This window comes from Caulobacter sp. GW821-FHT09B11, assembly GCF_059418205.1.
The window spans coordinates 1-112,396 of sequence record NZ_JBWKPK010000013.1 but is presented as its reverse complement, the minus strand read 5'-3'; the positions used below and the strand labels follow the sequence as shown (position 1 = coordinate 112,396).

95 protein-coding genes and 1 tRNA gene (1 of these 96 cut by a window edge) are annotated in these 112,396 nt (G+C 69.6%); 49 read left to right on the top strand and 47 right to left on the bottom strand.

Annotated elements, in window-relative coordinates; translation table 11 throughout:
* Nucleotides 1–604: the final stretch of a carboxylesterase/lipase family protein gene (locus tag AC07N1_RS11865; RefSeq protein ID WP_494672004.1), read on the top strand. 965 nt of this gene lie to the left of the window's left edge; only the last 604 of its 1,569 coding nucleotides appear in the window; its start codon lies off the left edge, out of view; it ends in the stop codon at nucleotides 602–604.
* A gap of 9 nt (nucleotides 605–613) precedes the next feature.
* Here the strand turns inward: AC07N1_RS11865 and AC07N1_RS11860 are convergent, their stop codons facing one another.
* Nucleotides 614–2,464, bottom strand: a complete 1,851-nt coding sequence (locus AC07N1_RS11860) for a DUF8034 domain-containing protein (RefSeq protein WP_494672003.1) — start codon at nucleotides 2,462–2,464, stop codon at nucleotides 614–616.
* A 3-nt stretch (nucleotides 2,465–2,467) separates the two neighbouring features.
* Entirely contained in the window at nucleotides 2,468–3,784 is a 1,317-nt protein-coding gene (locus AC07N1_RS11855; RefSeq protein ID WP_494672002.1) for an MFS transporter, read from the bottom strand.
* Between the two features lie 335 nt (nucleotides 3,785–4,119).
* Between AC07N1_RS11855 and AC07N1_RS11850 the strand changes: the two genes are divergently transcribed.
* Nucleotides 4,120–6,909, top strand: coding sequence for a TonB-dependent receptor (locus AC07N1_RS11850; RefSeq protein ID WP_494672001.1), 2,790 nt, complete (start codon nucleotides 4,120–4,122; stop codon nucleotides 6,907–6,909).
* Nucleotides 6,910–6,996: 87 nt separating this feature from the next.
* Here AC07N1_RS11850 and AC07N1_RS11845 read toward each other — a convergent pair whose 3' ends face one another.
* Nucleotides 6,997–7,725: an FkbM family methyltransferase gene (locus AC07N1_RS11845; protein WP_494672000.1), complete on the bottom strand. Its 729-nt coding sequence runs from the start codon at nucleotides 7,723–7,725 to the stop codon at nucleotides 6,997–6,999.
* A gap of 96 nt (nucleotides 7,726–7,821) precedes the next feature.
* Nucleotides 7,822–7,898 (bottom strand) — tRNA-Arg (locus AC07N1_RS11840).
* A 289-nt stretch (nucleotides 7,899–8,187) separates the two neighbouring features.
* Between AC07N1_RS11840 and AC07N1_RS11835 the strand changes: the two genes are divergently transcribed.
* The 3 genes from AC07N1_RS11835 (at nucleotide 8,188) to AC07N1_RS11825 (ending at nucleotide 10,675) form a co-directional block, all read left to right on the top strand.
* Entirely contained in the window at nucleotides 8,188–9,339 is a 1,152-nt protein-coding gene (locus AC07N1_RS11835) for a sensor histidine kinase (protein WP_494671999.1), read from the top strand.
* On the top strand, nucleotides 9,336–9,695 hold the full coding sequence (locus AC07N1_RS11830) for a response regulator (RefSeq protein WP_058349276.1): 360 nt from the start codon (nucleotides 9,336–9,338) through the stop codon (nucleotides 9,693–9,695). Before AC07N1_RS11835 ends, AC07N1_RS11830 begins: the two co-directional genes overlap by 4 nt.
* A gap of 65 nt (nucleotides 9,696–9,760) precedes the next feature.
* Complete coding sequence (locus AC07N1_RS11825) at nucleotides 9,761–10,675, top strand: alpha/beta hydrolase (RefSeq protein WP_494671998.1); 915 nt, start codon at nucleotides 9,761–9,763, stop codon at nucleotides 10,673–10,675.
* Nucleotides 10,676–10,817: 142 nt separating this feature from the next.
* Here the strand turns inward: AC07N1_RS11825 and AC07N1_RS11820 are convergent, their stop codons facing one another.
* Nucleotides 10,818–13,028 (bottom strand): WD40/YVTN/BNR-like repeat-containing protein, encoded by a 2,211-nt coding sequence (locus tag AC07N1_RS11820; RefSeq protein WP_494671997.1) that lies wholly within the window; start codon nucleotides 13,026–13,028, stop codon nucleotides 10,818–10,820.
* Between the two features lie 286 nt (nucleotides 13,029–13,314).
* On the opposite strand from AC07N1_RS11820, the gene AC07N1_RS11815 reads away from it, so the two are divergent.
* The gene (locus tag AC07N1_RS11815) at nucleotides 13,315–15,411 is read left to right on the top strand and encodes a TonB-dependent siderophore receptor (protein ID WP_494671996.1); all 2,097 of its coding nucleotides are present in this window, start codon (nucleotides 13,315–13,317) and stop codon (nucleotides 15,409–15,411) included.
* Nucleotides 15,412–15,553: 142 nt separating this feature from the next.
* The gene (locus AC07N1_RS11810; protein WP_494671995.1) at nucleotides 15,554–16,879 is read left to right on the top strand and encodes a PepSY-associated TM helix domain-containing protein; all 1,326 of its coding nucleotides are present in this window, start codon (nucleotides 15,554–15,556) and stop codon (nucleotides 16,877–16,879) included.
* 75 nt (nucleotides 16,880–16,954) lie between these two features.
* Here the strand turns inward: AC07N1_RS11810 and AC07N1_RS11805 are convergent, their stop codons facing one another.
* Nucleotides 16,955–17,371, bottom strand: coding sequence for a DUF1801 domain-containing protein (locus tag AC07N1_RS11805; protein WP_494671994.1), 417 nt, complete (start codon nucleotides 17,369–17,371; stop codon nucleotides 16,955–16,957).
* Nucleotides 17,372–17,459: 88 nt separating this feature from the next.
* Here AC07N1_RS11805 and AC07N1_RS11800 point away from each other — a divergent pair, with 88 nt between their 5' ends.
* Complete coding sequence (locus AC07N1_RS11800) at nucleotides 17,460–17,663, top strand: hypothetical protein (RefSeq protein WP_494671993.1); 204 nt, start codon at nucleotides 17,460–17,462, stop codon at nucleotides 17,661–17,663.
* A 42-nt stretch (nucleotides 17,664–17,705) separates the two neighbouring features.
* Here the strand turns inward: AC07N1_RS11800 and AC07N1_RS11795 are convergent, their stop codons facing one another.
* The gene (locus AC07N1_RS11795; RefSeq protein ID WP_110117731.1) at nucleotides 17,706–18,212 is read right to left on the bottom strand and encodes a CarD family transcriptional regulator; all 507 of its coding nucleotides are present in this window, start codon (nucleotides 18,210–18,212) and stop codon (nucleotides 17,706–17,708) included.
* A gap of 316 nt (nucleotides 18,213–18,528) precedes the next feature.
* Nucleotides 18,529–18,870 carry a ferredoxin FdxA gene (gene fdxA, locus AC07N1_RS11790; protein WP_101714978.1) on the bottom strand — a complete coding sequence of 114 codons (342 nt, stop codon included), beginning with the start codon at nucleotides 18,868–18,870 and terminating at the stop codon, nucleotides 18,529–18,531.
* 273 nt (nucleotides 18,871–19,143) lie between these two features.
* Between fdxA and AC07N1_RS11785 the strand changes: the two genes are divergently transcribed.
* Entirely contained in the window at nucleotides 19,144–21,222 is a 2,079-nt protein-coding gene (locus AC07N1_RS11785) for a putative bifunctional diguanylate cyclase/phosphodiesterase (protein WP_494671992.1), read from the top strand.
* Nucleotides 21,223–21,398: 176 nt separating this feature from the next.
* Here the strand turns inward: AC07N1_RS11785 and AC07N1_RS11780 are convergent, their stop codons facing one another.
* The 3 genes from AC07N1_RS11780 to AC07N1_RS11770 form a co-directional block, all read right to left on the bottom strand.
* On the bottom strand, nucleotides 21,399–22,217 hold the full coding sequence (locus AC07N1_RS11780) for a hypothetical protein (RefSeq protein ID WP_494671991.1): 819 nt from the start codon (nucleotides 22,215–22,217) through the stop codon (nucleotides 21,399–21,401).
* Between the two features lie 136 nt (nucleotides 22,218–22,353).
* Nucleotides 22,354–22,671: an RNA-binding S4 domain-containing protein gene (locus AC07N1_RS11775; protein ID WP_494671990.1), complete on the bottom strand. Its 318-nt coding sequence runs from the start codon at nucleotides 22,669–22,671 to the stop codon at nucleotides 22,354–22,356.
* A complete protein-coding gene (locus AC07N1_RS11770) occupies nucleotides 22,668–25,256 on the bottom strand; it encodes a helicase-related protein (RefSeq protein ID WP_494671989.1) in 2,589 nt (862 codons plus the stop codon). Before AC07N1_RS11770 ends, AC07N1_RS11775 begins: the two co-directional genes overlap by 4 nt.
* A 162-nt stretch (nucleotides 25,257–25,418) precedes the next feature.
* Here AC07N1_RS11770 and AC07N1_RS11765 point away from each other — a divergent pair, with 162 nt between their 5' ends.
* On the top strand, nucleotides 25,419–27,659 hold the full coding sequence (locus AC07N1_RS11765) for an ATP-binding protein (protein WP_494671988.1): 2,241 nt from the start codon (nucleotides 25,419–25,421) through the stop codon (nucleotides 27,657–27,659).
* 7 nt (nucleotides 27,660–27,666) lie between these two features.
* On the opposite strand, the gene AC07N1_RS11760 is transcribed toward AC07N1_RS11765, so the two are convergent.
* The gene (locus AC07N1_RS11760) at nucleotides 27,667–29,301 is read right to left on the bottom strand and encodes an amidohydrolase (protein WP_494671987.1); all 1,635 of its coding nucleotides are present in this window, start codon (nucleotides 29,299–29,301) and stop codon (nucleotides 27,667–27,669) included.
* Between the two features lie 96 nt (nucleotides 29,302–29,397).
* Between AC07N1_RS11760 and AC07N1_RS11755 the strand changes: the two genes are divergently transcribed.
* Together AC07N1_RS11755 and AC07N1_RS11750 are read left to right on the top strand one after the other, a co-directional pair.
* The gene (locus AC07N1_RS11755) at nucleotides 29,398–29,970 is read left to right on the top strand and encodes a methylated-DNA--[protein]-cysteine S-methyltransferase (protein WP_494671986.1); all 573 of its coding nucleotides are present in this window, start codon (nucleotides 29,398–29,400) and stop codon (nucleotides 29,968–29,970) included.
* Between the two features lie 175 nt (nucleotides 29,971–30,145).
* Nucleotides 30,146–32,158, top strand: a complete 2,013-nt coding sequence (locus AC07N1_RS11750) for an alpha/beta hydrolase family protein (RefSeq protein ID WP_494671985.1) — start codon at nucleotides 30,146–30,148, stop codon at nucleotides 32,156–32,158.
* Between the two features lie 112 nt (nucleotides 32,159–32,270).
* Here the strand turns inward: AC07N1_RS11750 and AC07N1_RS11745 are convergent, their stop codons facing one another.
* From AC07N1_RS11745 to AC07N1_RS11710, 8 genes are all read right to left on the bottom strand, one after another.
* Nucleotides 32,271–33,428, bottom strand: a complete 1,158-nt coding sequence (locus AC07N1_RS11745; RefSeq protein WP_494671984.1) for a hypothetical protein — start codon at nucleotides 33,426–33,428, stop codon at nucleotides 32,271–32,273.
* A gap of 286 nt (nucleotides 33,429–33,714) precedes the next feature.
* On the bottom strand, nucleotides 33,715–36,762 hold the full coding sequence (locus AC07N1_RS11740) for a TonB-dependent receptor plug domain-containing protein (protein WP_494671983.1): 3,048 nt from the start codon (nucleotides 36,760–36,762) through the stop codon (nucleotides 33,715–33,717).
* 535 nt (nucleotides 36,763–37,297) lie between these two features.
* A complete protein-coding gene (locus AC07N1_RS11735) occupies nucleotides 37,298–37,666 on the bottom strand; it encodes a response regulator (RefSeq protein ID WP_494671982.1) in 369 nt (122 codons plus the stop codon).
* A 5-nt stretch (nucleotides 37,667–37,671) separates the two neighbouring features.
* The gene (locus AC07N1_RS11730) at nucleotides 37,672–39,309 is read right to left on the bottom strand and encodes an HWE histidine kinase domain-containing protein (protein ID WP_494671981.1); all 1,638 of its coding nucleotides are present in this window, start codon (nucleotides 39,307–39,309) and stop codon (nucleotides 37,672–37,674) included.
* Nucleotides 39,310–39,471: 162 nt separating this feature from the next.
* Complete coding sequence (aroB, locus tag AC07N1_RS11725; protein ID WP_494671980.1) at nucleotides 39,472–40,587, bottom strand: 3-dehydroquinate synthase; 1,116 nt, start codon at nucleotides 40,585–40,587, stop codon at nucleotides 39,472–39,474.
* Nucleotides 40,584–41,180, bottom strand: coding sequence for a shikimate kinase (locus AC07N1_RS11720; RefSeq protein WP_494671979.1), 597 nt, complete (start codon nucleotides 41,178–41,180; stop codon nucleotides 40,584–40,586). Before AC07N1_RS11720 ends, aroB begins: the two co-directional genes overlap by 4 nt.
* 335 nt (nucleotides 41,181–41,515) lie before the next feature.
* The gene (locus AC07N1_RS11715; RefSeq protein WP_494671978.1) at nucleotides 41,516–42,799 is read right to left on the bottom strand and encodes a carbohydrate porin; all 1,284 of its coding nucleotides are present in this window, start codon (nucleotides 42,797–42,799) and stop codon (nucleotides 41,516–41,518) included.
* Nucleotides 42,796–45,240 (bottom strand): membrane-bound PQQ-dependent dehydrogenase, glucose/quinate/shikimate family, encoded by a 2,445-nt coding sequence (locus AC07N1_RS11710; protein WP_494671977.1) that lies wholly within the window; start codon nucleotides 45,238–45,240, stop codon nucleotides 42,796–42,798. The genes AC07N1_RS11715 and AC07N1_RS11710 overlap by 4 nt, the downstream gene beginning before the upstream one ends.
* Before the next feature lie 227 nt (nucleotides 45,241–45,467).
* Here AC07N1_RS11710 and AC07N1_RS11705 point away from each other — a divergent pair, with 227 nt between their 5' ends.
* The 3 genes from AC07N1_RS11705 to AC07N1_RS11695 all read left to right on the top strand — a co-directional run bounded on the left by AC07N1_RS11705 (nucleotide 45,468) and on the right by AC07N1_RS11695 (nucleotide 51,150).
* Nucleotides 45,468–46,958, top strand: coding sequence for a hypothetical protein (locus AC07N1_RS11705; protein WP_494671976.1), 1,491 nt, complete (start codon nucleotides 45,468–45,470; stop codon nucleotides 46,956–46,958).
* Nucleotides 46,955–47,872 carry a site-specific tyrosine recombinase XerD gene (locus tag AC07N1_RS11700; protein WP_494671975.1) on the top strand — a complete coding sequence of 306 codons (918 nt, stop codon included), beginning with the start codon at nucleotides 46,955–46,957 and terminating at the stop codon, nucleotides 47,870–47,872. The genes AC07N1_RS11705 and AC07N1_RS11700 overlap by 4 nt, the downstream gene beginning before the upstream one ends.
* 206 nt (nucleotides 47,873–48,078) lie before the next feature.
* Nucleotides 48,079–51,150 carry a M10 family metallopeptidase C-terminal domain-containing protein gene (locus tag AC07N1_RS11695; protein WP_494671974.1) on the top strand — a complete coding sequence of 1,024 codons (3,072 nt, stop codon included), beginning with the start codon at nucleotides 48,079–48,081 and terminating at the stop codon, nucleotides 51,148–51,150.
* Between the two features lie 96 nt (nucleotides 51,151–51,246).
* Here AC07N1_RS11695 and AC07N1_RS11690 read toward each other — a convergent pair whose 3' ends face one another.
* Nucleotides 51,247–52,518, bottom strand: coding sequence for a cytochrome P450 (locus AC07N1_RS11690; RefSeq protein WP_494671973.1), 1,272 nt, complete (start codon nucleotides 52,516–52,518; stop codon nucleotides 51,247–51,249).
* Nucleotides 52,519–52,677: 159 nt separating this feature from the next.
* On the opposite strand from AC07N1_RS11690, the gene AC07N1_RS11685 reads away from it, so the two are divergent.
* Together AC07N1_RS11685 and AC07N1_RS11680 are read left to right on the top strand one after the other, a co-directional pair.
* On the top strand, nucleotides 52,678–54,699 hold the full coding sequence (locus AC07N1_RS11685; RefSeq protein WP_494671972.1) for a di-heme-cytochrome C peroxidase: 2,022 nt from the start codon (nucleotides 52,678–52,680) through the stop codon (nucleotides 54,697–54,699).
* Between the two features lie 124 nt (nucleotides 54,700–54,823).
* Nucleotides 54,824–55,045 (top strand): alkylphosphonate utilization protein, encoded by a 222-nt coding sequence (locus AC07N1_RS11680; RefSeq protein ID WP_492853755.1) that lies wholly within the window; start codon nucleotides 54,824–54,826, stop codon nucleotides 55,043–55,045.
* 8 nt (nucleotides 55,046–55,053) lie between these two features.
* Here AC07N1_RS11680 and AC07N1_RS11675 read toward each other — a convergent pair whose 3' ends face one another.
* From AC07N1_RS11675 to AC07N1_RS11660, 4 genes are all read right to left on the bottom strand, one after another.
* Entirely contained in the window at nucleotides 55,054–56,040 is a 987-nt protein-coding gene (locus tag AC07N1_RS11675) for a phosphotransferase (RefSeq protein ID WP_494671971.1), read from the bottom strand.
* Nucleotides 56,041–56,115: 75 nt separating this feature from the next.
* The gene (locus tag AC07N1_RS11670) at nucleotides 56,116–56,604 is read right to left on the bottom strand and encodes a VOC family protein (protein ID WP_494671970.1); all 489 of its coding nucleotides are present in this window, start codon (nucleotides 56,602–56,604) and stop codon (nucleotides 56,116–56,118) included.
* A 101-nt stretch (nucleotides 56,605–56,705) separates the two neighbouring features.
* Nucleotides 56,706–57,743, bottom strand: coding sequence for a hypothetical protein (locus AC07N1_RS11665; RefSeq protein WP_494671969.1), 1,038 nt, complete (start codon nucleotides 57,741–57,743; stop codon nucleotides 56,706–56,708).
* Between the two features lie 101 nt (nucleotides 57,744–57,844).
* Entirely contained in the window at nucleotides 57,845–58,732 is an 888-nt protein-coding gene (locus AC07N1_RS11660) for a LysR family transcriptional regulator (RefSeq protein WP_494671968.1), read from the bottom strand.
* 121 nt (nucleotides 58,733–58,853) lie between these two features.
* Between AC07N1_RS11660 and AC07N1_RS11655 the strand changes: the two genes are divergently transcribed.
* From AC07N1_RS11655 to AC07N1_RS11645, 3 genes are all read left to right on the top strand, one after another.
* The gene (locus tag AC07N1_RS11655) at nucleotides 58,854–59,852 is read left to right on the top strand and encodes an aldo/keto reductase (protein ID WP_494671967.1); all 999 of its coding nucleotides are present in this window, start codon (nucleotides 58,854–58,856) and stop codon (nucleotides 59,850–59,852) included.
* Between the two features lie 109 nt (nucleotides 59,853–59,961).
* The gene (locus AC07N1_RS11650; RefSeq protein WP_494671966.1) at nucleotides 59,962–60,981 is read left to right on the top strand and encodes a mechanosensitive ion channel family protein; all 1,020 of its coding nucleotides are present in this window, start codon (nucleotides 59,962–59,964) and stop codon (nucleotides 60,979–60,981) included.
* A 244-nt stretch (nucleotides 60,982–61,225) separates the two neighbouring features.
* Nucleotides 61,226–62,275, top strand: a complete 1,050-nt coding sequence (locus AC07N1_RS11645) for an HpcH/HpaI aldolase/citrate lyase family protein (protein ID WP_494671965.1) — start codon at nucleotides 61,226–61,228, stop codon at nucleotides 62,273–62,275.
* Here AC07N1_RS11645 and AC07N1_RS11640 read toward each other — a convergent pair.
* Complete coding sequence (locus tag AC07N1_RS11640; protein WP_494671964.1) at nucleotides 62,263–62,754, bottom strand: hypothetical protein; 492 nt, start codon at nucleotides 62,752–62,754, stop codon at nucleotides 62,263–62,265. The genes AC07N1_RS11645 and AC07N1_RS11640 overlap by 13 nt on opposite strands.
* Before the next feature lie 205 nt (nucleotides 62,755–62,959).
* Here AC07N1_RS11640 and AC07N1_RS11635 point away from each other — a divergent pair, with 205 nt between their 5' ends.
* Nucleotides 62,960–64,000 (top strand): bifunctional nicotinamide-nucleotide adenylyltransferase/Nudix hydroxylase, encoded by a 1,041-nt coding sequence (locus AC07N1_RS11635; protein WP_494671963.1) that lies wholly within the window; start codon nucleotides 62,960–62,962, stop codon nucleotides 63,998–64,000.
* 67 nt (nucleotides 64,001–64,067) lie between these two features.
* Nucleotides 64,068–65,459 carry a nicotinate phosphoribosyltransferase gene (locus AC07N1_RS11630; RefSeq protein WP_494671962.1) on the top strand — a complete coding sequence of 464 codons (1,392 nt, stop codon included), beginning with the start codon at nucleotides 64,068–64,070 and terminating at the stop codon, nucleotides 65,457–65,459.
* Nucleotides 65,460–65,582: 123 nt separating this feature from the next.
* Here the strand turns inward: AC07N1_RS11630 and AC07N1_RS11625 are convergent, their stop codons facing one another.
* The 3 genes from AC07N1_RS11625 to AC07N1_RS11615 all read right to left on the bottom strand — a co-directional run bounded on the left by AC07N1_RS11625 (nucleotide 65,583) and on the right by AC07N1_RS11615 (nucleotide 69,038).
* On the bottom strand, nucleotides 65,583–66,269 hold the full coding sequence (locus AC07N1_RS11625) for a type 1 glutamine amidotransferase domain-containing protein (RefSeq protein ID WP_494671961.1): 687 nt from the start codon (nucleotides 66,267–66,269) through the stop codon (nucleotides 65,583–65,585).
* Nucleotides 66,270–66,594: 325 nt separating this feature from the next.
* On the bottom strand, nucleotides 66,595–68,094 hold the full coding sequence (gene argJ, locus AC07N1_RS11620) for a bifunctional glutamate N-acetyltransferase/amino-acid acetyltransferase ArgJ (RefSeq protein ID WP_494671960.1): 1,500 nt from the start codon (nucleotides 68,092–68,094) through the stop codon (nucleotides 66,595–66,597).
* The gene (locus AC07N1_RS11615; protein WP_494671959.1) at nucleotides 68,091–69,038 is read right to left on the bottom strand and encodes a peptidylprolyl isomerase; all 948 of its coding nucleotides are present in this window, start codon (nucleotides 69,036–69,038) and stop codon (nucleotides 68,091–68,093) included. Before AC07N1_RS11615 ends, argJ begins: the two co-directional genes overlap by 4 nt.
* Before the next feature lie 435 nt (nucleotides 69,039–69,473).
* Here AC07N1_RS11615 and secA point away from each other — a divergent pair, with 435 nt between their 5' ends.
* Nucleotides 69,474–72,239: a preprotein translocase subunit SecA gene (secA, locus tag AC07N1_RS11610; RefSeq protein WP_494671958.1), complete on the top strand. Its 2,766-nt coding sequence runs from the start codon at nucleotides 69,474–69,476 to the stop codon at nucleotides 72,237–72,239.
* 85 nt (nucleotides 72,240–72,324) lie between these two features.
* Here secA and AC07N1_RS11605 read toward each other — a convergent pair whose 3' ends face one another.
* The 3 genes from AC07N1_RS11605 to AC07N1_RS11595 all read right to left on the bottom strand — a co-directional run bounded on the left by AC07N1_RS11605 (nucleotide 72,325) and on the right by AC07N1_RS11595 (nucleotide 73,895).
* Nucleotides 72,325–72,627, bottom strand: coding sequence for a hypothetical protein (locus AC07N1_RS11605; protein WP_494671957.1), 303 nt, complete (start codon nucleotides 72,625–72,627; stop codon nucleotides 72,325–72,327).
* An 81-nt stretch (nucleotides 72,628–72,708) separates the two neighbouring features.
* A complete protein-coding gene (locus AC07N1_RS11600) occupies nucleotides 72,709–72,930 on the bottom strand; it encodes a hypothetical protein (RefSeq protein ID WP_494671956.1) in 222 nt (73 codons plus the stop codon).
* Nucleotides 72,931–72,932: 2 nt separating this feature from the next.
* Nucleotides 72,933–73,895, bottom strand: a complete 963-nt coding sequence (locus tag AC07N1_RS11595; protein ID WP_487288064.1) for an acetyl-CoA carboxylase carboxyltransferase subunit alpha — start codon at nucleotides 73,893–73,895, stop codon at nucleotides 72,933–72,935.
* 283 nt (nucleotides 73,896–74,178) lie between these two features.
* Here AC07N1_RS11595 and AC07N1_RS11590 point away from each other — a divergent pair, with 283 nt between their 5' ends.
* The 5 genes from AC07N1_RS11590 (at nucleotide 74,179) to AC07N1_RS11570 (ending at nucleotide 77,756) form a co-directional block, all read left to right on the top strand.
* Complete coding sequence (locus AC07N1_RS11590) at nucleotides 74,179–74,373, top strand: hypothetical protein (RefSeq protein WP_110121916.1); 195 nt, start codon at nucleotides 74,179–74,181, stop codon at nucleotides 74,371–74,373.
* A 93-nt stretch (nucleotides 74,374–74,466) separates the two neighbouring features.
* Nucleotides 74,467–74,880, top strand: a complete 414-nt coding sequence (locus tag AC07N1_RS11585) for an OsmC family protein (RefSeq protein WP_494671955.1) — start codon at nucleotides 74,467–74,469, stop codon at nucleotides 74,878–74,880.
* 219 nt (nucleotides 74,881–75,099) lie between these two features.
* On the top strand, nucleotides 75,100–75,888 hold the full coding sequence (locus AC07N1_RS11580; protein WP_494672019.1) for an ABC transporter ATP-binding protein: 789 nt from the start codon (nucleotides 75,100–75,102) through the stop codon (nucleotides 75,886–75,888).
* A complete protein-coding gene (locus tag AC07N1_RS11575; RefSeq protein ID WP_494671954.1) occupies nucleotides 75,885–77,435 on the top strand; it encodes a putative ABC transporter permease subunit in 1,551 nt (516 codons plus the stop codon). Before AC07N1_RS11580 ends, AC07N1_RS11575 begins: the two co-directional genes overlap by 4 nt.
* Before the next feature lie 114 nt (nucleotides 77,436–77,549).
* Nucleotides 77,550–77,756, top strand: a complete 207-nt coding sequence (locus AC07N1_RS11570; RefSeq protein ID WP_494671953.1) for a hypothetical protein — start codon at nucleotides 77,550–77,552, stop codon at nucleotides 77,754–77,756.
* On the opposite strand, the gene AC07N1_RS11565 is transcribed toward AC07N1_RS11570, so the two are convergent.
* The 3 genes from AC07N1_RS11565 to AC07N1_RS11555 all read right to left on the bottom strand — a co-directional run bounded on the left by AC07N1_RS11565 (nucleotide 77,734) and on the right by AC07N1_RS11555 (nucleotide 84,370).
* Entirely contained in the window at nucleotides 77,734–79,941 is a 2,208-nt protein-coding gene (locus tag AC07N1_RS11565; RefSeq protein ID WP_494671952.1) for a PAS domain-containing protein, read from the bottom strand. The two genes, AC07N1_RS11570 and AC07N1_RS11565, sit on opposite strands and share 23 nt — an antisense overlap.
* 312 nt (nucleotides 79,942–80,253) lie before the next feature.
* On the bottom strand, nucleotides 80,254–81,759 hold the full coding sequence (locus tag AC07N1_RS11560; RefSeq protein ID WP_494671951.1) for a DEAD/DEAH box helicase: 1,506 nt from the start codon (nucleotides 81,757–81,759) through the stop codon (nucleotides 80,254–80,256).
* Nucleotides 81,760–82,177: 418 nt separating this feature from the next.
* Nucleotides 82,178–84,370, bottom strand: coding sequence for a putative bifunctional diguanylate cyclase/phosphodiesterase (locus tag AC07N1_RS11555; RefSeq protein ID WP_494671950.1), 2,193 nt, complete (start codon nucleotides 84,368–84,370; stop codon nucleotides 82,178–82,180).
* Between the two features lie 416 nt (nucleotides 84,371–84,786).
* On the opposite strand from AC07N1_RS11555, the gene AC07N1_RS11550 reads away from it, so the two are divergent.
* The 6 genes from AC07N1_RS11550 to AC07N1_RS11525 all read left to right on the top strand — a co-directional run bounded on the left by AC07N1_RS11550 (nucleotide 84,787) and on the right by AC07N1_RS11525 (nucleotide 89,865).
* Nucleotides 84,787–85,686, top strand: coding sequence for an EamA family transporter (locus AC07N1_RS11550; RefSeq protein ID WP_494671949.1), 900 nt, complete (start codon nucleotides 84,787–84,789; stop codon nucleotides 85,684–85,686).
* Nucleotides 85,687–85,745: 59 nt separating this feature from the next.
* A complete protein-coding gene (locus AC07N1_RS11545) occupies nucleotides 85,746–86,162 on the top strand; it encodes a hypothetical protein (RefSeq protein ID WP_494671948.1) in 417 nt (138 codons plus the stop codon).
* 73 nt (nucleotides 86,163–86,235) lie between these two features.
* Entirely contained in the window at nucleotides 86,236–87,270 is a 1,035-nt protein-coding gene (locus tag AC07N1_RS11540) for a threonine aldolase family protein (RefSeq protein WP_494671947.1), read from the top strand.
* Between the two features lie 65 nt (nucleotides 87,271–87,335).
* A complete protein-coding gene (locus tag AC07N1_RS11535) occupies nucleotides 87,336–88,025 on the top strand; it encodes a hypothetical protein (protein ID WP_494671946.1) in 690 nt (229 codons plus the stop codon).
* Nucleotides 88,025–89,278, top strand: a complete 1,254-nt coding sequence (locus AC07N1_RS11530) for a M48 family metalloprotease (protein ID WP_494671945.1) — start codon at nucleotides 88,025–88,027, stop codon at nucleotides 89,276–89,278. The genes AC07N1_RS11535 and AC07N1_RS11530 overlap by 1 nt, the downstream gene beginning before the upstream one ends.
* The gene (locus AC07N1_RS11525; RefSeq protein ID WP_494671944.1) at nucleotides 89,275–89,865 is read left to right on the top strand and encodes a hypothetical protein; all 591 of its coding nucleotides are present in this window, start codon (nucleotides 89,275–89,277) and stop codon (nucleotides 89,863–89,865) included. Before AC07N1_RS11530 ends, AC07N1_RS11525 begins: the two co-directional genes overlap by 4 nt.
* A gap of 203 nt (nucleotides 89,866–90,068) precedes the next feature.
* On the opposite strand, the gene AC07N1_RS11520 is transcribed toward AC07N1_RS11525, so the two are convergent.
* Nucleotides 90,069–90,404 (bottom strand): PRC-barrel domain-containing protein, encoded by a 336-nt coding sequence (locus tag AC07N1_RS11520; protein WP_494671943.1) that lies wholly within the window; start codon nucleotides 90,402–90,404, stop codon nucleotides 90,069–90,071.
* A gap of 100 nt (nucleotides 90,405–90,504) precedes the next feature.
* On the opposite strand from AC07N1_RS11520, the gene mutT reads away from it, so the two are divergent.
* A complete protein-coding gene (mutT, locus tag AC07N1_RS11515; RefSeq protein WP_494671942.1) occupies nucleotides 90,505–90,933 on the top strand; it encodes an 8-oxo-dGTP diphosphatase MutT in 429 nt (142 codons plus the stop codon).
* A gap of 46 nt (nucleotides 90,934–90,979) precedes the next feature.
* Nucleotides 90,980–92,392: a family 43 glycosylhydrolase gene (locus AC07N1_RS11510; RefSeq protein ID WP_494671941.1), complete on the top strand. Its 1,413-nt coding sequence runs from the start codon at nucleotides 90,980–90,982 to the stop codon at nucleotides 92,390–92,392.
* A gap of 236 nt (nucleotides 92,393–92,628) precedes the next feature.
* On the opposite strand, the gene AC07N1_RS11505 is transcribed toward AC07N1_RS11510, so the two are convergent.
* On the bottom strand, nucleotides 92,629–93,540 hold the full coding sequence (locus AC07N1_RS11505) for a methyltransferase domain-containing protein (protein ID WP_494671940.1): 912 nt from the start codon (nucleotides 93,538–93,540) through the stop codon (nucleotides 92,629–92,631).
* Here AC07N1_RS11505 and AC07N1_RS11500 point away from each other — a divergent pair.
* Genes AC07N1_RS11500 through AC07N1_RS11485 form a run of 4 tightly spaced genes read left to right on the top strand, consistent with a single transcriptional unit; the run spans nucleotide 93,539 to nucleotide 95,888 of the window.
* Complete coding sequence (locus AC07N1_RS11500; RefSeq protein ID WP_494671939.1) at nucleotides 93,539–94,318, top strand: ComF family protein; 780 nt, start codon at nucleotides 93,539–93,541, stop codon at nucleotides 94,316–94,318. The two genes, AC07N1_RS11505 and AC07N1_RS11500, sit on opposite strands and share 2 nt — an antisense overlap.
* A 29-nt stretch (nucleotides 94,319–94,347) precedes the next feature.
* Nucleotides 94,348–94,602 (top strand): glutaredoxin 3, encoded by a 255-nt coding sequence (gene grxC / locus AC07N1_RS11495; protein WP_110120192.1) that lies wholly within the window; start codon nucleotides 94,348–94,350, stop codon nucleotides 94,600–94,602.
* Nucleotides 94,599–95,438 (top strand): carbon-nitrogen hydrolase family protein, encoded by an 840-nt coding sequence (locus AC07N1_RS11490; RefSeq protein WP_494671938.1) that lies wholly within the window; start codon nucleotides 94,599–94,601, stop codon nucleotides 95,436–95,438. Before grxC ends, AC07N1_RS11490 begins: the two co-directional genes overlap by 4 nt.
* A gap of 15 nt (nucleotides 95,439–95,453) precedes the next feature.
* Complete coding sequence (locus AC07N1_RS11485; protein WP_494671937.1) at nucleotides 95,454–95,888, top strand: DUF1178 family protein; 435 nt, start codon at nucleotides 95,454–95,456, stop codon at nucleotides 95,886–95,888.
* A gap of 9 nt (nucleotides 95,889–95,897) precedes the next feature.
* On the opposite strand, the gene AC07N1_RS11480 is transcribed toward AC07N1_RS11485, so the two are convergent.
* From AC07N1_RS11480 to AC07N1_RS11435, 10 genes are all read right to left on the bottom strand, one after another.
* Complete coding sequence (locus AC07N1_RS11480) at nucleotides 95,898–96,767, bottom strand: hypothetical protein (protein ID WP_494671936.1); 870 nt, start codon at nucleotides 96,765–96,767, stop codon at nucleotides 95,898–95,900.
* 16 nt (nucleotides 96,768–96,783) lie between these two features.
* Nucleotides 96,784–97,482: a dienelactone hydrolase family protein gene (locus AC07N1_RS11475; RefSeq protein ID WP_494671935.1), complete on the bottom strand. Its 699-nt coding sequence runs from the start codon at nucleotides 97,480–97,482 to the stop codon at nucleotides 96,784–96,786.
* A gap of 175 nt (nucleotides 97,483–97,657) precedes the next feature.
* Nucleotides 97,658–97,969 carry a glycine zipper 2TM domain-containing protein gene (locus tag AC07N1_RS11470; protein WP_487288085.1) on the bottom strand — a complete coding sequence of 104 codons (312 nt, stop codon included), beginning with the start codon at nucleotides 97,967–97,969 and terminating at the stop codon, nucleotides 97,658–97,660.
* Nucleotides 97,970–98,073: 104 nt separating this feature from the next.
* Nucleotides 98,074–99,165, bottom strand: coding sequence for a glycine zipper 2TM domain-containing protein (locus AC07N1_RS11465; RefSeq protein WP_494671934.1), 1,092 nt, complete (start codon nucleotides 99,163–99,165; stop codon nucleotides 98,074–98,076).
* A 137-nt stretch (nucleotides 99,166–99,302) separates the two neighbouring features.
* The gene (locus tag AC07N1_RS11460) at nucleotides 99,303–99,680 is read right to left on the bottom strand and encodes a hypothetical protein (RefSeq protein WP_494671933.1); all 378 of its coding nucleotides are present in this window, start codon (nucleotides 99,678–99,680) and stop codon (nucleotides 99,303–99,305) included.
* Nucleotides 99,681–99,731: 51 nt separating this feature from the next.
* Nucleotides 99,732–100,136 carry a type II toxin-antitoxin system VapC family toxin gene (locus AC07N1_RS11455; protein ID WP_494671932.1) on the bottom strand — a complete coding sequence of 135 codons (405 nt, stop codon included), beginning with the start codon at nucleotides 100,134–100,136 and terminating at the stop codon, nucleotides 99,732–99,734.
* Nucleotides 100,133–100,405 (bottom strand): type II toxin-antitoxin system VapB family antitoxin, encoded by a 273-nt coding sequence (locus tag AC07N1_RS11450; protein WP_494671931.1) that lies wholly within the window; start codon nucleotides 100,403–100,405, stop codon nucleotides 100,133–100,135. The genes AC07N1_RS11455 and AC07N1_RS11450 overlap by 4 nt, the downstream gene beginning before the upstream one ends.
* A 20-nt stretch (nucleotides 100,406–100,425) precedes the next feature.
* Nucleotides 100,426–101,190: a bifunctional 2-polyprenyl-6-hydroxyphenol methylase/3-demethylubiquinol 3-O-methyltransferase UbiG gene (gene ubiG / locus AC07N1_RS11445; protein WP_494671930.1), complete on the bottom strand. Its 765-nt coding sequence runs from the start codon at nucleotides 101,188–101,190 to the stop codon at nucleotides 100,426–100,428.
* 2 nt (nucleotides 101,191–101,192) lie between these two features.
* Nucleotides 101,193–101,579 (bottom strand): type II toxin-antitoxin system VapC family toxin, encoded by a 387-nt coding sequence (locus AC07N1_RS11440; RefSeq protein ID WP_494671929.1) that lies wholly within the window; start codon nucleotides 101,577–101,579, stop codon nucleotides 101,193–101,195.
* Entirely contained in the window at nucleotides 101,569–102,081 is a 513-nt protein-coding gene (locus tag AC07N1_RS11435) for an AbrB/MazE/SpoVT family DNA-binding domain-containing protein (protein WP_494671928.1), read from the bottom strand. Before AC07N1_RS11435 ends, AC07N1_RS11440 begins: the two co-directional genes overlap by 11 nt.
* Nucleotides 102,082–102,287: 206 nt before the next feature.
* On the opposite strand from AC07N1_RS11435, the gene AC07N1_RS11430 reads away from it, so the two are divergent.
* From AC07N1_RS11430 to AC07N1_RS11390, 9 genes are all read left to right on the top strand, one after another.
* The gene (locus AC07N1_RS11430) at nucleotides 102,288–103,535 is read left to right on the top strand and encodes an aspartate kinase (protein ID WP_494671927.1); all 1,248 of its coding nucleotides are present in this window, start codon (nucleotides 102,288–102,290) and stop codon (nucleotides 103,533–103,535) included.
* Between the two features lie 172 nt (nucleotides 103,536–103,707).
* Nucleotides 103,708–104,172 (top strand): hypothetical protein, encoded by a 465-nt coding sequence (locus AC07N1_RS11425; protein ID WP_494671926.1) that lies wholly within the window; start codon nucleotides 103,708–103,710, stop codon nucleotides 104,170–104,172.
* 163 nt (nucleotides 104,173–104,335) lie between these two features.
* Nucleotides 104,336–105,115 (top strand): helix-turn-helix domain-containing protein, encoded by a 780-nt coding sequence (locus AC07N1_RS11420; protein WP_494671925.1) that lies wholly within the window; start codon nucleotides 104,336–104,338, stop codon nucleotides 105,113–105,115.
* Nucleotides 105,116–105,184: 69 nt separating this feature from the next.
* Nucleotides 105,185–106,129 (top strand): DMT family transporter, encoded by a 945-nt coding sequence (locus AC07N1_RS11415; RefSeq protein WP_494671924.1) that lies wholly within the window; start codon nucleotides 105,185–105,187, stop codon nucleotides 106,127–106,129.
* A 191-nt stretch (nucleotides 106,130–106,320) separates the two neighbouring features.
* Nucleotides 106,321–106,707 (top strand): hypothetical protein, encoded by a 387-nt coding sequence (locus AC07N1_RS11410; protein WP_494671923.1) that lies wholly within the window; start codon nucleotides 106,321–106,323, stop codon nucleotides 106,705–106,707.
* A 181-nt stretch (nucleotides 106,708–106,888) separates the two neighbouring features.
* On the top strand, nucleotides 106,889–109,153 hold the full coding sequence (ptsP, locus tag AC07N1_RS11405; protein ID WP_494671922.1) for a phosphoenolpyruvate--protein phosphotransferase: 2,265 nt from the start codon (nucleotides 106,889–106,891) through the stop codon (nucleotides 109,151–109,153).
* A gap of 157 nt (nucleotides 109,154–109,310) precedes the next feature.
* Nucleotides 109,311–110,399 (top strand): helix-turn-helix domain-containing protein, encoded by a 1,089-nt coding sequence (locus AC07N1_RS11400; RefSeq protein WP_494671921.1) that lies wholly within the window; start codon nucleotides 109,311–109,313, stop codon nucleotides 110,397–110,399.
* A 180-nt stretch (nucleotides 110,400–110,579) separates the two neighbouring features.
* The gene (gene ispG / locus AC07N1_RS11395; protein WP_494671920.1) at nucleotides 110,580–111,719 is read left to right on the top strand and encodes a flavodoxin-dependent (E)-4-hydroxy-3-methylbut-2-enyl-diphosphate synthase; all 1,140 of its coding nucleotides are present in this window, start codon (nucleotides 110,580–110,582) and stop codon (nucleotides 111,717–111,719) included.
* Nucleotides 111,720–111,905: 186 nt separating this feature from the next.
* Nucleotides 111,906–112,352 (top strand): translation initiation factor 2, encoded by a 447-nt coding sequence (locus AC07N1_RS11390; protein WP_494671919.1) that lies wholly within the window; start codon nucleotides 111,906–111,908, stop codon nucleotides 112,350–112,352.
* Nucleotides 112,353–112,396: the final 44 nt, after the last annotated feature.

Here is a 112,396-nt window from a genome sequence, read left to right as displayed (position 1 = left end):
GATCATCGGCAACACCCACGACGAGACCAAGGCCTTCCTCGGCGGCGATCCCAAGAACTTCGCCCTGACCTGGGACGAGCTGCCGGGCAGGCTGGAGAACGAGCTGGTGCTCGACATGTCGCCCGAATACCTGGTCGGCCGCTATCGGGCGCTCTATCCGGCCGCCAGCCCCTCGGACCTGTTCTTCGCCATCACCACGGCCGGGCGCTCGTGGCCGGGGCATCTGGTACAGGCCGAGCAGCGGGCCAGGATCGGCGCGCCGGCCTGGATGTACCAGCTGGACTTCGGCGCCCAGACCGACCCGAAGATGGGCGCCTATCACAGCTACGACATCGCGCTGGTCTTCGGCACGCTGGACGCCCGGGGCTCGATGACGGGCGCGGGGCCGGCGGCGATCAAGGTTCGCGACCAGATGAGCGCCGCTTTCGCCACCTTCGCGCGGACGGGAGATCCCAACTGCGCGGCGATCCCTTCTTGGGAGTCCTACACCCTGCCCAAGCGGGCGACCCTGGTTGTGAACGAGACCTCGGCGATGGTCGACGACCCCCGCCGCGAGGAGCGGGAGATCTTCGCCGTCGCCCCGTTCATGAAGGAAGGGACGTAATACCCTTCCTCAGGCCTTGCGGTCCCACGGGAAGCTCAGCGTCGGAGCGTTCACGTGCCGGCGCATCTTCAGCGTCAGGCGCGCCCCGGCGCCCGGCGCCAGGCGCAGCGTGAAGGCCGAGGCCTCGACCGGCGCGGCGGCGGCGTCGCCGAGCGAGGCGCTGACGATCTGGTGCTCGCCATAGGCGCCGCCCTGCACGGTGACGCGGCGGCTTGCGACCTGGTTCAGGTTCACCAGGGTGACCACCGTCTCGTCGTCGGTCAGTTTTTCCACCAGGGCGGCGATGTCTTGCGGCGCGCCGGCCCGGCGGCGGTCGGGGTCGAAGTAGCGCAGGCGGACGTAGTGCAGCGCCCCGCCCTGGGCCGGCGAGGTCTTCGACCAGGGCGGCCGGGCGATGTGGATCCCGCCTTCCATCAGGTGGATCAGGGCCGTGACGCTGGCCGGATTGATGTCGAGCGTCGCGTCGGCCAGGCGGGTGTCGGGGGTGGAGGTATCGTCCCGCCGGGCCCGGGCGCGGGCGCGCACCCGTTCGAGGTCGGCGCGCAGGGTCCTGGCCGGAAACGAAGGGTCCTTGCCGTCCAGCCAGTCGAGCCAGGGATGGGCCGCCGCGCGGGCGCGGTCCGAGCCCTTCATCGACAGGTACCAGATCTCCAGCCCGTTCAGCTGGTGCTCGCCCGGCGCGTAGGAATACCAGCCCTTGGGGCCGTGCATGCGCGGGGTCGAGACCTTGCCGTCCACCACCTTCTTCTGGGCGTTGATGGCGTCGGTCTGCCGCCGCCAGACGTCGAGATACTTGTCGTCGCCGGTCAGCAGATAGGCGTTCATGAAGCCGACGACGGCCCGGGGCACGCGGTTGCGGTCCTCGCGCTTGCCGGTCTGGGGCACGACGGGGCTGAAGCCCCAGCCATAGACCCCGCTCCACCACTGGCCCTTGGGGCCGCCGATCCTGCCGTCGAGGCCGACCTTGCTGGGTATGATGTCACCATTGGCCCGCGCCCGCGCGATCCAGCCGTCGACATAGGCCAGGATCCAGTCGCGATACCGGGGCTCGTGGTCGAGCATGTAGGCGTTCATCACCAGGCTGGTGGCCTGCAGGTTCAGCGGGCTGTCGCCGACCACGTCGCCATATTCGTCGTAGTGGCGCAGGGTCTCCTCGTAGGAGCGCTCGCCGTGCTCCATGTAGAAGTGCGTCACGTCGAAGGGATCGCCGGCCCAGTCGAGCGGCGTGGCCTGGCGCAGCATCGGACCCCGGCTGCCGGTGATCATGCTGCGGATGATGTTGCGCTTGGGGTCGTAGTTCGGGGTGGTCGGATCCTCGCCGGTGTAGAAGCCCGAGAACCGCCTGGCCCGCTCGCGAAAGCGAGGATCGTTCGGCGCCGACAGCCCCAGCAGGTTGAACACCGACAGCCCTTCGGAAAGGTGCTGCCAGTCGCTCATGACCGGGAATTCCTTGTAGTACATGCCCTCGCGGGCGAACGGCACGTCCTTGGTCCTGGCGGCCGTGTACTGGCGGACATTGCCCTCGAAGGCCTTCTGGGCCAGCTCCAGCACCCGGTCGCCGGCGCCCAGGGCGTGCAGGGTCGGCCAGTCGTTGACGTTCTCGATGGCGTCGTCGGGGCCGTCGTTGGCGCCCCAGCGCTCATAGGCCAGCAGATAGCCGCGATCGTCGAAATAGCGGGCGAAGAAGGCTTCGCAGGCCGCTTCGTTGGCCTTCAGCAGCTCGCGTTGCAGCAGGGCCCATTCGGGCGCGGCCATCGGTGTCGCGACCTCCAGCGCGGCCGGAGCGGCTGTGGCGGCGCGCGTCAGGCCGGAGAAGGCGAGGGCGGAGGCGCCGGCCAGGACATGGCGTCGTGACAGCATCGATCAGGCGGCCTTCAGCTGCAGGCGCTGGATCTTGCCGACGATCAGGAAGTAGGCCAGCACGGCGATCAGGCAGTGGGCACCGACGAAGATCAAGGCCCCGTCGAACGAGCCGGTGGCCTGCACGATGTAGCCGATGACGATCGGGGTCACGATGCCCGCCGCATTGCCGAAGGTGTTGAACACCCCGCCGGTGACGCCGGCCATCTCCTTGGGCGAGGTGTCCGACACGACCGCCCAGCCCAGCGACGCGACGCCCTTGCCGAAGAAGGCCGCGGCCATGATCACGATGACCAGCCACTCCTGCTCGACGTAGTTACAGATGACGATGCAGGTGGCGAGGATCATCCCCAGCAGCAGCGGCGTCTTGCGGGCGATGTCGAGATTGCCGGTGCGCTTGAGCAGGTGGTCCGAGATCATCCCGCCCAGCAGGCCGCCGGCGAAGCCGCACAGGGCCGGCAGGGCGGCGGTGAACCCGGCCTGCAGGATCGACAGCCCCCGCGCCTTGACCAGGTAGATCGGAAACCAGGTGACGAAGAAGTAGGTCAGCACGTTGATGCAGTACTGGCCCACATAGACGCCCAGCAGCATGCGGCTGGTCAGCACCTGCTTGACGTTGGCCCAGGTGAAGGCCGCGCCGGCGCCGGCGGTCCTGTCCTCCATCCGCACCAGGCCGCCGCCGGCCTCGATGTAGTCGAACTCGGCCTTGTTGATCGCCGGATGCTCGACCGGGCTGTGGATCAGCTTGACGAAGAAGACGGCCGCGACGATGCCGACCGCACCCATGACCACGAACACCGAGCGCCAGCCGAAGCTGTGGGCCAGCCAGCCCATCAGCGGGGCGAAGGCGACCAGCGAGAAGTACTGGGCCGAGTTGAAGATCGCCGAGGCCGTGCCGCGCTCGGAGCCCGGAAACCAGGCGGCGACGATGCGGGCGTTGGCCGGGAAGGACGGCGACTCCGCCAGCCCGACCAGGAAGCGCATGGCGAACAGGGCCGCGGCGGCCGCGAAGCCGGTGAAGATCCCGGCGAAGCCCTGCAGCAGGGTGAAGAACGACCAGAGCAGCAGGGCGGCGGTGTAGATCTTCTTCGAGCCGAACCGGTCCAGCAGCGCCCCGCCGGGGATCTGGCCCAGGACGTAGGCCCAGGCGAAGGCCGACATGATGTAGCCCATGGCCACGGCGTCGAGGCCCAGCTCCTTCGACGCCGACTGGCCGGCGATCGAGAAGGTGGCGCGGTCGGCGTAGTTGATCGTCGTGATGATGAAGAGCGTCGCGATGATCAGCCAGCGCACGCGCGTGCGCCTGGTGGATTCGGTCATGGACGCTCTCCCTGGTCGCCGATCTGTCGTCGGCATCGTTCAGGGAAGGCTAGAGGGCGTCGCGGCGCAGGTCTAAGTCAATTCGCCTATGGACCGATCCACGGGCGACATGGATCGAACCGCGGTACGCATCAAAACCCAAGAGAATCAACAGGCCGGCCAAGTGGGTCTCGCCGAGCGCCCTCGGGGAACCCCGCCGATCTGTGCCGAACGCGCATAGGTTCATACCCGATTGGGATTGGCCCTCGGCTCGAACCCGTCCGATGGTTCAGCCAACGAAGGAGCGGTCCGCCGCTCCCCAAAGCGACCCGCGAAGACGGGCATCGGGAGGGACCATGACGTCCAACAGGAATCCGCGCCTTCGCGCCGTGCTCGGCGCCAGCGCCTCGGCCTTCACGCTGCTGGCCGCCGCTCACGCCGCCGCCCAGGAAGCGCCTGCCCCGGCTCCGGCCCAACCGGCTGCCGACGAGGTCGAGGCCATCGTCGTCACCGGCTTCCGCGCCAGCCTGCAGAGCGCCATCGCCCTCAAGCGCAACGAAAGCGGCGTGGTCGACGCCATCAAGGCCGAGGACATCGCCCAGTTCCCCGACCTGAACCTGGCGGAGTCGCTGCAGCGCATCCCGGGCGTGTCGATCTCGCGGATCAACGGCGAGGGCCGCCAGATCACCGTGCGGGGCCTGGGCTCTGAATACACCCGCGTGCGCATCAACGGCATGGAGGCCATCTCCACCACCGGCGGCACGGCCAACAGCGGCGGCACCAACCGCGGTCGCGGCTTCGACTTCAACGTCTTCGCCTCGGATCTCTTCAACAGCATCGCCGTGCGCAAGACCGCCTCGGCCGACGTCGAGGAAGGCTCGCTGGGCGCCACGGTCGACCTGACCACGGCCCGCGCCTTCGACAGCCGCAAGCCCCAGCTCGTGCTATCGGCCGGCGCCAGCTACAACGACCTGTCGGAAAAGACGACGCCGCGCGTCTCGGTGCTGGCCAGCAACACCTTCTTCGACGGCAAGGTCGGAGCCCTGATCTCGGTCGCCTACGAGGAGCGCCACCTGAAGGAGGAGGGCGCCAACATCACCCGCTGGGCCACCGGCGCCAGCAACGGCGGCTTCAACAGCGCCTCGACCGTGCCCGGCTACACGATCGCCCAGATCAACAGCGCCGGCCTCTTCGCCCCGCGCATCCCGGCCTATGTCAGCTACGACATTGAGTCCAAGCGCCTCGGCGTGGCCGGCTCGCTGCAATACAAGCCGACCTCCGACACCCAGATCACGCTCGACGCCCTCTACGCCTATCTCGCCGGTACGCGGAAGGAGGCCCAGCTGCAGGCGATCGGCCTGTCGCGGGCCAACACGGGCAAGCCGCAGACCATCATCCGCGACGGCGCGGTCGAGAACGGCAACCTGGTCTACGCCCGGATGGACAACGTCGATCTGCGCACCCAGTCGGCTTATGACGAGCTGAACACCGAGTTCAAGCAGTTCACCCTGTCGGCCACCCACGACTTCAACGAGCGCCTGCGGATCGGCGGCCTGGCCGGCTATTCGGACTCGACCTTCACCCAGCCGGTCTCGACCATCGTCACTTTCGACCGGGCCAACAGCCAGAACTATGTCTACGACTTCCGCAAGGGCCGCGCCCCGCAGATCCTGCTGGGCTTCGACCCGACCGATCCGACCAGCTGGGCCTCGACCAACGGCACGTCGGAAGTGCGCATCCGCCCGCAGTTCGTGGAGAACCAGTTCTCGACCGCCAAGGTCTATGGCGAGTGGGACCTCAACGACAATCTGCGCCTCAAGGCCGGCGTCGACTGGCGCAAGTTCGAGTACGACAGCTACGGCCAGTACCGGACCAGCGAGACCGTGGTCCAGACCCTGACCCCGGCCCAGCTGGCCTCGGTGTCGAAGGTGTTCAGCGGTTTTGGCCGCAACATGGACCTGCCGGCCGGCAACTTCACCAGCTGGCTGGTGCCCGACATCGACAAGTACGCCGCCCTGCTGAACATCTACAGCAACAGCGGCATCTACGCCCTGACCGACACAAACAACAGCTCGGCCCGGGGCCAGTACGGCGCGGTCGAGGAGCAGGACACCGGCGCCTACGTCCAGGCGGAGTTCAAGTTCAACGCCTTCGGCCTGCCGTTCCGCGGCGACGCCGGCGTGCGGCGGGTGCACACCCAGCAGGAGTCGGCCGGCTATGCGGCGGTCAGCGGCGCGATCCAGCGCGTCGAGGTCAAGCGCGACTACGACCTGACCCTGCCGTCGTTCAACCTGGCCGCCGACGTCACCGACACGTTCGTGGCCCGGGTCAGCGCCGCCCAGACCATCGCCCGCCCGGGCATCGGCTCGCTGTCGCCCGGCGGCGACGTCTCCGTGCAGGGCGCCAACCGCACCTACAGCTCGGGCAATCCGTATCTGACCCCGACCAAGTCGGACAATCTGGACGTCTCGCTGGAATGGTACCCCTCGCAGGGGGCGATGCTGGCGGTGGGCCTGTTCTACAAGCGCATCGACACCTTCGTGGCCACCCTGCGCCGCGAGGCCGTCTACAGCACCCTGGGCCTGCCGGACTCGCTGCTGACCGGCACCGGCGCGAGCTCGTCGGAGGTGTTCCAGGTCACCCAGCCGGTGAACAGCGACGGCGGCGACCTGAAGGGCTTCGAGATCAATCTCCAGCAACCCTTCACCTTCCTGCCCGGCTTCTGGCGCCACTTCGGCGTGGTGGCCAACTACACCTATGTCGACTCCCAGATCGAGTACCTGACCTCGACCACGCCCGGCGCCCCGACCGTCAACGCCACCCTGGTGGGGCTGTCGAAGAACGCCGCCAACCTGACCCTCTACTACGAGACCGACAAGTGGAGCGTGCGCGGCTCGCTGGCCTATCGCGACGGCTACCTGACCCAGGTGCCCGGCAGCGACGGCAACACCGTCCAGGGCACCAACGAGACCCTCAACGTCGACCTTCAGGCCAGCTGGAACATCCGCGACAACCTCAAGCTCTCGCTGGAAGGCGTGAACCTGACCGACGAATTCAACGACCAGTACGTCGGCGATAGCAACCGCCTCAACGTCTACACCCACAGCGGCCGGCAGTTCATCCTCGGCCTGCGCTACAACTTCTAGGCGCAACCTACCTCCCCCCAGCGCCTGGACCGCCCGCGTCGCCATCCTTCCCAGGCGGCGCGGGCGTTTCTTTTTGGGGAAGGGGGCCTAGGCGCGGGGCGGGATCTCGCCGACGTGCTCCGCCGGAACGAGGAAATAGTCCCAGCAGTAGCGGGCCTTGCAGCGATCCCAGCTTTGGCGATCCCCGATGTCCCGGAAGAACGGGTCGTGGATGCGGTAGCCGATCGAGGCGGCGTAGTCGTAGAGGCTGTCCTCGTGGTGGCTGTAGGCCTTGTAGGCGCGATGACCCCACTCCACCGAGATCATCGGCCGGAAGCGCCCGACCGTCCCGGCCCCGCCCGCCAGGGCGTCCAGTTCCCCGCCTTCGATGTCCATCTTGATGTAGGCCAGGGCGTGGACGCCTTCCGCCGCGGCGACGGCGTCGATGGTCGAGACATCCACCGTGATGCCGGTCGGTCGGACGCCGGCCGGGTCGTTGTAGACCCGCTCGCGCAGGCCGCTTTCGGCCAGGCTGCCGTCGGCGCGCACGAAGGTCGCGGCGCTTGCCGGCGCGGAGCCGAGCGCAACCTGGTGCAGCGACGCGTTCAGTGTTCCTGCGAGGCGGGCCTTCAGGGCGGCCATCACGTCCGGCAGGGGCTCGAAGCATATGACGCGGCCGCCGGGGCCGACGGCGTCGAGAAACTGCACGGCGTGCGGACCATCGTGGGCGCCCACGTCGAACACGGTGTCGCCCGGCCGCAGGAAGCGCCGATAGGACTCCGCGAGAACCGCCTCGTAGTCGATCGACCGAAAGTCGATGATCAGCGCCTCGGCCATCTTTCTCGCGCTCCAGGGGCGACGCGAGAAGTCTACCACCCAGAGTGGCCATGGCTAGAACGCTTCGAGCGCCGACGAGCGACGGCGTCCGCCGCCTGGCGGTCCAGGAGGGACTCGAACCCCCGACCTTCGCTTTAGGAAAGCGCTGCTCTATCCTGCTGAGCTACTGGACCGTGCGGCATGGCGCGGACCGGGGTGCATAGCGCATGTTGCGCCGGGTGCGAAGCCCGGGCGGGGCGGCGGCGCGGCTGATTGTCGCAAGTAGAGCGCGCATCGGCGTCCGCAAAGCGCAAACGGTAGCGCTACAAAGCCTTGATCTCCTTCGGCTGTCGGTCGGCGCAAGGACTCTGTTAACCTTCCCGGCAACCGGGAGTAATCCTGTGCGGCGCCACGCCTCTTGTTGTTGTCCCCCCGACGCGTGCTAGGTTTGGGCGCAAGTAGCCCCGCGAGCGTCAAATCCCTATGCTGGACATGGCCGAATACGACTTGTCGGGCGGTGAAGGCGATTCTGCGCTGCTGACGCTGGTCGAGACGATCGAGGAGCTGTCAGCGACCCGCACGATCGACGAGGTGGCCGCCGTGGTCCGCTCGTCGGCGCGCCGGATTTCCGGCGCCGACGGCGTGGCCTTCGTGCTGCGCGACAACGACTGCTGCTGGTACCTGGACGAAGACGCCATCGGCCCGCTGTGGAAGGGCAAGCGCTTCCCGCTGACCGCCTGCATCTCGGGCTGGGCCATGCTGAACCGCCAGACGGTGGTGATCCCCGACATCTACCAGGACGACCGGATCCCGCACGACGCATACCGGCCGACCTTCGTCAAAAGCCTGGTGATGACGCCGGTGCGCACCCGCGATCCGATCGCGGCCCTGGGCGCCTACTGGGCCAAGGAGCATACGCCGCCGCCGGAGATCGTCGCCAAGCTGCAGGTCATGGCCCGCGCCACGGCCGCGGCCCTGGAGAGCGGCCGCCTGCACGCCTCGCTCAACAAGGAGCTGGAGCGGCGCACCTTCCTGATGCGCGAGCTGGACCACCGGGTGAAGAACACCCTGGCCTCGGTGCAGTCGATCGCCAGCCAGACCCTGCGCACGGCGACCTCGCCGGCGGCGTTCAACGAGTCGTTCGAGTCGCGCCTGCTGGCCCTGTCGCAGGCCCACGAGCTGCTGACCAAGCAGGCCTGGGGCAAGGCCCACCTGCGCGAGATCCTGGCCGCCGCCATGCGCCCGTTCGGCGGGCTGGAGGACGGCCGTTTCGTGGTCGAGGGACCGCCGATCGAGATCACGCCCGAGGCGGCGGTGGCCGTGCACATGACGCTGCACGAACTGATCGTCAACGCGGCCAAGTACGGGGCGCTGTCGGCCCCCGAGGGCCGGGTGTTCGTCTCCTGGCGGGTCGAGAACGCGGGCGGCGTGCATCCGACCTTCGCCCTGGAATGGCGCGAGCGCGGCGGTCCCACCGTCGTGGCGCCGGCGCCCGGCGGCGAGGGCTTCGGCTCGCGGCTGATCCGGCGCGGCCTGTCGCGCGATCTGGGCGGTTCGGCGCAGCTGGACTTCGCCCCCGAAGGCCTGGTCTTCACCTTCCGCGCCCCCCTGTCGCAAAGGCTGGCGGCGGCATGAACGGGCGGCGGATCATGATCGTCGAGGACGAGGCCCTGGTGGCCATGATGGTCGAGGACCTGCTGACCGACCTCGGCTGCGAGGTCTCCGGCTCGTTCGGGGCGGTGGGCGAGGCCCTGGCCTATCTCGACGACGACAAGCCCAGTCTCGACGGCGCCGTGCTCGACATCAACATCGGCGGAGAGATGGTGTTTCCCGTGGCCGAGGCGCTGCGGGCCAAGGGCGTGCCCTTCGTCTTCGCCACCGGCTACGGCGCCCTGCCGCGCAAGGGCTTCGAGGACGTCACCGTGCTGGCCAAGCCGATCAATTTCGGCCACCTGCGCGACGCCGTGCACGGGTTCGGCCACGCGGCCTGAGGCCTCTTTCGCCAAGCCGGGGTTCGGTGGCAGGCTAGCCCTCCAGTCTTAGGGGCGCCGTCGCCATGAACCGCAAGATCCTGACCATCGCCGTGATCGCCGGCCTCGCTTTCGGGATGGCCGTCGAGGCCCAGCCCCTGCGCGGCCGCCTGCGCGAACGCATGGCCGAGCGCATGGAGCAGAAGCGCGTCGAGGAGGCGCGGCCGGTCGACCTGCAGGCCATCGCGCCGGGCGCCCGCAAGCTCACCGAGGCCTATGGCGCGGCCAAGGGCCAGGCGATCGACGTCTATATTCCGCCGGGCGCGCAGGACGCGCCGGTGATCGTCATGGTCCACGGCGGGGCGTGGAAGATCGGCGACAAGGCCAATGTCGGCTCGATCGAGAACAAGCTGAAAGACTGGCTGCCCAAGGGCTACGTGTTCGTCAGCGTCAACTACCGCCTGCTGCCCGAGGCGATGGCCGACGAGCAGGCGCGGGACGTGGCGCTGGCCCTGCGGCGGGTGCAGGCCCATGCCGCCGACTGGGGCGCCAGCGACCGGCGGATCGTGCTGATGGGCCACTCGGCCGGGGCGCACCTGGTCGCCCTGCTGTCTTCAAAGCCCGAGATGGTCGGCAAGCCGTGGGCCGGCACGGTGGTGCTGGACTCGGCGGCGATGAAGGTCTCGTCGGTGATGGAGGGCCGTCATCCGCGCTTCTACGACGAGGCGTTCGGAAGCGATCCGGCCGGCTGGGCCAGGGTCTCGCCGATGGACCAGTGGACGCCGGCGGCCGTGCCGATGCTGGTGGTCTGCTCCAGCCAGCGTCCCGACAAGCCCTGCGACGACGCCAGGGCGTTCCAGGCGCAGGTCGAGAAGGCCGGCCAGGCGATGCCGGTGCTGCCGCAGGACCTCAGCCACGCCGACATCAACCGCACGCTGGGTTCGCCGGGGGCCTATACGCAGGCGGTTGAGACTTGGATCACGCAGCGGGTAGGGCCGTAGGTTTTTACCTTCTCCCGTGGGGAGAAGGAGGGGCCCGCGCCGCAGGCGTGGGAGGATGAGGGGGTAAGGCGTTGGACGGTGAAACCCCTCACCCTCCCAGGCTTCGCCTGGGCCCCTCCCTCTCCCTCTGGGAGAGGGGAACCTAGGATGGCTCGCCGTAGACGATGCCGCGTCCATCCGTGCCGACATAGACCCGGCCGTAGGTCCGCATGTCGGCCGCGAGGCACCGGAAGCGGCGGCCGTATTCGTGGCGGGGGTCGTTGACGCGGACCCAGCTCTTGCCCTCGTCGTCTGAGCGCCAGATGGCCTTGATCCCGTCCTTGCGGCCGATGGCGAAGAGGGCGGGGTGCGTCTTTCCGGGCGGCGGGGCGCCGAGGTCGAGCTGGTCGATCTGCACGCCGCCGTCGATCCGCGCGAAGCGCGCGCCGCCGTCGGTGGAGCGGAAAAGGCCCTGGGTCGAGACCAACCACAGATGGCCGGCTTGGCCGGGGACGGCCTTCAGCGGCCAGGGGATCTCGCGCCAGGTCACCTGGTCGGCCGTGAGGTCGGCGGGCAGGCCACGCACCGGGGCTTCGACGAAGCCGGCGCCGGCGTCGGTGCTGATGAAGCGCTTGCCGGTCGCAAGGTCGATGGCGGTGAAGCGCCGGGGATCGACGCGGTCGGGCACGGGGCGCACCCAGGCGGGCAGGCCCTTGCTCACGGTCCAGGTCGCGCCGCGGTCGCGGGTGATCTGGGCCTGGGCGGTCATGACCATGAACACCGAGCCGTCGGCGTTGACGACGATGGCGGCGTCGTCGTGCGGGTCGGGTCCGCGACGGCCCTGACCGGGCGGCGGCGGAGCGTTCGGGATGCGCGGGGCGGTCATCGGCGCCCAGGTGCGGCCGTGGTCGCCCGACCAGGCCAGGGTCGGGCCGCCGTGGCGCTGGTGCGGCGTGCCGCTGCGGACGACTATGGCGGGCTGCACACCTGCGTAGTCGATGAAGTTGGTGTTGCCGAACACCGGGGTGGTGAACTGGTCGCTCGGCGAGACGGCCAGGTCGTCGTGCACGAAGCCGGAGATGTCGCCGAAGCCGCTGAGCAGTTGCGGGCCCTCGGGCAGGCTGGCCAGGGTGATGATCGCCGTCTGCTCGATGCCCTCGACCCACGGGAACCAGGTGGTCGGGCGGCCGGCGGCGGCCTTGGTGAACTCGCGGGTGGCGTAGATGGTCGCGCCGGTGGTGTAGCAGGCGAAGTCGGGGTCGAACGGGTCGATGGCCAGCCCCGCCATCCACCAGCCGAAGTCGGCCTCCGGCTCGCCCCAGTGCAGGAAGGGCGTGGTCGCCACGTCGCGGCGGGCGTCGGGATAGAGGTCTGTCCAGGTCGCGCCATGGTCGGTGGAGCGCCACAGGGTGTCGTTCGGGTTCCAGCGGTTGAGGCTGGTGACGGCGACCGCGCCGTTTGCGTCGACCGCCACGCCCATGAAGCCGCCGCCGCGCTGGGCCTGCGGCTTGGCCGGCGTGACCTGCGTCCAGGCGTTGGTCGCCGTGTCGAGCCGCCAGACGGCGCCATCGGCGACGTTCGACGGACCGATGCCGCTGGAATAGGTGACGTAGAGCCGGCCCTGGCCGTCCAGCGCCGCCTTGCAGGCCAGATAGGCGTGCGGGGCGGGGATCGGCTTCCAGCTCGCGCCCCCGTCGTCGCTGCGCCACAGGTGATGCTCGGACGGATCGGCGACGCCTACGAAGAGCGTTTGCGAACCCTGGCCCGGCCGGCCGCTGCGGGGATCGAAGATCACGAACGACAGGCCGCCGTGCGTGGTGGCGGGGCGGGCGTTCAGGCCCAGGCCCGGCAGTGGGAAGCTGGCGGACTTCGCCCAGGTGGCGCCCCGGTCGCGGCTGACCTGCAGGCCGTCGTGGCGTGAGGCGAAGAGGAGGGTGCGGGTGTCGTTGGGATCGATGGCCAGGCGCTCGCCCAGGCCCCGGCCGTCCTCGTTGCCGCCCATGCGGAAGGGAACGGGGATCACGGTCCAGTCGGCGCCGCGGTTTTCCGAGCGCAGGATGGCGGCCGGGTCGGGCCGGCCCATGCCGCAGGCCAGGTAGACGACATTAGCGTCAATGGGATCAGGCGCGACGCTCTCGACGCCCTGCCAGCTGCCCTGGGCCTGGTCGTCGAGCAGCGGGATCCAGCGGCTTTCCGAGGCCTGCCAGCGATAGGCCCCGCCCATGTCGGAGCGCAGATAGGCCAGACCCTTCTCGACCGGGCTGAACACCACGCCCGGCACGAAGCCGCCGCCGCCGACCCGCACGTTGCGCCAGCGATAGGGCAGGGCGCGCGTCGCGGCGTGGGCCGTCGCCCCAAAAGGCAGCGCTGTCATCGCCGTTCCGAAAAGCAGGCCCTGGAGGGTTTCGCGGCGGCTCGGGGCGGAGGTGAACGACATGGCGGCCCTAATGCGAAGCGTGGTTTTCCGGTGATCTCGCATGAGCCGCGGCCGTTTCGCCAGCCACAATTGTTAGCGCTAACCCAGCTCTACCGACGCGCGCCGTGGCCGAAAGGACGCAGCCTGAACGCAAATGCGAATCCATTGCATCCTGAGGTTTGACAGCCCTCGACCCGGCGCCTATCCGCTTTTGCGACTTATTATTGATTGCACGAGCGCCCCGATGTCCCGATCCCTTCGCGCCTTCCTCCTCGCCGCGGCCATGAGCCCGGCCCTGCTGGCCGCCGCCCACGCGGCCGAGGCCCCGGCCGCCGACGGCGCGGCCGACAACCTGGACGGCGTGGTGGTGACCGGCGCCAAGACCCGCACCTCGGCGGTGACGGGACTGGACATGAGCCTGCGCGAGACGCCGCAGTCGGTGACCATCGTCGACGGCGCGACCATCCACGATTTCGCCCTGACCAACATCAACGACGTGCTGGCCCAGACCACCGGCGTGAACGTCGAGAAGGTCGAGACCGACCGCACCTATTACAACTCGCGCGGCTTCGACATCACCAACTTCCAGGTCGACGGCGTGGGGCTGCCGCTGATCTGGGGCATCCAGTTCGGCGAGCTGGACACCGTGCTGTTCGACCGGGTCGAGGTGGTGCGCGGCGCCAACAGCATGATGACCGGCACCGGCAATCCGTCGGCCACCGTCAACTACGTGCGCAAGCGCCCGACCGCCGAGTTCCAGGCCACCGGCGCCCTGCAGTACGGCTCGTGGGATTCCAAGCGGCTGGAGGCCGACGTCTCGGGCCCGCTGAACGAGAGCGGCACGGTGCGCGGCCGGCTGATCTACGCCAACGAGGACCGCGACTCCTATCTCGACCACTACAAGGTCAACCGGAACGTCTACGCCGCCCTGCTGGCCTGGGACGCCACCCCCAACACCACGGCCACCTTCGGCTGGTCGATGCAGGACAACCGGGCGTCCGGCGTGCTGTGGGGCGCCCTGCCGCTGACCTATAACGACGGCAGCCTGATCAACTACGACGTCTCGTCCTCGACCTCGGCCGACTGGACCTATTGGGACGTCCGCGACCAGACCGCCTTCGCCGAGGTCGAGCATCGCCTCGACAACGGCTGGCGGATCAAGGCCATCGCCACGGCCAAGCGCTTCGAGGAGCACGCCAAGCTGCTCTACGCCTACGCCAACTACGACACCGGCATCGATCCCGACACGGGTCTCGGCGTCGAGGGCATGGCCGGCGTCTATCCGTCGATCTACGAGAGCTACACGCTGGACGCCTACGCCTCGGGTCCATTCCAGGCCTTCGGCCGCGAGCACCAGCTGGTGGTCGGCGGCCAGGTCTCGCGTTCGGAAGGCCACGAGTACGAAGACTTCTCGGGCGATACGATCGTCTACGCCCCGGTCTCGAGCTGGGGCTCGACCCAGCCGTCCGAGCCGACCTATCCGGGCGCCTATCTGGCGGCCAACGAGACCACCAAGCTGGCCCGTTTCTACGCCGGCGCGCACCTCAGCGTGACCGACAGGCTGAAGCTGGTGACCGGCTTCAACGCCCTGAAGCTGAAGGCCTACGGCGTCTCGTACGGCGCCGACATGGCCCGCGACGAGAGCAAGGTCAGCCCGTATCTCGGCGCGGTCTACGACGTGAGCAAGAACGTCTCGCTCTACGCCAGCTACACCGACATCTTCAATCCGCAGTCGGAGGTCGACTCCACCCGCGCCAAGCTCGCCGCCGTGCACGGCAAGAGCTACGAGGCCGGGGTCAAGAGCGAGTGGCTCGACGGCCGCCTCTACGTGACCGGCGCGGTGTTCAAGGCCGTGCAGAACGGCCTGGCCGCCTGGGCCGGCTATTTCGACGACGGCAAGAGCTACTATTCGGCCCAGGACACCGAGTCCAAGGGCTACGAGATCGAGGCCAGCGGCCGGATCACCGACAACTGGCGCATCGGCGCCGGCTGGACGTCGCTGGAGATCGAGGACAAGGCGACCGGCGCCGACGCTCGCGTCTTCCTGCCCCGCAAGACCCTGAAGGCCTCGACCACCTACACCGTGCCGTCGCTGCGCAACCTCAAGCTCGGCGCCGCCGTGCGCTGGCAGGACGACATCACCACCGAAGCCGCCGACGTCACCCAGGAGGCCTATGCGGTGGTCGACCTGATGGCCGGCGTCGACATCAGCGACCGCATCCGCGGCACGCTCAACCTCAAGAACGTGGGCGACGAGAAGTACCTGAACAGCCTGATGTGGAACCAGGCCTACTACGCCGCCCCGCGCAGCGTGTCGGTTCGCCTGGACTATCGCTTCTAAGAATCGTTATTAAGAGGGGCGTGGGGCAGGGACGGCGCGGGGGTGGCGACCGGTTGCCGCGGTCGCCACGCCCTTGATGTTTGTTTTTGAGCCTTTCGGCGTCTCGCATGGTCATGCGGGACCGACGGCTCCGGGAGGCCGGATGGACGCGCGCAATCTGGAAACACCGTACGCGCCGGACGTCACGCCGGTCCCGCCGCCGCCCGCGGCCTCGGTGGCCAAGGCCGTGCGCGCCGCCGTGCGGCCGACCCTGACCTTCGTCCACCGCTGGGTGGGGCTGGTCATCGCCGGCTTCCTGTTCATCTCCGGGGTCACCGGCGCGGTGATCTCGTGGGACCACGAGCTGGACGACGTTCTCAATCCGCACCTGATGCACGCCAGGACCGATGGTCCGGCCCTGCCGACCCTCGACATCGTCAAGCAGGTCGAGGCGCGCGATCCCCGGGTGATCGTCTCGTACTTCCCGCTGACCGCCGAGCCGGGCGAGACTCTGGCCATCGGCGTCGACGCCCGCCAGGATCCCAAGACCGGCAAGCACTACGAGCTCGGCTACAACCAGGTGTTCATCGACCCGGCGACGGGCGTGGAGCAGGGACGGCGCGAGTGGGGGGCGGTCTGGCCGATCACCACCGAGACCTTCGTCTCGTTCCTCTACATGCTGCACTACACCCTGCACATTCCCGAGTTCTGGGGGATCGACCGCTGGGGGATCTGGCTGCTGGGCGGGGTGGCGGTGCTGTGGACGCTGGACTGCTTCGTCGGCTTCTACCTGACCCTGCCGGCCAGCCCCACCAACGGCCGCAAGCCGGCCAAGAGCTTCCTGAGCCGCTGGAAGCCGGCCTGGCAGATCAAGACCAAGGCCAGCGCCTACCGGATCAATTTCGACATCCACCGGGCCTTCGGCCTGTGGCTGTGGGGCGTGCTGTTCGTGGTGGCCTTCACGGCCTTCTCGCTGAACCTCTACAGCGAGGTGTTCTATCCGGTGATGTCGAAGATCTCGAAGGTCTCGCCGACGCCGTTCGACACCCGCGTGCCGACCAGCCACGACAACCCGATCCTGCCCCAGAAGACCTACGAGGCGATCATCGCCAAGGCCAGGACCGACGCCGCCGCGCGCGGCTTCACCGCCCCGGTGGGCGGGGCGTTCTACTCGCCGCACTACGGCGTCTACGGCGTGGCCTTCCACAAGGTGGGCGACGACCACGGGGCCGGCGGCGTGGGCCCGCCCTACCTCTATTACGACGGCGCCGACGGCCGCTATCTGGGCGAGCGCCTGCCTTGGAAGGGCACGGCCGCCGACATCTTCGTCCAGGCCCAGTTCCCGCTGCACTCGGGCCGGATCCTGGGCCTGCCCGGCCGCATCCTGATCTCGTTCACCGGCCTCGTCGTCGCCGCGCTCAGCGTCACGGGCGTGGTCATCTGGCTGAAGAAGCGCCGGGCGCGCGTGTTGCGCAGGAAGACGGCGTAGGACCGTTCGTCGAAGCCCCCATCGCCGTCATCCCGGAAAGCGCGCAGCGCTTATCCGGGATGACGAGCAAAAGGTTCAGCAGGTCACATGGCCGCTGCGCGTCCAGGCGGCCGAGGCTTCGGCGATTTCCCGCAGGACGGCCAGGTCCACGTCGGCCAGGCGCTTGACGTAGACGCAGCTGACAGCGGAGCGGTGCTTGCCCAGTTTCGCCAGCAGGGCCTCGCGCTCGGGAAAGTCCGAGGCGAAATAGAGCACCAGCTCGGTCTTGCGCGGCGAGAAGCCCAGCAGCGGCCAGTCCATCGGCTTGGCGCCGCCGGTCGAATAGGATCCGAAGCCGACGATCGAGGGTCCCCACATCACCGCCGGCGCGCCGGCGACCTCGGTCAGCAAGGCGCGGACGGTCTCGGCGTCGGCCCGGCGGGCCTCGGGGGAGGCAGCCAGGAAGTCGTCGACGCTGGCGTCCGTCGGGCGGGTCTTGGGTTCGGCGGCCATGGCGAAGACTCCGGTGCTGCCGATCGAGATTGAGCGCGATCGAATCTGCTGCCAAGCTGGCATGAGGCGGAGCGGCAGGGGGAGCTTCATGCTGATGCGATGGGCGACTGTGGCGCTGGCCGGCCTGGTGCTTTCGGCGTGCGCCTCCGACGGCTGTCCGCCCGGACAGCGCAAGGCGAGCCGCATCGTCGGCTACGAGACGTTCGCGGACGACGGCGGCGCCACCATCGTCGCCAATATCTGCGTGCCCAAGCGCCCTGGTCCGCCCCCCAACGAAAAACGCCCCCGGTGAACCGGGGGCGTCTTCGAAGACGTCGTCGTTGAGGCGCAGGCCTCAGGCGGCGGTCTTGACCAGCGACTTGGTCAGGATGCCGATCGCGGCTTCGCGGTCGATGCGCTCGATGGCGGCGACTTCGCGGGCCATGCGGTCCAGGGCCGATTCATAGAGCTGGCGCTCCGAATAGGACTGTTCCGGCTGGTTTTCGGCGCGGTGCAGGTCGCGGACCACCTCGGCGATCGACACCAGGTCGCCCGAGTTGATCTTGGCTTCGTATTCCTGGGCGCGACGCGACCACATGGTGCGCTTCACGCGGGCGCGGCCCTTCAGGGTGGTCAGGGCCTGATTGACGACGTCGCCTTCGGCCAGCGGGCGCAGGCCGGCGGCCTTGGCCTTCTTGGTCGGAACGCGAAGGGTCATCTTTTCGTGGTCGAAGGTGATGACGTAGACCTCGAGCGACATCCCGGCCACTTCCTGGGTCTCGATGCCCTGGATCGTCCCCACGCCGTGGGCGGGGTAGACGACGTGATCGCCGACCGAGAATTCCAGACCGCTCTTGCTCATTCGTTCGTCCTCATAAAATTGGGCTCGCGCCCAAAACGCCGTTTCCAAGCATCCCAAAAAGCGATAGCAACCCGTCCGTCGGAGAGGCGGGGCCAAGTCGGATCAGGATTTGGAGTGTCTCTTAAGTCACCCTTCGCCTTCGATCGGGCGAGCCGTTGAACGGCTGTCGTCTTCCACCAGACATGCAGGTGCGAGGGCGCATCCGTCACGTCGGAAGCGACAATAGCATAAAATTCAGCCTCATGAAAGGCTTGCGACCCGGCATGGGGTCGCGACGGCTGTAAACCAGCCGTGGAAACGGGGATTCAGGCCCGGATCAGGAGCCCTTGCCGGGCTTTTCGCTGAAGTACTTCTCGAACTTTCCGGTCTCGCGCTCGAAGTCGGCGCGGTCGGCCGGCGGCTCGCCCTTGACGGTGATGTTCGGCCAGACCTTGGCGTAGTCGGAGTTGATCCGCAGCCACTTGCCGTCGGCGTCGTCCTCGGTGTCCGGCTTGATGGCGTCGACCGGGCATTCCGGCTCGCAGACGCCGCAGTCGATGCATTCGTCGGGATTGATCACGAGGGTGTTCTCGCCCTCGTAGAAGCAGTCCACCGGGCACACCTCGACGCAGTCCATGAACTTGCAGCGGATGCAGGCGTCGGTGACGATGTAGGTCATCGGAACTTGGCGGCTTTCTGGAACGGACGGACGTAACGCGGCCGCGTTTTCGGAGCGACGGACGCGAATGTCAATGCGGCGCCGTGCGCGGCGGGGCCAGGATTTCTGACGACGCCCACAGACGGGCGCCCCCGGATGGGGCTTTGACCGCTCTTTGTCGGGCTTCCGACAATGAAGAACGGGGTTCGTCGAAAGATACCAATTCTTATGGAAGGCGTTTCACTGTGTAGTTGAGGATACGCCGCACGACAACGTCGGGAAGCCGACACCAGAATGACCAGCATGGCTCTTAAGACCGCTCCGCCGGCGATGGCGGAGGACATCAACGCGCAACTGCGGCTTCGAATGGCCTCGTTCGAGGCCTTCGTCGCGCATGCGCCGTTCGCGGCCGCGCTGATCGACCGGTCCGGCCGTCTGGCCGCCGTCAGCGCCGAGTGGCGCGACGAGGACCTGACCCCCAACCTGGCGCCGGGCGAGCCCTTCGCCCGCTGCCTGATGAATCTCGAGGACATCGAGAGCCTGGAGCGCTGTCTGGCGTCGGGCGAGCCGTTCTCGCGCTACCGGGCCCAGGTGGTGGAGGGCGCCCAGCGGATCTGGCGCAGCGAGTTCGCCGCCTGCCGCAGCGACGAGGGGATCATCTTCGCCGTCATCGTCACCGCCCGCGACGTCACCGGCTACGCCCAGACCGCGCTTAGGGCCGAGCGCAATGAGCAGCGGCTGAAGCTGGCGCTCGAGCTCGACGACCTGATGGTGCGCGAGGTCGATCTGAAGACCGGCGAGGTCTATGTCTCGGGCACCTGTCCCGAACTGGAGAGGTGGTGCCTGTTCGACGCCGATCCGCTGGAGATCGTGCACGAGGAGGACCGCGAGCGCATGGCCCAGATCATGCGCGCCCGCCGCGACGGCGAGGCGGCGGTGTTCGAGTTCCGCCTCAACCGCGACGACGGGATCGAGACCTGGGTGCGCTCGGTCGGCAAGCGCTTCCTCGGGGGCGACGGCAAGCCCGAGCGGCTGGTCAACCTGTTCAAGGACATCACCGACCGCCGCCGGCAGACCGAGGCTGTCGAGAACCTGGCCTTCCGCGATCCGCTGACCAGCCTGCCCAACCGGGCCTATTTCCAGCGCAAGTTCCAGGAGGCGGTCGACGCCTCGGAGATGGCCGGCGAGATCTTCGGCCTGATCATGATCGACGTCGATCACTTCAAGGACATCAACGACACCCTGGGCCACGACGCCGGCGACGCCCTGCTGCGGCGGCTGGCCGACGTGCTGCGCCACGCCTTCCGGGCCGGCGATACGGTGGCACGCCTGGGCGGCGACGAGTTCGCGGTGATCCTGCGCGGCCTGCACGGCGAGGGCGACATGCTGCGGCCGATCAAGGCCCTGCAGGAGCTGCTGCGCCAGCCGATCCAGCACGCCGGCCGCAGCTTCTCGGTCAGCGCCAGCATCGGCGCGGCCCTGCACGGCGATCCCGACGCCGACCCCAGCCACATCTTCAAGAACGCCGACATCGCCCTCTATCGGGCCAAGGACGAGGGCCGCAACCGCTCGATCCTGTTCGACCCGTCGATGCGCTCGGCCCTGGAGCAGCGGCTGGAGCTGCTGCGCGACGTGCGCGCGGCGATCGAGGCCGACGAGTTCATCCTCTACTACCAGCCGGTGATCGACCTGGAGAGCGGCAGCGTGGCCGGCTTCGAGGCGCTGATGCGCTGGGCCCACCCCGAGCAGGGCATCCTCACGCCCGATCGCTTCATGCCGGCCTTCGAGGACCAGGATCTGTCGCTCAAGCTCGGCGACGTGGCCTTCGAGACGGCGCTGAAGCAGATGCGGGCCTGGCTGGACGCCGGGATCGAATTCGGCCGGGTCGCGGTCAACATCTCGGCCGCCCAGTTCCGCTCCGGCCGCCTCGCCGAAGAGGTGCAGGAGCGCCTGGCCCGCTGGGGCGTGCCGTGCGACCGCCTGACCATCGAGGTCACCGAGCACGTCTACATGGGCTGGGCGTCCGACGTAGTCAGCGACACGGTGCGCAAGCTGCACGCGGCCGGGGTGATGATCGCGCTCGACGACTTCGGCACCGGCTACGCCAGCCTGGCCAACCTGCGGCAGTTCCCGATCGACCGGCTGAAGATCGACAAGGGCTTCGTCCAGAACGCCGAGGACGCGGCGATCGTGAAGGCGGTGATCACGCTCGGCTCTTCGATGGGCATGAAGGTGGTGGCCGAGGGCGTCGAGGACCTGGCCCAGCTGGAAGCCCTGGCCACCTACGGCTGCGACCAGGTGCAGGGCTACCACTTCAGCCGCCCGATGCCGCCCGAGAAGGTGCCGGGCTTCGTGGACGGGTTCTCGATCTAGGCTGCTGGCGGGAATGACGGGAGGAGAGGGGCGCGGCCATGAGATCCTCCCCCTCTGGGGGAGGTGGCCCGGAGGGCCGGAGGGGGGCCGTTTTCAGCTTCCGTAACGCCGGCCGGCGTCGCAGGGCGCGCTTCGCGGACACCTCTCCCTTCAGGGAGAGGGGCTCGGGGCGGCCCTTACTGCTTGCCCAGATCCAGCTTGCTGATCCGGCCCTGGTCGACGGCCCAGACCTCGTTCGGTCCCGTGCCGACGGCGATGGGCAGCTTGTAGAGCAGGCTGAGGAAGGCGTGGGTCTCGACCGGCGTCGGCGAGACGATGTGGGTGGCGAAGGCCATGACCGGCTGCTGGCCGGCCTTGGCCTTGGGGCGCTCCATCAGCAGGCACGACATCGACAGGGCGTCGACCCGGGTGACGGTCTTGCCGTCGGCGGCGACGCTGATGCGGTAATGGCCGCCGACCGGTATCGCGCCCTCGGCGGGTGAAGGCGCCAGCAGCCAGACGATGAAGCCGCCGCCCTGCGGGTCGCGGACGATGGCGGTGTTGTAGCCGGCGCGGCAGGTGGGCGGCTGGGCGGCGATGGCGGCCTGACGGGCCGAGAAGCTCAGGCGCTCCTCGTCGGTCAGCTTGCGGTCGGCCGGTTCGGTGACGGGGCCGGCGCCCTTGCCGTCGACCACCACGTCGTAGCCGATCTCCAGGCCGTTCCCCTTGTCGCGCAGGAAGCGGACCGTGGCCGTCTTGCCGTCGTCCTCGACCAGCCAGCCCCTGAGGCCCGCGCCCTGCAGGTCGGGGACCTTGTCGCCCAGGGCGTCGCTGGCCAGCCAGGCGGCGATGTCCTGGCGGTAGATGGCGCGGCCGAAGGCCTCGATCTGCGGCAGGTCGAAGGCGCGGATCGGCGTCGGCGGCTTGTTGGAGGGCGGGACGGGGGACTGGGCGTGGGCGACGCCGGTGAGCAACAGGGCCAGGCTGACGGCCACGGCCGAACGGAACGACGCCACGCGATGTACTCCCCCGATGAAACTCCACCGAAGGTAGCGGATGGCGCGGCGGCGTCTATGGCGAAGGTGGGGGCGCCCTTCCCATCTTCCCGTCATTCCCGCCACAAGGGCGGGAATGACGGGAGTTTATGAGGGGCTACCCCGCCACCGCCTCGTAAAGCCCCCGCGCCTCGGTCGCCGGCCCCCGGCGTTCGCCGCAGTCGAGGACGCGGACGTTCACCAGCCGTCCGCCGATGGCGAAGACCAGGACGTCGCCGGCCTTCAGCGAGCGGGAGGGCTTGTCGATGCGGCTTTCGGGCGAGCCGGCGCGGGTCAGGCGGATGCGGCCTTCGTCGACGAAGCGGGCGGCCATCGAGCGGGTCTTGAAGAAGCGGGCGCGCCACAGCCAGACGTCGGCGCGGCAGTGCTCCGCATGGTGTTCCCCGTGGTGGCCGTCGTGGTGCGCCTCGCTCATGAAGCGACCTGGTCGCGCGGGACGGCGATCGCCGGCTTGCGGCGGCGGGGCTTCTTGCGCCTCCCCGATGGGATCTGGGCCGAGGGAGCCGGAGGCGGCGGCTCGGTCAGCTTGGCCAGGGCGGCGAACGGCGAGTCCGGACGGGCCTTGACCGGCTTTGGCTCCAGCCGCTGGGCGCCGCGGCGCTTCCAGACGATCGGGGCGTCGGGCTTAGCGCGTACGGCCGGGGTGTAGTCGAGCGCGCGCAGCACCGAAGAGGCCTCGGCCGCGCTCCAGTCCAGGGTTTCCAGAGCCGCCGGGGTCAGCACCACGCCGCCGGGGCGCTGTTCGGCGCGCAGCAGGGCGTCGAGCTTTTCCAGGGTCTCGACCGGGACCAGGTGCTTGCCGGCGATACGCAGGCCGCTGGCGGCGAGCGTCCGGGGCGAGGGCGGTGGCGAGGGCAGGGCGCTCAGGCCGACGAGCGGGCCGCGCCAGCCGCCGGGGTCCAGCGCCCGGGCGCAGGCGATGGCTTCCGAGCGCAGCACGCCCGGCGAATAGAGCGAGAAGGCGCCGATGCGCACGCCCAGGCTTTTCAGCGTACGGCGCTCGGCCTGGCTGAGGGCCTTCAGTTCCGGATCGAGCGGCCGCTTGTCGAGCACGCCGCCGGCTTCCAGCAGGCGGTGGGCGACGCCGCGCGGCAGGCCGCGCAGATCGCCGCCGGCCAGGGCCTGCTGCAGCTTGCGCAGGGGCGCCAAATGGCGGTCGACTTCGGAGGCCAGGAAGGCGTCGAGCCGCCGTTCGGCCCGCTCGCGCGCCGGGAGGGGACCAAGCTCGCCCAGCAGGCGGGCGCGGGGCGACAGCAGGTCGCCGCCGGCGCGCACGGCCCCGGCCGCCTCGCCGCGCCACAGGATCATGCCGTCGGGCGTCAGGGCGAAGGCCTCGTCCGGCTCGGCGGCCAGCAGGCCCAGGCGCCTTGCGATCTCAGGTCCCACCGCCCGCTGGGCGGCGTTGCGCAGGGCCTTCTCTTCGAGCGGGCTGGCGCCCTTCTCAGCGATGAAGGTGACGCCGGTCAGCCGGCCGACCACATGGCCCTCGACGCTGATCTCGCCGTCGGCGGCGACGCCGGCCAGGATCGTCTCGCGCTCGCCCAACTGCTTCATCAGCACGCTGGTGCGGCGGTCGATGAACCGCGCCATCAGCTTTTCGTGCAGGGTGTCGCTGATCTTGTCTTCCAGCTCGCGGGTGCGGCCCTGCCAGTGGACGGGGTTGGCCAGCCAGTCGGGACGGTTGGCGATGTAGGAGAGGGTGCGCACGCCCGACAGCCGCGCGGCCAGGCTGTCGATCTCGCCGTCGGTGCGGTCCAGGGCCTTGAACTGGCCGTTGATCCAGTCTTCCGGCAGGCGCTTGCGGCCGGTGGTCAGGTCGTCGAACAGCGTCTTGACCATCCGCTGGTGGTCGTCGTCGGTGGTCTTGCGGAAGTCGGGGGTCTGGCAGACGTCCCACAGCTTCAGCAGGGCCGAGCGGTCGGACTTGCAGCGGGCGACGACGTCTTCATGCGTGGCCAGCTTGCGCAGGGTGCGCTCGTCCAGCGCCTCCTGGGAAAGGGTCAGGCCGTTGCGGTTCGGCGGCTCGGACAGCGAGCGCAGCAGGCCGGGCAGGTTGCCGAAGTCGAGGCGGGCGCTGCGCCACTCGGCGGCCATGACCGGCTGGAAGGCGTGCTCCTCGACGGCCTGGACCAGGTCCTCGTCCATCTCCTCGCAGTCGCCCGTCACGCCGAAGGTGCCGTCGCGGGTGTAGCGGCCGGCGCGGCCGGCGATCTGGCCCACCTCCTGCGGGTGCAGCCAGCGGGTGCGGCGGCCGTCGAACTTGCGAAGCCCGGCGAAGGCCACGTGGTCGACGTCCATGTTCAGGCCCATGCCGATGGCGTCGGTGGCCACCAGGAAGTCGACCTCGCCGCTCTGGTAGAGGGCGACCTGGGCGTTGCGGGTGCGGGGGCTGAGCGACCCCATGACCACGGCCGCCCCGCCCCGCTGGCGGCGGATCAGCTCGGCGATGGCGTAGACGGCGTCGGTGGAGAAGGCGACGACCGCCGTGCGCCGGGGCAGGCGGGTCAGCTTCTTGGAGCCGGCGTAGGACAGGTTGGAGAACCGCTCGCGGCCGACGATCTCGGCGTCGGGCAGCAGGCGGCGGACCAGCGGGGCCATGGTCGAGGCGCCCAGCAGCATGGTCTCGAACCGGCCGCGGGCGTGCAGCAGGCGGTGGGTGAAGATGTGGCCGCGCTCGGGATCGGCGCACAGCTGGATCTCGTCGATGGCCACGAAGTCGACCTCGCGGCCCAGCGGCATGGCCTCGACCGTGCAGACGAAATAGGCTGCGCGCGGCGGGACGATCTTCTCCTCGCCGGTGATCAGGGCGACGCTGGCCTTGCCGCGCAGCTTGACGATGCGGTCGTAGATCTCGCGCGCCAGCAGGCGCAGCGGCAGGCCGATCATCCCCGAGCCGTGACCGAGCATGCGCTCGACCGCCAGGTGGGTCTTGCCGGTGTTGGTGGGCCCCAGGACCGCGGTGAGCCGCGACGGGGCGAGGCCGGTGGAACGGTCGCTCATAGCCCCCCGAAAGTGGGACGGGATTCGGGGCGAGGCAAGCGTGGGCTTGGAAAGCCGTGATGCGACGATCCGTCGCCGGGGCCGTAAACCAAGCTTGTCCACGGCGGCGGCTATGACGGGCGTGGGATTCGCCCGTGTTCGCTTACCCTCGCCAAGGACGCCATGTTCGCCACGCTTCGGTGTTTGGATCAGCACGACCCGACGCTGGTGGTGTGGGCGCTCGTCGTCTGCCTGGCCTCGATGGCGGTTGGCGTGCACGCCTATCACCGGGGCGCGACGGCGGCGGGCGGCGCCCGCGGCGCCTGGATCCTGCTGACCGGGCTGGTGCTGGGCAGCGGGGTCTGGGCCACCCACTTCATCGCCATGCTGGGCTTCCAGCCCGGGCTGCGCCTGAGCTTCGACGAGCCGCTGACGGGGCTGTCGTTCGCCACGGCCCTGGCCGGTCTGGCCGGCGGCGCCGGCGTCGCCATGTGCGCCCGGGGACGCGCCCTGCGCGTGGTCGGCGGGGCGATCTGCGGCGGCGCCATCGCGGCCATGCACTTCGTCGGGGTTTCGGCGATGCGGCTGCCCGCCCTGCTGATCTGGCGGCCCGACCTGGTGGCGATGGCCATCCTGATCGCCGCGGGCCTGTCGGCGCTGGCCTTCCGCGACCTGAAACGCGAGACCGGCCTGAAGGGGCGCGTGGCCGCCATCCTGCTGCTGGCGGCGGCGGTCTGCGGCCTGCACTTCGTCGGCATGGGCGCGGTGACGCTGCTGCCGGTCGACGGCGTCGGCGAGGCCGGCCGCTTCACGCGCGACGAACTGGCCCGGTCGGTGATCGCCATGGTGACGATGATCGTGCTGGCGGGCCTGGGCATGCTGGTCACCCACCACATGGCCTCGCGCGCGGCGTTCGGAACCCTGCGCTCGGCCCTCAATCGCGCGCCGATCGGTCTGGGCTATTTCGGCCGCGACAGCCTGCTGCAGGTGTGGAACGCTACCCTGGCCGATTTCGCGCGGCCCTATGGCCTGGTGCTGGTGCGTGGCATGAGCCTGACCGAGATCGCCGAGCGGACCTCGTCGGACGCCGCTTCGCGACGGGCGGCCCAGGCCGTGCTCGACGCGGTAGGCGGCGGCGAATGGGTCTCGCCCGACATCTTTTCCTCGCCTGACGGCCGCTTCCAGTCGGTGAAGATCACCCCCTCCGACGACGGCGGCTACCTGCTGATCATTACCGACGTCACCGAGCATGTGACGGTGACCGACCGCGAGGTCGAGGCGCGGCGCCTGGCCGAGAGCGCCAGCCGCGCCAAGAGCGAGTTCCTGGCCAATATGAGCCACGAGATCCGCACGCCGCTGAACGGCATACTGGGCATGGTGCAGGTCATGGAGCGCGAGGCCCTGCATCCCGCCCAGGCCGACCGGCTGAAGGTGATCGGCGCGTCGGGCGGGGCGCTGCTGGAAATCCTCAACCACGTGCTGGACCTTTCGAAGATCGAGGCCGGCCGGATGGAGCTGGACGAGGCGCCGTTCGAGCTGGAGGCGACGCTGCGCCTGGCCCTGTCGCCCTACGCCCCGCTGGCCGCCGAGAAGGGGCTGAGCCTGTCGGCCAGCGTGGATCCGGCGGCGGTCGGCGCCTGGCGCGGCGACGCCGCGCGCATCCGCCAGATCCTCGGCAACCTGATCGCCAACGCCGTCAAGTTCACCGACGCGGGCGGGGTGGCGGTGTCGGTGGAGCGGCGGGAGACGGGCCTGCGGTTCAAGGTGGTCGACTCCGGCGAGGGGGTGTCGGCGCAGGACAGCGAGCGGATCTTCGTCGCCTTCACCCAGGCCGACGCCTCGGCCACCCGCCGCCATGGCGGCACAGGGCTGGGCCTGACCATCTCGCGCACCCTGGCCGAACGGATGGGCGGGAAGATCTGGCTGGAAAGCCGGCCGGGCGAGGGCGCGACCTTCGGCGTCGACCTGCCCCTGGAGGCGGCGCCCCGGCCCGAGGCCGCGCCGCGCGACGAGGCGCCGTCGGCGCCGCGGGGCGCGCTGCGCATCCTGGCGGCCGAGGACAACCCGGTGAACCAGACGGTGCTGACGGCCCTGCTGGAGCCGTTCGACATCGACCTGCGGCTGGTCGGCGACGGCCGGCAGGCGCTGGACGCCTATCTGGCCGATCCGTCGGTGGACCTGATCCTGATGGACGTGCAGATGCCCGTGCTCAACGGCCTGGCCGCCACCGAGGCGATCCGGCGGTTCGAGGCCTCCGCCGGCCTGGCGGCCGTGCCGATCATCGCCCTGACCGCCAACGCCATGGCCCACCAGGTCGAGACCTATTTCGCCGCCGGCATGACCGCCTTCGTCGCCAAGCCGGTGAAGCTGGGCGACCTGCTGTCGGCGATCGAGATGGCGACGCCGAGAGCCGACGCGGCTTAGGCAAAGCCTAGCGCTCGAACACCACCTTGCCGTCCACGATGGTCAGCACGGGCTGGGCTTTCAGGATCTCGGCCGGCTCGACCGTCATCAGGTCGCGATCGAAGACGGTGAGGTCCGCGGCCTTGCCGGCTTCGAGCACGCCGCGCTGCTGGTCGGCGAAGGCCGCATAGGCGGGCGCCCAGGTCAGCATGCGCAGGGCCTGGTCGCGGCTGACCGCTTCCTCGGGATGCCAGTCGGCGTTGGAGAAACCCGTCAGGCTCTTGCGGGCGACGGCGGCGTAGAACTCGATGCGCGGGTCGCCGACCTCGACGGGGGCGTCGGAGCCGGCGGCGGCGACCGCGCCGCTCTTCAGCATGTCGGCCCAGGCATAGGCGCCCTTCAGTCGTTCCTTGCCCAGGCGAGACGGCGCGAAATAGAGGTCGCCGATGGCGTGGCTGGGCTGCATCGAGGCGACGATCCCCAGCCTGGAGAAGCGAGGCAGGTCGGCGGCGTCGACCACCTGGGCGTGCTCGATGCGCCAGCGGCGGCCCGTATCTGGTCCCAGAACTTCGCCGAACCAGTCCAGCACCATGCGGTTGCCGCGATCGCCGATGGCGTGCATGGCGACCTGGGCGTCGACCGCTCTGGCCTGGCGCATCAGGGCCAGGCCCTGGTCGTGCTCGGTGAGGATCAGGCCCTGGCCCTCGGCGTCGCTGTAGGGCGTCAGAAGGGCCGCGCCGCGCGAGCCCAGGGCGCCGTCCATGTAGAGCTTGATGCCGCGCAGGCGGATCAGGCCGGTGGCGTCGGCGCTGGGGCCGGTCTTCAGCACCTCGGCCGCGCCGGACGGATCCATGTAGTTGTCGACGCGCAGGGAAAAGCGGCCCTCGGCGGCCAGCCGGCGCAGGATCTCCAGGTCCTCGGCCTCGACGCTCATGTTGCCCAGGCCCGTCCAGCCGCGGCTGGCGTAGAGCCGGCCGGCCGTCTCCAGCGCCTGGCGCTTGAGGGCCGGGGAGGGCGGCGGGATGACCCCTTCGACCAGGGCCTGGGCGTGGTCGATCAGCATGCCGGTGGGCTCGCCGGTCTCGTCCTTGAGAATCTGGCCGCCGGCGGGAGCTGCGGTGTCGCGGGTCACGCCGGCCTTGGCCAGGGCGGCGCTGGAGGCGACCACGGCGTGGCCGTCGGCGCGGCCCAGCACGACGATGCGGCCGGGGGCGGCGCGGTCGAGGTCGGCGCGGGCGGGGAAGCGCTTCTCCGGCCAGTGGGTCTCGATCCAGCCGCGGCCGTAGATCGGCGCATCGCCCGGATGGGCCTGGGCGTAGGCGCGGACGGCGGCGACCAGGGCCTCGACGGAGTCGGTCGTGTCGAGGTTGAGGGTCAGCTCGCGCAGGCCGATGCCGGTCAGGTGGGCGTGGGCGTCGACGAAGCCGGGATAGGCCGCCGCCCCCTTCAGGTCGATGTCGCGGGCGCCGGGGGCGGCCCTGGCGCGGGCGGTCGCCAGCGGGCCGACGAAGGCAATCGTCCGATCACGGATCAGCACCGCCTCGGCGCTCGGCGCGGCGGCGACGCCGGTGTGGATCGGCCCGCCGTGCACCAGGATGTCGCCGGCGAGCGCCGGAGCAGCGGAGAAGAGCAGGGCGGCGGCGAGCGGGACGAGGCGGCGCAAGGGCGATCTCCGGAACCTGGGCGGGGAGAAGAGCATGACCGTGGAAAGGTAGAAGGCCCGGCTCGCAACCTGCAACAGCGGTGTTAATCTGCGCCCATGGGACAGGGCTTCATGCTTTTCGAGACGGCGATCGGCCGTTGCGGCCTGGCTTGGGCTGCCGGCGGGCTGGTCGGCGTGCAGCTGCCCGAGGCCGGCCCCGGCGCGACCTGGGCCCGGCTGCGCAGGCGCTATCCCGACGCCGCCGAGACCGCGCCGCCGCCCGAGATCGACCTCGTCGCCGACCGCATCATCGACCTGCTGGCGGGCGGTCGCGACGACCTGGCCGACGTGTCGCTGGACCTCGCCGTGGTGCAGCCCTTCAACCGCCGGGTCTACGAGATCGCCCGCGCCATCCGGCCCGGCGAGACCTCGACCTACGGCCAGGTGGCCAGGGCCATGGGCGAGCCGGGGGCGATGCGGGCGGTGGGCAAGGCCCTGGGCGAGAACCCCTGGCCGATCGTCGTGCCCTGCCACCGGGTGCTGGGCGCGGACGGCCGGATTGGCGGTTTCAGCGCCGACGGCGGGGCCGAGACCAAGGCCCGGCTGCTGACGATCGAGCGAGCGCGGGTCAACGACGTGCCCACCCTGTTCGACCTGGAATTCTCGGTGGCGCCGCCGAAGGGGCGCTGAACGCGCGGCTTTCGGCGCGGTGGACGCGTCGCGGGGGAAATTTCCCCTACGAACAGCGTGTAACGCGAGTGAATCTATTGAAAGTGCACGTCGAATGCGGTTGCATCATTGCAACAACCCGGCGGGGGCCGGGTCAGCGTTACGGAGACGTGTTTTGAAGAGAGTACTGGGGGCAGTGGCCGCGAGCGCCCTGCTGTGGGTCGCCGGCGGGGCGGCCATGGCGCAGCCGAAGGTTCCGACCATCGAGCAACTGGCGGCTTTCCCGCGGATGGCCAGCTTCACGGTCTCGCCGGACGGCAAGCACATGGCTGCGCTCGAGGCGCGCGGCGAGGACCGGGTCATCCTGGTGTGGGACACCGCCAACCTCGGCAAGAAGCCGACGGTGATCGGCGCCAAGTCGATGAAGATCCAGGCGGTCGAGTTCGTGAAGAACGACATCCTGGCCGTCTCGATGTGGCAGCCCTACGACCTCAAGCAGCTGACCACGACCAAGTCGTTCGTCGGCATGCTCATGCTGACCGATCTCGAGGGCAAGACCTGGCGGGAACCGCTGGCCCGGCCCCGCGCCAAGAGCGAGGACGAGGAGCTGGAGCAGGCGCTGTCGCAGCCCGACGTTCTGGACATCCTGCCCAACGACCCTGACCACATCATCGTGGTCAACAATTCGGGCGTGAATTCCGGCGACGTCTATCGGGTGAACGTGCGCAACGGCCGCTCCGAGCGGATCCAGCGCGCCGACGCCAAGACGGCCGGCTACATCACCGACCTGGAAGGCAACCTGCGGGCCCGCAGCCGCGGCGGCACCGACGCCACCGGCGCCTTCATCTCGACCGAGATCCGCAACGCCAAGGGCGACTGGGAAGAGATCGCCAAGAGCTACGCCAAGGATCGCGAAATCTTCTCCTTCGTCGGCTTCTCGAAGGATCCCAACATCGCCTACATCCTGTCCAACCGCGGGCGGGACAAGGCGGCGATCTACGAATACGACATCGCCGCGCGGAAGCTGGGCGCCCTGGCCTTCGAGCACAAGTTCTTCGACGCCGCGGGCGTGTCGACCTGGCCGATCAAGGACGATCACTTCGGCGAGATGATCGGCTTCCGCTACGAAGGGCCGCGTTCCGACCAGGTGCTGCAGTCCGACCGCATCGCCGGCCTGAAGTCGGCGCTGGACCAGGCGCTGGAGGTGAAGGCCACCCCGATCACCTTCGTCGACCCGGCGACCGGCGCCAAGGCCAACACGACCTATCCGGTGGCCCGCTACAGCCAGCTGATCTCCTACTCGAACGACCTCAACACCGTGGTCGCCTGGGTGGGCGGTCCCAACGATCCCGGCGCCTACTACCTGCTGAAGAACAAGAAGGAGCTGTCGCTTCTGTCCAAGCCGCATCCGGACCTCGACCCGGCCGCGCTCGGCTCCAGCACCCTGGTCTATTACAAGGCCCGCGACGGGCTCGACATTCCGGCCTTCCTGACCACGCCGTCCAAGGCGCTCTACGGTGAAGGCCCGTGGCCGACGGTGATCCTGCCGCACGGCGGCCCGTGGGCCCGCGACCACCTGGAATGGGACTGGTCGATGTGGCCGCAGATGCTGGCCTCGCGCGGCTACGCCGTGCTGCAGCCGCAGTACCGCGCCACGTCGGACGGCTGGGGCAAGAAGCTCTGGACCGCCGGCGACCGCGAGTGGGGCGGCAAGATGCAGGACGACAAGGACGACGGCGCCAAGTGGCTGATCGACACCAAGGTCGCCAAGCCGGGCCACATCGCCATGTTCGGCTTCTCCTACGGCGGCTACGCGGCCATGGACGCCGCGGTGCGCCCGAACGGCATCTACAAGTGCGCCATCGCCGGGGCCGGGGTGTCCGACATCGGCCGGATCTGGTCGCGCTTCTATACCAACCCCTACTACCGCGACGCCCAGGCGCCGACGGTGAAGGGCGTCAGCCCGCTGGACTACGCCGACAAGATCTCGATCCCGATCATGGTCTATCACGGGGTACGCGACCGGACCGTGCCGATCGAGCAGTCGGAATGGTTCGTCAAGAAGGCCAAGGCCGCCGGCAAGGACGTCGAGTACCACGAGTTCGTCGACTACGCCCACGGCCCGGCCTGGACGCGCGAGCTCTTCGGCCAGCAGCTGAAGATCATCGACGACTACTTCAAAACCGGCTGCGGCGGCTCGGGGCTGTAACGCTCCGACCCTGACGACGTCGAAAGGCGCCGCTCCTTCGGGGCGGCGCCTTTTTCTTTGCGCGCTGAGGCTGATGCGGCCGCCCCCGAAGGGGCGGCCGTCCCGGGAGCCGTCAGACCCGGTTGCCGGTCGAGGCCGGATTGGTCGCCCCGGTCTGGGCGCCCAGCAGGTTGTTTCGGAGGTCGTTGCCGACCAGCAGGACCTCGGCGTTCGTGACCACGCCCCAGTCCTGTTGCCCGCCCCATTCGCGGACCCGCACGCCGGTGACCACGCCCGTGCCGTTCTGGAAGAAGTAGAGGCCGTTGGCGCGGCCGGTCACCTTGCGCCGGCCGTTGGCGATGAACTGGCCGCCGGTGACCGTCACGTCCGGACAGTTGGCCAGCATGCCGTCGAGACCATTGTTGGTGACGATGGTCGGGCCGACCTGGACCTGGCGATTGTGGTCGGAGAGGTAGATGCCGCATTCCTGGGCCAGCTCGATGAAGCCGGGCCGCACCAGGTGCAGGCTGCCCCAGGTGTCGAGATAGATCCCGTGGCCCAGGTCCTCGCCATAGAAGCCGCCGTCGATGCGGATGCTGGCGATGGGGTTGGTCTGCAGGCCGTAGGCCGCCACGCCGTGGCCGCCGTTCTTGTAGGTGACGCAGGTCTCCAGCGCCCCGACCGGAGTGGCGGGCGCCGTGCCCTGGGTGGCGTAGCGATAGCCGTCGCCGCCGTTGAGCGCGGCGTTGCACTTGGTCAGGTAGTACTGCAGCGGGTTGGTGGAATAGGCGCTGTCGGCCTTGAAGCTGAAGCCGTGCGAGACGTTGCTGACCGCGCCGCAGTTCACGAACAGCGTGTAGGCCGTCATGCCCAGGTTCCAGCCGATGTGGTTGAAGTTGCAGCGCACGTTGGTGACCACGCCGTTGTCCCAGCTGTAGTTGGCCGCGACCTCCAGCTTGATCCCGTCGCCGCCCGGCTGGGGCGTGGTGCCGACGTGATCGGCGGTGAAGTCCATCAGCGTCACGTAGTCGGTGGCGGCGGGGATCAGGATCACCGGAGCCGAGGCGTTGGTGGAGCGGATGGTGGTGACGCCGATCCCGCAGCCCTTCAGCGACAGGCCGCGCTTGGGGTTCTGGGTCGGCAGCGGCGCGATGACCACGGGCGCGCTGACGGTATAGACCCGCGCCAGCATGCGAACGTCGTTGGAGGCGTCGAAGGCGCGTTTGAAGCTCTGGGTGTCGTCCAGATCGCCGGGCAGCTTGTGGTCATCGACGAAGGTGTAGTTAGCCATTGAAAATCTCCAAATCTTTTAAGGGTTTCCAAGGCGGCGGCATGGACCCCGAAATTGGGCCCGGCCGTGATCGCCGCCTCGGCTGACGTGATCAATCTAGGGAACGGGGGCGTCAGACTCGGTCGCAATCGTTCTTTATTTGTTCTTGTCGGAGCGGCCTCGTCCCGGGAGACCGGATAGGCGGGAGGAGGGCGAGAGCTTCTGGCGGCCCCAGGCGATGAAGCGGCCAAAGAAAAAGGGGCGGCCCTTGCGGACCGCCCCTTCTCCAGTCGTCTTCAGCCGAAGCTTAGAACGACTTCACGAGGTTCACGAACATCGAACGGCCGCGGTTGTCGTAGCCGCTGTAGAGCTGGCTGCTGCCGACGCGCGGAACGCTCAGGCCGTACGAGATGATCGGCGGCTCTTCGCCGAAGATGTTGTTGACGCCGACGGTGGCTTCCCAGTCGTTCTTGCCCTTGAACTGCACCGAAGCGCTGTGTTCGAAGTAAGCTTCGACCTTGGTGTGGTACGGATCGACGCTGGGGTCGATGCCGTTCAGGCGAGCCGCGTCGGTGGCCGACACGTAGTCGACGCCCCAACGGAAGATCCAGTCCTTCCACTCGTAGCGCATGTCGAAGTCGCCGACCCACTTCGGATAGCCGGGGAAGCCGGCGTATTCGTCGGCCGCATCGGTTTCGTTCAGGCGGTAGGTCTGGCTCTTCATGTTCGTCGCGCGCAGGGTCGAGACGAAACGGCCTTCAAGGATGTCGCGCGTGTAGCGGATGGTGAAGTCGAAGCCTTCGACACCCTGGCTGGCGATGTTGACGTAGTTGTCGACGAAGTAGGTCAGGTTGCCGGTGGTGCTGTTACGAGCGGCCACGAAGTCGCAGAGACCGCCGCCCGGACGGAAGTCCGGATCGTTGTAGCAGCCGCTGAGGATCGCGGTGCCGAAGTTGGCGACCTGATCGCGGATCTTGATCTCGAAGTAGTCGACCGCGAACGACAGGTTCAGGCCGTCCGGCTGGATGACGAAGCCGAGGGTCTTGGCCTTCGACTTTTCGGCGTCCAGGTCGGGGTTGCCCGAGCTGTAGACCTGCGGGCCGCCGGTCGGCAGCCAGGTGGCCGCGGCGCTGGCGCCCAGCAGGGCGGTCAGTTCGGCGGCGCAGTTCTGGCGACGGATCGAGGCCGCGGCCAGGTTCTGATACTGGTAGCAGGGGTCGCTGGTCGTGCCGTAGAAGCCCGACTGGCCGCCCAGGGTGCGTTCGAAGATGCCAGGGGCGCGGAACGAGGTGCCCGTGGTGCCGCGCAGTTTCAGCCAGTCAACCGGCGTCCAGGTCAGACCCACCTTGTAGGTGTCGTTCGAACCGTAGGAGTCGTAGTTGGTGTGACGGGCCGACAGCGAGGCGTCCAGCGACTTGGCGAACGGTTGGTTGGCCAGCAGCGGAACGTTGATTTCGCCGAACACTTCCCAGATGTCGTCCTTGCCCCGGGTCGGGGTGGCCGAGGTCAGGTTGTAGAGCGAGCGGGTCTGGCTCTCGATCGGCGGGCTGTCGTTCAGCTCGTCGTGACGCAGCTCGACGCCGAAGGCCGCGCCCACCTTGCCGGCCGGCAGGGTGAACAGGTCGCCGTCGATCGCGAACTGGAAGGTCGTCTGCTCGTAGCTGGTGCTGCCGGTGACGTCCTTGAACAGCCACGAGCGCAGGGCTTGCGGGATGTCCGTGCCGTTCAGGGCGTTCTCGGTCAGCAGGTTGGCCGGGACGCACTGCGGGTTCGAGTTGCCGACGTTGCTGGCGCAGGTGTAGGTGCCGCCGGCGCCGACCGTGCCCGCCGGAGCGGTGATGGTGTAAGCGGCGGGGGTGCCGGCCGGGGCGTTGACCAGGTTCAGCGACTGGCGGATGCGGTCGGTGATGAAGCTCTGGAAGGTGTAGCTGGCGTCCGACTTGGCGAACATCAGGTTGGCGTCGTAGCGCCAGTTGCCGAAGCCCAGGTCGCCGCGGATACCGGCCGAGGCGCGGTAGTAGTCGACTTCCTGCGAGGACTTGTCGTTACCCCAGAAGATGAAGGGGTTGATGAACTGGAAGCCGGCGGCCGCCAGGGTGGTCGGGAACAGCGGGTTGTTCGCGCCGTAGGTCGGGGCGTTGTAGTAGTAGCCCAGACGCTCGCTGCCGAACGGATCCAGCGACAGCTGGCGGCTGCCGACCTGGCTCGATTCGCGGCGGGTGTAGAGGAGTTCGCCGTAGGCTTCGGCGTTGCCCAGGATGCCCAGGTCATAGTTGCCGTTGCCGTAGAAGGTGTAGTTCCGCACCGGCGAGAACATGTCTTCTTCGTTCTGCAGCGGATTGGCCAGCGGACGCGAGTCGGTCGAGGCGACGTTGCGCCAGCCGTTGTAGCTGAGGGCCGTCGAGGTGCCGGTGCCGGTGTAGCTGCCGACGAAGCCGGGCTCCGAGGTCAGGGTCGTGCGCGAACCGGTGCTCGTGCGCCAGGCGCCGATGTAGTCGTGCGCGACGCCGCCGCCGTAGTTGATGCCGTTACAACGGATGTTGCCCGAGCCGTCCGGCAGCTTGTCGTCATAGACGAAGCCGTCGGCGGGATCGATCAGGTAGCCGCGGCCGCAGGCGGCCCATTCGCGATCCTTGATCTTGATGCGCTCGCCGCGCAGGTGCTCGAACGAGACCGAGATGTTGCCGCGGTCGAAGGTCTTGCCGGCCACGACCGAGGCGCGGTACTGGGCGCCGCCGCCGTCGAACGTCTGGTCGGTGAAGCCCTCGAAGGTCACGCCGTCGATGTCGTTGCGGGTGATGATGTTCACGACGCCGGCGACGGCGTCCGAACCGTAGACCGACGAGGCGCCGTCCTTCAGGATTTCGATGCGCTCGACCATGGCCGAGGGCAGGGTGTTCAGGTCGGCCTGGCCGACCTGGCCGCGCGTACCGGCCGGAGCCAGGCGGCGACCGTTCAGCAGCACCAGGGTGCGGACGGCGCCGAGGCCGCGCAGGCTGAGGGTGTTGGCGCCCGGGCCGCCTTCGGTGACGAAGCCGAGGAAGGCGTTGTCGACCTGGGCCGCGCCCGAGGTGACCGTGCCGCCCTGCAGGATTTCGGCGGTCGAGGCCGTACCGGCCAGAACCGATTCCGAACGGGTGATGATCTGCACCGGCGAGGCCGAGCTGAACTCGTCGCGACGGATGCGCGAACCGGTGACGACGATGCTGTCGACTTCCGTCGGCTCAGCCTTCTTCGTCTCTTCCTTCTTCGCTTCGGTCGTTTGGGCCGACGCGATCGCCGGCGTCATCGCCATGGTCGCGGCCACGAGGCCGGCGATCATCGACGAGCCGAGCAAAACCTTCTTGTCTATCATATGGAGCAAATCCCCAGCTGCTCTTGAACAGGGCACCGGCCGCGCTGTCCCAAGCGATGGCCGTGCAAGCGGAGGTTACCAATCCGCAATGATCGACCCTAACAAGCGCGTCGCAACCGGCAACCGGCTTTGCAACTTTTTGCCCGGTTTCGATGTCAGCCGTTACAATATCGCCACACTTCGGTCACGGGCGCCACAACAGTGGTCGACCTTGGCCACAATTGGCGACAGCCGCAATTTTGGCTTGCGGCGCATATCCGTCGCCGTTCCGTACGCTGCATAACGTCGTTTTTTCGGAAACCGCCCAGCAGCCTTGGGGATTTTGGCCGCGTGCAAGGCTCGAAATGCGAGGTCGCACGGTCTCGCCCGCTTTCCGTGGCGGGAAGGCGGCGGGGCATAGTCATCTTTTGACCACGCTTCAGCCGGGGCGGCTTGGGTGCGCGTCGCCAATTATGGGATAAATTTTGGAATTATTTTTCGCGTGCGTTCCGGGCGAGCCGCGACTCGCCCGGACGCGCTGGCGTTGAGCGGAGGCTCAGACCGCCTGGGCGGCCAGGCCTTCCAGCACGCGGCGCAGGTCGGCTTCGCGGAACGGCTTCTGCAGCACGGCCGCGCCCTTGTGCGGCTCGGTCAGGCCCGCCTCGCCGTAGCCGCTGGCGAAGGCGAACGGCACGCCGCGCGCCTTCAGGGCGTCGGCGACCGGGAAAATCGGGCGTCCGCCCAGATTGACGTCGAGCAGGGCCGCGTCGATCTCTGCCGAACCGGCCAGGCGCAGGGCTTCCTCGATCTCGGCGGCCGGACCGACCACCTCGCAGCCGAGATCGCCGAGCATGTCCTCGACCAGCATCGAGACCAGGGCCTCGTCTTCGACCACCAGAACCTTCAGGGCGGCGAGGGTCTTCATCTGTTTCACGGCTCCAGGGCGGCCAAGGGCAGCGTCATCGCGCAGACCAGGCCAGATTGATCATAGGCGAGACGGACCACGCCGGACAACTCGCCGGCGAGGCCCTTCTCGAGAAGGCGGGCGCCGAACCCGCGACGGGTCGGCGGAGGGACGGGCGGGCCGCCGCTCTCGGTCCAGCGCAGGCGCAGGCGGGCGGGGGCGTCGGGCGAGGCGGGCTCGGTCGACCAGCTTACGGCCACGCGGCCGTCGGGCGTCGACAGGGCGCCGTACTTGGCGGCGTTGGTGGCCAGCTCGTGCACGGCCATGCCGACCGCCACGGTGGCCTTGGGATTGAGCCGCAGGTCGCGGGCGTAGTCGAAGTCCAGCCGTTCAAGGCCGCCGAAGGCTTCCAGCTCGGCGTCGACGATCTCGCGCAGGCTGGCGCTCTCCCAGTTCTGCTCGGTCAGCAGGTTGTGGGTCTGTGAGAGGGCGATCAGCCGGGCCTCGAAGGCTTCGCGGAAGGCGTCCAGGTCGCTGGCCGCGCGCAGGGTCTGGGCGGCCATCGACTGGACGGTGACCAGGGTGTTCTTGACGCGATGGTTCAGCTCGTTGAGCAGCAGGCGCTGGCGCTCCTCGGCCCGCTTGCGCTCGGTGACGTCCAGCGACACGCCGGCCATGCGCCGAACGCCGCCGGCCGCCGTCCCGCCCTCGGGCGCTTCATCGCGAACCGCGGCGCGGCCCCGGGCGTGCACCCAGCGGGTTTCGCCGCAGGGGATCACCACCCGGTATTCGATGTCGTAGTCGCCGCCGGTGCGGATGGCCTCTTCCATGGCCGCCAGCATGCGGTCGCGATCGCTGGCGTGGATGGTCGCCACCAGGTCGTCGAAGCCGAAGTCCTCGTCGGAGGTGCGGCCGTAGTTCGACTTGCAGATGTCGGAGGCCTCGTAGGCGCGGGTCTCGACGTCGAGCTCCCAAGAGCCCAGCCGGCCCGAATCGAGGGCGAACTTCAGCCGCTCCTCGGCGCGGCGGCGTTCGGTGAGTTCGCGGTCGCCGGCCTCGCCGGCCCGGTTCCACTCGATGGCGACGGCGGCCTGGGCGGCCAGGCCCATGATCACGGTCTCGGCTCGGGTATCGAAACGGCCCGGTTCGCGGTGGCCGAAGAGCAGCCCGCCCAGCACCAGGCCGTCGACCGTCTTGACCGGCGCGGCCAGGTAGCTGCGCACAGGCAGGTGGCCCTCGGGCATGCCCTGGTAAGGCGCGTTCAGGCCGTAGCGCGGATCGATGGTGATGTCGTCGGCGCGAACCACCCCGACGCCGTCGAAGGTGGGGGCGAAGACCGCCGTCTTGCGCACCATCGGGAAGTGGGCGAAGGCCTGGGGCGGGGCGCCGGCCAGGGCGTAGAGCATGTAGTTTTCGCCGGTCTCGTCGGCGACGGTGTAGAAGAAGGCTCCGAACTGGGCGCCGATCAGCTCGACCCCGCCGTCGATCACCGCCTGGACGGTCTCGCCCAGGCTCTGGTGCGCGCCGATGGCCGCCGCGATCCGGCTGAAAGCCTGGTTGCGGCGCACTTCCTCGGCATGAGCTTGCTGGGCCTCGGCCAGGCGCCGGCGGAGATCGGCGATCTCCTCGGTCGCGGCGCGTGCGTCAGCCTCCAAAACGGTCACCCCTGGGCTCCCCCTAGACCCCACGCCGACGAAGCGGCGCGTCGTCGTCAACGCACCGGATGCGGACCGGTTCCGGTTCGCCGGCAGAAAGCTTGACCATTGTGCGGATGCGGCGCCAAGGGGCGCCGGGGCGGCGGCTGTGGACGAAACCTGACCTGCTGGTCAGCCGGTCGCGCCTTCGGCCAGCAGGAAGGCGCGCAGCGGGGCCGGATCGACGCCCTTGGCGACGAACGCATCACCGATGGCGCGGACCAGCACGAAGGTCAGGGCGCCGCCCTCGGCCTTCTTGTCCTGGCCCATGTGGGCGATCAGGGCGTCGGCGCCGAAGGGCTCGGCGCGTACGTCCGACATCTTGGTCGGCAGGCCGGCGGCCTTGATGGCGGCCTCGGCGCGGACGGCGTCCTGGGCCGAGCACAGGCCTTGCGAGGCCGAGAAGCGGAAGGCCTGGGCCATGCCGACCCCGACGGCCTCGCCGTGCTTGAGCGCGTCGCCGAAGCCCATCTCGGCCTCGATCGCGTGGCCGAAGGTGTGGCCGAGGTTCAGCAGGGCGCGGCGGCCGGCCTCCTTCTCGTCCTCGGCGACGATCTCGGCCTTCATCTCGACGCTGCGGCCGACGGCGCGGACCAGGGCCTCGGTGTCGCGCTCCAGAACGGCGTGGACGTGCTTTTCCAGCCACTCGAAGAAGTCGAAGTCGCCCAGCAGGCCGTACTTGACCACCTCGGCATAGCCGCAGGCCAGCTCGCGGGCCGGCAGGGTGGCCAGCACGTCGAGGTCGGCGAGCACCAGGCGCGGCTGGTGGAAGGCGCCGATCAGGTTCTTGCCGAGGGGAGTGTCGATGGCGGTCTTGCCGCCGACCGAGCTGTCGACCTGGGCCAGCAGGGTGGTCGGGATCTGGATGAAGTCGACGCCGCGCTTGTAGATCGCCGCGGCGAAGCCGGCGAGGTCGCCGATCACGCCGCCGCCGAAGGCCACGATCATGTCGCCGCGGTCCAGCGCCAGGGCCAGCAGTTGGTCCGACAGGTGGGCCAGGCCCTCGAAGCTCTTGGTCTCCTCGCCCGGGGGCAGGACGATGACGTCGACCGAGGCGCCGGCCTTCTCCAGCGACACCGCCAGCCGCTCGACATGGTGCTCGCCGACATTGGCGTCGGTGACCACGGCGCAGCGCTTGCGCTTGGACAGGAACGGCAGGACGTGCTCGCCGGCCTTGTCGATCAGGCCCGTGCCGATGACGACGTCGTAGGCGCGATCGCCCAGGCCCACGGAAACGGTGCGGATCACGGCTGTGCTCTTTCAGAGGTATTGGCGGAACCGGACGCGGCGGCGAGGCGGCCCTGCAGGGCGGCGATCACGGCTTCGACGGCCACCATGTGGGGCGTGTCGCCGGTCTCGACGGTCAGGTGGGCCTCGCCATAGGCGGGATAGCGGGCGGCGGCCTGTTCTCGCAGGACGTCCATCGGGTCGCGGTTCTTCAGCAGCGGCCGGCCGTCCTTGCGGCCGACGCGGCGGGCCAGCAGTTCCAGGTCGGCCTTGAGCCAGACGGCGATGGCCTTGTCCTTGATCAGGGCGCGGGTCTCGGCGTTGACGAAGGCGCCGCCGCCGGTGGCCAGCACGTGGGGCGGATCCTCCAGCAGGCGGGCGATCACCCGCCGCTCGCCGTCGCGGAAGGCGGCCTCGCCCATCTCGGCGAAGATCTCGGGAATGCCGCGGCCGGCGGCGCGCTCGACCTCGTTGTCGGCGTCGCGGAACGGCAGGTCGAGGGTCTGGGCCAGCCGCCGGCCGACGCTGGACTTGCCCACGCCCATCAGTCCGACCAGCACGATGGTCTGGTCACGGAGCTCTGGATGGCGCGGGGCGGCGAGGTCGGCGGTCATGATCGATCCCCCCGATACACGACCCGGGCCGCCGCCGCCACGCCCAGGGTTCCGCTTATTCCTGGGGCGGGCGTTAGTTTTGCGGCAGGGGAGGCTGGATCGGCGCGTGGTTTTCGCCGTCGCGGCGGAAACCATCCACGGCTCCCTCTTCCTCCCGTCATTCCCGCCCTTGTGGCGGGAACCCCTCTATCAGCCGCAAGGGCGGATGGGGTGGACTGCAAGGCAGTCCGCTTGCACCTCACCTGCGAGCGGAACCAGGGGTTCCCGCCACAAGGGCGGGAATGACGGGAGGAGGAGAGGGCGGGGATCAGGCGGTCTCGGCTTGGGGACCCGCCTCAGAACTGCGCCTTCAGCTGCACGCCCACCGCCAGGGCGTTGGGCGTGTCGCGATAGCCGAACGCGCCCGGGTCGATGATGTACTGCACGTCGGGCCGCACGGTCAGCCAGCGGGTCGCCTGCCAGCCGTAGCTGAGCTCGATCGCCGTCTCGCCGGCCGGCAGCGAGTCGTAGTCGACCAGGGTCGGCGAGGCGTCCGCATGGGCCTGCCGCAGGCGCGGATTGACCTGGGCGTGGATGATGCCCAGCGCGATGGTGTCGGCGTCGCGGCCGGGGAAGGTTCCGGTCTGCACGAGGCCCGCCTCGTACCAGCGGGTGATCGGGGCCGAGGCCTTGGGATTGAGCGTGACCTGGCCGAACAGCGACAGACCCCAGCCTCCGCTTCCCTGGCGCCAGACCATCTGGTCCGCCAGCAGGTAGACGCCATAGCGGCCCTTCACCTTGCCCGTCTCGCCCTGCCGCGTGACGCGGGAGCTGTCGTAATAGGCGCCGAGCTTGTAGTGGCCCGGCATCCCGCCCCCAGAATTGTGAGAGGCCGCGCCGCGGTCGTACTCGACCTCCAGCGGCAGCATCACTCCGGTCGAGCCCGAGGCGAACGGCCTGTAGGCGTTGGCCTTGTCGTTCAGCGACGGGTTCACCTGGTAGGCGCCGGTGCGCACCAGCAGGTTCGGCCGCACGGCGTAGCGCACGGCCAGCCCCCAGCGGGCGTTGGGGTAGTTGTACCAGCCGCTGTCGCCCGACATCGACAGCGGGTGGGCGCAGAAGGCGGCGTTGACCAGGTTGCAGCCGATGGCCATGCCGCCCAGGTCGTTGCCCATGGCGAAATAGCCGGCCCGCAGGTTCAGCCGGCCGCCGTCCAGCTTCTGCTCGATGGAAAGCTCGGTCAGCCGGGAATACTGGCCGCCATAGGCTTCCTGGATCGGCAGGCGGTTGCCGACCACGTCGGACGAGACGCCCTTGCCGCGCCGGTCGTTGAAGGTGAGGTGCGCGATGGCGCCCGACCAGCCCGACAGCGTCTCCAGGTCGAAGTCGGCCCCGACGCGGATCTGCTGGGTGTAGCCGCCGCCCCGCCGCAGGCCGCCGTCGATGGCGCTGAAGGTCTCCGAGACGTAGTCGCCCCGGAAGGCGATCCCGTCCTGCGCCAGGTCGGTGCGGACGCCGCCCCAGTCGCCGGTCAGGGTGGCGCGCTCTTCGGCCATAGCGGACGAGACGAGGGCCGACGAGGCGAGGAGCGCCGCCGCCAGACCGGCGGCGGCGCTCAGCCGTTCGAGGCGCCCGCTCATTTCAGGGCGTAGGCGATGACGTAGTCGCCGCGGTCGGGCGACTGGCGGGCGCCGCCGGCGGTGATGACGACGTACTGCTTGCCGGTCTTGGGCGAGCGGTAGCTCATCGGGCCGCCCTGGCTGCCGACCGGCAGGCGGGCCTTCCACACTTCCTTGCCCGTCGCCGAGTTGAAGGCCCGCAGGTAGTAGTCCTGCGTTCCGGCGAAGAAGACGAGGCCGCCCTGCGTGGCCAGGCTGCCGCCCAGGGTGGGCAGGCCGATCGGCATGGGCAGGCCCATCTTGATCCCCAGCGGACCGGTGTCGCGCACAGTGCCTACCGGCACCTGCCACTTGATCTTCTGGGTCTTCATGTCGATGGCGGTCATGGTGCCGTAGGGCGGGGCCTGGCAGGGGATGCCCAGCACCGACAGGAAGCGGTTCTTGTTCACCGAATAGGGCGTGCCCTTCAGGGGAACGGCGCCCATGCCGGTGTTGACCGCCTCGCCGCCGGCGGCGGCCGTGGCCTTGGCGGCCGTGGCCTTGGCGGCCTGGGGCGTCATCTCCACCCAGAGGCCCAGGCGCATGTCGTTGACGAAGATGGTGTTGGTGGTCGGGTCGGTCGACAGCCCGCCCCAGTTCATGCCGCCCAGCGAGCCGGGGAAGCTCAGCGACTTGTCCGTGCCCGGGGCGGTGTAGAGCCCTTCATAGCGCATGCCCTTGAAGGCGATGCGGCACAGCAGCTGGTCGAAGGGCGTGGCGCCCCACATGTCGGCTTCCTTCAGGGTCTGGGAGCCGATCTGGGGCATGCCGACCGACTTGGGTTGGGTCAGGGCGTAGGGCTCGCCGGGGATGTTGGCGGCCTTGACCGGCACGTTCTCGACCTTGGTCAGCGGCTTGCCGGTGGTGCGATCCAGCACATAGAGCTGGCCGGCCTTGGTGCCGAAGACGAGGGCCGGGACGCTGCCGCCGCCGGCCTTGGGGAAGTCGATGAAGCTGGGCTGCATCGGCACGTCGAAGTCCCAGAGGTCGTTGTGGACGGTCTGGAACACCCACTTCTCCCGGCCGGTGGTGGCGTCGAGCGCCAGCATCGAGGCGCCGTAGCGGTGGTCGAGCGCGCTGCGGGTGACGCCGTAGAGGTCGACCGAGGCGCTGCCCACCGGCATGAACACGGTGTTGGAGGCGGCGTCGTACGACATCGACGACCAGACGTTGGGCGTCGAGCGGGCGTAGGTCTTGCCGGCCGGCGGGTCCTTGGTGACCGACGGATCGCCCGGGTCGAAGGCCCAGCGCAGGGCGCCGGTGACGACGTCGAAGCCGCGCACCACGCCGCCGGGCATGTCGACCTGGACGTTGTCGGCGATGCGGCCGCCGACCACGATGGTGGTCCCGGCCAGGGTCGGGGCGGCGGTCAACTGGTACTGCGGGTCGGGCGCGTCGCCCAGGCCCGCCTTCAGGTCGACGCGGCCGCCGGCTCCGAAGCCCTCGCAGGCCTTGCCGGTGTCGGCGTCGAAGGCCATCAGCACGGCGGTGATGGTGTTCATCAGGATACGGCGGCGGCAGGGCGCACCCTCGGGCACGGTCGCCGTCAGCACCGGCGTCGCGCCGGTGACGGTGGGCTGGGCCAGCGGCGCGCCGGCGTCGAAATAGGCCAGGCCCCGGCAGCGCATCCACACCGAAGCCTTGGCGTCGATGATCGTCTTCCACTTCTCGCGGCCGGTGTCGGCGTCCAGCGCGATGACGTTGTTGTGCGGCGTGCAGATGTAGACGGTGTCGCCGACCTGCAGCGGAGTGTCCTGGTCCTCGGCGCCGTTGCCGTCGCTGACCGCCACGTCGCCGGTGCGGTAGGTCCAGGCGACCTTCAGGTCTTTCACGTTGTCGCGGGTGATCTCGCCCAGGGCCACGAAGCGGCTGGCGCCGGGGGTGTTGCCGTAGGCCTCCCAGTTCTTCTGGGCCTTGGCCGGATCGACCGGGACGAGGCCGCCCGCCGCGCCGGCGAAGGTCACGGTGGGATGGGCGACGAACATGCTGGCGAAGCCGGCGGCCGAGCCCACGGCCAGCACCGCGCCCAGCGCCAGGGCCGGAACGAGGGCCGGCGACTTGCCGCTGGCCCGCGCCATCAGCGGATAGGAGAAGGCCACCACGGCCGCGCCGACGCTGAGCGCCAGCAGGCGCGAGATCAGCGGCCAGAACGCAAAGCCCGACTCCCAGACCGCCCACAGCACCGTCAGCACGAACACCACGCCGAACAGCAGCGCGCCGCTCGCCTTGGCCCGGCAGATCAGCGCCCCGGAAACGGCCAGCGCGACGCCGGCGGCCAGGAAGTAGGGGCTGCCGCCCAGGGCCAGCAGCTTGCCGCCGCCGATCAGGAAGAACAGCCCGGCGGCCAGGATGACCGCGCCCAGCAGCAGCAGCCACAGCCTGGCGAGGGGCGCGAGGCGATTATCGGGGGGAGAGAGGGGCATTCGGCGGGATCTCCTGCGGATGATCGGCGCTGCTCGACCACTCCCGTCCGACCGGACGTTGGAGCCCCCCAAGGCTCAAGCTCACGCTGCGTAAGCTGTACATTTCCGCAATTGGACCCAAATTCGGCGGCTCGCAAGCCTTTCTGGACGACCAAGGTTACGTCCGCGCCCCCTTCCGGCCGCCGGACCGTCTTCTGCCCGCCGTGCTTCCTTGCCATAGTGGGGGCATGGCTTTCTCCCCGCGTTCCTCGCTTTTGCTCGCCGCCGCCCTGTCGGTGATCGCCGTTGTTTCCGCCCAAGCCCAAGAGGCCACGGTGGCCGTGACCACCCTGGCGCCGCCGGACCTGTTCTCGACGCCGGCCGCCGAGACGGGCCTGCCGGGCGACCTGTGGAAGGACGCCTCGCCCGAGCTGATGCGCCAGATCCTGCCGAGCCTGGCGACTAGGCCGCTGTCGCCGGCCTTCGCCGAGCTGGCCCGCCGGGTGCTGGCCACCGGGGCCCATGCGCCCAAGGGCGTGGGCGACGATCCGGCGATGGGCGGGGCGCGGGCGCTCGCCCTGGTCGCCCTGGGCGAGGCGGCCGGCGCCAAGCAGGTGCTGGACCGCACGCCGGGCCTCGACCAGAACGCCGCCCTGGCCATGGCCGCGGCCGAGGCCAACCTCATTCGCGGCGACGACGAGCGGGCCTGCGCCATCGCCGACGCTCTCAGTGTCGATCGCGGGGCCGGTTACTGGCTGCGCCTGCGGGCCTTCTGCCAGCAGCGCGCGGGCCAGCTCGACCAGGCCCAGCTGACCTTCAACCTCGCCCAGCAGCAGGGCAAGGATCCCGCCTATGCCCGGCTGATGACCGCCCTGCTGGCCAAGACGCCGGCGACCGGCGCGGGCGACCTGAGCAGCGGGATCAACTACGCCCTGTCGACCACCCTGGCGCTGGACATCCGCACGTCGGCGGCCGCCGCCACGGCCTCGCCCGCCCTGCGCCAGGTGATCGCCCCGGCCCCGACCGACGTGGCGGCGGCGCAGGCCTCGGACTGGGCCTTCCTGCGCACGGCCAGGCCGGGGGCTGACTACGCCGCCGCCGCCCGCGCCGCCGCGCCGCTGATCGCCACCGCCGCCACGGCCGGAGGCCCGATCGACCAGGCGCTGTTCCTGCGCGCGGCCCTGACGGCGGGCGACCTCAAGACCGCCCAGGCGATCCGCGGCGGCATGACCGCCGACGCCATCCCCGGCGTCGGCCCGCAGGACCTGGCCCTGTTCGACGCCGCCCTGGCGGCGGCGTCGGGCGGCTCGACCGACCAGGCGCTGGACCGGCTCGTGGAGCTGGGCGCGGCGGGCGGGCCTAAGTCGCCGGCCCAGCCGGCCGCCTTGGTGCTGCAAGGCCTGGGCGGGGTGCTGAGCCCCGAGGACCGCGCGACCTTCGCCGGCTTCGAGGCCGGCAAGTCGACCGCCTTGTCCGCGCGCCTGGCCCTGCTCGACAGCGCCGCCGCCGCCGGCCGAAAGGGCGAGGCCGTGCTGCTGGCCCTGTCGGTGGCGACCGAGGCGGGCGTCGCCGGACCGTCGGCGGGCGATCGCGCCCGCATCGTCTCGGCCCTCAACCGCGCCGGCCTGGCCACCGACGCCCGGGCGATCGCCGTCGAGGGCCTGCTGCCCGCGGCGCCGGCCCCGCCGAAGGCCGCCGCCGCGAAACCCGCCGCCAAGCCCGCCGTGAAGAAGAAATGAGCGGGAAAGCAGAAGGCTGGGTCGAGGCCTTCCTGGAGATGATGGCCGTCGAGCGCGCGGCCGCCGCCAACACCCTGCGCGCCTACGAGAAGGACCTGGCCGACGCCCGGGGCTTCCTGGGGCGGACGGGCAACGATCTCGACGCCGCCGACGCCGAAGCGATCGAGGCCTATTTCCAGGACCTCGGCGCGCGCGGCCTGTCGCCCGCCACGGCCGCCCGGCGGCGCTCGGCCGTGCGGCAGTTCTATCGCTTCGCCCTGGGCGAGGGCTGGCGGGCCGACGACCCCTCCCGCCGGGTGGTCGCGCCCAAGGCCGGCCGGCCGCTGCCCAAGGTGTTGTCGCGGGCCGAGATCGACGCCCTGCTGGCCGCCGCCTCGGCCAAGGACGGCGCCCAGGGCCTGCGCCTGACCTGCATCATCGAGCTGCTCTACGCCTCTGGCCTGCGGATCAGCGAGCTGCTGGCCCTGCCGCTGTCGGCCCTGGCGCGGGACCCGGCCTTCCTGATGGTCAAGGGCAAGGGCGGCAAGGAACGGCTGGCCCCGCTGAACGACGCGGCCCGCACGGCGGTGAAGGCCTATTTGGAGGGAAGGCTGCAATTTCTGCTAAAAGGCCAGAAGGCCAGTCCGTGGCTCTTTCCCTCGCGCGGCAAGGGCGGGCGGCTGACGGGGCGCCGGGTCTCACAGCTGCTGGAGGACGCGGCGATCGCCGCCGGCATCGACCGCGAGAAGGTCAGCCCCCACGTGCTGCGCCACGCCTTCGCCACCCACCTCTTGGAAGGCGGCGCCGACCTGCGGGTCATCCAGACCCTGCTGGGCCACGCCGACATCGGCACCACCCAGATCTACACCCACGTCGCCGGCGAACACCTGGCCGAGGTGGTGCGCACCAAGCACCCGCTGGGGCGCAAGGAGTAGGCCGGGTTTCCTCGCGCGGAGCCGGATTTCCGATGCGCTGAATCCGATAGTGCTCCGCATTGTCATTGCCCCAAGGTTGTGGTCTGGTCGCGACCTCGCGGAAGCGAGTTCGACGTCCGATCCGGCGCATCGGCCGCTCTCGACATCAGGGCGCGACGCTCTGGACGAGGCCTGTCGCGTGTCCCGGGCAGTCTTGTGGGGAACTGATGGCGATCATCACGGGCGGCGCGGGCAACGACCTGCTGACGGGCACAGAGGAGACCGCGCCTGTCGCGCTGGTTTCCTCGATCGGATACCAGGACATCGCGGCGATCTGGTCGCCCGACGGCGCGACCGTCTATTTCCAGAGCGCCGGCATCGGCCTAGTCCCCAACGATCCCAACTACGGGGTCGACGTCTATATCCTGGACGTCGCCACCCAGACCCTCAGCTTGGCGACCGACGGCGCGGGCTTCGCCGCCGAGCGGACCAGCTATGGCCCGGCCCTGTCGCCGGACGGCTCGCAACTGCTGTTCATCAGCCCCGACTACAGCGAGCCGGACGCGCCGGGGCCGCTCTATATCCGTGACCTGGACACCGGCGTGGTCACCAGCGTCGACCTGGGCCAGTACTTCGAGGTGGCGGACGCCAAGTTCTCGCCCGACGGCACGCGGATCCTGTTCACGGCCGTGCCGCAGGGGCGCGACAACGACGTCTACATCAAGGACCTGCAGAGCGGCGACGTGATCCTGGTCGCCAGCGACGCCTACAGCCCGTCGTTCTCGCCGGACGGGACCAAGGTGGTGTTCGCCAGCTGGGCCGACCTGGGCGCCGGCGCCGACGGCTACGCCCAACTCTACATCCAGGACCTGGACACCAGCGTCGTCACCCAGATCTCGACCAACGGGACGGGGACCGCGGGCTCCAACTCGTCGCGCAATCCGGTGTTCTCGCCCGACGGGACCAAGGTGCTGTTCGAGAGCGACGCCGACAACCTGGTCGCCGGCGACACCAACGGCTACGCCGACCTGTTCGTAAAGGACCTGGCCACCGGCGTGGTCACCCGCGTCTCGACCAGCGCCACGGGCGGCCAATCCAACGGCTATTACCTGGGCAAGGCCACGTTTTCGTCGGACGGGACCAAGGTGCTGTTCCAGAGCAACGCCGACAACCTGACGCCCGGCGACACCAACGGCTCCGTCGCCGACTTCTTCCTCAAGGACCTGGCCACCGGCGAGATCACCCGGGTCACGGGCAAGGCCGTCAACGGGATCGGCGGCAATGGCGCGGTCTCGGCGGTGCTGTCGCCGGACGGGGCGCATCTGCTGGTCCAGACCCTGTCGCCGTCGTTCGTCGACACCCTGTACCTGGCCGAGGTGAACAGCGGCGGCGACCTCGTGCACGGCGGCGACGGCCATGACCGGATCGAAGGGCTGAGCGGCGACGACGAACTGTACGGCGACGACGGCAACGACCTGCTGCTGGGCGACGACGCCGACCTGGCGACGGCGGACGGCGCCGACCGCCTGCATGGCGGCCTGGGCAACGACGTGCTGATCGGCGGCCGGGGCAACGACCTGCTCGACGGCGGCGACGGCAACGACGTGCTGATGAACGGCGTCGCGCCGGGGGCGATGCTCACGCCGGGCGCGCCGTCCACGGGCGTCCACCAGAACGTCGACGGCGGTGACGACACGATCGACGGCGGGGCCGGCAGCGACCAGGCCATCCTGTTCTACAACAACCGCACCGGCGCGATCGAGTTCGACAACAGCAACAGCGCCGCGGTCAACGTCATCCGGGTCGGAGGCGTGGCCAGCGGCTCGGTGACCAATGTCGAGCGCATCACCTTCCACGCCGGCCAGGGCGCCGACATCATCACCACGGGGGCCGGGAACGACTTCCTGTGGGGCCTGGGCGGGGCCGACGTGCTGGACGGCGGCGCGGGCGTCGACGCGGCCGTCTATGACGACAAGACCCAGGCCGTGGTCGTCACCCTGAACGGCGCGAGCAACGCCACCGTCTATGTGGGCGGGGTGGCCGAGGACACGCTGCGCAATATCGAGAACGTGTTCGGCGGGCTGGGCGCGGACGTCCTGACCGGCGACGCCGGCGCCAACACCCTGAGCGGGGCCGAGGGCGACGACTGGCTGTCGGGCGGCGGCGGGGCCGACCTGCTGAACGGCGAGGAAGGCGTCGACACCGTCTCCTACGCCGACAAGACCCTGGGCGTGGAGGTGACGCTGAACGGCTCCTCCAACACCACCGTCCATGTCGGCGGCGCGGCCGAGGACACCATCCGCAACGTCGAGAACGTGATCGGCGGAACCGGCGACGACGTGCTGATCGGCGACGCCGGCGCCAACGCCCTGTCGGGCGGCGACGGCGCCGACCTGCTGGAGGGCGCGGCCGGTGACGACGTGCTGAACGGGGGCGGCGGGATCGACGTGGCCTCCTACGCCTCCTCGGACACGGCCGTGAGGGTGGACCTGGGTCTTTCGGGACCCCAGGACACCGGCCAGGGCCTGGACACCCTGACCGCGATCGAGGGCCTGGAGGGTTCCGACTTCGACGACGTGCTGACCGGCGACGGCGGCTCCAACGCCCTGCTCGGCGGCTCCGGCCATGACCTGCTGCAGGGCCTGGACGGGGCCGACCTGCTGGTCGGCGACAGCGGCAACGACAGCCTCTGGGCCGGCGGCGGCAACGACTTCCTCGAAGGCGGCGACGGCGACGACACCCTCGACGGCGCTGCCGGCAGCGACACGGCGGTCTATCTGAGCGCCGCCTCGGGCGTCAGCGTCGACCTGCGTATCCTCGAGGACCAGAACACCTACGGCGCGGGGACCGACACCCTGGTCTCGATCGAGAACCTGATCGGCTCGACCTTCGACGACGTGCTGACCGGGAACGACGGGGGCAACTACCTGATCGGCGCCGGCGGGGCCGACGTGCTGACCGGCGGCGAGGGAAGCGACATCTTCGCCTATTCGATCGCGCAGGATAGCGTGCTGGGCGCCAACGACCGGATCGTCGACTTCACCCATTCGAGTGGTCCGGGGACGGCGCACGACTGGCTGGACCTGTCGGCCATCGACGCCGACGTCACCCTGGGCGGCGACCAGGCCTTCCACCTGGGGGCCACGGCCCAGCATGTCGGCGACATTGTCCTGATCTACGACGAGACCACCAACCAGACGACCATGAACCTCTATGTCGACGGCGACACGCTCGCCGACATGGTCATCCTGTTCGACGGCGACCACCGCGGCTTCCCGCCGGGCGACATCATCCTCTAGCGGGCGTTTCGAGGCCCTGGGCGGCGGGGCGCACGCCAGCGGGCCCCCAACGCCGCGGGAGGGGGATGCGGGAGCCGCGAGGCCCCCGCAACTCGCCTACTTGGTCAGCACCAGGCTTTCCGGGAACGGGCCGCCCTTGAAGTCGAGATGGCCCGCAGCGCCGGCCGCGCGCTTGCAGAAGCCGGCCTTGATGATCTGCTTGGCCAGTTCCGGGGCCTGCATCAGGCTGACCTGGTCGCCCAGGCACCGGTGCTCGCCGAAGCCCAGGTGCAGATAGTGATAGGCCGGGCGGCCGGGCTTGAAGGTCTCCGGATCGGGAACCACCGTGCCGTCGTGCATGGCCGAGGCGACGCTGGCGAACACCACCGTGCCGGCGGCCAGGGTGGTCTGGCGCGGGGTGCCGGCGGCGATCGTGTAGGGCTCGACCAGCAGGCGGACCACGAACGGGGCCATCGGGTTGAAGCGCAGGGCTTCCCAGAAGATGGCGTCGAAGGTCGCGTCGTCATTGGCCTGGGCCGCGCGCTTGGCGGCGACCATCTGGTCGGGCCGGTCGAGCAACTGGTCGATCGCCTGGACGATGGCGGCCGAGGTGGTCTCGATGCCGCCGACCAGCAGGCCCATGGTGTTGGACAGGATCCGGCCCTGGTCGAAGCCGATCTGCGGCGGGGTCTGCAGGCGCAGCATGCGCGAGACGACGTCGTCGAGCTTGGGATCGGCCTTCACCTGCTTGGCGCGGCGGGGCAGGAAGTCTTCGAGGTAGGATCGCATCTCGGCCCCGGCGGCGATGTTGGCCGCATGGACCTTGGGATCGTCGGTCAGGTTGTGGAACATGTCGTTCTGGGTGGCGTAGGACCAGCGCAGCATCGCCGTCAGGTCCGGCCCCGGAAAGCCGAAGTACTGGCCGGTCAGGGCGATCGGGCCGGGGCGGGTGACCTGCGAGACCAGCTCCAGCCGGCCGTCGGGCGAGGCGCCCTGAGCGATCAGCTTGGCGCCGATCTTGGCCACGGTCTGGCGCACGCTGGGCAGGTCGGCCTGCTGAATCAGCGCGCGCATGATGCTCTTGTCGCGCTGGTTGAAGACCGTGCCGTCGCGGGCCAGCATGAACGGGCCGACGGCCGGGTCCATCTTGGGCGCGTAGGGCTTGACCGTGAACTGCAGGTTCCGGGTCAGGGCCTCTTCGACGTCGGCGAACATCGCCAGGATCGTCGGCCCGCCGGGCGTGACCAGGATCGGTCGCCGGGTTCGCAATTCCTTGAACAAAGCCAAGGGCTTGGTGGCGATCCACTGATAGAGCAGGCCTAGTTTCTGCTGCGGCTGCTGCGCGGCGTCATAGGCGTCCAGGAACGATGATGCTGCGACATCGACCATCTTTGACCTCGGCTTGGCGGGTTTGGTTGTTCTGAAAAAAGCGGCCCCGAGACGCGCCCGCCGCGAGAGGGCGAAGCGCGTCACTTCCAGAAATTGTATCCCATGTTGATGAGTCCTCAAAATTGCATTCTTATGGGTGCGTCGCGGAGGGGAACGTCGATGTCGGGATTCAAGAAAGCCGCCTTGTGGATCTTGGCGCTGGTCGTCTTCGTGGCGGTGGGGATCGGGATCCAGAAGGTCCTGTCCTTCGTCGAGCCGCCGCTGCCGCCGGCCCAGCCGGTGCGCGAGGCCCGCTGGCTCGACCAGGGCTGGAGCGAGAGCGACCGCTACTGGTTCCACCACGCCACCCAGGGCACCTCGACCCTGCCGATCCCCTACGCCTGGTTCGTGGCCGTGGCCGAGCCGAAGATCCTGCCCGGCAAGGAGAAGCTGTTCATCAACGACAGCTACATGCAGAAGCTGGGCTTCATCCCCAGCCCGCCGTCGGGCGGCGGCCAGGCGGGGCCCGCCGGCTGGCGCGAGAAGGCCTACGGCTACAAGCACAAGATCGGCGGCGTGCCCGCCGACGCCTCGGTGGAAAGCAACAAGGGCCTCAATCCGGCCGGCATGCCGGTGGGCTTCGCCATCACCAAGGCCTATGCCGACCCGACCACCGGCAAGATGCTGCCCGACCAGGTGGGCCTGACCTGCGCGGCCTGCCACACCGGCCACCTGGAATATAACGGCGTCTCCCTGCGCATCGACGGCGGCAACGCCGCCTCGAGCCTGGGCCAGCTGACCAGCACCCTGGGCGCGGCCCTGCTGCTGACCGACGTGCTGCCCTGGCGCTTCAATTCCTTCGCCGACAGGGTGCTCAGCCCCAAAGCCACCAAGGCCCAGCGCAAGCAACTGCACGCCGACCTGAAGGCGACGATCAAGACCCTGGCCGCGGCGGCCAAGGCGACGTCGGAGATCGACAAGCGCGACGGCGTGCCCGAGGGCTTCAACCGCCTGGACGCCCTTAACCGCATCGGCAACGAGGTGTTCTACGTCAATCTGCTGCCGGTGAAGTCGGCGACCTTCGATCCGCTGGTCAACTACGCGGCCCTGAGCGCGCCGGTGAAGTATCCGCACCTGTGGACCACGCCATGGTTCACCTGGGCGCAGTACGACGGCTCGATCGGCCAGCCGGCCATCCGCAATGTCGGCGAGGCGATCGGGGTGCTGGCGCGGGTGAACATGACCACCTACGACCAGCCCCACAAGCTGTGGGACTCGTCGGTGCCGGTGGGCAACCTGGCGCGTATGGAGCAGCAGATCGAAGGCCCCAACCCGCTGGAGCGCGAGCCCGACGGCCGGGTGCGGGGCTTCAAGGGCCTGTCGGGTCCGAAGTGGCCGCAGGACGTGCTGGGCCGCATCGACATCGCCAAGGCCGAGGCGGGCCGCAAGGTCTACGCGCTGCGCTGCCAGGGCTGCCATCTGCCGCCGGTCGATGATCCGAACCAGGCGCTCTACACCCCCTCGCTGTGGACCACGGCCAACGAGCACGGCGAGAGCTACCTGAAGGTCAACATCATCCCGCTCAGCGTGGTGGGCACCGATCCCGGCCAGGCCGAGATCCTGTCGGCCCGCAAGATCAAGACGCCGCTGGCCCTGGGCCTGCAGCCCGGCGTGACCGATCCGAACACCGGCGTCACCTGCTTCACCACCCCCACCAAGCCGACCACCGACATGACCTTCGGCCAGGCGCTGGCCTCGGCGGTGCAGTTCGTGGTCGACAAGTTCCACGTCGACGAGGGCACGCCGATCAAGAGCGTCGAGGCCGACGCCGACAAGGGCAACCGCCCCAACTGCATCCAGGCCCCGCCGGCCTACAAGGCCCGGCCGCTGAACGGCATCTGGGCGGCGCCGCCCTACCTGCACAACGGCTCGGTGCCGTCGCTGCACGCCCTGCTGGGGCCGCCCGGCGAGCGTCCGTCGAGCTTCTGCCTGGGCAACCGCGCCTACGACCCCAAGGCCGTCGGCCTGGACGTCAAGGCCGCCTGCCCGCGCGGGGCCTTCAAGCTGGACGTCAGCGTCAAGGGCAGCTCCAACAAGGGCCACGAGTTCCGCGACGCTCCCGATGGGACCAAGGGCGTGGTCGGTCCGGCCCTCAGCGCGCAGGAGCGGGCGGCGGTGATCGAGTTCCTGAAGACGCAGTAGGGAGCAGACAAAGCAGGAAAAGGCGGCCGGGGCCTTTACGCCTTCGGCCGCCGCATCCTAGAAAGCCCGCAACTTTTGTATGGGCTTCGCCTTCGCGCCGCCCGGCCGCTGAAGGAGACCTTCCATGTCCGATGAAACCCGCGACTCCAACGGCGCGATCCTGGCCGACGGCGACAACGTCACCCTGATCAAGGACCTGAAGGTCAAGGGCTCGGGCGGGGTGACCCTCAAGCGCGGGACCCTGGTCAAGAAGATCCGCCTGACCGGCGACCCCGAAGAGATCGAGGCCAATGTCGACAAGGTGAAGGGCCTCGTGCTGCGCACCGAGTTCGTCAAGAAGGCCTGAGGCGGCGCCTAGGCCGCCGCCGCCAGCCGCGCCAGGCCGTATTCGACCCGGCCGTCCCAGGTGTCCAGCAGCGGCTCGCCGGCCCAGAGGGCGGCGTGCAGTTCGGCCAGGGGACGGGCCGGCGTCGTCTCGGCGGGACGGGCGTCCGGGCGCTCGTTCGCCGCGGCGGTCAGGAACATCACCGCATAGAACAGGTGGCTGACCCGCCGCGCCAGGGCCAGGCGGCCGCGCTGCGCGTCGGTCGGCGGGGCGCCGAAATAGGCGGCCAGCAAGCGGTCGGCCGCTTCGGGGCCGGGGGCGAACAGGTTGGCGACGGCGGCCAGGTCGATATAGCGGTCGGCCAGGAACGCCGACTCCCAGTCGATCAGCCACAGCCGGGCGCCGTCGCTGAGGATGTTGCGGGGATTGAGGTCGTTGTGGCTGGAGACCGGTTCGCACCCCGCCGCGCGGCTGGCGGTGACCAGTCCGTCCCACAGGGCCGCCGCCGCCTCGCGGGCGGCCGGCGTCAGCAGCGGCCGGGCCAGCAGGCCGCGCACCAGGCCTTCGAGGGCGTCCAGATAGTCGAGTCCTGACTCGGCCAGTGGCGGGAAAGCCGGCGTCTCGTGCAGCAGGCGCACGGTGCGGGCCAGCTCGTCCACCAGGGCGCCGCCGCCGCCGGGGAAGTCCGACAGGGGCCGGGCCTCGATCCACTCGACGATCGTCACGCCGCCCTCGGCGTCGGCCCAGCGAAGGCGCGGGCTGAGCAGGGCCTCGGCGGCGATGCGCTGGCAGGCCTGGGCGCGGGCGGGGTCGCGGACGGCGTCGCGGGCCGTGTCGATGCGCAGCGCATAGGGGACGCCGCCGACGCGGATGCGCCAGCTGCCGGCGCCGGAGAGGCCGCCGGTGAGCCGCGTCTCGGAATCGACGGCGTCGGCCGCGAACGCCGTCCGCAGGGCGCGGGCGACGGCGGGGATCCGGGCGACTGAGGAGACGGCGGGCGAGGCGGCGGACGACATGGGCGGCGGCTCCCTGAAAAGCGCGCCGCCTAATTCGCCCGGATAAAAATTAGAGTCAATATTACCCGGATTAAATTATGCCTCGCCTCGGGCCGCCTTCTCCAGGGTGGGCACGTCAATCTTCACCATCTGCATCATGGCGGCAAAGACGCGGCCGGCGACGGCCTTGTCGGGGCCGGTGGTCAGCTCGATCAGCTGGCGCGGGGTGATCTGCCAGGAGAGGCCGTAGCGGTCCTTCAGCCAGCCGCAGGCCGAGGGCTGGCCGCCGCCGGCCAGCAGGGCGTCCCAGTAGCGGTCGACCTCGGCCTGGCCGTCGCAGTCGACCGTGAACGACACCGCCTCGTCGAACTTGAAGTGGGGGCCGCCGTTCAGCGCGGTGAAGCCCTGGCCGTCGAGCTCGAAATAGACGGTCGACACCGAGCCGCCCGGCCCGGCCGGCGGCGGCACGTCGTCGGGATAGCGGTTGACCGAGAGGATCTTCGAATTGGGGAAGATCGAGACGTAGAAGTTCGCGGCCTCTTCGGCCTGGGTGTCGAACCACAGGAACGGGGTGATCTTGGGCATGGCGTCGTCCTCCTGGCTGGCGGCCTGGTCGCCGCGTCTTCCCGAGGACGAAGGAACGCCCGCCGCCCCGACATCGTCGAGGCGAATTTTCGCGAGAGCCGTCAGATCGAGCGGTCGACCGTCTTTCCGACGTTGCTCAGGGTCGCCAGGGCGACCGCCGCGGTCGAGGCGGCGGCGCTGACCGGAACGGCCAGGGTGGCGGCGGTCTCCGAGGCCGTGCTCGCAGGCGCAGTGGTCCCGATCGCGGCCGTCTTCGAGGTTTCGGCCGCGAGAGCGGCGTCCCGGGCCTTGCGGGCGGCGATGACATCCGACCAGCGGAAGCCCCATGCGGAGCTGTCGTCGACCTGGTCGCTCACGTCGCGGCCGTTGGCGATGGCGACAGCCTCGCCTGTCGAGCGCACCGACACCGACCAGCCGGCCTCGCCGGCCGACTGGGTGAAGTCGCCGATCCTCAGCTTGCCCTCGGTGGTGCGGTAGAGCGGCGCGCCCGTGACCTCGAACCGGCTGTTCATCCCGCGGAGCGTGGCGTTCAGGCCGGACAGGCCCCTGTTGATCCACTTCTCGGAAATATAGACCATCATGTCGACCTCGCCGCCCATCCCCCGGGCGCGCAGGTCGTCGAACCGTTCGGTGTTGTTCAGCATCCAGACGCCGCCGTTGACCATGCTGATGTCGAGACCCAGCATCTCGATGTTGTTGCGCGCGGCCTTGGCCATGCCAGTGGCCATCTGGTTGTTCTCGGAAGCCAGCGAGCCCTTGGGGTAGGTCTCGACCGGCGCCGCGAGCGCCGTGGTCGTGGACGTTGCGTCGGACGCCTCGGCAGGCTTCTGCGCGGCGTCCTTCGCCAGGGCCGCCCTGGCCTCCGGGGACAGGTCCACCTTCACGGCCGGCTCGACATATTCCGGAAGGTTCAGCGCCTGGATGGACGTCTCGGCCTGCGCCAGTATGGCTTCGCGCCGCTCGTAGGCGCCCGCCGCCTGGGCGTACATGTCCTTGCGGTTCTGGGCCTGCTTCAGATAGGCGGCCTCGTCGAACGACACGTGAGCAAACTCGTAAAGACGCCGCAGCCCCGGCAGCCTCGCCTGAGCGTGCGCCACGGGGTCGTAGCTGTAGGGGGAGGGAGCGACGGCCGTGACCATGGAAGTCCTCACCGGTGCGCGTGCTGCGCGTGTCGAGTTTTCAAGCTCAACATGAAGGCGAGTCGTGAACAGCGCGTAAACCTTGTCGCGCGTTGGGGGGCTTAGAACCGCATCCAGTCGATGAAGGCCCGCAGCGCCGGGGAGAGCTGGCGGCGGCTGGGGTAGTAGAGGAAAAAGCCGGGGAATGGCTCGCACCAGTCTTCCAGCAGCGAGACGAGGCGGCCGGCGGCGATGTCGTCGGCGACGGCTTCGCGGAACGGGAAGGCCAGGCCCGCCCCGCCCTTGCAGGCCTCCAGCAGCACCGCGCCGTTGTCGGTGAGCAGGCAGGCGGGCGGGGTGACGACGACGAGGCGGCCCTTGCGCTCGAACTCCCACGGATAGGGCGCGCCCGAGGATCGGCGCACCAGCAGGCAGCGGTGGCCGCTCATCAGGTCTTCGGGCTCCTTGGGGGCGCCGTGGCGGGCGATGTAGTCGGGCGTGGCGACCAGGGCCTGGGAGAGCTCGCCGCTCAAGGGGATGGCGATCATGTCGGCCTGCAGCCGCTCGCCCAGCCGCACGCCGCAGTCGAAGCCGCCGGCGACGATGTCGGACAGGGCGTCCTCGCAGACGATCTCGACCCGCACATCGGGATAGGCGTTCATGAAGCCGCCGATGCGCGGGGCCAGCAGCATGCGGGCCGCCGTGGTGGCGATGTTGATGCGCAAACGCCCGGCGGGGCGGTCGCGGAACTGGGCGATCTCGTCGAGCGCCGCGTCGATGTCGGCCAGGGCGGGACCGAGCCTGGCCAGAAGCCGCTCGCCGGCCTCGGTGGGGGCGACGCTGCGCGTGGTGCGGTTGAGCAGGCGGACGTCCAGCCGGGTCTCCAGATTGCGGATCGCGTGGCTGAGCGCGGAGGCCGTCACCCCCAGGGCCTGGGCGGCGGCGCGGAAGCTGCGGCGCTCGGCCACCAGGGCGAAGACGGCGAGGTCGGGCAGGGGGCGGGGCGACATTGCTGAGAGATGCTCAGGAGTGCGTTGAGACCGCAAGCGGTTATCGTTTCGCCCGCCAAGGCCCATCTCCCTGCCGTCGCGGCGACGCCGTGATCCCGATTTCCCGCAAAAGGAGCTGCCCATGAAGACGCGCAAACTCGGCGACGGCCTGGAGGTTTCGGCCCTCGGTCTCGGCTGCATGGGCATGAGCTGGGCCTATGGTCCCGCGCCCGACAAGCAGGCGATGTTCGACCTGATGGCCAAGGCGGTGGACCTGGGCGTCACCTTCTTCGACACCGCCGAGGTCTACGGACCCTATGTCAACGAGGAGCTGGTCGGCGAAGGCCTCAAGCCCTTCCGCGACCGGGTGGTGATCGCCACCAAGTTCGGCTTTGACATCGCCCCCGACGAGACGGGCACGGCCCGCATGCGGGGGGTGAATTCGCGGCCCGACAACATCCGCGCCGTGGCCGAGGCTTCGCTCAAGCGCCTGGGCGTCGAGGTGATCGACCTCTTCTACCAGCACCGCGTCGATCCCGGCGTGCCGATCGAGGACGTGGCCGGCACGGTCAGGGACCTGATCGCCGAGGGCAAGGTCAAGCACTTCGGCCTGTCGGAAGCGGGGGCGGCGACGATCCGCAAGGCCCATGCGGTGCAGCCGGTGGCGGCCCTGCAGAGCGAGTATTCGCTGTGGACGCGCGGAATCGAGGCCCAGGTGCTGCCGACCATCCGCGAGCTGGGCATTGGTCTCGTGCCCTACAGCCCGCTGGGCCGGGGCTTCCTGACCGGCGCGATCAAGGCCGGCGACGGTTTCGGCAAGGACGACTTCCGCTCGACCCTGCCGCGCTTCCAGGGCGAGGCGATCGCCAAGAACCAGTCGCTGGTCGAGGCGCTGGTCGAACTGGCCGGCGACAAGGGCGTGACGCCGGCGCAACTGGCCCTGGCCTGGCTGCTGGCCCAGGGACCGGACATAGCGCCGATCCCCGGCACGACCAAGGTCGCGCGGCTGGAGGAGAACATCGGGGCGGTGGACGTGGCGCTGTCGGCCGACGACCTGGCGAAGATCGCCGCGGCGGTGCCGGAGACGGCGGTCGAGGGCGAGCGGTATGCGGAGGCCGGGTTGGCGATGGTGGGGCGGTAACAGAGACCGAGCCCGTACACGCGAGAACCTCCCCCTATGGGGGAGGTTCCTTCTGTGACGGCCCGCCGGGGCTTGAAGATGGCTACTGCCCGCGCTCAAACTCCCCTCCATGACCGACAACCCGCTGCAACGCCTGGACGCCCTGGAGCTGGTCAAGCTCGGCAAGTCGGCGATCACGGTGGGGGGCTTGGGGGCCGGGATCGTCATCGTCATCGCCGCCCTGCTGGCCGCGCGGCTGGCGGCGGCGGGGCTGCGGCGGCTGCGGGCGCGGGCGGCCGACAACGCCTCGTCGCTGTATGTGGTCGAGAAGCTGACGACCTACGGCCTGGTGCTGGTCGGCCTGCTGGCTGGCCTGTCGACCATGGGCATCGACCTGACCTCGCTGACGGTGTTCGCAGGCGCGGTCGGGGTGGGCGTGGGGCTTGGCCTGCAGGGGGTGATCAAGGACTTCGCCTCGGGCGTCAGCCTGGTGTTCGAGCGGCTGATCGCGGTGGGCGACTTCGTCGAACTGTCGAACGGCTCGCGCGGGGTGGTGCACGAGATCGGGCCGCGCGCCACGCGGATCCGCACCAACGACGCCACCGACGTGATCGTGCCCAACTCCGTGCTGGTCAACGACCAGGTGATCAACTGGACCCTGCGCAACACCACCCGCCGCATCCGCGTGCCCTTCGTCACCGCCTTCGGGGTCGACAAGGAGACGGTGCGCGAGGCGGTGCTGAAGGCGGCCCGCAGCGTGCCCTTCACCAGCGCCGACGACGCCGTGCGCCGCACCCAGGTGTGGCTGGTGGGCTATGGCGAGCACGCCCTGAAGTTCGAGCTGATCGTCTGGCCGACGGTGGAGGCCGTGCGTCGGCCGGCGGCGATCTTCGCGGCCTATACCTGGGCCATTGACGACGCCCTGCGCGGGGCCGGCATCGAGATCCCCTATCCGCAGCGCGACGTGCGGCTGCGGGGGCTGTTCGGCGAGGAGGGCGAGGACGCGAGGGCGGCCCTGCGGCTGGAGCCGCGCGCGGCGCGCAAGGCTCGCGGCAAGGCGGCGACCCACGTCTCGCAGAACGACGCCGCCGACGAGCTGGGCCGCGAGGATCCGGACGAGGCGCCGCCGCCGCGGCCGGCGTCGCCCTAATCCTATCCTCCCGTCATTCCCGCCCTTGTGGCGGGAACCCCTGGTTCCGCCCGCACGTGAAGCGCCAGCGGACTGCTGAGCAGTCCGCCCCTTTAGCCCTTGCGGCTGACAGAGGGGTTCCCGCCACAAGGGCGGGAATGACGGGAATTTAGGAGATAGTCTTCCCCCGCGTCGCCCTTGACCCCCTCGCGCCCGCGCCGCAGTCTTCTCGCAACTGCGAAATAAGAACACAGGGAAGACGCGCATGAAGACCGCCCGAGGCTTCTTCAAACCCCTGGCCATCGGCGCGCCGGCGCCGTGGCGTGAGCTGCCCGCCCGCGTCGAGCGGATGATCCACTTCGTGCCGCCGCACCTGGAGAAGGTGCGGGCCAAGGTCGGCGAGATCGCCCCCACGGTCGACGTGATCCTGGCCAACCTGGAGGACGCCATTCCCGCCGACGCCAAGGGCGCGGCCCTGGCCGGCACGATCGCCCTGTCGCGCGAGGTCGACTTCAAGGCCCTGGGCGTGGGGCTGTGGGTGCGGATCAACTGCCTGAACTCGCCGTGGCACTTGGACGAGGTAGCGACCCTGGTCGAGAAGGCCGGCGACAGGATCGACGTCATCATGGTCCCCAAGGTCGAGGGGCCGTGGGACATCTTCTACATCGACCAGCTCTTGGCCTCGCTGGAGGCCAAGCACGGGGTGACCCGGCCGATCCTGCTGCACGCCATCCTCGAGACGGCCGAAGGGGTGATGAACGTCGAGCAGATCGCCGGCGCCAGCCCGCGCATGCAGGGCATCAGCCTGGGTCCGGCAGACCTGGCGGCCAGCCGGGCGATGAAGACCACGCGGGTCGGCGGCGGCCATCCGGGCTACCGCGTCGTCGAAGATCCGCATACGGATGGTTCTGCCCGCGCCAGCGTGCAGCAGGACCTCTGGCACTACACCTTCGCCAAGATGGTCGACGCCTGCGCGGCCCACGGCATCAAGCCGTTCTACGGTCCGTTCGGGGCGATCGACGATCCCGTCGCCTGCGAGCAGCAGTTCCGCAACGCCTTCCTGATGGGCTGCGCCGGGGCCTGGAGCCTGCACCCCAGCCAGATCGCCATCGCCAAGTCGGTCTTCAGCCCCGACCCCGCCGAGGTGGCCTTCGCCAAGCGGATTCTGGAAGCAATGCCCGACGGCTCGGGCGTGGCGATGATCGACGGCAAGATGCAGGACGACGCCACCTGGAAACAGGCCAAGGTGATGGTCGACTGCGCCAAGCAGATCGCGGCCAAGGACGCGGAATACGCGGCGCTCTACGGGTTCTGAGGCGCCGACAGGCTGAGGGGAGGTTGGCGCTGCGCCTTGCGTTCGGTCGTCCTGGAGATCGGACGCTCGCGCACGCCATGGATGGCGCAGAGGATGATCCCGCCGAAGTAGGCGATGAAGAAGGCCCAGCTGAGGACGTGGTCGCCCACCGTGTCGCCGTACGATGCCGAAATCCACGCCAGCCAGCCGCCCGCCAGAAGGGCCAGGGCGCCGGTCAGGCCCGCGCCCCAGCCGGCGATGTCGGCGGCGAGCCGCAGGCCGCTGCGGCTGTCGCGTCGCGTGAAGAGGTTGAGCAGGAAGGCCGCTGTCGGGAATGCGAAGAATCCGAAGAGGGAGCGCGCCAGGCCGGGCATGAAGCTGCCGTCATAGTCGCCTGGATCCGGGGGCGTTAGGCCGATCGCGAGAAGCAGTGCGGCCGGCGGCGCCGTCAGGACCGCGGCGATGCTCTGGAGCGTGAGATAGGCGCTGCGGTCGGACATGGAGCTGGATCTCGTCGGCCAGGAGGCGAGGGATCGTTGACGCCCGGGCGATCGCTGGTCCAGCGCCGAGAGGCGATGGCGCCGACAATCCCTCAACTCTGCACGTCGTCTGCACGCGCAGGGGTTGACAGCACCTTTTGCTCAGAGTTAGCATAACCCATGTCGCCGGATAGACCGGCGGCGGACATCAGCGTGAGGGAGTCTCATGCGCTTCGACTATCTGGTCCTGATCGGACGCTTCCAGCCGTTCCACAACGGCCACGCCAGCGTGCTGAAACATGCGCTGCGGCTGGCGGAGAAGGTGATCGTGCTCACCGGCAGCGCCGGCCAGCCGCGCACCATCCGCAACCCCTTCAACGCCGCCGAGCGGGCCGTGATGATCCGCGCCGCGGCCGGCGACGACGCGGCCCGGCTGATCGTCGCGCCGCTGCGCGACCACCTCTATGGCGACACCCTGTGGGTCGGCGACGTGCAGCGCCTGGTGACCGAGGCCCTGGCGCGGGACGGCGCGGGTGAAGACGCCAAGGTCGGCCTGATCGGCCGCAACAAGGACGACGCCACCGCGACCTACCTGGCCGCCTTTCCGCAGTGGGAGCTGGTCGACGTTCAGCACGCCGACGTGCTGTCGGCCACCGAGCTGCGCGACTGGCTGTTCGCCGGCGAGGCGGGCGGCCTGCGCCTGGTCGAGGCCAACGTGCCGTCGCCGGTGTTCGAGATGCTGGCCGCCTTCCGCGACGGCTCGCCCGCCTATGGCCAGCTGGCCCGCGAGCACGCCTTCATCAAGACCTATCGCCAAGCCTGGGCCGCCGCGCCCTATCCGCCGACCTTCGTCACCGCCGATGCGGTGGTCGTCCATTCCGGCCACGTGCTGCTGGTGCGCCGTCGGGCCGAGCCGGGGCGGGGGCTGTGGGCCCTGCCGGGCGGCTTCGTGAACCAGGGCGAGACCGTGCAGGCCGCCGCGATCCGCGAACTGCACGAGGAGACGAAGGTGAAGATCCCGCCGGCCGTGCTGCGCGGCTCGATCAAGGCCGCCCGGGTGTTCGACCACCCCGACCGCTCGCTGCGCGGGCGGACGATCACCCACGCCTTCCACTTCGACTTCCCCGCCGGTCCGCTGCCGCGCGTGAAGGGCTCCGACGACGCCGAGCAGGCGCGCTGGGTTCCCGTCAGCGAGGCGCTGCTGATGGAGGAGCAGTTCTTCGAGGATCACTTCCACATCCTCGAACACTTCGTCGGCGCCGCCTGACGAGGTTTCAAACCCCACCCGCCTTGAGAGACGAGACGGTCACACCCCGCGCGAAGGAGCTTCCGCGATGTTCGACAACCTGATCCTCGACACCGACAGCTACAAGGCCAGCCACTGGCTGCAATATCCGCCCGGCACGACGGGCGCCTTCTCCTATGTGGAGAGCCGGGGCGGGCGCTACGACCGCACGGTCTTCTTCGGCCTGCAGGCGATCCTGAAGACGGCGCTGGCCGGGCCCGTCACCCACGCCATGGTCGACGAGGCCGCCGAGCTTCTCGCGGCGCATGGCGAACCGTTCAACGAGGCCGGCTGGCGGCGGATCGTCGATGTGCACGGCGGCCGCCTGCCGGTGCGCATCCGCGCCGTGCCGGAGGGCAGCGTGATCCCCACGCACCAGGCGCTGATGACCATCGAGAGCACCGACCCGGAGTGTTTCTGGCTGCCGTCCTACCTGGAGACCCTGCTGCTGCGGGTCTGGTATCCGGTGACCGTCGCCACCACCAGCTGGGGCGTCAAGCGGACGATCCGCGCGGCGCTGGAGAAGACCAGCGACGATCCCGAAGGCCAGCTGCCGTTCAAGCTGCACGACTTCGGGGCGCGGGGCGTCTCCAGCCGGGAGAGCGCGGCGATCGGCGGGTTGGCCCACCTCGTCAACTTCCTGGGCAGCGACACCCTGGCGGCGGTGCAGGCCGGGCGGGCCTGGTACAATGAGCCGATGGCCGCCTTCTCCATCCCGGCCGCCGAACACAGCACGATCACCAGCTGGGGCCGCGACCACGAGGCCGACGCCTACCGCAACATGCTGAAAAGCTTCGGCAGGCCCGGCGCCCTGTTCTCGGTGGTGTCCGACAGCTACGATCTGTTCGACGCCGTCAGCCGCATCTGGGGCCAGGAGCTGCGCGACGAGGTCATCGCCAGCGGCGCGACCCTGGTGGTGCGGCCCGACTCCGGCGATCCCGTCACCATCGTCGCCGAGACCTTGAAGCGCCTCGACGAAGCCTTCGGCTGCACGGTCAACGCCAAGGGCTACAAGGTGCTGAACCACGTGCGGGTGATCCAGGGCGACGGGGTCAATCCGGTCAGCATCGCCGCCATCCTGGAGCGGGTGATCGCCGACGGCTTCAGCGCCGAGAACCTGGCCTTCGGCATGGGCGGCGGCTTGCTGCAGCAGCTCGACCGCGACACCCAGCGCTTTGCTTTGAAGTGCTCGGCAGCCAAGGTCGACGGCGCCTGGATCGACGTTAGCAAGAACCCCGTCACCGACCCGGGCAAGCGCTCCAAGGCCGGCCGGCTGATGCTCCAACGGAACGACGCGGGCGAGTACCGGACGGTGGCCGTCAGCGACGGCGAAGCGGTGGAGACCGGCTGGACCGACGCCATGGTCACGGTGTGGGAGGACGGCGTGCTGCTGGTGGACCACACGCTGGCGCAGGTGCGGGCGCGCAGCGAACAGGGGTGACAGCTCCTATTCCGTAAAATCCCCGCGAAAGCGGGGACCCAGGTGTTTTATCGTTGAGCATCCAGGGCTTCAGAAAAGGCCTGGGCCCCCGCTTTCGCGGGGGTTTTACGGTTGGAGACAAGCTCAGGCCTTGGCCGCCAGGCGCTTGACGAGGGCGTGGGCGACGGCGTCGCTGCTGGCGGGGCTCTGCCCGGTGATCAGCTCGCCGTCCTCGACGACGTAGGGCGACCAGTCTGGGCCCTTCTCGTAGAGGCCGCCGCTCTCCTTCAGCATGTCCTCGACCAGGAACGGCACGATGTCGGTCAGCTCGACGGCGTCCTCCTCGCCATTGGTGAAGCCGGTGACCTTGCGGTCGGCCACGAGCGGGCGGCCGTCGGCGGCCTTGACGTGGCGCAGGGCGCCCGGCGCGTGGCAGACGAGGGCCTGCGGCTTGCCGGCGCGGTCGAAGGCCTCGATCAGGGCGACCGAGACGGGCGATTCCGCCAGATCCCACAGCGGTCCGTGGCCGCCGGGATAGAAGACCGCGTCGAAATCGGCGGCGTCGACGGCGTCCAGCGGAACGGTGTTGGCGAGGGCTTGCAGCGCGGCCTCGTCGGCCTGGAAGCGGCGGGTCATGTCGGTCTGGAAGTCCGGCAGGTCGCTCTTGGGATCGAGCGGCGGCTGACCGCCCTTGGGCGAGGCCAGGACCAGCTCGGCGCCGGCGTCCTTGAACACGTAGTAGGGCGCGGCCAGTTCCTCGAGCCAGAACCCGGTCTTCTTGCCGGTGTCGCCAAGGGTGTCGTGCGAGGTGAGGACGATCAGGATTTTCATGGCTGGCTTCTCTGCTGCGAAGATCGGTCGGGGGCGTCGATCCTGCCGCATATAGGGTGGGCAGGCGCGGGGCGCCGCCGTGTGCTGCCCTGGGCGCGACGGCGGCGCGGCCCGTGACCGATCTAGACAGGCTCACGCCCCTAATCTCCCGTCATTCCCGCCCTTGTGGCGGGAAGCCCTGGGTCCGCTCGCACGAGCAGGCGAGGCGGATCGCCGGCGATCCGCTCCATCCGCCCTTGCGGCTGACAGAGGGGGCCCGCCACAAGGGCGGGAATGACGGGAGCTGAGAGGAGCGACGCGAGATGGGAAGAGGCTCTGGGCTCCCCTACGACCGATAATCCCCGTTGATCGCCACGTACTGCTTGGTCAGGTCGCAGGTCCAGACGGTGGCGCTGCCCTTGCCGACGCCGACCTCGACGGTGACCTCGAGCTCCTGGTGCTTCATGTAGGCGCTCATGGCCGCCTCGTCGTATTCGGCCGAGACCAGGCCGTCGCGGGCGGCGAAGAGGTCGCCGAACTTGACGCTGATCTTCTCGCGGTTGACCGGCTCGTCGGCGCGGCCGACGGCCATGACGATGCGGCCCCAGTTGGCGTCCTCGCCGGCGAAGGCGGTCTTGACCAGCGGGCTCTCGGCGATGGTGCGGGCGATCTTGCGGGCCGACAGCGGGCTTTCGGCGCCGTTGACGGTGATCTTGACGAACTTGGTGGCGCCCTCGCCGTCGCGGACCAGTTGCAGGGCCAGGTCCAGCAGCACGCCTTCCAGCTTTTCGCGGAAGTCGGCCAGGCGCTTGTCGCCGGGGCGGCTGATCTTGGGCGCGCCCGACTGACCGGTGGCGAACAGCAGCAGGGTGTCGTTGGTCGAGCGGTCGCCGTCCACCGTCACGCAGTTGAAGGTGGTGCGGGTGTAGAGCGACACCAGGGTCTGCAGGGCGGCCGGGGCGATGGCCGCGTCGGTGGCGACGAAGGCCAGCATGGTGGCCATGTCCGGCGCGATCATGCCCGAGCCCTTGGCGATGCCGGCGATCTTGACCTCGTGGCCGTCGATCACGGCGGTCGCGTAGGCGCCCTTCGGGAAGGTGTCGGTGGTCATGATCGCCGAGGCGGCGGCGGCCCAGCCGTCCGGCGTCAGGCGGGTCTCCACCTCGCGCAGGTTGGAGGTGATCTTGCTGTCGTCGAGGATCACGCCGATGACGCCGGTCGAGGCCATCATCACGTCGCGCTGGCGGCAGTCGAAGCGCTTGCCCACGGCCGTGGCCACGCGGCGCACGGCGTCGGCGCCGGGCTTGCCGGTGAAGCTGTTGGCGCAGCCGGCGTTGACCACCAGGGCGCGCACGTCGGCGCCGCCGGTCGCGGCCAACTGCCGCTTGCACCAGTCGACCGGGGCCGAGCCGACGCCGTGGCGCGTGAAGACGCCGGCGCCCGAGGTGCCCTCGGCGAAGCGCATCAGCAGCAGGTCGGGACGCTCGTGCTTGTAGAAGCCGGCGCGGCCGGTGGCGATCTCGACGCCGGCGATCGGCGGGATGGTCGGGAACGGCACGACCAGCGGCGAGACGGCCAGGCCCGGCTTGCCCGGCGCCACGGGCGGCGCGGCGGCGGCGGCGGCCTGGGCGGGGGGAACCTCGCCGGCCGACTTCTGGGCGCGGCGCAGGCCGGCGCGCTTCAGGGCCGAGGCTAGCGGATCCAGCGCGCGGTCCAGGGCGTGACCGACGCTGGCGCCGACCTGGCCGACGATCTCGGCCGGAGTCGTGGTCGCGGGCGTCTTTTCGGCCGTCTTCGCGGCGGCCTTGTCAGCGGTCGTGGAGGTCTTGGAAGGCTTGCGGGTCATTTCTTTGCCGGGGTCTGGGCGGGCGCCGAGGCGGGCGGCGCGCTGTCGAGGTCGGAAACGGGGGCGGCGGCGCCGGCCGGAGCAGAGGCCGGTTCCTGCGGCGCGCCGGGGACGTCCTGGCCCTTGCCGACCAGCATCTCCACCTTGGCGCCCGAGCGCAGCTTCTCCAGCAGGTCGCGGACCTGGTCGTAGGTCAGGAAGCGCACGATCTGGGGCCGAGTCTCTTCCAGGCTGAGCGGGGCTTCCAGGCGCTTGTCCTCGACGCGCAGCACAACCCACTGGCCGTCGGAGTGGAACGGACCGATCAGGTCGCCGGCCTTGGCGTCCTTCAGGGCGCCGGCATAGGCCTCGGGCATGACGTCGACGGTGAAGTAGCCGAGGTCGCCGCCCTTGAAGCGGGTCGCCTCGTCCTTGGAGCGCTCCATGGCCAGGGCGTCGAACGAGGCGCCGGTGGCGAGCAGCTTCTTGACGCTTTCGGCTTCGGCCTGGCTGGGCACCAGGATCTGGCGGGCGCGGATCTCTTCGGACTGCTTGGCCAGCTTCTGCTGCTCGGCGTAGAGGCCGCGGATGTTGTCTTCGGTCACGGCCTTCTCGACCATGCCCTCGACCAGCATGTCGCCGAGGATGCGCTCGCGGGCGGCGGCCAGGCGGCGCTGGGCGACGGGGTCCTTGTCGAGCTTGCGCTGGATGGCCTCGGCGGCCAGCAGTTTCTGGTCCACCACCTCGTCGAGGACGCGGCGGAACAGGTCGGACGAGACGTCGAGCGGCTCGCCTTCGCCGATCAGCCCCTGCGCCACCGCCTCGCGCTTGACGTCGGAGGCCCAGACCGCGTGGCCGTCGACCCGCGCCACGGCCGTGTCGCCGGGCTCGGGCGGGCGCTCGTCGACCCCGCCGCGGCCGCAGGCGGCGACCAGCAGCGCCAGGCCGAGGGCGGCGGCGAGCATCAAGGAACGGGCCTGAAGTTTACCGGGGCGGACGGGGTGCATCGGACGCGGATCTCCGCTGAACTCAAGAAAAGCGCTCTAGAGCGCGTCAGGCCAAAGGGGAAGCCGTTTCGGCGGCCTGGTGATCTAAACTTCGCGCCGAGCCGTCCGGTTCAGGCCAGGCGGATGGAACTCCAGGCGCTTCCAGCGGTTTCGGCGTCGCGCCGACGCGCGTTGCGGGCATAATTCGTGCGGGGCGGGCAAGCCTCGCGGATCGGCGTTTTTCGACGCCGGGCCGGGCCGGGCCTTCGTTGACACTGGGAGGGGCGGTGCTTAAGTCTCGCGCGCGCGCCGTTTTCCGTGGTTTTCCGAAACCCGGCGCAACGTCATTACCGTAGTGAAGGCCCACAAGCCTTAGCGCCGGCCTCACTAGTTCTCGCTCCGGATCCTTTCTGCATGCTCGGCTTCGCCAAAAAGCTCTTCGGTTCCTCCAATGAACGCAAGGTCAAGACGCTGCAGAGCCGCGTGGCCAAGATCAATGCGTTCGAGCCGGCGATGGCCGCCCTGTCGGACGAGGCCCTGAAGGCCAAGACCCAGGAATTCAAGGACCGCCTGGAAAAGGGCGCGACCCTCGACGACATCCTCGACGAAGCCTTCGCCGCCGTGCGCGAGGCCTCCAAGCGCGTGCTGGGCATGCGCCACTTCGACGTGCAGCTGGTCGGCGGCATGGTGCTGCACTTCGGCGGCATCTCGGAAATGCGCACCGGTGAAGGCAAGACCCTGGTCGCCACCCTGCCGACCTATCTGAACGCGCTGGCCGGCAAGGGCGTGCACGTCATCACCGTGAACGATTACCTGGCCACCCGCGACGCCGAGTGGATGGGCCAGCTCTACAACTTCATGGGCCTGTCGTACGGCATCATCGTCAATGGCCTGAGCCAAGGCGACCGCCAGCGCGCCTACAAGTCCGACATCACCTACGGCACCAACAACGAATTCGGCTTCGACTACCTGCGCGACAACCTCGTCTATGACGTCAACGAGATGGTTCAGCGCGGCCACCACTACGTGATCGTCGACGAGGTCGACTCGATCCTGATCGACGAAGCCCGCACCCCGCTGATCATCTCGGGCCCGACCGAGGACCGCAGCGAGCTCTACAAGACCATCGACGTCCTGGTGAAGGAACTCATCAAGGACAAGACCAACTACGACCACGACGAGAAGCAGAAGCAGGTCATCCTGACCGAAGAGGGCCAGGAGCGGATCGAAGAGGTCCTGATCTCGGGCGGCCACCTGGCCGAGGACACCGCCGGCCTCTACGACGCGGCTAACATCTCGATCGTCCACCACGTGAACCAGGCCCTGCGGGCCAACGTGCTCTACACGCGCGACAAGGACTATATCGTCAAGGCCGACGAGATCGTCCTGATCGATGAGTTCACCGGCCGCATGATGACCGGCCGCCGCCTGTCGGAAGGCCTGCACCAGGCCATTGAGGCCAAGGAAGGCGCCGCCATCCAGCCTGAGAACCAGACCCTGGCCTCGGTGACCATCCAGAACTACTTCCGCCTCTACACCAAGCTGTCGGGCATGACCGGCACGGCCTCGACCGAGGCGCAGGAGTTCGACGACATCTACAAGATGGGCGTCAGCGAAATCCCGACCAACCGCGTCATCCAGCGCATCGACGACGACGACGAGGTCTACCGCACCGAGGAAGAGAAGAACCGGGCCATCCTGGTTCAGATCGCCGACTGCCACAGCCGCGGCCAGCCGATCCTGGTCGGCACCGTGTCGATCGAGAAGTCCGAAGAGCTGTCCAAGCTGCTCGACGCCTACGAGTGGGAAAACAAGGGCGCCAAGCAGAAGGGCATCCCGCACCAGGTGCTGAACGCCCGCTTCCACGAGCAGGAAGCCGGCATCGTCGCCGACGCCGGCGTGCCGGGCGCGGTGACCATCGCCACCAACATGGCCGGCCGCGGCACCGACATCCAGCTGGGCGGCAGCATCGACCTGCGCCTGTCCAAGTGGAAGATCGAGCAGCGGGGCCTGGGCATCACCGTCTCGCACGAGGACGAGCTGGCCCACCGCGCCGAGCTGGAAGCCGAGATCGCCGACGCCAAGAAGGCGGCCCTGGCCGCCGGCGGCCTGTTCGTTCTGGGCACCGAGCGCCACGAAAGCCGCCGCATCGACAACCAGCTGCGCGGCCGCACCGGCCGCCAGGGCGACCCGGGCCGCAGCAAGTTCTTCCTGTCGTGCGAAGACGACCTGCTGCGCATCTTCGCCGGCGAGCGCCTGGACGCGATCATGCGCACCTTCGGCGTCCAGGACGGCGAGGCGATCACCCACAAGTGGCTGAACGCCGCCATCGCCAAGGCCCAGACCCGCGTCGAGCAGCGCAACTACGAGATCCGCAAGAACCTCCTGAAGTACGACGACGTCGTCAACGATCAGCGCAAGGCCGTGTTCGAGCAGCGCCAGGAGTTCATGGAAAGCAACGATCTGTCGGAAGTCATCGCCGAGATGCGCACCGACGTGGTCGAGGACCTGGTGGCCCGTCACGTGCCGCCCAAGGCCTACGCCGAGCAGTGGGACATCGAGGGTCTGCACGAGCGCGTCCAGGCCATCCTCGGCCTCGACCTGCCGCTGAAGGACTGGGCCGCCGAGGAAGGCGTCGACGACGAGATCTTCCGCGAGCGCATCGGCAAGGCGGCCGACGAATACGCCGCCCAGCGCGAGGTGATCATCACGCCCGAGCAGATGCGCCAGGTGGAAAAGAGCTTCCTGCTGCAGATGATCGATCTGCAGTGGCGCGAGCACCTGATGCACCTGGACCACCTGCGCAATGTCATCGGCCTGCGCGGCTACGGTCAGCGCGACCCGCTGAACGAGTACAAGACCGAAGCCTTCAGCCTGTTCGAGAAGCTGCTTGGCGACCTGCGCAGCAACACCACCCGCTGGCTGATGACGGTCGAGATCGCCTATGCCGAGCCCGAGCCGCTGCACACGCCGGAAAACCTGATCCCGGTGCACCTGGACCCGCTGACCGGCGAGAACGCGGCCCTGGCCGGCGCTCTGCCTGAGGGCCTGTCGCCGCAGCAGCGCGAGGCCCTGCCGGTCTCTGCCCTGCCCGAGGGCTGGGACCGCACCAACCGCAACGGTCCGTGCCCCTGCGGTTCGGGCAAGAAGTTCAAGCAGTGCCACGGCTCGCTGGTCTGACGACCGGCGGGTTCGAAGGGACCTGAAACGACGAAGCCCGCCTCGGGAGACCGGGGCGGGCTTTTTCGTGGGCGATCCTGAGCGATCAGTCGCGCCTGGGCGCCGAAAGATCCATGCCCAGGGTCGGACCGATGCCGTCGGGATGCTCGCCGAACGGATTGCGGCGAGCGCTCGCCAGCGCACTCAGGCGCTGGCGCAGGTCCTCGTCGACACGCACGACGTCGTCGATCGCCGCGTCCTGCTCGGCGCTTTCCTCAAAACCGCCGGGCTCGGCCAGCACCCGCTCTATGGCGTCCTGAAAACGGTCGTCTTCGGGCGTGCCGCGCTTGGGCGGGGCGTCCAGCCCGGCCAGCACGATCTCAAAGGCGTCTTCGAAGGTTTGGGCCATGCGGGCGGCTCTCCTCAGGTGGGGGAGCTTGGGCAACGCCTCATGCCGAGGACTTGTTGCGCTACGGAAGAGAAGGAGCCGTCAGCCGATCTTCTTCTTGCCGCCCGCGCGTTCGACGGCCTTCCAGGCGAGGAAACCGAGCAGCCCCGCGCCGGCGATCACGCCGCTGACGACGAGGAAGGGCAGGGGCGCGATCTCGGCGGCGAGGCCGAGGCCGGCTTCGACGCCGGCGTCCGCGACCGAGGAATCCTTGGGCTTGCGGCCGACGATTTCTCCGAGGAACGGATCGCCGTCGCCGCTCACGGTTACTGCAGGCCTTCGCGGCCGATGGCGTAGAAGCGATCGGCGCGCTGGCGCTTGAGTTCGGCGGGGGTGAGGACCGACAGCTTCTTCAGCTCGTCTTCCACCGCGTCGCCGACGGCCTTGATGGCGGCTTCCGGATCGGAGTGGGCGCCGCCGGCCGGTTCCTCGACGATGCGGTCGACGATGCGCAGCTTGATCAGGTCCTGCGCCGTGATCTTCATGTTGGTGGCCGCGTCCTTGGCCCGGCCGCCGTCGCGCCACAGGATCGAGGCGGCGCCTTCCGGCGAGATCACCGAATAGATCGAGTGCTCGAGGATCAGCACGCGGTTGGCGCCGGCCAGGGCGATGGCGCCGCCCGAGCCGCCTTCGCCGGTGATGGTGGTGACCATGGGCGTGCCCAGGGTCAGGCAGCGTTCGGTCGAGCGGGCGATGGCCTCGGCCTGGCCGCGTTCCTCGGCGCCGAGGCCTGGATAGGCGCCGGCGGTGTCGACGAAGGTCAGGACCGGCAGGTTGAAGCGCTCGGCCATGTCCATCAGGCGCACGGCCTTGCGGTAGCCTTCGGGGCGGGCCATGCCGAAGTTGTGCTTCAGGCGGGTGGTGGTGTCGTGGCCCTTCTCGTGGCCCATGACCACGACCGGCATGCCCCGGAAGCGGCCCAGGCCGCCGACGATGGCCTGGTCGTCGGCGAACTTGCGGTCGCCGCGCAGCTCGACGAACTCGTCGATCAGGCCCGCGACATAATCGCGCAGGTGCGGCCGCTGCGGGTGGCGGGCGACCATCGTCTTCTGCCAGGCGTCGAGACCGGCGTAGGCTTCCTTGCGCAGAACCTGCACGCGCTCGCGCAGGGCGACGATCTCGTTGTCGAACGCGCCGGGGCCGGCCGTCTCGGAAAGCTTGGAAAGCTCTTCGATCTTGGCTTCCAGGTCGGCGATGGGTCGCTCGAAGTCGAGATAGTGCGCGGGCATGAGTCTCTTAACGTCGCCGTTTGCGAAAGGTGGCGAACCTAGTGCGTGATGACGTCCAGGGAAAGCGCATTCGCGCCAAATTGGAACCATGGTTCCGGGCGAGGATTCCCATCAAGACCGGATTCATCCCCAACTGAGTCCTGTTAAGAAACCGAACCCCTATGGTGAATCGCTTTGCGTTCATTATATTGGGTTTCCAAGAGCCGGTTGCGGAAGTCAGCTGGCGCTGCGGCCCCGCCCATCGAACATGGACACGGCCCGCCTGGTGAGGACGATCGTTCCCATGCAGGTGTTTACCTTCTTCTGCGTCGAGCGCGACGGCTCGGTTCCCCGTTTCGACGTCACGGCCTGCGCCGACGACAACGCCGCGCGCCTGCGCGCCGGCGAGTTGTTCGACATGCACCGCGGCTGCAACGAGGTCGAGGTCTGGCGCGGCGCCACCCACCTGTTCAAGGTCGGGGCCGGCGCGGCCGCGTAAGATCCTTCGAAGGTTCGTCGGGGGACGGATTTCGACAAGCGCGATGCCGCATGGGACGCCTAAGTTGGGCCTCCCAACCCGCGAGGATTCGCCATGACCGAAGTCGCCCGCCCTTCCGCCATCGCCGAGGACAGCGGCCACGGCGGCGTGCAGATCCTGATCACCGCCGGCCCCTCGCGTATCGCCGGCGACCTCAAGCCGTCCGAAGGCGGGCTCGACACCGGCCCCAATCCCCACGACCTGGTCGCGGCGGGCCTGGCGGCCTGCACCACCCAGACGCTGCGGCTCTACGCCAAGCGCAAGGGCTGGGCCCTGGGCGAGGTGCGGGTCGAGACCACCTGGCGGCGCCTGCCGGGCCAAGTTCCCGCCGACGTGTTCGACCGCGTCATCACCCTGCCCGCCGACCTCGACGACGCCCAGCGCCAGCGGCTGATGGAGATCGCCGAAGCCTGCCCCGTGCACAAGATGCTGACGGCGGGCGTGAAGGTCGAGACGCGGGCGGGGTAGGGCGCTTCACTTTATTTCCCGTCATTCCCGCCCTTGTGGCGGGAACCCCTCTGTCAGCGGCAAGGGCGGATGGGGCGACGTGCTGAGCACGTCGCTTGCGCCTCACGTGGAAGCGGAACCAGGGGTTCCCGCCACAAGGGCGGGAATGACGGGCGTCTAGGAATGGGATGGCGATAGCGCCCTCCACGCCCCCAACCTTGCGCCCATCCCCCAATCGCGATCACATGCCCGCCGCATTGCACGGGGGCCAGCGTGACCGAAGCCTTGATCGTCCGGGGGCTGGACAAGACCTTCGCCAAGCCCGCCGTGCGTGAGCTGGACCTGACGGTGCATCCGGGCGAGCTCTACGCCCTGCTCGGGCCCAATGGCGCGGGCAAGACCACGACCCTGCGGATGGTCGCGGGCCTGACCAAGCCCGACAAGGGCAGCATCGAGATCTTCGGCATCGACGCCCGGGCCGATCCGGCGGCGGCCAAGGCCATCACCGCCTGGGCGCCCGACGAGGCGATGATCTACGACCGGCTGACCCCGCTGGAATATCTGGAGTTCGTCGCCGGCCTGTGGAACGTCGAGCCCAAGCACGCCAAGGCCCGGGCGCTGGAGCTGCTGGAGACCCTGGGCCTGGCGGGCGAGGCGCGGCGACGCTGCGAGGGCTTCTCGCGCGGCATGAAACAGAAGGTGGCCCTGGCCGGGGCGCTGATCCACGATCCGCGGCTGCTGATCCTCGACGAGCCCCTGACCGGTCTCGACGCCGCCGCCGCGCGGCTGGTCAAGGACATGCTGCAGGCCCGGGTCGACGCCGGCGGCACGGTGATCCTGACCACCCACATCCTCGAAGTGGCCGAGCGCATGGCCGACCGCATCGGCATCATCGCCGGCGGACGACTGCTGGCCGAGGGCACGCTGGACGCCCTGCGTGAGCAGGCGGGCCCAAGTGGCGCGGGAAAAGACGGCGGCACGCTCGAAGACGTCTTCCTGCAGCTGACCGCCGACGGGGCGGCGGCGTGAGACTGCTGCGCTCCGGCTCGGTCGCCTGGCTGCTGGCCCAGGAAATCCGGCTCTACTGGCGCGGCCTGACCGGCAAGAAGGCCGGCGCCGGCATCGGGGCCTGGATCGGCGGCTCGATCCTGCTGCTGGTGATGCTGAGCGGCGGGGTGTCGCTGGGCTTCGTGCTGCGCAAGCTGGACGTGCCGATGGTCCCGATGGCGGCGGCGATCGCCCTGGCCTGCTGCGCCACGGCCTTCACCCTGATGCTGTCGCAGACCCTGGCGGCGGCCAGCGAGGCGCTCTACGAGCGCGGCGACCTGGATCTGCTGTTCTCCTCGCCGATCCCGCCGCGGACGGTGCTGTTCGTCCGCGCCCTGGGCGTGGCGGCCGGGGTCATGACGGTGTTCCTGATCTTCCTGACGCCGCTGGTCGGGCCGGCGATACTCCTGGGCCATCCCGAGTGGCTGGGCCTGTTCGGCGTGCTGGCGGCCCTGGCCCTGCTGGCGACGGCGGCGGGCCTGTCGCTGGCCATGACCCTGTTCTCGCTGATCGGCCCGCGCCGCACGCGCACCGTGGCCCAGGTGCTGGCGGCCCTGGTCGGCGCGGCCTTCTTCCTGACCAGCCAGATCCGCACCATCCTGGGCAAGGGCGCCAGCGAGAGCCTGTTCCAGACCCTGGCGCGCGAGACGTCCGAAGGCCGGCTGAAGCTGCCGCCGATCGCCTGGCTGCCGCTGAAGGCGATGCTGGGCGAGCCCCTGCCGCTGCTGGCGCTCCTGGCGATCGGGGCGGGGGCCTTCACCCTGTCGGCGCTGTCGCTGGGCCGGCGGTTCGCCGACGCGGCGGCCGCGACGCAAGGATCCCAGACCAGCGCCGCCAAGCCCGCGCGCGGTCGCGACCGGGCCTTCGCCAAGGGCGTGTTCGCCGCCACCCTGGCCAAGGAGCTGCGGCTGATCCTGCGCGACGCGGGCCTGCTGTCGCAGGTGCTGCTGCGGGTGCTCTATCTCGTGCCGACCGCCGTGATCCTCAGCCGCAACGCCGCCCACGGCGGGGGCGCGGCCTTGGCCGGCGGTGCGGGCGTGGTGGTGTTCCTGGCCGGGCAGGTGGCCGGGAGCCTGGCCTGGATCACCCTGTCGGCCGAGGAGAGCCCGGACCTGCTGGCCGTGTCGCCGGCCGCCGTGCGGTCCCTGCGGCGGGCCAAGCTGGCGGCGGCCCTGCTGCCGGTCGCCCTGCTGCTGGCCGCGCCGCTGGCGGTGCTGGCCTGGCTGGCCCCGGCCACCGCCTTCTGGACCGCCGTCGGCGCGGGCCTGGCGGCCTGGGCCTGCGGGCTGATCAATGTCTGGCACCAGAAGCCGGGCAAGCGGGCCGACTTCAAGCGCCGGCGCGGGGCCTCGTGGTTCGCGACCCTGGCCGAGGTGGCGATCTCGGCCCTGGTGGCCGGCTTCGTCGGCCTGTCGGTGGCCGGCCTGCCGCTGTGGGGCCTGGCTCCGCTGGCGGTCGCCTTGCTGGCGTTGCTGGCCCTGCGCCGCAGCGACGCCCAGATCGCCAAGGTACTGCGCCTGGCGGCCTGAGTTTCCGGATTTTCGTGAATTTGCACAGATATTGCCCGCGCGAGGGTTCAACCTTTTCGCGAACGGCCTATGGTGGGGCAAGCCGGGGGCGGCGACTGGAAAGATCGACCGCCCATGCCCGATCCCTACAGCTTCGAGCGTGCGGACGCTTCCCCGGAGTCCAAGCCGTGGGTCGTGATCCAGTCGTTGCTGCAACTGGCGTTGATCGTGCTGGTCTGGCTGCTGGCCATCGTTCCCGCCGGATTGGCGGTGCTGTGCGTCGCCGGCGCGCGGAGGCTGAAGGCGGGCTGGCGGGCCCTCAGCAGTCGAGCAGGGCGGTGATCGTGCATTCCACGCCTTCGGGGCGGAACTCGATGCGCGCCTCGCCCGACAGCTCGGCCGCCAGGCCCCGCTCGATCAGCCGCGAGCCGAAGCCGCGCCGCGTAGGCGCCTCGACGGCCGGGCCGCCGTGCTCGATCCAGCTGAGGGTGAGGCGCGGGGCGGCCGAGTAGTCGACGCTCCACGACAGCACGATCTGGCCGCCGGGTCGCGACAGGGCCCCGTACTTGACCGCGTTGGTCGCCAGTTCGTGCAGGGCCATCGACAACGACAGGGCCGGCCGCGGCGACAGCCGCACCGGCGGCCCGTCGAGCACGAAGCGGCCTTCGCCGCCGTGCAGGGCGGTCAGCCGGTCGATGACGTCCATCAGGTCGGCGCCTTCCCAGTTCTCGCGGGTCAGGACGTCGTGGGCCTCGGACAGGGCGATGATGCGGGTGGTGAAGGCTTCCTGGGCGGCCGGCAGCGAGCGGGCGGCGTGGAAGGTCTGACCGGCGATGGCCTGGATGGTGGCCAGCGAGTTCTTCACGCGGTGGTTCAGCTCGTTGACCAGCAGCCGCAGGTGCAGTTCGGCGCGCTTGCGGTCGGTGACGTTGACCGTGGTGCCGATCATCCGCGTCGGCTTGCCCTCGGCGTCGAAGAAGGCCTTGCCCTTGGCCGACAGCCAGCGCTCGACCCCGTCCTGGCGGCCGATGACCCGGAACTCGACGTCGTAGTCGGCGCGGATGCGGCTGTCGAGCGTGCGGCGCAGGGCCTCGCGGACCTCGGCGCGGTCGGAGGAGTGCAGGTTGGTGTAGAAGTCTTCGCGCACCACCGGCGTGCCCAGCGGCACCCCGAACATGGCGTAGCAGCGGTCGGACCAGGTCAGCACGTCGTTGCGGATGTCGAGGTCCCAGGTGCCTACGTCGGCGGCCTCGATGGCCAGGCGCAGGGTCTCTTCCTGGGATTCCAGCCGGCGGGCTGCGGCCTTGCGGTCGGTGATGTCCCAGCCGACGCCGACGAAGCGCACGCAGCTGTCGCGCTCGAAATAGGCCCGGCCGAAGGTCTCGATCCAGCGCAGCGCTCCGTCCGCCGCCCGCACGACGCGGTACTGGGCGTTGATCAGCCCGTCGCCGGCGGGATTGGTGGCGTTGGCCACGGCCGCCTTCACGCCGTCGACGTCGTCGGGGTGGATCAAGGCCAGAAAGTCGTCGAAGTCGCGCGGGCCGGGCTCGGGCACGCCGAACAGCTCGCACGAGCGCTTGTCCCAATAGCGTTGGCCGGTGCTGGGGTTGTGGTCCCAGCGACCCATGCCCGCCGCCTCCATGGCGATGTCGCGGTCGAGGCGGGCCTCCAGCAGCTCGGCTTCCATCGCCTTGCGTTCGGTGATGTCGAAGACGACGCCGGCGTTGCGGTCGGCCTTGCCGTCGGCGTCGAGATAGCAATGGCCGCTGGCCACGACCCAGCGGATCGAGCCGTCGGCCTGGACGAGGCGGAACTCGTCGGAGAAGTCGCCGCCGGTCTGCATGGCCGCCAGGGCGACGCCGGCCACCCGGTCGCGGTCCTCGTCATGGACGGCGGGGGTGAAGCGCTGGGCGGGCAGGCCCAGTGACGCGAAGGCCGGATCCACCTGGTGCAGCATGGCGTAGCGGGCGTCGCAATAGACCTTGTTGGCCTTGATGTCCCACTCCCAGGCGCCGACCCCGCCGGCCGCGCCGAGCGCCATGTTGTAGCGGGCCTGGGTGTCGCGCAGGGCCTTCTCGGTCTCGACCGCGCCGGTGACCTCGACGGCCGAGATCAGCACCCCGCCGACGCCGGTGGGGGCGGTGTCGTCGGGCACCGGGCTGTAGCTGACGGCGAAGTGGGCCAGGCGCGCCTCGCCGCCTTCGCGCTGCACCTGCAGGGGCATGCGCTCCAGGGCGTAGCCGCCGCTTTCGCCGCGCAGGATGTCCTGGTGGATGCCCAGCAGGGTGGCCCGGAATTCCTCGGAATGCTGGGTGAAGGCGCGGCCCAGGGCGTCGGGATGGCGCTCGCGCAGGGCCGGCGCATAGGCGTCGTTATAGACCAGGATGAACTCGGGGCCCCAGCGCAGGGCCATGGGGAAGTTGGTCGCCAGCAGCATGTCGACGGCCAGCTTCAGGCTGGGAGACCATGTCTCGCGCGCGCCCAGCGGCGTGCGCGACCAGTCGAACGCGCGGACGCGTTCGGCCATTTCGCCCCCGGCTAGACGCGTAAACGCAGGCAAGCTTCGCCCGTCGCCTTGCGGCATGGCGTCTGGTCCCTCCCACCGGCTCCCCTAAAGCCGGGTCCGGGCGAACAATGATCTGAGGGCTGAACGGGTTGCAAGGGTCGAGGGACCACCCTGCGCGCAAGCGTCGCAGTAGGGAGCGGCCCAGGGTTGTGGTTTTCGTCGGAGGGGCGACCGGGCTCGACCCAGGAGGCGGCGGAGGATGGGCGGGCCGGCAAAGAAAAGGCCGCCTTCCCGGAGGAAGGCGGCCGATATCTTCAGGTCAGTTCAGGCCGATCAGTCGATCGGGCTCCAGCGGGTTTCGACCGTCTGGACGCCGCCGCGCTTGGGGCCGCGGAAGTCGCCGCCCTGCTTGGCGCCGCCGGCGGCCTGCTGGCCGCCCCGGCCCTGACCGCCGCCCTGGGCGCCGCGACCGCCGTTACGGCCGCCGCCGTTGCGGCCCTGGCCCTGACGGCCTTCGCCGCCGCCCTGACCATCCCGTTGGCCGTCCCGCTGACCGCCGCCTTGGCCGCCCTTGCCCTGGGCGCCGTTACGGTTGCGCTTGCGGCGCAGTTCCGACGGCACGTTGTTGCGCGGGTCGGCCTTGCGCGGATCGACGTACTTCTCGGCCGGGGCCAGCTTGTCGGCGACGGCCGCGGCGGCCGCCAGGGCCTTGTCGTTGCGGCGGTCGAAGGACGGGATCTTCTGGCGGGTGGCCTTCTCGATGTCCTTCAGCAGGCTGCGCTCGTCGTCCGAGCAGAAGCTGATGGCGACGCCGTCCTTGCCCTTGCGGGCGGTGCGGCCGATCCGGTGGACATAGGCCTCCGGCACGTTGGGCAGCTCGTAGTTGAAGACGTGGCTGATGTCGTTGACGTCGATGCCGCGGGCGGCGATGTCGGTCGCGACCAGGGCCTTGACCTCGCCGGCCTTGAAGGCGGCGAGAGCGCGCTCGCGCTGGCCTTGCGTCTTGTCGCCGTGGATCGAGGCGGCCTCGATGCCGGCGGCGGTCAGGTACTTGGCCACGCGGTCGGCGCCGCGCTTGGTGCGGGTGAAGACGATCGAGCGCTCGACGCTGCGGTCGGCCAGCAGTTCGGCCAGCAGCGGGCGCTTGCGCTGGGCTTCGATGTAGATCAGCGACTGGTCGATGCGCTCGACCGTGGTGGCCTGCGGGGTGATCGACACCGAGGCCGGGTCTTTCAGCAGCTCGCCGGCCAGCTTGCCGATCTCGCTGGGCATGGTGGCCGAGAAGAACAGGTTCTGGCGGTCCTTGGGCAGCTGGCTGGCGATCTTGCGGATCGGCACCACGAAGCCGAGGTCGAGCATCTGGTCGGCTTCGTCGAGCACGAAGATCTCGACGCCGCCGAGGGTGGCGCTCTTTTCGCCCAGGTGGTCCATCAGGCGGCCCGGGGTGGCGACGACGACGTCGACGCCGGCGGCCAGGGCGCGCATCTGCGGGCCGTACTTCACGCCGCCGAAGATGGTGGCGACCGAGAGGCCCAGGTGGGCGGCGTAGGCCTTGAAGTTGTCGGCGATCTGGGTGGCCAGTTCGCGGGTCGGGGAGAGGACCAGGCAGCGGAAGCCGCGGCGCGGGGCCGGACGGCGGTCCTCGGCCAGGCGGTGCAGGATCGGCAGGGCGAAGGCGGCGGTCTTGCCGGTGCCGGTCTGGGCGATGCCCAGGAGGTCGCGGCCCTTCATGACGACGGGGATGGCTTGCGCCTGGATCGGGGTGGGCTGGGTGTAGCCCTTGTCGGCCAGGGCCTTGAGGATCGGCTTGGCCAGGCCAAGATCAGTGAATTGAGTCACTACGGACGTATCTTTCATACGGTCGCGAGACGGCGCGCGCGGTCCTCGCACGGCTCGCCTGGCGGCGGGTCGGTGGGGAGCGCCCCGCGTGATACGGGCGGTCTATGAGAAGCTTTCAGGGCGCTCGACAGGCTGAACCCGCTGGGGTCCGTCACGCGGCTGGAGCGCCAATAGCGCCTATGGGCGCGAGGCTCATATCGGATATCGCAAGTGCGAAGTCAAGAGCGGGCCTTGAAAGGCAAGGGGTTGCGGTGGTTTGGCGCGGCTGAAGCGCGAGGAACCTCCCCCCGTGGGGGAGGCGGCCGGAGGCCGGTGGGGGGACGTTTTCAGCTTTCGAGGCGGCGGCGGGGTCCGCAACCACTCCCCCCACCGATCGCTTCGCGATCACCTCCCCCACGGGGGGAGGTTCCTTTGATGGTCACCCCGTCGCCCTTTGCGCCTCGCTGGTCGGTTCGACGGGCCTCATCGCCGAAAACGCCACCACCTCCGACAGCCCGCGCGGCGTGGCGGCCTCCACCCCCAGCAGCGCCGCGATCTCCACCGCCGGCTTGGGACGGCTGATGAAGTAGCCCTGGATCTCGCCGCAGCCCTGGCGGCGCAGTTCGTGCAGCTGTTCCTCGGACTCCACGCCCTCGGCGGTGGTGGTGATGCCCAGGCTGGCGCCGAGGTCGAGCACGGCCTTGATGATGGCCAGGGCGTCGGCGTCGTCGAGGATGTCGCGCACGAAGGTCTGGTCGATCTTGATCTTGTCGAACGGGAAGCTGCGCAGATAGCTCAGCGAGCTGTAGCCCGTGCCGAAGTCGTCCATCGAGATGCGCACGCCCAGGGCCTTGAGGTCGTGCAATATGGCGGTGTTCTGGGCGCTGTCCTGCAGCAGGACGCTCTCGGTGATCTCCAGCTCCAGCCGCTCGGCGGCCAGGCCCGAGGCGGCCAGGGCCTGGACCACGGTGGCGGCCAGGCGGCGGTCGCGGAACTGGGCGGGCGACAGGTTCACCGCCAGGCGCACGTGCTGGGGCCAGCGGGCGGCCTCGTCGCAGGCGGCGCGCAGCACCCAGTCGCCCAGGGCGCCGATCAGGCCGATCTCCTCGGCCAGCGGAATGAACTCGCCCGGCGAGACCATGCCGCGCTCGGGATGGCGCCAGCGCAGCAGCGCCTCGCAGCCGGTGACCCGGTCGGCCTCGAGGTCGAACAGCGGCTGGTAGAAGAGTTCGAACTGGCCCTCGGCCAGGGCGCGGCGCAGGTCCAGCTCCAGGGCCCGGCGAGCCTGAAGCTGCTCGTCCATGGCCCGTTCGAAGAAGTGGAAGGTGCCCTTGCCGTCGGCCTTGGCGCGGTAGAGGGCCATGTCGGCCTTCTTGAGCAGCTCGTCGCTGTCGAGGCCGTCGTCGGGCGAGACCGCCACGCCGACGCTGCCGCCGATCACCACCTGGTGGCCGCGCAGGTCGAACGGGGCCTCCAGGGCCTCGACGATGCGGGCGGCCAGGCGCGTGGCGCCGGTCAGGTCGTTGAGGCCGGTCTGGACCACGGCGAACTCGTCGCCGCCCAGGCGGGCCACGGTGTCGCCCTCGCGCACGCAGCCGCGCAGGCGCTCTGCGGCGGCCTTCAGCAGGGCGTCGCCGACCGGATGGCCCAGGGTGTCGTTGACCACCTTGAAGCGGTCCAGGTCGACGCAGTGCACGGCCACCAGGTCCTCGCGCCGCGCGGCGCGGGCCAGGGCGTCGGACAGGTCCTTCTGGAACAGCAGGCGGTTGGGCAGCTCGGTCAGCGGATCATAGTGGGCCAGGCGCGCGATCTGGGCCTCGGCCCGCTTGCGCTCGGCGATGTCTTCCGAGATGCCCAGCAGGTATTCGGGACGGCCCTCGGCGTCGAGAATGGCGATCTTCTTGGTGCGCAGGATGGCGGTCGCGCCGTCCTTGCGCGGGATCAGGTCTTCCTCGATCACCTTTATGTCGCCCGAGCGGATCACCTCGGCGTCGCGGGCGTGATAGATCGCCGCCTGGATCGGATCGTAGAAGTCGTCGTCGGTGCGGCCGATCATCTCCTCACGCGAATAGCCGAGGATCTTCTCGCCGGCCCGGTTGAGCAGGACGTAGCTCTGGTCGTCGGCGCGCTTGACGAACACCATCGAGGGAATGGACTCGACGACCGCGCTCATGAAGGTGCGGGCGCGCTCCTCGTCGGCCTTGGCCTCTGCCAGGGCGTGCAGGTTCTGGCGGTTGGTCTCGCTGGTGGCCTGCAAGAGGCCGATCACCGTGCCGACGCCCAGATAGCGCCCGCCGTCGGTGACGATGAAGCCGCGCAGCAGGTCGGACGCCCGGTAGGACAGGCTGTCGCTGGTGAAGGCGGCCAGCTCGACGTCGGCCTCGACGACCAGCGGCTCTGAATCCATCAGCACCTCGATCGGCCGGTTGGCGTAGAGGGCGCGGCCGTACTCGGCGGCCATGCGCAGGAAGAAGGCGTTGCGCTCGACCAGGCCCACGGGGCGGTCGTCGGCGTCCAGCACCGGGACGATCAGGGTGTCCGGCTCCTCACGGAACCGTTCGTACAAGGTCTTGCCCAGGTCTTCCGCCCGCGCCGGGGCTAAGGAAGAAACCGTGTCGCGCAAGGTGAACATCGGAATACGCCCTCCACTCGCGAGGGGGAATGACGGTTTCACACCTAACGAGGTGCTAAACTTGACCGTGCGGGCTCCAGGTTTCGCGAAAACTTCATGGCGGTGTCACAGTGATTGCGGGCGCGTTTACTGTGAGGTTGCGGGCTGAATATTCAGCGGTCGGACGATGTGGCGCGCGCCTTGTGGCGACCGCGTACACCTCATCCGTCAAATCCCCGCGAAGGCGGGGACCCAAGCTGACTTTCCGCTGCGAACCGGCCGTCCGGATGGAGCGCCTAATGCATGCACGGTCGCCAGTTCGGCTTGGATCCCCGCCTTCGCGGGGACGCACGGAGAAAAAGGGGACGCTTCTGGCCCCGCCGTCGGTTCCCTCAAGCATTGGCAAGGCCTAGTTAGGGCCGTCCGAGGAGTCCCCCATGCCCAGTTCCCTGCCGCTTCGCCATTTCCTGCTGGCCCTGGCGGTGGTGGCGGTGTGGGGCACGAACTTCGTGGTCATCCGCCAGGCGCTGAACCACCTGCCGCCGCTGACCTTCGCGACCCTGCGCTTCACCTTCGTGCTGCTGCCGCTGGTGTTCTTCATCAAGAAGCCGGCGGTCGCCTGGAGAAACCTTGCGGCCTATGGCGTGCTGATCGGGGCGGGGCAGTTCGGCCTGCTGTTCGTGGCCATGAAGGGCCACATCTCGCCGGGGCTGGCCTCGCTGCTGATGCAGACCCAGGTGTTCTTCACCATCGGCCTGGCCATGCGGCTGTCGGGCGAGCGGGTGCAGCTTTTCCAATGGGGCGCGCTGGCACTGGCGGTGGCCGGGATCGTGGTCATCGCCCTGCATGCCGACGCCTCGACCGTGACGCCGTTCGGCCTGCTGCTCGTTTTGCTGGCGGCGCTGAGCTGGGCCGGCGGCAACGTCACCGCCCGGGCGGCCGGGCCGGTCAACATGCTGGCCTACGTGGTCTGGGCCAGCCTGTTCTCGATCCCGCCGCTGTTGGCCATGGCCCTGTTGCTGGAAGGCTGGCCGGCCATGGTGGCGGGCGTGAAGGCGGCGGACCTGGCGACCTGGGGCGCGGTGCTGTGGCAGTCGGTGGGCAACACCATGTTCGGCTTCGCCTGCTGGGGCTGGCTGCTGGCGCGCCATCCGGCCGCGACCATCACGCCGATGGCGCTGCTGGTGCCGGTGTTCGGCATGGGCGCCTCGGCGCTGCTGCTGCACGAGGGCCTGCCCGGCTGGAAGCTGCTGGCGGCGGGCCTGGTGCTGGCCGGCCTGGCGGTCAACATGCTGTGGCCGAAGATCCGGGCGCTGCGGGCCGCCCAGATCGCCTGACGGGCCGGCTTGACGTCAGGTTGCGCGCGCCCGACCTTCACCGTGAAGGGGAGGGGCGCATGCAGCGACGGACATTCATCATCGGGGCGGCAGGTCTGGCCGCGACTCCGGCCGTCGCGGCGGCCGAGGTGGGCTGGAGCAAGCCGCTCGCGGTGCATTTCACGCCGGGGCGCGCCGATTCCCAGGGCATGGACTGGGACGAGATCCAGTCGGTGGTCCGCGCCTTCCAGAACCGCCCGAACCCTCGCAACGGCGACACTGTCCGCGTCGCCGGCCATATCGACGAGGCCGAGCGGCTGCAGGGCTTCAGGGATCTGGCGCTGCAACGGGCGCAATTCGTCGCCCAGGTGTTCGGCGAACTCGACAAGGCGCCGGGACGGGCGAGGGCGCGGCCTGGCCTGGGGCTTGTGGTCGATGTCGCCGGTCCCTCGGCCGATAACCGCGTCGCCCTGGTCTCCTGGCGCGTCAAAACTTGAGAAGACCGCCCTTGAAAAGGCCGCGGCGGGGCGGCATCGAGACGGCTCGTTCCTTCCGCTGAGTGATCCGTCCATGGCCCGCTACGACTTCGCTTCCGACAACGTCGCCGGGGCCATGCCCGAGGTGATGGAGGCGCTGCTGGCGGCCAACGCCGGTACGGCGTCGGGCTATGGGACCGACCATGTCAGCCAGGCGGCCGGCGACCGCATCCGCGCGGCGCTCGACGCCGACGCCGAGGTGAAGTTCATGCCGTCGGGCACGGCCGCCAACGCCTTCGCCCTGACCCTGCTGGCCTCGCCGCACGAGGCGGTGCTGGCCCACGAGCACGCCCACATCTGCACCGACGAGACCGGCGCGCCGGGCTTCTTCGGCCAGGGCGTGGGCCTGATCGGCCTGCCGGGCGCCTCGGGCAAGATCGAGCTTTCGGCGCTGGAAGCGGCCCTGGCCCAGCCCGACGTCTCCTACCGCCAGCCGGCGGCGGCCCTGTCGCTGACCACGGCCACCGAGTACGGAACGGTCTATTCGGAGGCCGCTCTCGAGGCTTTGATCGATCCGGTCAAGGCCAGGGGCTACGGCGTGCACCTGGACGGCGCGCGGCTGGCCAACGCCGTGGCGGCGGGCTTCGACCTCAAGGCCGTAAAGCGCCTGGGCGTCGACATCCTGGTCATGGGCGGGACCAAGGCCGGCTCGACCCCGACCGAGGCGGTGGTGTTCCTCAAACCCGAGCACCGCCGCCGCCTGGACTCGCGGATCAAGCACGCCGGCCAACTGGTTTCCAAGGGCCGGTTCCTGGCCGCGCCGTGGCTCGGTTTGCTGGACGAGACCGGCGGAACCGGCCCCTGGGCGACCCGCGCGGCGCACGCCAACGCCATGGCCCGGAAGCTGGCGGCGCTGATGCCCTATCCGATCCTGCACCCCGTGGAGGCCAACGGCCTGTTCGTCGAGATGAGCGATGCGGCCCTCGAGCGGCTGCGCGGCGAGGGCTGGTTCGTCTACCGGTTCCTCGACGGTTCGGCGCGCTTCATGTGCTCGTGGGCGACCACGCCGGAGATGGTGGAGGAGTTGGGCGCCGCTCTCGCCAAGATTGCCCTCGACGAACCGCTATAGCAACGCTAGCGTGCGGGCGACTGTTTCAGGGGTGAAACAGTCGGGGTATCTCTGGGGGCTTATCCGTGTCCGTTTTCCGTAGCGTCGCCATCACGGCGTGCCTGTTTCTGGCCGCCTGCACCACGACCAACACCCGTCTCGCCGACAAGTCGCCGACCAAGCCGGCCGCCGGCGCCAAGATCCTGATCGTCCAGCCGGACATCGAGCTTGGCCTGCTGACCGTGACCGGCATCCAGGAGGCGCGCGCCGACTGGTCGAGCCAGGCCCGCGGCAACATCAAGCGCGAACTGGAAGAGGCCGCGACGGCCAAGTCGCACGTCTTCCGCTCGCTGGACCCGACCACCGTCGACGATCCGCGCGCCCTGCAGCTGCTGCGCCTGCACGAGGCCGTCGGCAACTCGATCCGCGGCTTCAACTACGGCCTCTATTCGCTGCCGACCAAGAAGAGCTTCGACTGGACGCTCGGGAACGGCGCCCAGACCCTGGCCCAGGCCTATGACGCCGACTACGCCCTGTTCACCTACGGCCGCGGCGCCTATTCGAGCGGCGGGCGCAAGGCGGCCATGGTCGGCGCGGCCCTGCTGGGCGTCAGCATGCCGCTGGCCCAGCAGTACGCCTTCACCTCGCTGGTCGATCTGAAGACCGGCAAGGTGGTGTGGTTCAACGTCGCCGTGGCCGGCACGGACTCCGACATGCGCTCCCCCGAGGGCGCGGAGACCTTCGCCAAGGCCCTGCTGAAGGACGCGCCGCTCTGATGCCCCGCGTCCTTCGCCCGCGGGCGAAGGGCCTGGCCCTGCTGGCCGCCGCCGTCCTGGCGGCCGCGCCGGCGGGCGCCCAACCCCGCGCCCCGCACCTGCGCCCGGCCGACACCTCCGACGAGGGCGGCATCTGGGCGCTGTCCGAAAAGGCCGAGCTGGCGGCCCGCCAATCGGCCGAGCGCAACCGCGACCCGGCGCTCAACGCCTATGTGACCGGCGTCGTCGCCAAGCTGGCGCCCGAGTACCAGGGCGACATCCGGGTCTATGTGATGGACCGGCCGTTCTTCAACGCCCAGATGGCCCCCAACGGCTATGGCGAGGTGTGGTCGGGCCTGCTGCTGCGGGTGCAGAGCGAGGACGAGCTGGCCTTCGTGCTGGGTCACGAGGTCGGCCACTTCGCCGAGAACCATTCGATCGAGTCGTTCCGGGCGCTGAAGGCGCGGCTGGGGGCGACCATGGCCCTGCAGTTCGCCGTGGCGGCCGTGGCCATGGGGGCGGCGGTCAACGCCGGCTCGGCCCAGGGCGCCAGCGACATCATGCGCGCGGCCGGCGCGCTGAACGACCTGCTCTATCTGGGCCAGCTGGCCGCCTATTTCGGCTATTCGCGCGAGAACGAGGTCGAGGCCGACGGCCTGGGTTTCAATCGGGCCGTGGCCGCCGGCTACGACCCGGCCGCCGGGGCGACCCTGTGGCGCTCGCTGATCGCCGAGACCGGATCGTCGAGCTTCAAGCGCGTGCGCGACCAGGAAGCCCGGGCCAACATCTTCAGCACCCACCCGGTCAGCGCCGACCGGGTCAAGGCGCTGGACGACCTGGCCGCCAAGACGCCGACCAAGGCCAGCACGGCCGACCGCAAGGCCTATCGCGCCGTCATCCGGCCGCACCTGGCGGCCTGGCTGAAGGACGACCTGCGCCGGCGCGACTACGGCCAGAGCCTGGCCCTGATCGACCATCTGGCGGCCGAGGGCGAGGACCAGGGCCTGCTGACCTTCTACCGCGCCGAGGCCTATCGCCAGCGGCGCGGCGAGGGCGACCTGGAGCTGGCCCGCAAGGCTTACGCCCAGGCCGGAACCTATCCCGACGCCCCGGTCGCCGCCTGGCGCAGCCTGGGCGACCTGGCCCTGCAGGCCGGCGACCGCCCGGCCGCCAGGACCGCCTACGAAACCTATCTCGCCCGCGCCCCCCAGGCGCAGGACCGCTGGCTGGTCGAGGCCAGCCTCAAGAAACTCTCCGAAGGAAGCGCGACATGATCCGCACCAACGTCGTTCGCCTGCTGGCCGCCTCCGCTCTGGTCATGAGCCTGTCGGCCTGCGTCAGCGTCACCTCGGCCCCGGCCGGTCCCTACAAGGTGGGGACGGCGACCGTGACCCTCGGCCACGAATGGTCGGACATCAGCGCCATCATGTTCGCCCGCCCGGCCAAGGTGCGCCTGCTGTCGATGGACGGCCCGCTGCTGAACCGCCTCTACCTGACCGACGGTCTCGCGCCCGGCGAGTTCATGGTCAAGCCGACCGCCAAGGAACGCCCGACCCCGACCTACCGCGCCGGCATGGCCCCGACCGAACTGGTCGAGTTCGTCACCGACAGCGTCGCGGCCCTGGAATACCAGCGCGTCGAGACCGACAACCTGCGTCCGGCCAAGGTGGGCTCGGCCGACGGCCTGCGCTTCGACCTGAAGGCCAAGACCAAGGAAGGCCTCGACATTTCCGGCGCCGCCCAGGTGGCCGAGTTGAACGGCAAGCTCTACGTCGTGCTGTTCCTGGCCCCCAGCGAACACTACTTCGCCGCCGAACTGCCGGAGGTGGAGACGGTGCTGGGCTCGGTGAAGGTGGGGTGAGGCTCCAGCCCCCTACCTTCCCGTCATTCCCGCTCTTGTGGCGGGAAACCCTGGTTCCGCTCGCACGGACGGCGCAAGCGGCGTGCTGAGCACGCCGCCCCTCCTGCACCTGCGGCTGACAGAGGGGTTCCCGCCACAAGGGCGGGAATGACGGGAGTTTAGGACTGGATTTTAGGACTGGAGTTTAGGGACGGGGCTCGCCTTCACCCCTCGAAATACCGCTCCACCTGCTCGGCCCAGCCGTGGGAAGGTTTGGCCAGCTGGTCGCGGTCGTAGGCGGGGCTGTCCTTGAAGCGGTCCTTGGTGATCTCGACGGCGTAGGCCTCGGCCTTGTCGTCGAAGGTCAGCACGCGCCAGGGCAGGGGATGGTACTTGCCGCCGCTGAACAGGCCGGCCGGCTCGACGGCGACATAGCGGCCGATGCCGGCGTCGCGGTCGACGAACACCTCGCGGATGACGCCCAGCTTGTGGCCCTTGGCGTCGGTGACCGGCGTTCCGATCAGGTCGCCGCTCTTCACCAGACGATCGTCGACGGCCATGGCGTTCCTCCTTTGAATAGCCCAGAGGCAACGCTCGTCGCGTCGCCAAAGTTGCCCCAAAAGCGTTGCCAACCCCGGCGAAGCCCGCGATGGATCGGGCATGAGCACGCCCGCCGCCCCTCCGACCGACCGCCCCATCGTCCTGGTCGCCGCCGCCGCCCTGATCGACGTCGACGGGCGGGTGCTGATCTGCCAGCGCCCCGAGGGCAAGTCGCTGGCCGGGCTGTGGGAATTTCCCGGCGGCAAGGTCGAGACGGGCGAGACGCCCGAGCAGTGCCTGATCCGCGAACTGCACGAGGAACTGGGGATCACCGTGGCCCAGGCGTGCCTGGCGCCCTTCGTCTTCGCCTCGCACACCTACGAGAAGTTCCACCTCTTGATGCCGCTCTATCTGCTGCGGCGCTGGGAGGGGCTGGTGACGGCGCGCGAGCACAAGGCCATGGCCTGGGTAAAGCCTGACAAATTGAGCGACTACGAGATGCCGCCGGCCGATATTCCCCTGGTGGCCTGGCTACGGGATGTGCTTTAACTCAGACAAATCGCGATAAACGCGAGCAGGCTGGGAGAAGACGACCGTGGAGACTTTCGACCTGAAGCCTTCGCGGCGGGCCATGCTGGCCGGCGCCGGGGCCCTGAGCGTCGGCGGCTACGCCGCTGGGACCGCCGGGGCCGCCGAGCCGGCGCCGCTGCTCAATCCGGTCGTCCGCCAGCGGGCCGACGCCCAGGTCTTCAAGCACACCGACGGCTATTACTACCTGACGGGCTCGGTGCCCGAGTACGACCGGCTGATCATCCGCCGCTCGCGCACCCTGGCCGGCTTCGCCACGGCCGACGAAACGGTGATCTGGCGGCGGCCGACGGAAGGCAAGCTGGGCGGCTATATCTGGGCGCCCGAACTGCACTGGCTGGACGGCGCCTGGCACATGTATTTCGCCGCCGGCGACAAGGACCAGCCGTTCCGCATCCGCACCTACGCCCTGCGCTGCGACGGCCCCGACGACCTGACCGGCAAGTGGACCCTGCTGGGCAAGGTCGAGACGCCGTGGGACACCTTCACCCTCGACTCCACCAGCTTCGTCCACAAGGGCGTGCGCTACTTCTGCTGGGCGCAGAAGGAGCCGGGGATCGACACCAACAGCAATCTCTACCTGGCGCCCCTGGCCACGCCGACCACGCTGGCTCGGCCGCCGGTGCGCCTGACCGTGCCGACGCTGGACTGGGAGATCCGCGGCTTCAAGGTGGCCGAGGCCGCCGCCCCGCTGATCCGCAACGGCAAGGTGTTCATCGCCTATTCGGCCAGCGCCACCGACGACCGCTACTGCCTGGGCCTGCTGACCGCCGACGCCGAGGCCGACCTGATGTCGGAGGCTTCATGGAGCAAGTCGCCGGTCCCGGTCTTCGTGTCGTCGGAAGAGACCCGCGTCTGGGGACCGGGCCACAACTCGTTCACGGTGGACGAGCAGGGCCGCGACGTCCTGGTGTTCCACGGCCGCGACTACAAGGCGATCAAGGGCGACCCGCTGTTCGACCCCAACCGCCACACCCGCGTGCAGCGGCTCTACTACAAGCCCGACGGGACGCCCGATTTCGGCGTGCCGGCCGGGGCGGGCGAGATCCCCGACCGCTTCTCGCCGGTCGATCGGCCGGGGGCGTTCCTGCGCTACGAGGGCGAGGGCCTGAGCGTGGGCGAGGGCGCCTTGGCCGCGACCCAGTTGCGCCAGAAGGCCGGACCGGCCGGGACGGTGGTTCTGGAGCCGATCCTGCAGCCGGGCCACGTCGTGCGCGTGGTCGGCGGCAAGGCGGTGATCGCGCCGGCCAAGCCGGGCGACAAGGCCGCCGTCTTCAAGCGCATGAAGGGCCTGGCCGGCAAGGGCGTGTCGTTCCAGGCGCTGGACGGCCGGTATCTGGGCCACCGGGACGGCGCGGTGGTGGTGGCGCCGGCCAAGGACGCGAAGGCGCGTGCGGCGGCGACGTTTGTCGTGAGCTGAGTCCCCTCAGGGCGAGCATCTGTGTCTGCCTGACCAAAACCGCCTTCCTGGGCCTTGTGCCCAGGACCCATCGTTCAGCCGCTCAGACCTTGCCAGGACGGTCGAGGTTTGAGCGGTCGCAGGCATGGGCCCTCGCCACAAGGGCGAGGGAGGCGGAGTATAGTTCAGGAACGAAAACGCACCTGCTTCCCCCTCCGTCGGCTTCGCCGACACCTCCCCCATGGGGGGACGTTGCCTCAGCCCGCCTTGTCGCCCGCCGGCTGCTCCTTCACCCCCAGCGCATCGGCCAGCCGCATCTTGGCCGAGCCCGGGCGCAGCGGCTTCTGCTGGCTGGCGTGCGGCGCCCAGCCCGTGGCTGTGACGATTTCGAAGGTCGCCGGCACGCGGCCGTCGGCCTCGGCGAAGCGCTGCTGGTAGATCTCCAGGGCGCGGAATAGCACCTTGCGGCTCAGGGGCTTGCGCGAGCGGTCGAGCAGGACGCTGGTCTCGCCCATGCGGCGCAGGTCCTGAAGCAGCGCGATCGGGTGGCCGTAGCGCACCTTCACGCGGTCGACGTCGGCCACCGGCAGGGTGAAGCCGGCGCGTTGCAGCAGGCCCGCCGCGTCGACCGTGTCGGCGAAGGGCGAGACGCGCATCGAGACGCCGCCGGCGATCTCGTCTTCGGCCGCCATCAGCGACTGGCGAAGCTCGGTCAGGGTGGCCCCGCCGAACAGGGCGCCGATGAAGAGGCCGTCGGGGCGCAGGGCGCGACGGATCTGGATCAGGGCGCCCACGAGGTCATTGGTCCAGTGCAGGGCCAGGGTCGAGACCACCAGGTCGAGCGTCTCGTCGCCGAACGGCAGGCGCTCCTCGTCGGCGACCACGGTGGGGCCGCCGCGACCGGCCAGCATGCGGGCCGACAGGTCGGTGTCGATCAGCAGGCCGATCTTTGCCGCCGCGTCGCTTTCCGACAGCGCGGCGCGGAAAGCGCCGTCTCGGCTTCCGAGATCGACGGCGACCGGAAACTCCCGCAGGATCGCCTCCAGCCGCATGACTGCGTCACCGGCGGCGCGCGCCTTCAGGAAGCCGGCCTGGCCGAAGTGGGGCGCGGCGCGGTCGAGGCGGGCTCGGAGAAGGTCGCGGTCGAAGAGGAGGGGCGAACTGGTCATGCGGGCGGAACATGGCGATTTCCTTGCGCAATGGAAACCCGGCCCGCGTCTGACAGGTCTCGGCAGGGGCCTGCTCGACCTGATCCTGCCGCCCCGCGCCTTCGACGGCGAGCCGGCCCTGACGCTGGGACTGTCGGCCGGGGCCTGGAGCCGCATCGTCTTTCTCGACGGCCCGGTCTGCGACGGCTGCAGCGCGCCGTTTCCGTTCGACCAGGGCGAGCCGCTGTGCGCCCTGTGCCTGGCCAGGCCCCGCACCTTCGCGCGGGCCAGGGCCGCCTGCCTCTATGATGAGCACTCGCGGGATTTGATCCTGAAGCTGAAGCACGCCGACCGCACGGACCTGTCGGGCCTGTTCGCCCGCTGGATCTCGCGCGCCGCGCCCGACCTGCTTGACGAGGCCGACGTGGTTGTTCCCGTACCGATGCACCGCGCCAGGCTGCTGCGCCGCCGCTACAATCAGGCCGCCGAGATCGCCCGGCCGCTGGCCCGCGCGGCGGGGCGGCCCTATCTGGCCGACGCCCTGGTGCGCCAGCGCGACACCGCCAGCCAGGGCGGAAAGTCGGCCGACGGCCGCCGCCGGAACGTCGCCGCCGCCTTCGCCGTGCCCGATCGCAGGCGGCTGCTGGTCGAGGGAAAGCGGGTGCTGCTGGTCGACGACGTGCTGACCACGGGGGCCACCGCCGAGGGCTGCGCGCGGGCCCTGCTGGCGGCCGGAGCCTCGGCTGTCGACCTGACTGTCGTCGCGCGCGTTACAGAAATGCGAACCCGTCCTATATGAGGGCTGGAATCCGAGCTTTTGGAACCGACATGGCCAAGGTCACCATCTACACCCGTCCCTTCTGCGGCTACTGCGCCCGCGCCCTGAAGCTGCTCAACGACAAGGGCGCCGACTTCTCCGAGATCGAGGCGGGCATGGATCCCAAGCTGCGCCAGGAGATGATCGACCGCTCGGGCCGCGCCACCTTCCCGCAGATCTTCGTTGGCGAGCAGCACATCGGCGGCTGCGACGACATGATGGCGCTGGAGCGCGAGGGCAAGCTCGACCCGCTGCTGGCCGCATGACCACGGTCCGAGTCGGTCTCGTCCAGACGCGCACGCCGGCCACCCAGGCCGCAGCGCTCGAGCACGTCGCGCCGCTGGTGCGGCAGGCGGCCGAGGCGGGCGCTGCGTTCATCCTGACGCCCGAGGGCGTCAACGTGCTGCAGAAGGACAAGGAGAAGCTGCTGCCGACCCTCGTCCCGCTGGAGGACGACGTGGTGGTGCGCGGGCTGCAGGCCCTGGCGCGGGAATACGGCGTCTGGATCGACGTCGGCTCGGCGCTGGTGCTGCGCGAGGACGGCAAGGCGGCCAATCGTCAGGCCGTGATCGATCCTTCAGGCGCGATCGTCGCCACCTACGACAAGCTGCACATGTTCGACGTGCAGCTGCCGCCAAGAAACGGGAAGCCGGGTGAGACCGCGCGGGAATCGGCCGTCTACACCCCGGGCGAGCGGGCGGTGGTGGTCGACACGCCGCTCGGCCCGACCGGCCTGACCATCTGCTACGACATGCGCTTTCCAGCCCTGCACCGGGCGCTTGCGCTGGCCGGCGCCAAGGTGATCACCGCGCCCGCCGCCTTCACCCGCCCGACCGGCGAGGCGCACTGGGACATCCTGCTGCGGGCCCGGGCCATCGAGACCGGCTCGTTCGTCATCGCCGCCGCCCAGGGCGGCTTCCACGAGGACGGACGCGGCACCTGGGGCCGCTCGATCGCCATCGGCCCGTGGGGCGAGGTGATCGGCAAGCTTGACCACGACGAGCCGGGCGTGCTGATCGCCGATCTCGACCTGGCGGCCGCCGACAAGGCGCGCGCGGCCATCCCGGTCCTGACCAACGCCCGTGAATTCGTCGGGCCGTGAGCCCATATCAGGATCATGATCAAGTACGCCCTCGCCTGTGACCACAGCCACGAGTTCGAAGGCTGGTTCGGCTCGTCGGGCGACTATGACGACCAGGCCGCCCGCGGTCTGGTCGAGTGCCCGATGTGCGGCTCGACCGGCGTGCGCAAGCAGATCATGGCGCCCGCCATCGCCGGCACGAAGGCTCAGCGATCCTCGCCAGAGCCTGACGCCAAGATGCGCGAGATGATGATGACCGCCATGAGCGAGGTGCGTCGCGAGGTCGAGGAGAACTTCGACTATGTCGGCGACCGCTTCGCCAAGGAGGCCCGCGACATCCACGAGGGCAAGTCCGAGGAGCGCGGCATCTACGGCGAGGCCTCGCCCAAGGAGGTCAAGGCCCTGCTGGAGGACGGCGTCAAGGTCGCCGCCCTGCCGCCGGCCCCGCCCAAGAAGACGGACGTCAACTGAGCGCGGGCGTCACCGGACCTCGTCGTCGCCCAGATAGAGGGTCGGCATCTGCGTCAGGGTCACCTGTTCGAACGCCTGCCGGGTTCCGAAGGGGACCGCGAACTCGACCTTCCACAGCTGGGGATCTGGGGCGTTGATCGGATGGTCGGCCCTTTGCGACGTGAGCATCGCCATGTAGCAGGCGCGCCCCTTAGGACAGGTCGGACGGTCGTAGACGCTGAGCAGCGCTGAGGTCGCGAAGAGGCGTTTCGCGATTTCGGCGCTCGGGCAATGTCGAACGCAGCGCGCCCGTAGCGCGCCCCCTTCGATCCTGCTCCCATCGATCCTGGCCCGGTCGACGTCGGCGGCGAGCCCTCGCAGCAGGGCGGCGGCGGTCAGGGCCGCGCCTGGATTGGGGGCCGGAAAGAAGTCCGCCGTCCGGGGAATGTGTTCGTCTCGAAGGGACGGCTTGCGCGCCAGGGCCGCGCAGGCCTCGTCGTCCGCCATAGGCGAGACGGTGGCGTCGAGCAGAGCGTACAGCCTTTTGCTTTCGAGGGCGCGGATGACGGCCGTCGGGCCGGGCGCGGCCGCGTCCCGCGCCGGCAGGGCGAGGATCGTGAAGTTGTCGAAGGCGCAAAGGCCGGGGCCATCGACGCGGGGCAGGGTCGCGCCGAGCAGGACGCGGTTGTCTCCCGGCGAATAGCCCCCGGCGTTCTGCAGGAAAAGGGCGTCGCTTTCCGCCATCAGGTCGGCGAGGACCCGCTCGGCGTCGGCCTTGCGACCCGCGTCGGGCGCAGCTTGCGCCGAAGCCGACGCGGGCGTGAAGAGAAGGGCGGCTAGGCACAGCAGGCGGATGAGCAGCATGCGCCGCAGCTTAAGCGAACTGCGCCGCTGATCCACAGGTTGTGTGGGTTGTTCAGCCCAGCTTTTCCTTGAAGAACGCCAGGGTGCGGCTGTTGGCGGTCTCGGCGTCGGCCTTGTCGTAGTGATTGCCGCCCGGGCGGGCGAAGGCGTGGTTGCGGCCGGGATAGACGTGGACCTCGACGTTCGGGCGGCCGGCGAGGGCCTCGACGATCGCGGCGCGGGCTTCGGGGCCGATGAACTCGTCGTCGCCGGCCAGGTGCATCAGCAGCGGCGCCTTAACCCCGCCCGCCTCGCCGACATAGCGCTCGGTGCCGCCGCCGTAATAGGCCACGGCTGCGTCGGGGGCGCCGCGGGCCGCGCCGAGGAAGGTCAGCAGCCCGCCCAGGCAGTAGCCGGTCAGCCCGACCTTGCCGCTGGCGCCGTCGAGCTTGCGGGCGGCCTCGACCACCTTCAGCACGTCGGCCGCGCCCTTGTCGAAGTCGTAGGCGCCGTAGATGTCGAGGGCCTTCTTCCAGTTCTCCTCGCTGTTTTCCGACAGCGACAGGCCCGGCTCGGCCCGCCAGAAGAGGTCGGGGCAGACGGCGATGAAGCCCTGCACGGCGTATTCGGCGGCGATCAGGCGGATGCCGGCGTTGACGCCGAAGATCTCCTGCAAGACCACGATCACCGGCGCCGGACCGGGCGTGTCGGGCCGCACGACCAGGGCCTGGAAGCTGCCGTCGTCGGTCTGGATGGTCAGGCTCTGCGCCATGATGGGTCTCCCTCGTGCTCGAACGCGTGGGGAGAGGATGGCCGCGGGGACGCCGGCGGGCTTGAACGATGCGGCCGCGCCCGGGCCGATCGCAGGGTCGATCGAGGCAAACGGCCATTGAAAAGGCCCGCCCCCTTTCGAGGGCGGGCCTTCCGACCACTTCGTGAGCGTGCGCTTAGCGGTAGCGGTACTCGTAGTGGCAGTTCTTCTTGGAATTGTGCTTGGCGATCTGGTTGCCGGCGACCGCGCCGACCACGCCGCCGAGGATCGCGCCCTCGGTCTTGGCGCCGTTGCCGGCCACGGCCGCGCCGAGCGCGCCGCCGCTGAGGCCGCCGATCACGGTGCCCTTGTTGCGCGACTTCTTGGTGCTCTTGCAGACCAGCACGCGCTCGCGGCGCTGCTGGGCTTCGGCGACGGTGACGGCGACGGTAGAGGCGGTGAAGGCCAGGCTCACCGCGACGATCAGGGTTTTCATTTGGGCGCGCATGGCGACCTCCGTTGAGAGTGTTGTTCTGTGTCCCTTGCGGGAATAACGCCGAAGCTCCGCGTCGGTTCTATGTCGAGAGCCCGACGCGAAAACTCAGCCGTGGATCAGCCGTCGACGCGGTAGCGGCCGTCGCTGTCGGGGCAGACGCGGACGTAGCGGCTTTCGGTGCGGCCCTGGTACTCGGTCGGGGCCTGCACGAGGCGGCACTTGCGCTCGTTGTAGCGGTTCCATTCCGAATAGCCGCCGGCCCGGTCGCGATAGTCGGCGCTTTCGCGGTAGGGCACGGTGTCGTCGTAGGACCAGTACTGGCCGCGGTTGTCGCAGCGGGCCTTGGCCGCCGAGTTGCCGATGGCAGCGCCCGCGCCGGCGCCGACCACAGCTCCCAGCACCGCGCCTTCGGTCTTGGCGTTGCGGGCCGCGACGTTGGAGCCGATCACCGCCCCGGCCAGGGCGCCGATCACCCCGCCGGCCGTGGCGTTGCGCTTGGCGTCGTCGCGGCAGGGGTCGCTGTAGCTTCCGCCCGAGGGCCTGGTGTTGTCGCCGTAGACGGGCGGCGGCGCGGATCCGGCGTAGGGATCGCTCTCGTAGCGGTCGCCCGCGTCCGGATAGCGGCGGTCGTAGGACCCGCGGCCGTATCGGCGGTCGTAGTCGTCGCGGGCCCGCTCATAGCTGGCGCGGTCGCTCTCCCACTGTCGGCGCTGGGCGTCGTAGTCGGCGACATCGCGGGAGTCATAGCTCTGGCCGCTGGTGGCGAAGCGGCGGGCTTCGTCGGGGTAGCGGCGGTCGTAGGCGCCGCGGCCGTTGCGACGGTCATAGGCGTCGCGCGTGCGCTGGTAGGCGGCGCGGTCGGCCTCGAACTGGCGCTGTTCGGCGTAGTAGTCGCCGCTGGTGGGATAGGCCGGCGTGCGCCAGCGGCTGGCCTCGCTGGGATAGCGGCGGTCATAGGCGCCGCGACCGTAGCGGCGGTCGTAGTCGTCGCGGGCGCGCTCATAGGCGGCCCGGTCGGCGTCGTACTGGGCCTGGCGGCTGTCGTAGTCGGCCCGGCGCGCCTCGTAGGACGAGCGCTGCTGCTGGTAGGTCTGCAATTGCTGCTGGTAGGCGCTATCGCTCTGAGTTTCGTACTGCGCCATGGCGGGCGCGGCCGAGGTGATGGCGACGGCGCCGGCCATCAGCCAAGCCAGACGACGGGAGGTCATGGGGAAGTCTCCGTTCCGACGAACGGACCGACGCTCCGCCCCACGAGAGGCGTCGATCCAGGTTCCAAGTCCCTGCGGCGAAATAAGCCCCAGGGAAGGTCAAGGTTCCCGGAAAAGGTCTCGGAAAAGGCTGCTGATCAGTCGTTCAGCCAGGTGACGGCGAAGCGCTCGCCGGTCCAGACCGCCACGGCCATGGAGGCTTCCTCGGTTCCGAACGACAGGGTCGGGGCCTTCAGCTCGACCTGGCGCGGCTCGTCGGCGGCGCAGGGCGCGCCGACATCCTTGGCGCAGGTGGTCGGATAGGTCCCGGCCGGCTGGGCGGCGATGAAGAAATTGGCCGGGTCGTCCACCAGGGTGACGGTCTCGGGCTTGCCGGGCGCGGCGCCGCGCTCGACCACCAGCACGTGCGCCCCGCCGCGCGGCTCCAGCTTCGCCAGGTCGGCCTTGCCGTCGCCGTCGAAATCCCCGGCCAGCGAGGGCAGGGCGACGGCGAGCGCGAGCAGAAGGGCGGGCATGGTGAGAGGCTCCGAGGTTGCAGCCGGAGGTTGGCGAGCGGCCGCGCGGCGTCAAGCCTCTTTCAGGGCCGAGCGCAGGTCGGTGCGAGGGAAGTCGTCGCCCTTGTAGAGCAGGGCGCCGTCGCCGTGGGTCTTGGCCAGGGCGTAGGCGAAGCAGTCGCCGAGGTTCAACTTGGCGGGCGTACGTCGACCGAAGCGCACGAATGCCTCGATAGCGAGGCGGGTCAGGGCGGCGTCCACCGGCAATACTTCTATCCGAAGCGCCTGCAGGAGGCTTTCCGCCTCTAGTCGCCCGATCTCGCCCTTGGCCACTTCCGCGCGCGCCAGGACCTCCCAGTAATTGACGCTCGATATCACGCGTTGGCTGGGCTCATCGCGAAGCTTTGCGGTGAAATCGACGGCTTCGGGCTCGCCGAGCAGGATCGCGACGACCGCCGAAGCATCGACGACGATCAACGGGGCAGGCCGTCGGCGTCGTAGAATTCGGCGTCGGACGGCATCGGGGCCAGTTCCGGGAGCGCCTGGAAGCGGGCCGCAATGGCGGCGACCTGGTCGAGATCGATGTCGGTCTTCCGCTGCCGGTCGCGTTCCAGCGTCGCGCGCACGGCGATGTCGATGGCCTCGGACAGGCTGCTCCCGCGTTGACGGGCCAGCTCGCGGACGTGATCCGCGACCTGGGTTTCGATCTCGATGGTTTCGACCTTGGTCATAGCGGTAGAAAACATACCGCGAACCCCGTTCGCCGTCACGCCGCCGGCTTGGTGACCGTCATCATGTAGTTGATGTCGACGTCGGTGGAGCGGCTCCAGCGGCCGGTCAGCGGGTTGTAGGCGACGCCGAAGGGGCCGTGCATCTCGACCGGCTCGCCGGCCAGGAAGGCGCGCAGCTCCTCGGGCTTGAGGAACTGCTTCCACTCGTGGGTGCCCGGCGGCACCCAGCGCAGGATGTATTCGGCGCCGATCTTGGCCAGGGCCAGGGCCTTGAGCGTGCGGTTCAGGGTGGCGACGATCATCAGACCGCCGGGCTTGAGCAGTTGCGAGCAGGTGCGCAGGAAGGCGCCCGGATCGGCGACGTGCTCGATGACCTCCATGGTCAGCACCACGTCGAACGGACCCGCGCCCTCGGCCAGCAGCTGTTCGGCGGTGGCGGGGCGGTAGCCGATCGAGAGGCCCTGTTCGGCGGCGTGGGCCGCGGCGGTCTTGATGTTGTTTTCCGAGGCGTCGATGGCGGTGACGGTAAAGCCGAGGCGCGCCATCGGCTCGCTCAGCAGGCCGCCGCCGCAGCCGATGTCGATCAGGGACAGGCCCTCGAACGGCGCGCGGTCGTTGCCGTCGCGGCCGAAGCGCTCCAGCGCCTGCTCCCGGATGAAGGCCAGCCGGCAGGGATTGAACACGTGCAGCGGCGCGAACTTGCCCTTCGGGTCCCACCACTCGGCGGCGATGGCCGAGAACCGCGCCACGTCGGCGGGGTCGATGCTCCAGTTGGGCGTATTCGGGGCGCTCTGAGTCATGGTCAGCGTATGAGCACGACTTCGACCGGCAGGTCCAGATCGCTCCAGGCCCTATCGGCGGTCATGACGGGGAGACCCTCCCTGATGGCCAGGGCGAGGCAGGCGCGGTCGCCGAGCGACAGGCCCTTGTGGCGGGTGGCGGCGCGCAGAAGGCCGGCCTGGATGGCGAGGTCGCCATCGAAGTCGGTGATGGTCAGCGCCAGCGTCGATAGGCGGCCTGCGACGTCCGAAGGCGTTGCGCCGCGCTCGATCAGCTTGGTGACCACTTCAGCCAGGTTGACGGTGGATATCCGGGCGTCCTTGAGCGCCGCGGCGGCGCGATCCTGGCCGGATTCGCCAAACAGGATCGCCAGGACGGCGGAGCAGTCCATGATGAATTCAGTCGTCATGGCGGCGTTGCGCCTCCCAGGCCCGGGCTTCCTCTTCCTCCTGGGCGGCCTCTCGGCGGCGATCTTCGATCAACTCGTCGGACGCCAGTTTTTCGGAGGGGATAGCGAAGCTCGCCACCCAGTTCTGCAGACGACGCACGGACTCCGGAAGGCTGATGAGCTTGAAGAACTCGCCATCCAGCTCGGCGATAATCACGCCGTTCGCTCCGGCGCCGAGCGCCGCGAGCACCTCGGATGGAAGCGTCAGCGATCCGTTCCTGAGTTCCAATCGGTAGCTCTTCGGCCGATCGTGGACAAAGGCTCCGGCGTCGCCTTCCGCCATTCCTATCGGCGCGACCGTCTCAGCCGGCCGCGCCTCCTCCAGCACATTTCGCACATGCTGGTAGCGCTTGCCGAGGATGCGGGCGATGTCGGCGCGCTTGTAGCCGGCGGCGGCCAAGGCGCGGATCTTGCCGGCGACGGTGATCTGGCCGGCCAGCAGGCGTTCGACCTCGGGCGACATGGCGCTTTCCGATCGTCTGTGGACAGGTAGATAGTCAGTCAGGTTGCGTCCTGCGTCAAATCCTCGCCCCGCTCAGATAAAAAAGACACATCCGCGACATTGCCGTTGCGCCAAGGCCCCGCTAGAAGGCGCGGGCTTGCGCGGAAGGACGGGTTCCGGCCGCGAAGGCGCAAGAAAAAACCGCTTTGGTTCGAGGATTTAGAGACGTGTCACGTCTGGTGATGAAGTTCGGCGGCACCTCGGTGGCCGACCTGGAGCGCATCCGCCGGGTGGCGCGCCTGGTCGCCGCGGAAGTCGCCACGGGCAAGCAGGTCGCCGTCGTCGTTTCCGCCATGTCGGGCAAGACCAACGAGCTGGTCGCCTGGACGGACGGAGCCGGCCGCGCCGCCGCGGGCCTTCCGGAGTCTGACGACGAATACGACGCCGTCGTGGCGTCGGGCGAGCAGGTGACCGCCGGCCTGCTGGCCATGACCCTGCGCAACATGGGCCACAAGGCCCGTTCGTTCCTGGGCTGGCAGGTGCCGATCCTCACCACCGAGGCGCACGGCAGCGCCCGCATCGAGGACATTCCGCCGGCCAATCTGGAAGCCTGCTTCAAGGCCGGCGAGATCGCCGTCATCGCCGGCTTCCAGGGCGTGACCAGCAATCAGCGCATCACCACGCTGGGTCGTGGCGGTTCGGACACCAGCGCCGTGGCCATCGCCGCCGCCGTCAAGGGCGCCTGCGACATCTACACCGACGTCGATGGTGTCTACACCACCGACCCGCGGATCGAGAGCAAGGCCAGGCGCCTGGCCAAGATCAGCTACGAAGAGATGCTGGAAATGGCCTCGCTGGGGGCCAAGGTGCTGCAGACCCGTTCGGTCGAGATGGCCATGGCCCATCGCGTCCCGGTGCGGGTGCTGTCGAGTTTCGTCGAGCCGGGCGAAGCCCCGGGCCAAGGTACGATCGTCTGCGACGAGGAAGAAATCATGGAAAAGCGCATCGTCTCGGGCGTCGCCTACAGCCGCGACGAAGCCAAGATCACCCTGCTGGGCCTGCCCGACCATCCGGGCGTGTCCTCGCAGATCTTCGGCCGCTTGGCCGACGCCAATGTGAACGTCGACATGATCGTGCAGTCGCGCGCCCGCAGCGCCGACACCGCCAACATGGAGTTCACCGTCGGCAAGCGTGACGCCGCCCGCGCCGTCGAGATCGTCCGCGCCGCCCAGGTCGAGATCGGCTTCGAGGACGTGGCCGTCAACGAGGACGTCGCCAAGGTGTCGGTGATCGGCGTGGGCATGCGCAGCCACGCCGGCGTCGCCCAGTCGATGTTCGCGGCCCTGGCCGAGAAGAACATCAACATTCAGGTCATCTCGACCTCGGAGATCAAGATCTCGGTCCTGATCGACGCGGCCTACACCGAACTGGCCGTCCGCGCCCTGCACGCCGTGTACGGGCTGGACCAACTGTAAGAGCGAGAAGACCCCCTCAGTCGCTCCGCGACAGCTCCCCCGGAGGGGGAGCATCTGCTCGGACGAGATCCTCCCCCTCTGGGGGAGGTGGCCCGAAGGGCCGGAGGGGGATCGCCGTTGCCTAAACGTCGTGCTCTGACGTTATGAAGGCGCACCAGCCTTCGAGAGTCCCATGTCCGACGTCTTCAAGTTCGACCCCGCCGCCAAGACCGTCACCTTCCAAGGCGACGCCGGCCTCGAGCTGCTCTACGACCTCCTGCTGCGCGCCAAGTTCGGCGACGGCTACGAAAAGCCGCTGCTGGTCAGCCCGTGGCTGGCGGCCCTGCTGCGCCAGCTGGATCTGGCCCTGCCCGACGACGGCCAATGGTTCCCCGAAAAGCCCGGCCAGCCGATCTTCGACACCGACGACCTGCTGGCCATGGGCGACGCCGTGATCGAGGAAGGTCACACCGTCGGCTGGTGGACCATGACCGAGCCGGAAAAGCGCGACTACCTGCGCAACGTCGTCGCCGCGCCCCATCCCCTGACCGACCTGCAGGTCGAGTTCATCGAGAGCGACATCGACGCCGCCCTCGAACAGGCCCGCCGCCTGGTCCAGGACGCCGACGAGCCCCTGGCCCTGCCGGGGCACGGCTGACACCCTCCTTTGCTTTCCTGGGCCCTGTGCCCAGGAGCCTGCTTCCGTTGTTCCTGAGTTCCGTGTCCTTGGCGGCCACATTGGCGGAGAGCGTCCTGTGGCGCACAGCCTGGCGCGGCCATGGGCCCTAGGCACGAGGCCTAGGGAGGCGGGATTTTTGTCGATGCGGCGGGTGGGACGCATCCGTTCCCGGCGCTACAACATCGCCATGGGCCACGACCTGACCGTCCCCGCCGAGCTGTCCTTCCGCCGCTACAGCGTCGAAGCCATCTCGCACGCCCACGACTTCGACCAGATCGTGCTGCCGCGTCGCGGCGTGCTGGAGATCGAGATCGACGGCCGGGGCGGGCGGGTCGATCCGGGCAGCGCCGCGGTGATCCCGCCGGGTACGCGCCACGTCTGCGCCGCCGACGGCGAGAACCTGTTCGTGGTGGCCGACATCGGCGCCTCCCTGATGGCGCCGTTCGAGCGCCTGCGCGAAAAGCCGTTCGCCTGCGTCACCAGCCCGGTGCGCGGCCTGCTGTCGTTCCTGTCGGGCGAAGCGCCGGGCGGGATCGACGACGGCGTCGCGGGCCTGTGGACGCCGCTGCTGCTGCGCGGTCTGTCGAGCGGCCCGGTCGCCGTCGATCCGCGCCTGGCCCGCGCCGCGGCGATGATCGAGGCCCGCTACCACCAGCCGCTGTCCGTCCGCGATCTGGCGGCCGAGGCCGGCATGAGCCAGAGCCGCTTCTTCGACCGCTTCGCCGCCGCCTACGGCGCGACCCCGCACGCCGCCCTGACCGATGCGCGGCTGCGCGCGGCCCAGCGCCTGCTGGACGATCCGGTGCTGTCCATCGCGGAGATCGCCGTCCGCACCGGCCACGGCGACCAGAGCACCCTGACCCGGCGGATGAAGGCGGCCCTGGGCGTCACGCCGGCCGCCTGGCGAAAGGGGCGGCGGTAGGAATATACGCCCGATCTTCGGGAGCTTTCGCCAAAGCCAGGGCGCGCTGCGCCTGCTAGGTCCCGCCCCATGATCAGTCCCCGGAACCTTCTGCTCGGCCTTCTCTACGGTCTCGTCGCCGGCGCCCTGTGGGGCGGGGTGTTCCTGGCCCCGAAGCTGCTGGAGGCTTTCACGCCGCTGCAGATGACCGCCGGGCGCTACATCGCCTACGGCCTGGCCGCCGCGGTGCTGCTGGCGCCGAGCTGGCGGTCGGTGATGGCGCGGATGGACCGTCGCGACTGGCGCGATCTGGCCGGGCTGAGCCTGCTGGGCAACCTCGTCTACTATGTGGGCCTGTCGGTGGCGGTGCAGACGGCGGGCGTGGCCCTGGCCTCGCTGATCATCGGCCTGTTGCCCGTGACCATCACCCTGGCCGGCGCCCGGAAAGGCGAGGGGACGCCGCTGCGCGCCCTGGCCGCGCCGCTGACACTGATCATCGCCGGCGGGGTCTGCATCAACGTGGCGGTGTTCACGACGCCGTCGGGCGTTCCGGTCGGCAGGCTGATCCTTGGCGTGCTGGGCGCGACCCTGGCCCTGGCGGTGTGGACCGCCTACGCTGTCTGGAACGCCCGCCGCCTGGCCGCGACCCCGAAGTTCAGCAGCCACGAGTGGTCGCTGCTGACGGGCCTGGCCACCGGCCTGCTGTCGCTGGCGCTGGTGGTTCCGGCCTTCCTGATGGGCGGAAAAGTGCATGCGCCGGCCGCCTGGGGCTGGTTCTGGATGGTCAGCTTCGCTGTGGCGATCGGGGCTTCGGTGATCGGCAACGGCCTGTGGAACGGCGCCAGCCGCCTGCTGCCGCTGTCGTTGTCGGGCCAGTTGATCGTGTTCGAGACCCTGTTCGCCCTGCTGTACGGCTTCCTGCACGAGGGGCGCTGGCCGCATGGGCTGGAGTGGGCGGCCATCGTGCTGATGCTGGCCGGCGTGCTGTGGTCTGTGCGGCTGCATCGGCCGGGGGCGGCGCACGCGGGGGAATAGCCCACCCCAAACCGTAAAATTCCCGCTTGCGCGGGGATTTTACGGGGGGAAGAGTCTTGGAAAGACGGCTTCAAACCTGACACCAACATGAACAGGCGCGTTCAGGTCGGGTTCAAACGGCAAGGCTCATAAACGTCATCAACAGCGCCGCCTCCGGGTTTGGCGACGCTTCTGGAACAAGGAGCACTGCCATGAAGACCTTCGGTAAGTTCAGCAAGATCGCCATCAGCACCGCCATCGCCGGCGCGCTGGTCCTGCCCGCCACGGCCGCCTTCGCCGGCGATCGCGGCAAGAGCAACAAGACCGAGCGCGCGATCCTGGGCGCGGTCCTGGGCGGCGCGGCCGGCGCCATGCTGGGCGACGGCGACGGCGGCGCGATCGCGGTCGGCGCCCTGGCCGGCGGCGCCATCGGCGCGGCCACCGCCAAGGACAAGCGTCATCACCGCTACGGCCAGCGCTATGACGAGCGCCGCCCGTACTACAGCGACAACCGCTACGGCTATAACGACCGCTATGATCGTCGCGACCATCGCGATCGCTACGACAGCCGCTACGACTATTACGGTCAGCGCCGCTAAGGCCTGGTCGCTGACAAGCTAGGCAGGACGCCGCCCCTTTCCGGAGGGGCGGCGTTTTTTGCGCTTAAGGGTCGAGGAAAAACACCGCGCTCACTGTGCGGCGCGCGAAATCTGCTATAGCGCGCATGACAGGACGATGTGCTTCGACGCGTCGGAACCAAGGGAGCGCACGACAGGCGACATGGCAGGCCCCGGCATCGCCGTTCGAGGACCCAGAAGCCTGCTTCGCCAGATCCGCGAGGCCATGGCCGGCGGCGGACCCGCCCAGGCCAAGCTCGACATGGTGGTGCGCACCATCGCCGTCTCGATGGTCGCGGAAGTCTGCTCGATCTATCTGCGCCGCGCCTCGGGGGACCTCGAGCTCTTCGCCACCGAGGGTCTGTCGCGCGACGCCGTCCACGTCACCCGCATGAAGCCGGGCGAAGGCCTGGTCGGCGAGACCATGCGTCTGGGCCGGCCGCTGAACCTTTCGGACGCCGCCAGCCACCCGTCGTTCTCCTATCGTCCGGAAACGGGCGAAGATCCCTACCACGCCTTCCTGGCGGTGCCGCTGCTGCGCGGCGGCCGGGCCATCGGCGTGCTCGTCGTCCAGAACCGCACCGAGCGGGTCTATGAGGACGAGGAGGTCGAGGACCTGCAGATCATCGCCATGGTGCTGGCCGAGATGGTCAGTTCCAGCGAGCTCTTGGGCGCCGACGAGCTCAAGGACGTCGAGCTGGCCCCGCACAAGCCCGAGCGGCTGAAGGGCGCGCGCTTCGCCGAGGGCCTGGCTTACGGCGTGGCGGTGCTGCACGAGCAGCCGGTGGCTCCCGAACAGCTGCTATCGGACGACGCCCTGGCCGAGGAGGCCCGGCTCTCCTACGCCATCGAGGCCCTGCAGACCCAGATCGACGAGATGCTGGACGGCCAGCACGGCCTGGTCGGCGCATCCTACGAGGTGCTGGAGACCTACCGCCTGTTCGCCCACGATCGGGGCTGGAACCGCGGTTTGCAGGAGGCCGTACGCTCCGGCCTGACGGCGGAAGCCGCGGTCGAGCGCGTGCGTTCCGAGCACCGCGCCCGCCTGGGCCAGGCCCGCGACCCCTATCTGCGCGAGCGGCTGCACGACCTGGAAGATCTCAACGACCGGCTGCTGCGCCACCTGTCGGGCGACGTCCACGCCGTGCGCCAGCTGCCCGAGGACGCCATCCTGATCGCGCGGAACCTCGGTCCCGCCGACCTGCTGGAATACGACCGCACCAAGCTGAAGGGCATACTGCTCGAAGAGGGCTCGGCCGCCAGCCACGCCGGCATCGTGGCCCGCGCGCTCGACATCCCGTGCGTCGGCCGCCTGGCCGGCCTGCGCGACCGGGTCAGCGAGGGCGATCCCGTGGTGGTCGACGCCGAGACGGCCGAGGCCTGGCTGCGCCCGCGCCCCGACGTCGTGAAGGCCCTGAAGGCCCGGATGGAGGTCCGCGCCCAGCGCAAGGCCGAGTTCGCCCGCCTGCGCGACACGCCGGCCTTCACTCGCGACGGCTCCAAGATCACCCTGCTGATGAACGCAGGGCTGGCCGTCGACCTCGACATCCTGGGCGAGACAGGGGCCGAGGGCATCGGCCTGTTCCGCACCGAGTTCCAGTTCATGGTCGCCGAGGAGATGCCCCGGCTGGAGGCCCAGACGGCGCTTTACGAGAAGGTGCTGGAGGCCGCGAACGGCATGCCGGTGACCTTCCGCACGCTCGATCTCGGCGGCGACAAGCTGTTGCCGTACATGGAGCTGGAGCGCGAGGACAATCCGGCCCTGGGTTGGCGCGCCATACGCATGGGGCTGGATCGTCCGGCCCTGCTGCGCCTGCAGATCCGCGCCCTGATCAAGGCCGCGGCGGGCCGCGAGTTGCGTATCATGTTCCCGCTGGTGGCCAATGTGGACGAGTTCCGCGCCGCCCGCGCCTTCGTCGACCAGGAAGTAGCCTGGGCCCTGAAGCGCGGCCGGCCCGCGCCGGCCCGGCTGGACGTCGGGGCCATGGTCGAGGCGCCGTCCCTTCTGTGGCATTTGGACGCGCTGCTGCCGATGACCGACTTCGTTTCGGTCGGCACCAACGACCTGATGCAGTACTTGTTCGCCGCCGACCGGGGCAATCCGCGGGTGTCGGACCGCTACGACCCGCTGTCGCCGGCGGCTCTGCGGGCGCTGAAGACCATCCAGCAGGCCTGCGAGGACACAGGCACGCCGGTGTCGGTGTGCGGCGAGATGGCCGGGCGGCCGCTGGAGGCTTTCGCCTTGGTGGCCTTGGGTTTCGACCGCCTGTCGATGCCCCCGGCCGGCATCGGTCCCGTCAAGCAGATGGTGCTGTCGTGCGACCGCGAGGCCGCCCGCCGCAACGTTGAAGCGCTGCTGAAAGGGTCCGGCGGGTCCTTGCGGGGCGAGATCGAAACCTTGGCCAGGAAGCTCTACGTCGCCGTCTAGACTGAGGGCGCGTTAACCTTGCGGCCAAGTTTAGTGCATTGAATCCGGCTACTTACTTTGATATCCACAATCAAATGTTAACAAAGGCCGGCTAGAGTCGGTGCAAGATCGGTCGGACTCTCGTGCGACGCGAATTTTCTGGGGTGATCTGTTCGTCATGCCGCTCGACACGGGCAGGGTGAGTCATTTGAGTCTGGTCGCCGAGGGCGACCGTGACGAGGCTGGGGCCGTGACGGCCGGTCAGCCTTCGGTCGATCACGGCGTCGACCTGGGCGAAGCGCTGCGCGCCGCCCGCCTGTTCCACGGCATGACCCTGCAGGACGTGGCCGACGCCACCCGCATCCGCCAGGCCTATGTCGAGGCGCTGGAGGACATGCGCCTGGACGAACTGCCCTCGCGGCCGTTCACCATCGGCTACATCAAGGCCGTGGCCAACCTGCTGCACCTGGACGCCGAGGCGGCCGTGGCCCGCTTCAAGCTCGAGGCCCACGACGACGTCGAGCCGCTGCGCGCGCCGATCGGCGTGCACCGCCAGCGCGACCCGCGCCTGGGCCTGCTGCTGGCCGGCGGGCTGCTGGTCGGCGGCGCCATCGTGCTGTGGAACGTCGCCCAGCGCGCCATGACCCATGACGCCGAGCCCAAGGCCCAGGTGGCCGCCGGCGCGGTCGCCCAGAACGCCCCGACGGCTGTCGCCGCCGGCGGCGCCAGCGGCAACGCCGCAGGCGGCGCGGTGTCGCTCGGCGCGCCGCTGCCGGCCCCGGTCGAATCGACCACCCCGACCCCGTACGTGACCCCCGGCCTGGAAGCAGCCGCCGCCGCCGGCGGTTCGGCCGACGCCGTGGCCGCCGCGGCCAAGGCCCGCAAGGAAGCCGAGGCCCAGGCCGCGCCCGAGGCGATCGCCAACCTCGGCGCGCCGTTCAAGTCCAAGGGCGCGGTGTACGGGGCGGCTCCGGCCGACTCGTCCGGCGTGATCCTGCAGGCCCGCAAGTCGACCTCGCTGGTGGTGCGCGGCCCCGACGGCGCGGTGCACTTCACCCGCTGGCTGTCGGCCGGCGACGCTTTCCGCGCGCCGCGCACCCCGGGCCTGGTGGCCGACGTGGCCGAGCCGGGCGCCGTGGACGTGTTCGTGGGCGGCGTGCTGACCGCGCGCCTGACCGCCCCGCAGACGCCGCTGGCCAAGCTGGTTCCGGTCGCGCCCAAGCCCGTCGCGACCCCGGCCGCCCCGGCGCCGGCCAGGCCGCAGTAGGACCTTCGGTGGGCGCTCTGCGTCCTTCGAGGCTCGCCGCTGGCTCGCACCACAGGATGAGGGATCCATTGCACTGAATTCCTCATCCTGAGGCGCCCGCGCAGCGGGCCTCGAAGGACGCACGGCCGTTTCCCGCGCACGGCCCTTCTATCCGTCACCAAGACCCACTAGATTGGCGCCATGGCCGCTGACCACACCCACGTTCGTCCCTGGCGCATGATCGAGCGCCGCAAGTCGCGCAAGATCCGCGTCGGCAGCGTCGAGGTGGGCGGCGACGCGCCGATCTCGGTCCAGTCGATGACCAACACCCTGACCAGCGACGCCGCCGCGACGCTGAATCAGATCCGCCAGCTTGAAGAGGCCGGCGCCGACATCGTCCGCGTCAGCTGCCCCGACGTCGACAGCACCGCGGCCTTCAAGACCATCGCCCGCGAGGCGAAGGTGCCGCTCGTGGCCGACATCCACTTCCACTACAAGCGCGGCATCGAGGCGGCCCAGGCTGGCGCGGCCTGCCTGCGGATCAATCCGGGCAACATCGGCAGTCCCGACCGCGTGCGCGACGTCGTCAACGCCGCCAAGGACCACGGCTGCTCGATCCGCATCGGCGTCAACGCCGGCTCGCTGGAGCGCGAACTGCTGGAGAAGTATGGCGAGCCGTGCCCCGACGCCATGGTCGAGAGCGCGCTGAACCACGCCCGCATCCTGCAGGACCATGACTTCCACGAGTTCAAGATCAGCGTGAAGGCCTCGGATCCGTTCATGACGGTGGCGGCCTATCATCAGCTGTCGGAACGCATCGACTGCCCGCTGCACCTGGGCGTCACCGAGGCCGGGGCCCTGCGCACGGGCACCGTCAAGAGCGCCATCGGGATGGGCTCGATGCTGTGGGCCGGCATCGGCGACACCATCCGTGTCAGCCTGGCCGCCGATCCGGTGGAAGAGATCAAGGTCGGCTTCGACATCCTGAAGTCGCTGGGCCTGCGCCACCGCGGCGTCAACATCATCGCCTGCCCGTCCTGCGCCCGTCAGGGCTTCAACGTCATCAAGACGGTGGAGCAACTGGAAGAGCGCCTGGCCCACATCGCCACGCCGATGTCGCTGTCGATCATCGGCTGCGTGGTCAACGGCCCGGGCGAGGCCCTGATGACCGACATCGGCTTCACCGGCGGCGGGGCCGGGGCGGGCATGGTCTACATGGCCGGCAAGCCCGACCACAAGCAGTCCAACGACGGCATGATCGACCACATCGTCGAGCTGGTGGAAAAGAAGGCGGCCGAGCTGCAGGCGACCAAGGACGCCAAGGCGATCGCGGCGGAGTAGAGCGCGCGGCGACGCCGGCGAAGGCGTCGCTACTGTCGTAAAACCTTCAATGTTTTCAGTGCGGTGGGGCGGTGACGGCGGCTGCCTGTCACCGGCTGAAAATATTTCAATACCGACACTATGCGAAGCTAGACTGTGTAATTGCCCGCGTTTAGGTTGAGCCCGTAACTTTGAGTTGGGGGCTACATGAAAACCTATATTCGCGGCGCGTCGCTGTTCCTGGCGGCGGCCTCCCTGAGCGCGTGCGCCACCGTCACGCGCGGCACCACCCAGTCGTTCACCGTCGAATCCTCGCCGCCGGCCGAGGTGAAGACCTCCACGGGCTTCTCCTGCCCGTCGACGCCCTGCACCCTGAAGCTGCCCCGCAAGGAAGGCTTCACGGTCACGGTGACCAAGGCCGGCTACAAGACCCATACCTCGGAAGTCGTCAGCAAGATGAGCGGCGGCGGCGGCGCGGCCCTGGCCGGCAACGTCCTGGCCGGCGGCATCATCGGCATGGGCGTCGACGCCTCGAGCGGCGCGCTCAACGACCTGACGCCCAACCCGCTGAAGGTGGTGCTGGAGCCGGAAACCGCCGCGGCGCCCGCGGCCGAAGCCGCCGCCGCCCCGGCCGCCGCGAGCGGCACGCCGTGAGCGCGCTCCGCTCCCTCGGGCGTGTCGCGCGCGCGGCCCTGGTC

What these genes read in the sequence shown, in the direction of transcription:
- AC07N1_RS11860 (WP_494672003.1), bottom strand. Translation starts at nt 2,464, where the DNA reads ATGCTGTCACGACGCCATGTCCTGGCCGGCGCCTCCGCCCTCGCCTTC.
- AC07N1_RS11855 (WP_494672002.1), bottom strand. Translation starts at nt 3,784, where the DNA reads ATGACCGAATCCACCAGGCGCACGCGCGTGCGCTGGCTGATCATCGCG.
- AC07N1_RS11850 (WP_494672001.1), top strand. Translation starts at nt 4,120, where the DNA reads ATGACGTCCAACAGGAATCCGCGCCTTCGCGCCGTGCTCGGCGCCAGC.
- AC07N1_RS11845 (WP_494672000.1), bottom strand. Translation starts at nt 7,725, where the DNA reads ATGGCCGAGGCGCTGATCATCGACTTTCGGTCGATCGACTACGAGGCG.
- AC07N1_RS11835 (WP_494671999.1), top strand. Translation starts at nt 8,188, where the DNA reads ATGCTGGACATGGCCGAATACGACTTGTCGGGCGGTGAAGGCGATTCT.
- AC07N1_RS11830 (WP_058349276.1), top strand. Translation starts at nt 9,336, where the DNA reads ATGAACGGGCGGCGGATCATGATCGTCGAGGACGAGGCCCTGGTGGCC.
- AC07N1_RS11825 (WP_494671998.1), top strand. Translation starts at nt 9,761, where the DNA reads ATGAACCGCAAGATCCTGACCATCGCCGTGATCGCCGGCCTCGCTTTC.
- AC07N1_RS11820 (WP_494671997.1), bottom strand. Translation starts at nt 13,028, where the DNA reads ATGACAGCGCTGCCTTTTGGGGCGACGGCCCACGCCGCGACGCGCGCC.
- AC07N1_RS11815 (WP_494671996.1), top strand. Translation starts at nt 13,315, where the DNA reads ATGTCCCGATCCCTTCGCGCCTTCCTCCTCGCCGCGGCCATGAGCCCG.
- AC07N1_RS11810 (WP_494671995.1), top strand. Translation starts at nt 15,554, where the DNA reads ATGGACGCGCGCAATCTGGAAACACCGTACGCGCCGGACGTCACGCCG.
- AC07N1_RS11805 (WP_494671994.1), bottom strand. Translation starts at nt 17,371, where the DNA reads ATGGCCGCCGAACCCAAGACCCGCCCGACGGACGCCAGCGTCGACGAC.
- AC07N1_RS11800 (WP_494671993.1), top strand. Translation starts at nt 17,460, where the DNA reads ATGCTGATGCGATGGGCGACTGTGGCGCTGGCCGGCCTGGTGCTTTCG.
- AC07N1_RS11795 (WP_110117731.1), bottom strand. Translation starts at nt 18,212, where the DNA reads ATGAGCAAGAGCGGTCTGGAATTCTCGGTCGGCGATCACGTCGTCTAC.
- fdxA (WP_101714978.1), bottom strand. Translation starts at nt 18,870, where the DNA reads ATGACCTACATCGTCACCGACGCCTGCATCCGCTGCAAGTTCATGGAC.
- AC07N1_RS11785 (WP_494671992.1), top strand. Translation starts at nt 19,144, where the DNA reads ATGACCAGCATGGCTCTTAAGACCGCTCCGCCGGCGATGGCGGAGGAC.
- AC07N1_RS11775 (WP_494671990.1), bottom strand. Translation starts at nt 22,671, where the DNA reads ATGAGCGAGGCGCACCACGACGGCCACCACGGGGAACACCATGCGGAG.
- AC07N1_RS11770 (WP_494671989.1), bottom strand. Translation starts at nt 25,256, where the DNA reads ATGAGCGACCGTTCCACCGGCCTCGCCCCGTCGCGGCTCACCGCGGTC.
- AC07N1_RS11765 (WP_494671988.1), top strand. Translation starts at nt 25,419, where the DNA reads ATGTTCGCCACGCTTCGGTGTTTGGATCAGCACGACCCGACGCTGGTG.
- AC07N1_RS11755 (WP_494671986.1), top strand. Translation starts at nt 29,398, where the DNA reads ATGGGACAGGGCTTCATGCTTTTCGAGACGGCGATCGGCCGTTGCGGC.
- AC07N1_RS11745 (WP_494671984.1), bottom strand. Translation starts at nt 33,428, where the DNA reads ATGGCTAACTACACCTTCGTCGATGACCACAAGCTGCCCGGCGATCTG.
- AC07N1_RS11740 (WP_494671983.1), bottom strand. Translation starts at nt 36,762, where the DNA reads ATGATAGACAAGAAGGTTTTGCTCGGCTCGTCGATGATCGCCGGCCTC.
- AC07N1_RS11735 (WP_494671982.1), bottom strand. Translation starts at nt 37,666, where the DNA reads ATGAAGACCCTCGCCGCCCTGAAGGTTCTGGTGGTCGAAGACGAGGCC.
- AC07N1_RS11720 (WP_494671979.1), bottom strand. Translation starts at nt 41,180, where the DNA reads ATGACCGCCGACCTCGCCGCCCCGCGCCATCCAGAGCTCCGTGACCAG.
- AC07N1_RS11715 (WP_494671978.1), bottom strand. Translation starts at nt 42,799, where the DNA reads ATGAGCGGGCGCCTCGAACGGCTGAGCGCCGCCGCCGGTCTGGCGGCG.
- AC07N1_RS11710 (WP_494671977.1), bottom strand. Translation starts at nt 45,240, where the DNA reads ATGCCCCTCTCTCCCCCCGATAATCGCCTCGCGCCCCTCGCCAGGCTG.
- AC07N1_RS11705 (WP_494671976.1), top strand. Translation starts at nt 45,468, where the DNA reads ATGGCTTTCTCCCCGCGTTCCTCGCTTTTGCTCGCCGCCGCCCTGTCG.
- AC07N1_RS11700 (WP_494671975.1), top strand. Translation starts at nt 46,955, where the DNA reads ATGAGCGGGAAAGCAGAAGGCTGGGTCGAGGCCTTCCTGGAGATGATG.
- AC07N1_RS11695 (WP_494671974.1), top strand. Translation starts at nt 48,079, where the DNA reads ATGGCGATCATCACGGGCGGCGCGGGCAACGACCTGCTGACGGGCACA.
- AC07N1_RS11690 (WP_494671973.1), bottom strand. Translation starts at nt 52,518, where the DNA reads ATGGTCGATGTCGCAGCATCATCGTTCCTGGACGCCTATGACGCCGCG.
- AC07N1_RS11685 (WP_494671972.1), top strand. Translation starts at nt 52,678, where the DNA reads ATGTCGGGATTCAAGAAAGCCGCCTTGTGGATCTTGGCGCTGGTCGTC.
- AC07N1_RS11680 (WP_492853755.1), top strand. Translation starts at nt 54,824, where the DNA reads ATGTCCGATGAAACCCGCGACTCCAACGGCGCGATCCTGGCCGACGGC.
- AC07N1_RS11675 (WP_494671971.1), bottom strand. Translation starts at nt 56,040, where the DNA reads ATGTCGTCCGCCGCCTCGCCCGCCGTCTCCTCAGTCGCCCGGATCCCC.
- AC07N1_RS11670 (WP_494671970.1), bottom strand. Translation starts at nt 56,604, where the DNA reads ATGCCCAAGATCACCCCGTTCCTGTGGTTCGACACCCAGGCCGAAGAG.
- AC07N1_RS11665 (WP_494671969.1), bottom strand. Translation starts at nt 57,743, where the DNA reads ATGGTCACGGCCGTCGCTCCCTCCCCCTACAGCTACGACCCCGTGGCG.
- AC07N1_RS11660 (WP_494671968.1), bottom strand. Translation starts at nt 58,732, where the DNA reads ATGTCGCCCCGCCCCCTGCCCGACCTCGCCGTCTTCGCCCTGGTGGCC.
- AC07N1_RS11655 (WP_494671967.1), top strand. Translation starts at nt 58,854, where the DNA reads ATGAAGACGCGCAAACTCGGCGACGGCCTGGAGGTTTCGGCCCTCGGT.
- AC07N1_RS11650 (WP_494671966.1), top strand. Translation starts at nt 59,962, where the DNA reads ATGACCGACAACCCGCTGCAACGCCTGGACGCCCTGGAGCTGGTCAAG.
- AC07N1_RS11645 (WP_494671965.1), top strand. Translation starts at nt 61,226, where the DNA reads ATGAAGACCGCCCGAGGCTTCTTCAAACCCCTGGCCATCGGCGCGCCG.
- AC07N1_RS11640 (WP_494671964.1), bottom strand. Translation starts at nt 62,754, where the DNA reads ATGTCCGACCGCAGCGCCTATCTCACGCTCCAGAGCATCGCCGCGGTC.
- AC07N1_RS11635 (WP_494671963.1), top strand. Translation starts at nt 62,960, where the DNA reads ATGCGCTTCGACTATCTGGTCCTGATCGGACGCTTCCAGCCGTTCCAC.
- AC07N1_RS11630 (WP_494671962.1), top strand. Translation starts at nt 64,068, where the DNA reads ATGTTCGACAACCTGATCCTCGACACCGACAGCTACAAGGCCAGCCAC.
- AC07N1_RS11625 (WP_494671961.1), bottom strand. Translation starts at nt 66,269, where the DNA reads ATGAAAATCCTGATCGTCCTCACCTCGCACGACACCCTTGGCGACACC.
- argJ (WP_494671960.1), bottom strand. Translation starts at nt 68,094, where the DNA reads ATGACCCGCAAGCCTTCCAAGACCTCCACGACCGCTGACAAGGCCGCC.
- AC07N1_RS11615 (WP_494671959.1), bottom strand. Translation starts at nt 69,038, where the DNA reads ATGCTCGCCGCCGCCCTCGGCCTGGCGCTGCTGGTCGCCGCCTGCGGC.
- secA (WP_494671958.1), top strand. Translation starts at nt 69,474, where the DNA reads ATGCTCGGCTTCGCCAAAAAGCTCTTCGGTTCCTCCAATGAACGCAAG.
- AC07N1_RS11605 (WP_494671957.1), bottom strand. Translation starts at nt 72,627, where the DNA reads ATGGCCCAAACCTTCGAAGACGCCTTTGAGATCGTGCTGGCCGGGCTG.
- AC07N1_RS11595 (WP_487288064.1), bottom strand. Translation starts at nt 73,895, where the DNA reads ATGCCCGCGCACTATCTCGACTTCGAGCGACCCATCGCCGACCTGGAA.
- AC07N1_RS11590 (WP_110121916.1), top strand. Translation starts at nt 74,179, where the DNA reads ATGCAGGTGTTTACCTTCTTCTGCGTCGAGCGCGACGGCTCGGTTCCC.
- AC07N1_RS11585 (WP_494671955.1), top strand. Translation starts at nt 74,467, where the DNA reads ATGACCGAAGTCGCCCGCCCTTCCGCCATCGCCGAGGACAGCGGCCAC.
- AC07N1_RS11570 (WP_494671953.1), top strand. Translation starts at nt 77,550, where the DNA reads ATGCCCGATCCCTACAGCTTCGAGCGTGCGGACGCTTCCCCGGAGTCC.
- AC07N1_RS11565 (WP_494671952.1), bottom strand. Translation starts at nt 79,941, where the DNA reads ATGGCCGAACGCGTCCGCGCGTTCGACTGGTCGCGCACGCCGCTGGGC.
- AC07N1_RS11555 (WP_494671950.1), bottom strand. Translation starts at nt 84,370, where the DNA reads ATGTTCACCTTGCGCGACACGGTTTCTTCCTTAGCCCCGGCGCGGGCG.
- AC07N1_RS11550 (WP_494671949.1), top strand. Translation starts at nt 84,787, where the DNA reads ATGCCCAGTTCCCTGCCGCTTCGCCATTTCCTGCTGGCCCTGGCGGTG.
- AC07N1_RS11545 (WP_494671948.1), top strand. Translation starts at nt 85,746, where the DNA reads ATGCAGCGACGGACATTCATCATCGGGGCGGCAGGTCTGGCCGCGACT.
- AC07N1_RS11540 (WP_494671947.1), top strand. Translation starts at nt 86,236, where the DNA reads ATGGCCCGCTACGACTTCGCTTCCGACAACGTCGCCGGGGCCATGCCC.
- AC07N1_RS11530 (WP_494671945.1), top strand. Translation starts at nt 88,025, where the DNA reads ATGCCCCGCGTCCTTCGCCCGCGGGCGAAGGGCCTGGCCCTGCTGGCC.
- AC07N1_RS11525 (WP_494671944.1), top strand. Translation starts at nt 89,275, where the DNA reads ATGATCCGCACCAACGTCGTTCGCCTGCTGGCCGCCTCCGCTCTGGTC.
- AC07N1_RS11520 (WP_494671943.1), bottom strand. Translation starts at nt 90,404, where the DNA reads ATGGCCGTCGACGATCGTCTGGTGAAGAGCGGCGACCTGATCGGAACG.
- mutT (WP_494671942.1), top strand. Translation starts at nt 90,505, where the DNA reads ATGAGCACGCCCGCCGCCCCTCCGACCGACCGCCCCATCGTCCTGGTC.
- AC07N1_RS11500 (WP_494671939.1), top strand. Translation starts at nt 93,539, where the DNA reads ATGCGGGCGGAACATGGCGATTTCCTTGCGCAATGGAAACCCGGCCCG.
- AC07N1_RS11505 (WP_494671940.1), bottom strand. Translation starts at nt 93,540, where the DNA reads ATGACCAGTTCGCCCCTCCTCTTCGACCGCGACCTTCTCCGAGCCCGC.
- grxC (WP_110120192.1), top strand. Translation starts at nt 94,348, where the DNA reads ATGGCCAAGGTCACCATCTACACCCGTCCCTTCTGCGGCTACTGCGCC.
- AC07N1_RS11490 (WP_494671938.1), top strand. Translation starts at nt 94,599, where the DNA reads ATGACCACGGTCCGAGTCGGTCTCGTCCAGACGCGCACGCCGGCCACC.
- AC07N1_RS11485 (WP_494671937.1), top strand. Translation starts at nt 95,454, where the DNA reads ATGATCAAGTACGCCCTCGCCTGTGACCACAGCCACGAGTTCGAAGGC.
- AC07N1_RS11475 (WP_494671935.1), bottom strand. Translation starts at nt 97,482, where the DNA reads ATGGCGCAGAGCCTGACCATCCAGACCGACGACGGCAGCTTCCAGGCC.
- AC07N1_RS11470 (WP_487288085.1), bottom strand. Translation starts at nt 97,969, where the DNA reads ATGCGCGCCCAAATGAAAACCCTGATCGTCGCGGTGAGCCTGGCCTTC.
- AC07N1_RS11465 (WP_494671934.1), bottom strand. Translation starts at nt 99,165, where the DNA reads ATGACCTCCCGTCGTCTGGCTTGGCTGATGGCCGGCGCCGTCGCCATC.
- AC07N1_RS11460 (WP_494671933.1), bottom strand. Translation starts at nt 99,680, where the DNA reads ATGCCCGCCCTTCTGCTCGCGCTCGCCGTCGCCCTGCCCTCGCTGGCC.
- AC07N1_RS11450 (WP_494671931.1), bottom strand. Translation starts at nt 100,405, where the DNA reads ATGTTTTCTACCGCTATGACCAAGGTCGAAACCATCGAGATCGAAACC.
- ubiG (WP_494671930.1), bottom strand. Translation starts at nt 101,190, where the DNA reads ATGACTCAGAGCGCCCCGAATACGCCCAACTGGAGCATCGACCCCGCC.
- AC07N1_RS11440 (WP_494671929.1), bottom strand. Translation starts at nt 101,579, where the DNA reads ATGACGACTGAATTCATCATGGACTGCTCCGCCGTCCTGGCGATCCTG.
- AC07N1_RS11435 (WP_494671928.1), bottom strand. Translation starts at nt 102,081, where the DNA reads ATGTCGCCCGAGGTCGAACGCCTGCTGGCCGGCCAGATCACCGTCGCC.
- AC07N1_RS11425 (WP_494671926.1), top strand. Translation starts at nt 103,708, where the DNA reads ATGTCCGACGTCTTCAAGTTCGACCCCGCCGCCAAGACCGTCACCTTC.
- AC07N1_RS11420 (WP_494671925.1), top strand. Translation starts at nt 104,336, where the DNA reads ATGCGGCGGGTGGGACGCATCCGTTCCCGGCGCTACAACATCGCCATG.
- AC07N1_RS11415 (WP_494671924.1), top strand. Translation starts at nt 105,185, where the DNA reads ATGATCAGTCCCCGGAACCTTCTGCTCGGCCTTCTCTACGGTCTCGTC.
- AC07N1_RS11410 (WP_494671923.1), top strand. Translation starts at nt 106,321, where the DNA reads ATGAAGACCTTCGGTAAGTTCAGCAAGATCGCCATCAGCACCGCCATC.
- ptsP (WP_494671922.1), top strand. Translation starts at nt 106,889, where the DNA reads ATGGCAGGCCCCGGCATCGCCGTTCGAGGACCCAGAAGCCTGCTTCGC.
- AC07N1_RS11400 (WP_494671921.1), top strand. Translation starts at nt 109,311, where the DNA reads ATGCCGCTCGACACGGGCAGGGTGAGTCATTTGAGTCTGGTCGCCGAG.
- ispG (WP_494671920.1), top strand. Translation starts at nt 110,580, where the DNA reads ATGGCCGCTGACCACACCCACGTTCGTCCCTGGCGCATGATCGAGCGC.
- AC07N1_RS11390 (WP_494671919.1), top strand. Translation starts at nt 111,906, where the DNA reads ATGAAAACCTATATTCGCGGCGCGTCGCTGTTCCTGGCGGCGGCCTCC.